The sequence below is a fragment of the Bacillus sp. EB01 genome, from assembly GCF_000613125.1.
GTDB lineage: Bacteria > Bacillota > Bacilli > Bacillales > Cytobacillaceae > Bacillus_D.
This window is the reverse complement of record NZ_HG964497.1, coordinates 702,236-817,578: the sequence shown is the minus strand read 5'-3', so window position 1 is coordinate 817,578 and position 115,343 is coordinate 702,236. Positions and strand designations below refer to the sequence as shown.

Sequence of the window (115,343 nt, the reverse complement as noted above, 5' to 3'; positions counted from 1 at the left end):
TACAGCCTATTGGCTACATTTTGCCTTGCTAAAAAGCTAGAAATGATTCCAATACAGCCTATTGGCTACATTTTGCCTTGCCGAAGAACTAGAAATGTTACCAAAACAAATCGTTGGGCACATCACATGGCTGTGAAGGGTGAATGGTTCCTATAAGTCGTCCAGAACCGCTATTGACTCTACCTGCTTCGATTTGCCGAACCTGAAATGTCGCCGATGTCTTTTATGAATAACCACTTCTCGGCTACAAGACGCGTTTTTTAAATCATTCACCTACATCAGCTTTACCGTCGCCGGAGTCTCGTAAACACCACATATAAAAAGGCACAGCCAATTGCCAACAATATTATTTTGCCCTGAATTGTCCATTCTGTAACCTGATAGATGGAATAAGCCTCCATGATTAAGGCGGGAATTTTACCCAGAGTGCTTGAGGCAACGAACGTGCCGACACTGACTGTGCCGATTGCGGCCACAAAGGTCACCAGGCCGGATGGGACAAATGGAAGCAGCCGCAGTCCAAATACCAGGAAGAATGCGTCCCTGCCATGTGCACGCAGAAGCCTTTGAATCCAGGTTTTATCAGGCAGCTTCTCTCCTGCCCATTTTCTAAAGCCTTTTCGGTAAAGTGCAAATGAGACCGCGGCTCCAGCAGCTTCACCAAGCGCCGAGATTACTGTACCCTCAACAAGCCCGAAAACAAAGATATTTGCGGCAGTCAGGAACACGCTCGGAACAACGCCGAGAACGCTAATAACTATATTGAGGAAGATACTAATTACAACTGCCGCCTCGCGATATATTACAAAAAGCTCAATCACCCACTGCTGCATCGTTTACCCCATTGTTCAGACGTTCAGCCCAGAATCCAAATTCGATTATTTAAATACTTTTACTGCATACCCACAGTATACATAAAACCTGATGTTAATTAAAAACAAACAGCCAGTGTTTACAAAGCAGTTAACGTAATCCAGGATAGGAAAAATTTTAAAATTTATACTATTGCCGTATATGTCACGGCGTGATATAGTCGTACTACGACATATTTAGGTGCGATATATCCATTGATCGTTTAACCGGAAGAGGTGGCTACTTTGACCCTGGAGAAAGTTCTTAAAAAATACATACCGATGACAGAGACAGCATTCTATATACTTCTATCCTTATACACTCCAAGGCATGGCTACGGAATTGTAAAGCATGTCGAGGAAATTTCGAATTCACGAATACTGCTCGGGTCTGGCACAGTTTACGGTACTCTGACAAAAATGCAAAAGGATGGGGTTATTACTGTTTTTGCAGATGAAGAACGAAAAACTGTATATGAGATTACTGAAGTAGGAAGGAATTTGATTGCTGCCGAGATTCAGAGGCTTAAAGAGCTTCACGGGAATGCGATTAAATACGAGGAGGCTTTTTTATGAAAAAAGCATGTAGGCCGTTGTGGAGCTACAACGTAGAAAAAACGGAAGCGTGGCTTTCGGGCATGGCCCAAAAAGGGTACTTTCTTGACCGACTGAATCGTGGTACACGTTCTTTTTCTTTTCGGCAGGATAGTCCTCAATCACTTACGTATCGAATTGGATACGAGAAAGTAAAAGGAGCCATGTTACCAAGGTCTTTGGTAAATGAAGGCTGGCAAAAAGTCCTTCATACCGGCAATTGGTATATTATCGCGAATGAACAGCCTCCAGAACAAGTAAAAACCTCCCCTGTTCGCGAAGGCATTATTAAAAGGAACAGGATACACATGTACATATTCGCAGGCATCGTACTTTATTTTACTATGTTGCTTGTTATGAATCTTTCAATGCTCGCATTTACCCTGCTCAATGATGTTCCTGTTGAAGTTGTTCCGAGCCCGATGTGGGTTATTACATATGCGGCATTTGCTTTGGCGGTCGTTGTGTATATCCTTTGTCTCTATCAAATTATCTTAATTTATAAAACAAATAAATCTTTACTGAATAGCACTAACAAGAAACAATATACTGCCAGCCTGGATAAGGAAGCCGAACGGCAGCTCAAACGGTCCGGTCAACTGATTGTCAAACGAAAGTTCGGGTGGATGTATTCTCCAGACAAATTGGAAAAGTGGCTTGAGGACATGGAAGCCCGGGGGTATAACCTCCATCGGGTCGGCAGGACAGGAACGGCCTTTTACTTTATCATCGGCAGCCCCCGCAAAATGCGTTACAGTGCTGATTACCAAAACATAACAGACGAAAGCTATTTCGACATGCATAGGGACGCAGGCTGGAAAAGTGTTTTTATTTCCAAATCAGTTATTACAAAGTGGACGATTTGGAGCCGGGAATTTTCAGAAGGCGAACAACCGCCACAACTCTATAGTGAAAAATCACATCACTTAAAACATGCGAAAAGGATTGCTGTCACCCACACAGTCATATTTCTTCCTATAGTCATTATGTATCTATTTAATATTGTGGCATTCACTAGGTATACAGCTCCCAACGGAAAGACCGGTTTGGACCTGTACAACACAGTTGCATTTATTATCTGTATCATTATTTTTGGTTCCTTCACCGTTAGAACCTGGCTGTTTTACTGGCGGCTTAGGAAGGCGTATGATTTTTAAATAGCACTAAAAGGGAAAACAGCAGCACTGTTTTCCCTTTAATTTTTCTATACAAACCGCCGCGGTCTCTTAAAAACACTGTTTCCGCCATTCATAAAACATGAACCTCCTTAGTACATGACCGTAATTTCTGTTTCCTTAGCACTCAAAATTTCATCCAACTGCCAAATGATTGGGTTCATTCAAATTTTTAATAGATTTAAAGGCTTTATAAATCATTTTCTGGAGTGCATCCTCCACATCCTCCTCCGTGAGGAGAAACCTCCTGGCGATGCGGGTAAAGTACTCTTTGTTTTCAAAAATGGCGCTAATCAGCATGTGTTCTGACTCTGTCTGCAACCCCTCGCCCCCTTCACTTCTATTAGACACCAAAATTAGGGAAAAGGTTGGAAAAATTTATTCGAATCTAAATTGGTTTGTTGAGTCCTTGTCTGTCTAGTACATTTTGAAGCTGCCGGAATGGTGAAATGTCCTTGAAACTTGGTTTCGAGTACATTTTGAAGCTGCCGGAAAGGCGAAATGTCCTTGAAATGGGTTTTCGAGTACATTTTGAAACTGCCGGAATAGTGATATGTCCTTGAAAAGTGTTCAGGAAGGTAGACCTAGGTGTATAGGTTAACTTCCCGTCATTAGGCTCACTCTAGAAAGTATCGACCGATTTTTTCAAAAAAAAAGTAACATACTCCCGTAAAAAGAGGGGTATAGGTGAGTGAATTCATACAAGGAGGTAGAGTTATGAAGGCAGTTACGTTCCAGGGTGCGAAGGATATTCAGGTTAAGAATGTGGATGATCCGAGGATTGAGAAGCCGGATGATATTATTGTCCGGATTACGTCAACGGCGATTTGCGGGTCGGATTTGCATATTTATGTTGGTGCGATGCCGACTCATCCGGGCTATGTGATTGGGCATGAGCCGATGGGGATTGTCGAGGAGGTCGGGCCTGATGTCACGAAGGTGAAGAAGGGTGACCGGGTTGTAATTCCGTTCAATATTTCCTGCGGGGATTGTTTTTTCTGCCAGCATGATATGGAGAGCCAGTGTGATAATTCGAACCCGAATCCCCTTCTTGACTCGGCAGGTTATTTCGGATTTACAGAGCGATATGGGAATTATCCAGGCGGACAGGCTGAGTATTTGCGTGTACCGTATGGGAATTTCATGCCGTTTGTGATTCCGGAGTCGTGTGAGCTTGAGGATGAGGCGCTGTTGTTCATGTCGGATGTGCTCCCGACTGCATGGTGGAGTGTTGAAAATGCCGGGGTGAAGCCTGGCGATACGGTCATTGTTCTTGGATGCGGCCCGGTCGGTTTGATGGCGCAGAAATTTGCCTGGATGCAGGGTGCAGGGCGTGTCATTGCGGTGGACAATGTTCCATACCGGCTGATGAAGGCGAAGACGATGAACAATGTTGAGATTTACAATTTTGATGACCATGATGGCGAAATTGAAGCCGGGAAGTTCCTGCGCGAGCTAACAAATGGCGGCGCCCAGGTTGTTATCGACTGTGTTGGAATGGACGGGAAGAAGTCTGTGGTTGAGAAGGTCGAGCAGAAGCTGAAACTGCAGGGCGGAACCATTGGCCCAATCCAAATTGCGATGAATGCGGTCCAGAAGTTTGGGACTATCCAGCTGACCGGCGTTTATGGGTCGCTGTATAACGCGTTCCCGCTTGGGCATATTTTTGAGAGGAATCTTACTATTAAAACTGGACAGGCACCGGTCATCCATTATATGCCGATGCTGTTTGATAAAATTGCTTCTGGCGAGTTCGACCCGACGGAAATCATTACGCATCGCGTTCCGCTTGACGATGCTGCGAAAGCATACCAGATTTTCCATGATCATGAGGATGAGGTCGTTAAGGTTATCCTGAAGCCATAGTTTCATATGTTAAGCAACTAGCCCTTCCACTCGTGTGGAGGGGTTATTTTCGCTGCAACAGTTATTAAGTTTATTGTAGGGGAATTACCAAATTACCCCAAAAATTATCGAGGAATTCCGCTTTTCACCTCAATGATATGGTAAAATAGTAATAGGTATTTTGATTGAAGGAAGATGGTTATGGAACCACTAAAATCAAGCTTTTGGAAACGTCCACTTCTTGGCCGGAAGGAAAGCCGGGAATTTGAGCAATACCTCGACCAAATTGCCTTTGAGAGGCTTTTTTGGGTCGCAGTTTTGGTTGTTGCCGCATATCCGCTCTTTTTCATTGCTGATATTTTTTTATTAAGAGATTTGGATGATACCGTGGTCAGGGTGAATTTTTTTGTTATCCATTCAATTGCGTTCATTGTGGCGGCCGTTTTCCTTCACGTCCGGGCCCAGCTGACCAAGGTTCCAAAGAGGCGGATTAATTATACCTATATCGCCTTTTATTTGCTGATCGGACTTGCTTCAGCGCTTAACAGCCAGAAGCTGGCCGGCGGTACAATCGATTTTTATCTGATTATTATGTTTGCGATTGCAATTATCTTTCCGATTAAGCCGCTTCATTTTTTCGGCATGCTCACCATGTCCCAGCTGATTTTTCTCGGCGCTGTTGCAGAGCTGAATCATAATCAAGTTACAATTCTCACTAAACAAATCAATTCAACAGGAGCCGCCGCGATATCCCTGCTGATAGGCTATAGTTTTTATACAAAACGGAGACAGGAGTTTCTCAGCCAGGCGAAGCTAAAGGGTAGGGAAGAAAATTTCCGGAGGCTGTTCAGCATGAATCCAACACCGCTTATTCTTGCTAATCTTGAAGAAAAAAAGGTGCTGCTGATTAATCGCCAGGCAAGGGAATTCTTTACTTTGCATGGCCTTCCCCTTCCGCAGCTGGATACAAACTTCTTGTTTCGGGACCTTATTGAAAAGAAAGCCATTCTTGATCAGCTCCGCGAGAAGGAAAGTTTGCAAAATTATGTAATGGAATATCCAGATAGCGGATTTGGCTTGAGGTGGGCTATGCTTAATTTTGAAAAAATCAATTATATGGATGAGGAATGTGTGCTTGTCGGGGTTTCCGATATTACTCCTTTGAAAATGAAGGAGCAGGAGCTTCAGCGCCATGCTTCCTTTGACATGCTGACCGGAATTCTGAACCGGCGCCGCGGCATCGAGATTCTAAATCACCACATAAACGCCCGGGATGGCCATGAGTTCACGCTTTGCTTTGTTGACATTAACGATTTGAAGCTGGTGAATGACCGCTTCGGCCACTTTGCCGGGGATGAGATGATTAAAACGCTTTGTTCAATCATTCTTGGAAAAATTAGCCCCGAAGATACATTTTTCAGGCTTGGCGGGGACGAATTCGTGATTCTTTTCGCACGGAAGGATGCTTTTGAAGCGCGGCATCTATGGGAGTCGATTTCAGATGCCTTTGAAGTCTTTAATTTAACATCAAACTCCGACTATTGCCTATCCGCAAGCATCGGGCTTTACCACTATACCCCGGGCTGCGGGGCAACCGCCGAGGAAATGCTGGAGTTGGCCGACAAGGAAATGTACAAAGAAAAATCGGCGTTTAAGCCGATGGGAAATTAATAGTATGTGCGGGGCTGTACGGATAAGGCGTGCAGCTTTTTTGTGTCTTTGGTTATAAAAATCCCTATCAGCAATATATGCTTGGTATTGGTGAGAATGGGAGTATGGGGTTACGAAGGTGACTAAAAAAAACCCGAGTAATTTTTACCCGAACTTAAGGCTTGGAAACTCTTGGTTTATATATTGCCTGCTCAAGTCATGAGCAGCATTATAGAGAGGATTGTCAGTACCATCTTTTAAAACCCCAACATACTTAATTTCAACTCTGTCCTTCATTTTTTCCCAAAGCAGATTGCCATCCTTGACAAATCCCTTTACGGACTTTTCTGATTTTTTCTCTGATAGGGGGAAACTCCTTGACCAGGACTCTTGGTCAGTCAAGATAATCGCCTTATCAAAATTCCGCTTTTTAATTAATCTTAACGCATCAATTATGGCAAGATACTCACATGTCGTTGACCTATCCGTTTTAAAGCCCTGATATTGGACTTGCCTGTGACTTTCTCCCAGTTTTCGATAAGAACAATCCCAGTTCCTGCTTTTGGCCGGGTATACGATCCATCAACAATAAGCAGCGGAATCTCTCTCGGGACGTCCTTGCACAGGGAGCCTAGAAGGCTTTTTAAAGGTTCATCCCTTTGTAGAGTATCACCCGCCCTATAGTAATCCAAGATGTCCTGTATATGAAAAAAATCCTTCTTACCTACTGTTACAAACGGCATTCCTTTTTTCTTCAAAGATATGAAATACACCTTGCTAATCCTGAGGGTGGAAAGAACAATATCTTCAGTAACGTATTCAGCAAGTGTCCTTCCTTTTTTATCAATAAACTCCCGCTCAAGCCGTTCCTGCTGCTGGTAGGACTTTAACCATTCCGTTATTTCACTCTCAAGAAAACGATATTGATTACCAAGCAAGAAATAAGGTAATCCATCTTTCATATAGGTATCCAGTTGTGCTTTAGTTACACCTAATCTATCTTGAAGTTCTTCTTTTAAAAGTAAAACCTCAGGAGCCGCCTTTATCATGGTAGCCATTATGTCACCTGCATCCTTGTTTTTCTACTAAAATTCTACCAAAGTTTGGGTAAAGCGAGTACCTTTTTTACTTTAAATATGCTATAAGCCGGTTTGCCGAAGAGCCATACAATAAAACCCTTTTTAAATATGCGGCGAAACTTAGATGAAGTATAATAAAAGAGACCCAATTTTTACAAAATAGTAGAAGGATGTGGCCTATGCTGTACAAAGCCAGAACTAAATCTGAAGAGTTGCTTACCCTCGAATGTTTGGACAAGCGCATGACCTTGCCAGAACAGGACCAACGGCGGCTATACAGACTAAAAAAGGGGTTCGAGGGCGAAACCCAGTTTGACAACTTTACCTCGGAACTACAAAGCCAGTGCATCGTTTTAAATGATTTAAATTTCAAAGTAAACAATACTACCATACAAGTCGACACCACTATCATTTTTGGAAAAACACTTAAATTCTACGAAGTAAAAAACTTTGAAGGAGACTATTACCTCAATGAAGAAAAATTTCTCATGCGGGACGGAACGGAGAAAAATAATCCGCTGCTCCAATTGATGCGGATAGAAAGCTCCTATCGCCAACTACTGAAGGAATTAAACTGCAACCTGCCTATCGACGCCTCAGTCGTGTTCGTTAACCCTGCATTCATGATGTACAACGCCCCACTCAACCAGCCAATCATCTACCCAAGCCAATTAACTCGTTTACAAGACCAATTAAACAAGCTTCCCTCAAGCATTACCCCCTACCACTGGTCCGTTGCGGACAAATTAAAATCCCTGCATCAGGAAAAAAATGAATTTACCAAACTGCCTGATTATAAGTATGACAACCTCAAAAAAGGATCAACCTGTGCTGCATGCGACTCCTTTGACATCATCGTCGCAGGGCATAAATTAATATGTTTGAGGTGCGGGCATGAGGAAGATGTTCCAGGGTCTATCATGCGGAATGTGAAAGAGGTGCAGTTGTTGTTTCCAGATATAAAAATATCAACACCTCTTATCAATAATTGGTGCCATGTTATTCCTGAAAATAGGATAAAGAGAGTCTTAGAAAAAAACTATACATTAATCTGGAATAGTCGGTGGTCCTACTATAAGTAGTTTCAATAATTCTTCACGGTAAGTTCTTCTATTGGAATCATTTCACCGCTTCTTTATCCTCAAAATGTGCCCAATAAGCTCTATTGGACACATTTTGCCGAAAAAATCATCTGGAAATGTCGCCAATAAGCCATATTGGTGGCGTTTCAACAAAAAAATACCCTTAAAATGTGCCCAATAAAAAAGTTATTGAATCTATATTACGCTGCAGAGCATCCAAAAAATTATATAAAGTATTTTTCATAATTTCGCAGGAAATCCCCTTATCCTGTGGAACCTTTAACACTATTAAGATAATCAAAAAGGGGCTCTCACTATGAACTATGACGCAATTATTATCGGCGCCGGCCTTGCCGGGCTTGTCGCTGCAGCCGAGTTGAGCGATGCCGGAAAAAAGGTGCTGCTGCTCGACCAGGAACCGGAAGCGTCGCTTGGCGGGCAAGCGTGGTGGTCATTCGGGGGCTTGTTCCTGGTCGACTCGCCTGAACAAAGACGGCTCGGCATCAAGGATAGCAGAGAACTTGCGATGCAGGATTGGCTCGGGACAGCTGGCTTCGACCGTGAAGAGGATGAAGACTACTGGGGACGCCAATGGGCTGAAGCGTACGTAAACTGGGCCGCCGGTGAAAAGCGTGAATGGCTCCACAAACTTGGCGTCCGATTTTTTCCTGTCGTCGGCTGGGCCGAGCGGGGTGGCTATCTGGCTGAAGGACACGGCAACTCGGTGCCCAGGTTCCACATTGTCTGGGGAACCGGTCCAGGCATCGTCAAACCGTTTGAAGAAAAATTGCGCAACGCCATTTCAAAAGGCAGCGCCGACTACAGGCCGCGCCATCGCGTTTCGGAACTCATCTCACAAAACGGCTCAATCAATGGTGTCAAAGGCGAAATCCTAACACCAAGCGAGGCACAACGCGGCGAAGCAAGCTCCCGCGAAGCAATCGGCAGCTTTGAATTTACTGCTCCAGCCATCCTTGTAACAAGCGGCGGCATTGGCGGCAACCACGAGCTCATCAGAAAAAACTGGCCAACCAGACTTGGGCCCCCGCCAAAAAACATGATCTCCGGTGTCCCGGCGCACGTTGACGGAAGGATGCTTGAAATCACCGAACAGGCGGGCGGCCGGATCGTCAACCGTGACCGGATGTGGCATTACACTGAAGGCATTAAAAACTGGGACCCGATATGGCCGAACCATGGAATCCGCATTCTTCCGGGTCCCTCTTCCATCTGGCTCGATGCGAAAGGCAGACGTTTCCCGGCACCGAACTTCCCCGGTTTTGACACGCTTGGCACGCTCGAAACGATCATGAAAACCGGATACGACTATTCCTGGTTCATCCTGACTCAGAAAATCATTGAAAAAGAATTCGCGCTCTCTGGTTCGGAGCAAAATCCTGACTTGACTGGAAAAAGCATCCGCCAGGTCCTGTCGCGTATCCTGCCCGGCCCGACCGCGCCAGTCAAGGCGTTCATGGACAAAGGCGAAGACTTCATCATTGCCGACAACCTTCCAGACCTTGTCGCTGGAATGAACAAGCTGACCGGCGAGAACCTGATTGACCTACAGGAGGTCGAACGGCAGCTCACCGCCCGCGACCGCGAGATGGAAAATACGTTTACAAAAGACCTGCAAATCACTGCTCTAAGAGGTGCACGAAACTATCTCGGCGACAAACTCATCCGCGTCGCCAAACCGCATAAACTTCTTGACCAGAAGAACGGTCCGCTGATTGCCGTCCGCCTGAACATTGTCAGCCGCAAAACTCTAGGCGGGCTCCAGACCGACCTCAATGGCCGGGTACTCGGCACAAACGGCCAGCCGATCAAAGGCCTCTATGCCGCCGGTGAGGTATCCGGCTTTGGCGGCGGCGGCGTCCACGGTTATCGGGCGCTCGAAGGCACCTTCCTTGGAGGCTGCCTTTTTTCCGGAAGACAGGCGGGTCAAGGAGTTATTTCCGATTTGGGTTAAACGGGTCGACGCCCTCCTACAAACCGCTTCATTCTAAACGCGACTAGCATAGAACTTGAAGCCCTCTAAAAGAAGCCCGCCACCTTTCACCGGCAGCGGGCTTCTCTTGATTCATCCTATTTTAATGTAGTTGTAATAACAATTCCCGCAGGTCTTCCCCCAACTGGTTCTGCATCGGCATGCGCTGCTTTTTTCATAGAACTGTCTAGCTCCAGCGCCTAGCGCCTAGTGTACTTCGGTCCCCTCGTTACGATAAGTCAACATCGATTCGCTTGCGCTCACCGTGTTTCCTTTATCTCCTTCGAGGCCCTCCAGTCCATACGGCGCTGGGCAAGGCGCTTGCGCTTTTCTTATCGGGTGGAACAGGCTGTATAGCACGGGCACGATGAACAGTGTCAGCAAGGTTGAAGTTGCCATGCCGCCGATGACGACGACAGCCATCGAGGAGGAAACAATTCCTGCATGTGAAGATACTGCCATCGGAATCAGAGCGCCGACTGTAGCAATAGCAGTCATCAATATCGGCCTGATCCGGACTGCACCAGCCTCAATCAAAGCCTCTCGAACTCCCAGTCCGCCAGCTTCATTTTGCTTTACTTTATCAACGAGAACAATTGCATTTGTCACGACGATTCCGTTTAACATCAGCAAGCCAATCATTGCTGGCATTCCGATTGGTTGATTTACAAGGTACAATCCGAGCAGCGCGCCAATTAAAGAGAACGGAATCGAGAACAAGATGACAAATGGCGCTATTCCTTCGCCGAAAGCGATGACCATGACCAGGTAAACAAGCAGGATGCTGACTGCAATGGCGATCGCCATGTTGACGAAGCCTTCCTGCATAACGGCTGAGGCGCCTTCTTTATAGTAATTCACTGTATCTGGCAGGTCGAGGCCGGCGATTGCGTCGTCTGCTTTTTTGGTGATCTCGCCTGTATTGCTGTCGGTAATTTGCCCGAACACCATTACATACTCTTTCTGGTTCAGGTGGGTAATGACGGTCCTGTTGCTGGCCTTTTTCAACTCGCCGATTTCCTTGAGCTTAACCGGCATGCCCATCATATTGTTAATCTGCTGCTCACCCAGGTCCTCAAGCGATGAAATATCGTTCATCTGCAAACCAAGCTTTACATCTGTTTTTGTATCGTCCAATATCATCGTTGACACAACGTCGCCATTGATCAGCTCGCGTAAGCCTTTTCCGACCATTGCCGGCATCAGGCCATTTTCGGCAAGCTTTTCGTCATTCATTTCCATTACGATTTCCGGTTCATCCCCTTCAAGCGAGGACCGGACGTCGGCCATACCGTCAATTCCTTTAAGCGCGCTGACAATTTCCTGGCTGGCGGTTTTGATGTCTTCAAAATCTGAGCCATTGACGACTAGAACGTATTGCGACTGGCCTCCGCCCGCAATGCCGCCAATTCCGGTCACTGTGATTTCTTTTGCCTCATCAACAAGGGCGAATTCATCGCGCAAATCTTCAATAAATCCATCTACGTCCGAAAGGGATTGTTTTACTTCAAAATTGATCGAGGCACTTTCAAATTGGCCGTTGACGCTTGTGCTGACCAGTTTCACCTCATCTTTTCCAAGAAGGATTTCCTCGACGCGGCTGGCAGCCTCGCTTGTTTTTTCAGGAGAAGATCCTTTTTCCATTGTCATGCTGATGTCAAAATTGCTTACTCGTTCCTGCGGCAGGAAGGTGGTTCCGAGCTTTGGCGCGATAAATCCGACAGTTCCGGCTAACAGGATGAGTGAGGCCGCCAGCGTCAGCAAACGGTGGCTCAGTACCCAGCCAAGCGAACGCCGGTAGGTTCTTTGGATAAAGCCATCCTTATGTTCTACAGGAGTAAGCTTTAACAGGAACCATTTTGATAAGAGCGGTACGACCGTAATCGCGACGACGAGTGAGAAAAGCAGTGAGATGACGATTGTCCATGCGAGTGGTGCAAACATTTTCCCAACAACGCCCGGGACAAAAGCCATTGGCAAAAATACTGCTACTGTTGTAATGGTCGAAGATGTAATCGCCGCGGCAACTTCCCTTGTCGCTGCTTCAACCAACTGCTCATTCCGTTCATTTTCGGCGCGGACTCTTCTAAAGACGTTTTCAATGACAACAATTGAATCATCGACAACCCTTCCGACAGCGACGGCAATCCCGGCTAGCGTCATGATATTAAGTGTATAGCCAAGCATATTCAATACTGTTAACGAGGCAAAAATTGATAACGGTATTGAAATGATGGCAATGATTGTTGAACGGATATTCCTTAGGAACAGGAATGTCACTACCACGGCCATCAGCGCACCAAGTACAGCCTCACGCAGCATTGAGTATACAGAATCCTTGATTTCGACAGATTGGTCACGGAGTACCTCTGTCTTAATTCCTGCAGGCGTACCTGCTTTCTTCAATTCTTCCTTTGTCTTTTCAACAATCGATACGACGTTGGCCCCGCCTTCAGCAATGATGCCGACGCGGACGCCTTCTTTCCCGTTAATGCGGGTAAAATCGCTGTTGTTTTCACTATCATGTGTAATGTCTGCAACATCGCTAAGTTTGATAGGTTCTTTGCCAGGAACAAATAACGAAATTTCCTTCAGGTCATCAAGTGATGTCAATTCTTTGCTGACACGGACTGGCAGTGTTGTATCCGATAGTGACACATCTCCGGTTGGAATGGCCATATTATTGGCGGCAATCGCTGTTTTAACGGCCTCAAGGGTGATACCTTTCTTTTCGGCTTCACCAGGGATCAGACGGACATTTACGTTTTTTTCAGCGAGTCCGCCTGATTCCACTTTGCTTACACCTTCAATTGTTTCAAACCTTGGAATGAGTTCTTCTTTTACAAATTTTTGGACATCTGCACCCGTCTCATCGGCATAAGCACCTACATAGAAAATCGTCGGATCCCCGTCTGGGCCCTGGCGGATGAATTCAGCGTTTTCGGCTGTGTCTGGAAGGGCTATTTTATCAATGACAGTCCTGGCCAGCTGTTCAGCGTCATCCATGTTCACGGACATATCAAATTCCATCGTTGCATACACGGCATTGGCTACACCGTCTGTATAGACATTTTTAACTCCTTCAAGATTCATTAGCTCCCGTTCGACAGGCTCACCTATTTCCTTTATCGATTGCTCAGGCGATGCTCCCGGAAACGGTATTACGACCGTCAAGTACGGAATATCGACATTGGGATATTTTTCAATATTAATTTCTTTCACAGAGAAAATTCCGCCCCCAATGATCAGTGCCATCATCAATACCAGGGCCACCCCATTCTTCATACTGAATTGAATAATCTTTTTCATGTTCATTCCCCATTCCCATTTATTCTCCAGCCACAGCTGTTATCCACTTCTCTATCCTAACCGGATACGGCTTTTTCAATATGAAGCTGTGGAAGGATTTTCCTCTAAGACTTAAGACTGAGTGCTGTTAGGCTTTCAGGTAAAAAGATTGTAAATTTGTTGGGAAAATTCTGAACAATTTTCAGACTAATGGAAAAATAGGATAGGACAAACAATCTATTTCTTGTATAATAAAAGTGAAAATCTGGATATAGCTGCTGGAAAAACCACAGAATACCCTTACATCAAAGAAAATAATCCTGAATTATTTAATAGGAGCCTCTATACTGCTTTTTTTGAAAGGAAGGTTAGGGAATTGTTTAATACGGAGCAAGCACAAGCAGGATCGATTTACTCTAGTAAGCATTATGAGGCCGAAACGCTGCAGTTGGCCCTCGCATATGCCAAGGAATTAATTTCACGGCATACCGCTGATGGCTTCTTTACATATGTCTCCCCCTCGATTTCAACGCTGCTTGGCTTTTCCCAGGAAGAAGCAGTTGGCCAAAGTATTTTTTCACTTTGCCATCCGGATGACAAAGCAACGGTCAATCAGCTTTTCCTTTATTTGTGGAATAGCGATAGGCGCGTCCGCTTTCGGATCCGCAGAAAAGAAGGCGACTATATTTGGCTCGAAACAAGCAGCGCCAAAGCTGGTGAGTTAAATGAATTCCTATTAATCTCCCGGGATATTACCACACAAATGATCATGGAAGATGGAATCCTTGAAACACAGGAGCGTTATCGCCTGCTTGTTGAGCACTCCAGGGATTCGATCGGAATGGTGACCGATAAAGGCATCTGGACATACATTAACAGTGAAGCCAAGAAGCTGTTTGGTTTTGCCAGCGCCAAGGAAGCGATTGGCACCTCTCTATTTGAATACGTCCCCTTCTCAGAATATCCACTCCTCACAAACCACCTGAAGGAAATGCGGAATATACATTTTGACTTGACGATAAAAAGGACTGATGGTGACCTTAGGAAGGCCCAGGTATCACTGATTCCGATGACGTTTAAGAACAGGAAGATTTTTCAGGTCATCATTAAGGATATTACTGTCCAGAAGGATACGGAGGAAAAGCTGCTGCAGGCTGAAAAACTGTCCTTCGTCGGCCAGATGGCGGCAGCGATTGCCCATGAGATTCGCAATCCGATTACATCGATTAAGGGCTTCACCCAATTCCTTAACGAAAAGGAACCAAATGAGTATTGCCAGGTTATCCTCAGTGAATTGGATCGACTTGATGGAATCGTCAATGATTTATTGGTACTTGCCAAACCTCCGTTGAATAAAACATCGGTCTGCAACATTGTCCATCTTACGCAAAACGTTCTGGCTCTCCTAAAGCCTTTTACCGAGATTGAAAATATTACATACATTGAAAACTATGAAACTGCGGAAATGCTTGTCCAGTGCGAGGAGGATAAGCTGAAGCAAGTTTTAATCAATATCCTTAAGAATGCCATTGAGGCGATGCCTGCCGGGGGTACTATTTTTGTATCCATCAAGCAAGAGGAAAATGCTATCTGGCTGACCATTGAGGATGAAGGCCCTGGTATTGAAAAAGAAAACCTTTCGCGAATTGGCGAACCTTTTTACAGTACAAAACAAAACGGAACAGGGCTTGGACTGATGGTGTGCAAGAAAATTATTGAGGAGCACGGCGGAAAGCTCCTTATCAGCAACAGGGAAAGTATTGGGACTGCGGTGAACATTCTGTTCCCTGCTTAAAGGTAAAAACTAATATGTAAGAACCCCAGGCAGCTCTATAACCTGGGGTTCTTTTGTTACAGGAAAAAATACCTTCCTAATTTGTATAGAAAAACAGGCTTTTTATCCTATAAAATTTCACAAAATTCTTACATTGGTTAACCCGTTATTTATTCACCATTAACAACTGCCTGTTACCATATAACTTGAAGAGAAATGTCATTTAAACTATACAGCCTAAAAAGGAAGGAGCAAAGCTATGAATCATGAGATGAATGTTGATAAAAGCAGGAGAAAGTTACTGAAGGCATTCCTGGCTGGATCTGCCTTACTTGTTTTAGAAGGCGCATTTTCACCGCTTACTACGTTTGCAAAACCAGGAACCAGTAACAAAACTATAAAGACTGCCCGTTATGTAGCTGTACACCCGGCAGGAGTCGGCTTTACGCAATCTGTAGCGTCAGGTGATCCCACTCCATCAGGCGCCATGCTTTGGACCCGAATAAATCCTGAAATAACGGGGATTGAAGCTGTATCTGCTGACCACGTAGATCAAACTATTATTCAATGGCTGGAGAGCGGACGGAGTGGCGGAACAGAGAAAATCACCGAATTCATTGAAAATGGCCAAGCGGTTATGGTCGAGATTAGTAAGACCAAGGATTTCAGCGTTCCAGTCCTGACCGGCTTCTCCCCGGTATGGAAGGATTTCGACCATATTGTGCGGCTCGATGTTGACGGACTTCTTGAACCTTCAAATTACTATTATTATCGCTTCACGACGAAAAACGGGTTCATCAGCCAAACTGGCCGATTCAAAACACTTCCAGCTGAAACTGACGAAAGTCCTGTTAAATTTGCCTATATAACTTGCCAGGATTTTACAAATGGCTATTTTAATGCTTTGAACCATTTGGCAGATGAAGAACTAGATTTTGTCGTTCATGTTGGCGACTACATCTATGAATCTGTTGGTGACCCTGTCTATCAAAGCCCAATAGAAGGAAGGCAAATCGTCCTTCCTAGTGGAGGGACAAAGGCAAAAACGCTTGATGATTACCGAACTATTTACCGCATTTACCGGGAGGATGCAGATTTGCAAAAACTGCATGAACGGCATGCAATGATTGGCATTTGGGATGACCATGAATTTGCAAATGACACCTATTATCCGGCAATCGCCCCCGACGACAGCCTTAGCCCGGATCCGGAGCGGCGGCTCATTGCCAATCAGGTGTGGTATGAATATATGCCGGCCCGGGTAATGTTTGATAAGAATATGCCATTTGACCAATCAATACGAATCTATCGTTCTTTTAAAATTGGAAGGCTTGTCGAGTTGATTATGACAGACGAACGTCTATACCGCAGCCCCCATCCGTGCGGTCCGGCGACGACGGATAAATATTTCTCAAGCGGCTGTTCCGATATCGATAATCCAAACCGGTCAATGCTTGGGAAGGAGCAGAGGGAATGGTTTTTATCCAAACTTGCGTCCTCGGACGCTGTCTGGAAAATTTGGGGCAACGAGGTTCAATTTGCTGTCCTGAAATTGCTGGGACGGTACCTGAATTTGGATGCATGGGACGGCTATGATGCGGAACGCCAGAAAATTACCCGGCATCTGAAAACCTTCAATATCAAGAATGTCATTGCATTGACAGGTGACTTCCATACATTTAACGCGGCGCTCATGAAAGAAGATTACATACAGGACCCGGATTCCGAAGCAGTTGGGGTTGAACTGATGGTAGGTTCAATTACATCAAGCAATTTGCGGGAAGCCTTGCGGAATGCTCTGAATAATGTTCCTACGAACTCCAGCCCAATTCCCCTCCCTGTGCTCGATGAGATTATCAGTGTCCTTAAGGGGCGCTTAGGGATAGCGACGACATTGACCGCTGAGCTTTTGCTAAAAGAACTGCAAAGTATTATTAAAATCGAAAATCCATGGATTGAACTTTTTGATAGCACTACCCATGGGTATGCAGTTCTCGAGCTGTCGCAAACCAAGGCAATCTGGACTACATATACTGTCGACCAAATTGAAACGAAAGGCGCCCGGAAATCCTTGCACTGGCAGTGTGAAATTCCGCGTGATAAAGCAGAGCTAAAGGTTCTGGAATCGAATAATCTATTGAATTTATTCTAAAAAAGCGGGGATCTTCCCCGCTTTTGTTTTTACATAAGTTTGTGCTGAAACCGCTAGCTCTGTCTTTTGAATTGCTCCGAGTAAGCGTCTGTCCACTTCTCTGATTGCCCTCTGGCAATGCTTAATGTTTGCCAGCTGTCGCCTTTAATCATTTTTGCGATGTACACGATTTGTCCAACATGACCCGATTGGTGGACGACTGCGCGCTGTATCGCATTTATGGCCGAGTAGGGTTCGCTGCGGATCGTGATTGTCCTGGTAAGGTCATCATCTGTCATGCTTTCAAGTGTTTCGAACAGGATATTCCAGCCGGCATTCCAGGTTTGAAGCAGTTCTTCCTTTGATTTGAACGCTCCAACAAATTCTTCATCCCGCTTCCGGTCCGGCTTCTCACCGTCCTCAGTCAAAAAGGAGCTGAACCTTGACTTCAGGTTCCCACTCATATGCTTGATGAGAACTGCGATACTGTTTGATTCCCCGTTTGGAGCATAATGCAGCTCTTCAAGTGACAGCTGCCCCATCGCACGCTCTGCCTGTGCCTTCATTCCTTTGAAGCTTTCTGTTACAATTTTTAAAAAGTTGGTTTCTGTGTTCATTCCACATCTCCTTTCCTTGATGGTTAACTTTATTCCGCACCTGCGGCGGACTTCCCTCCTTTTTGAAAAAAGATTGTATTTCAGTAAAAACTATGGTATCGTTTGATTTTTTAAATACTCATGATAAAGAGGTGACCAAATGCAGGAACATGCATCTTTTACCGGACTTATGCTCGTGGTTTCTATCGCGTTTCTTATACCTATTTTACTGCACCGTTTCCGTCTTAAATTCATGCCTGTCGTTGTGGCTGAAATCCTCGTCGGTATCATCCTTGGACAAAGCGGTTTCGACATTATACAATCCGGTCCCTGGCTGGCAGTATTATCTACTCTAGGGCTTATTTATCTAATGTTTTTGAGCGGTGTTGAAATAGATTTCAGTGCTTTTAGCAAAAAAGGAAAATCATCGGAAAAACTCCCAAATCCTTTCCTTGTTTCGCTGATCATTTTTGGGCTGATGCTCGGGCTTTCATTTGCATTGGCTGAATTGATGAAATGGATGGGGCTTGTGAAGGACCCGTTTGTAATGGCAATCATCCTTGCAACGGTTTCGCTTGGCGTTGTCGTCCCGGTTTTAAAAGAAAAGAAACTGCTCAACACCGAACTTGGGCAGACAATCCTGCTAACGGCCGTGCTATCTGACTTTGTGACAATGCTCCTGTTTGTTTTTTATCTTGCTTCAAAAACGGAAGGCGGCTTAAGTCCAATCTGGATTTCAATCCTGTTAGTTTTCGTATTCATTGTTTATTTTGTTATTAAAAAAATGGACAATGGCAAGGTGTACGAGTCCCTGCGCCGGGGAACGACCCAATTAGGGACGCGCGGAACCTTCGCATTGATCCTTTTGTTTGTGGTACTGGCGGAAGCACTTGGTGCCGAAGCCATACTTGGTGCTTTTTTAGCTGGAGTTATTGTTTCGCTCCTATCGCCGTCGAAGGATTTTGTTCACCAGCTTGATTCATTCGGCTACGGATTCCTGATTCCAATCTTTTTTATTATGATTGGCGTTAACCTTGACCTCGGAGCTATTTTTAATGATCCAAACGTCTGGCTGCTCATCCCTGTCATGCTTCTTTTCATATATATTGCCAGGGTCATTCCGAGCCTTCTATTAAGGCGATATTATTCATGGACAGAAACAACAAGCTCGGGTATTCTGCTTGGCGCAACCCTGAGCCTGGCAATTGTTGTCGCAACCGTTTCCCTCGATTTCGGAATTATTTCGAATTCGGTTGCCAGCGCAATCATATTGGTTTCCATCCTTAGCTGTTTCATTTCTCCAATGATGTTCCAAAAGAGCATCCCGACTATTTCACCGGAGAAGCCACGCGTCTCCATGGTGGGGGCCAACACGATCACCCTTCCAGTCTCACTTGATCTTCAGGCTGAAGGATTTGAGGTCACTGTTTACAGTGCAGCACAAAACAAGCTTTATGATGAGGATCACAACTTCCCGATTGTGGAACTTGATGAACTAAACACAGAAACCCTGTTTGCGGACGGGGCCTTTTCGGTCGATGTCCTTGTGCTAGGAACGGGCGATGAAGAGAAAAATCTTGAATTCGCGACTTTTGCAAAAATGAAGGGCGTTGAAAGAATCATTGTACGGGCGGAGGTTCCCGAAATGCATAGCAAGCTTACCGCCGAAGGATATACCGTGTTTTCGACCACTATTTCTACACGGGTACTGATGAAATCACTCGTCGATAACCCAGGCATGATCCAAATGATTTCTCAACCTGGCACCCTGCAGCAGCTGATTGTCGGCAACAACCTATACCACGGGCTGCCGCTCCGCCAGCTGCCATTCCTTGGTGATGCTCTGATTGTAAAAATTTATCGTGGTGACATCCCGATTATTCCTCATGGTGATACAGAACTGCTAACTGGCGACCGGCTGATTGTTAGCGGGAGCTCGGGAAGCATACAGAGGCTTAGGGATGAATTGGGGTAGAGGAGTAAAGTTTATGTTTGCTAGACCCTAAATTATAGCGGCAGCAGATTCTCTTAATTGAGAGTCTGCTGTTTTTGCTATAATGGGTACATCTATTAGGCTGAGGTGCTTCTATGAAAAAAACAATCGGGATGTTTGCGCATGTGGATGCCGGCAAGACGACGCTTGCCGAGCAGCTGCTTTACCATACGGATGCAATTAGGCATAGAGGACGGGTCGACCACAAGGACACGTTTCTCGACCATCATGTTATTGAAAAACAAAGGGGCATTACTGTTTTTGCAGAGCAGGCGAGATTTACGTACCAAAACTCAGATTATTATTTGATTGATACGCCGGGGCATGTCGACTTTTCGCCGGAGATGGAGCGGGCGATTGCAATGATGGATGCTGCGATTATTATTTTTAGTGCCGTCGAAGGTGTTGAAGGGCATACAGAAACCGTTTGGAACCTTCTGAAAAAGCACGATATTCCCGTTTTCTTTTTTATTAATAAAATTGACCGGACAGGGGCCGACCCGGATCGGGTGCTCAAGGAAATTCGCAGCCAGCTTACCGGGGATGCGTGTGATATAGCTGGATTGCAAGACGATGGCCGAATGAAAGAAGTATTAGCCGAGTTCATTGCCGAACGGGATGACGAGCTCCTTGAACGCTATATGGAGGACGGCTATGAGCCAGTGCTTTGGCTGGAAACAATGCAAAAGCTGGTTCATGAGGGGGAGATTTTCCCTTGCATGAGCGGCTCTGCGCTTCAGGACGTTGGTGTTGCCGAGTTTTTGCAAAGGCTGGATATGCTGACGATTACTCATTACCAAACGGATCAACCATTTGCCGGACGGGTATACAAACTGCGCTACGATAAAAAAGGGACAAGGATTACATTCATTAAAGTGCTGGCTGGCACCTTGAAGGTCCGCGATGAAGTTCAGTATGGCGAAGAGTTTTTTGAAAAGATAACCGGGATACGGATATATAGCGGAAATAAGTTTACAACAGTCAACGAGGCCTATGCTGGGGACATTGTTGCTGTGACAGGATTATCCGAGGCTGCTGCCGGCGAGGGGCTTGGAACGTTAAGAGAATCTGCCAGCTACGAAATGGTATCCGCATTGAAGTCGAAAGTCATATTTGACAAGAGTCTGAACGCAAAGGATGTCCTCGGTAATTTTAAAAAGCTCGATGCCGAGGACCCCTCGTTGAATGTAAGCTGGGAGGAGCGCTCGCAGGACATCCATATCCATGTGATGGGGGTCATCCAGCTAGAGGTGTTAAAGCAGGTTGCTCATGACCGCTTTGGCCTTGATATCAGCTTTGCCGAACCTGAAATTTTGTATAGAGAGACAATTGACGGACCAGGGGTTGTCGGTTATGGCCATTTCGAGCCGCTCGGCCACTATGCCGAGGTTCATCTGAAGCTTGAGCCTGGTCCCCGAAACAGCGGGATTTCATTCGAGAGCATCTGCCATCCAAATGACCTTGAAATTGGCACACAGAATGTTATCCGAACCCATTTGTTCGAACGTGATCATCACGGGCTTTTGACAGGATCTCCTGTTACAGATATGAAAATTACGCTGTTGACTGGCCGGGACCATAACAGGCATACATCGGGCGGCGATTTCCGTGAGGCTTCCTTCCGGGCGCTGCGCCAGGGTCTTGAAAAAGCAAGAAATATACTGCTTGAGCCCTTCTATGAATTTAAGATAAAAGTTGAAGTGAATCATATCGGAAGAATTTTAACAGATATCCAAACAGCCCACGGCAGCTTTGACGCACCAGATGCACACGATAACTACACAATTGTAACTGGCAAGGTCCCCGTTGCCACATTCATGAATTATGGTCCGGAGTTTGCGTCAATTACTGGCGGAAAAGGCACACTGAACCTAGTGTTTGCCGGCTATTACCCTTGCCATAATCAGGATGAAGTAATTGAGCGGATTGGCTATAACAAGGATGCCGATCCCGACTATAGTTCATCATCAATCTTTTGCGCAAAGGGGCACGGCTATACCGTCCCATGGGATGAAGCAGAGGCAGAAATGCATTGTTTATGAAAGTTATAATGCGGAATGGTTGACTTTGAAATGGTATTAATTAAGACAACCTCCATCCTTATATCAGGATACAGGTTGTCTTCAGCTTACTTACATGGCAGCCCCATTTGAGTGGGTTAGCCTAAATGATTGCAATGCCTGCTGCAGGCTGGAAAAAGTATTAATTCTGGATGTGTCTATTCCGAGGAGAACCATAGTCTGGGCAATCTCGGGCCTAATTCCGCTCAATACTGCCTGAACTCCTAAAAGCCTCAGTGCATCAATGACCTGGAAGATTTGGTTTGCGACCATCGTATCCACAATCGGAACCCCTGATAGGTCAACGATGAAATAGGTGACACCAAGCTGAGCACTCTTCCTAAGTGATTCTTCCATTAGCAGCTTGGCCCGATATGTGTCGATGGTTCCAACCAGCGGCAGCACAGCCACTCCTTCTTCAAGGGGAACAACTGGAACCGACAATTCTTCGATTTCCCTCTGCGCCTTTTTCATCATGTCCTTATGATGTGCCACAAACGCAATGCTGAAGCTTTGGGCAGCCTTATCAATGATTCTTTGCAATTTTTTGTTCGCCTCATTATAATTACTCAGCGTCACTTTATTTTTCTGGCCTACTTCACATATAATTTCGGTCATTTCTTCGCGATAATAATTCAGTTCATCCAGCGCCATATCGATGGTCATTCCGAGTTCAGAACAAAATGCGCCGGTCTTTTTGCCCCATTCTTCAATCTTTGCCAGGGCAGTATCGAGATCATCAACGAGCAATTCCTCGTATAACCCAATCAGATTTACTCTTTGTTCCCGGAGCTGCTCTGAAATTGGTCCAAGCTGCTCAGGATACTTCTCAACTTGTTTATCGGTTATTTCATTGGCAAGATCTACTTTTATTTCTCTAATTCTATTAATAACACCTGAAAAATCATACATATCCTAAATCCCCCTTCCAACAAGGGATATTACCCTAACTTTTTTATCGGTAAACCACCTTTTAAAAACTTGAGATTTCCCCTGCTAAAAAGTGTATTTTTTCATAAAACAGGATAGGTTAGGGCTGAGTGGTACAGCTTCCACTCTTCATGATAAAACATGCCGGGGTTTTGGTTGCGATTCATTCATATAGCACTGAAAAGGCTGTCCAGACTCCCATATAAAGGATTTTTATAAATTTACTTTTATCATAAGGGTCAACTACCCCCACTGAGATAGAGCGTTTCAGTGGGGGCTTGAGTTAGAACTCTAGGTCTTTTCGTCCAACACTAGACAGATTGACGCTCTAGAATCCATGTCTCCTTACGGTGACACCCCAAGTATTTTTTAGGTCGGTACTGGCAACGGACGATCGTTTTCCCACTTGCACCCTCCCTACTATGAGTTAAGGTTCTCCGAATGGATTCGGCGAAGTCATAGCCTTGCGGACTATGTACTACAAGCCCCGGCACAAACATGCCGAATACTCTTGGATGGTTGACACACCCACTACGCTATGCACTAGGCAACAGCTTTACGTTTTTGCACTTTTAATACAGTTGGAGTTTTAACGTTGATCGTTTCGTGAAAGTCTACAACTTCCGATTTTCTCAACGTATTCAGCGCACCATTGATATCTGCATGGATACACTGACCAGCTTTGGAACGATACATTCCGCGAGTGATACGTTTGCCACTGAATGTGTAGGTGGATTTATCATTTTCTAACCAAACAGGAATCCTATCTTTATCCAAGAAACTTGCTTTGGACGTATAGCTCTCTTCCTGCTTCCTGAACCGGATGCCCTCTTTCATACATTTATTTTCGATGGCAGAGATCAACTTATTGAATGGAATTTGTACAAACGTCTGATTGTTCTTTTTCCCCATCTTACATTCTTGCTTCCAGCCGGCATTATACCCAACGACAATCGTATCGATAGTCAATCCTTTCACCTTTTTGAATAACAGGCCGACGGTTTGTGAGAAATATCCGTTGATTTGATGTTCACGTTTGTTCCAAAGTTCCGCAATTTGGTTGGTCACAACCCGTTTTGAAATCCCGTTTTCACTATTTTTTTGTTGCAGGTTGCTTATCTTCTTGTTGAAATATTGGTTGATGGATTTTAGTTCCTTGCCATCAATCAGAAAGGTTTCGCCATGATTCGTTGCACAACTTAACAACCGGTCTACACCTAAATCGCAGCTCAAAGCATGAACCGTGGTCGTTGGTTGTTTCTTCATTTGAGCGATTTGCACTTCATACGTGTAATGCACCTCAAAGAACCGACCTTTTTGCTTGGGCACAATTTCAATGTAGGAGATCCTCCTGTTTAACAAGTTTTTTGGCATACGTATCTTGATAGAACCGAAACGTTTTCTGAATTCAGTATTCATGGGAATTGCCCAAAACCCGTTTTTATCCACTTTAGGGACTTGAAAGATTTCGATCACGCGCTTTTCGGTAGATCGGGAGTATTTCGGAAATTTAGGACGGCCAGTGAATGTCTCAGGGTTTTCCTTCCACTTTTTCAACGCCTCGAAAAAGCTTTTTACTTCTGCATACAACGTCCTCCGAATAGCCTGGACGGAGTTCGATTGAACACCCCAATAGTTCACATCAGCCTGCATGGCAGCGTCTACTTCTTTAACGGTTGCAATTCGATTGTTCGTCAAATAACTTTGTTTCATCGTATATAATCCAACATTACGCAACGCTTTGGAACTATGTGACATGCGTTGAAGCAGGCGGAATTCCTTGGCGGTAAGACTCGCTCGTCCAATATTCTGTTTTTGAGTGAACCGTTGAATGGTTTCGGTTTTCTTTCGTTTACGCAATACCTTAACTGGTTTCTTTTTAGCCATTTTGCTCACCGCCTTTCCTGCCAGATAGATTGGTTTTCCTATCTATAATTATAGCAATAGGTTGGATGAAAGGCGAATGTTTGTTCGGTTTTAAATCAAAAATTTGTGAAAATTAGCTTCAGCATCGGCTGACGGCAATTCATCTCCACCTGAATTGTTGGGCTCCGCTCGTAACACAAATCAGATGGAGTCTTCTTGCCGAAAACGATAAATAGAGCGGAGTTAATAGCGTAGTCGACCACTCGGCCTTTTGATTGTCGGAAAAATACCCATACCAGTCTAATTTAATATGAAGATAGACGTCGGTCAGTAATTGGAAATACGTGGCCATACCAGTTGTGGCATATAAATCTATTAGGGGAATCCTTTTAGGCATAAAAAAAACAAGTAGAGGAAAAAGAATGGCACTTATTACTAATAGCCACATGTGAATGCCCTTCCCTTCAGCTATGCAATTATTCCTCTTAGTTTGTGCCAAGACAAAGGAATTATACCAAGGCCATTTTTATTAAATAAAGGATTTCCGAATGCAATCCAAAAGAAAGCGCAGTCTGCTTAATACGCTTTCCTGGCAACTGCTTTTTCATTAACCGAAGGCTGTTTTTTATTTCTCTTTCACAATTGCATTCCTTATGTCGTAATCGCTGAGATTGATATCCAGCTCGATATTGAGTGCAAGTTTTGCAAGCTGCAAGCCCAATAATGGTCCCATTGTTAACCCGGCTGCCCCAAGTCCATTGGCCGTAATAACCCCTTTCCAGCCCGGTATGAATCCTGCGACTGGAACACCTCCTGCAGTAAACGGGCGGAATCCAACTTTTCCTCCTAGGAATATACCATCTGCCAGGCCTGGGGCAATTTCCAGTCCATCAGTTAGATTTTTATGGACCCCACTTGCGGTTAACCGAGCATCATACCTGTCATTATCGCTTTCAGTCGTTGAACCAATTACGATCCTACTTCCGTCCAAAGGAACGATGTACTGTGTGGAAGGATCTATAACGGCCGGCCACTTTTCCATCTCTTTTGCATCGGGTAACTTTAGGTGGATAGTCTGTGCTTTCTCGACGTTTACATTAAAAGTAAGACTTATCGGCTTAAAAATTGCCTCTGCCCATGCGCCGGCACAAACTATGACCATATCTGCCATATAGCAATTACTTCCCACCTTTGCACCAGTCACTTGACTCCCTTTAAATTGGAGTTCCGCGTCTCCACTTATCCTAACGGCACGATTCCGTTCTGCAATACGAAGCAGCGAATTACGCAGGAGGCGTCCTTCTACAATGGCCGCCCCTTGAACAAAAACAGAGTGATAACCATCTGATAACAGTGGAAAGAGCGTACTGCTTATCTGTTCAGTGAGGCGGGAAATTTCTCCGATTTCCCGGGCATACCCTTCCCTTAACCTTGCCCGCTCTTCCAACTTCTCTATTTCCGACTCCTCGTGGTGAATAATAAGTGCACCGACTTTTTGGTAACCAACCTCCTGCTCGCCTTCTCTGTTTAATTCTTCCATCAGCGTTGGGAAATACCCTGCCCCAGCATTTGCCAACCTATACCAGGCTTCACTTTGCTCACCAACCAGCCAGGGACAAACAATGCCAGCAGCAGCCTCAGTTGCCTGTCCCTCATCCTCCCGGTCAATTATAAGGACCTCCGCACCCATCTTCGCCAAATGATAGGCTGTTGATGCACCAAGAATCCCAGCCCCAATCACGATAATTTTTTTCATAAACAGAATCCTTTCCCGACAAAATGAGCACTAATCTAGTATGAGAAAAAGAGCTTGAAATTATAAAGGAGACACCACTATTTACTAGGAAAGTCAGTTCAATAAAATGTAAGGAAGAGGAGATTCTAACAAAGGATGGCAGGCGAAGTAATTTTATAAAAACCATTCAAAAACAAAGACTTTTTAAAAGGAGCGAAGCAATGTGAAAAGGGTTGTTGTCACAGGTGCAGCAGGAAAAATTGGCCGGTGGACTGTCAGAACGTTTATGGAAGCAGGCTATGAGGTAATTGCCACTGACAGGAAATTGAGGGAAGAATCTGCTTCACCTAAATTCCTTCAGGTTGAATTGAAGGATTACGGCCAGGTTTCCCAGCTATTAAAAGGTGCATACGGAGTTGTCCATCTTGGGAACATTCCCACTGACGTAAGAAATACATCTCAGGCACTGTTTGAAAACAATATGCTAGTCAACTTTAATATCTTGGAGGCCTGCAAAGACCACCAGATTCCTAAGCTTGTTTGGGCCTCGAGCGAAACCGTTCTTGGTTATCCTTTTGTCGAAGAGGAACTTCACTACCTGCCAGTAGATGAGAAACACCCAACCCGAGTCAAGTCTTCCTATGCGATGGTAAAGCGGTTAACCGAAAACCTTTCACAGATGTTTTTTGATCTTTCAGGTAATAAGACGCAGATTGCAGCACTACGATTTGCCAATATCTATGAGCCTGACGAATATGAAAAATTGCCAATTATGCATTGGAATGATGAAAAGCAATGGGACCTTCAGAAGAAAAACGCTTGGGCTTACTGCGATGTTAGGGATGCTGCACAGGCTTGCCTGCTGGCCATTCAGAAAGATAATCTCGGAAATAATATTTTTCATATTACCGCCCCGGATACAATCATGCCGAAGCCGAGCCAGTACTTGGTGGAAAAATACTTCCCAAGCGTGGAACTAAAAAAGGACATTGAAGGATATGAAACATTGATGTCCCATGACAAGGCTAAGAAATTCCTCGGCTATAAGCCAAAATATACATGGCGGAACGTTTTGAACAGCGATGGAACAACGAAGGCTCTTCCTGAGGACCAAATGGCCCTATCAAAGACATCAATTTAGTTAAGAAAAGTTCCGGGGAAATTACCCGGAACTTTTCTCTTCTTAGATAAAGCCCCTCTCCCGTATATACTTGATGATACATTGCGCGGCATCAGCAACCATGCATTCCGAAGTATTGATGATAATCTCAGGATTCAGCGGGGGTTCATACGGGGAATTAATCCCTGTAAATTCCTTAATTTCACCATTCCGGGCTTTTTGATACAGGCCTTTAACATCCCTTTTTTCGCATACCTCAAGCGGGCATTGCACCCATACCTCAATAAATTCACCCTGTTCAAACAGCGCTCTTACGCTATCGCGGTCTTCGCGGAATGGGGAAATGAACGCAGTCAGGACAATTTGTCCGCTATCAACAAAAAGTTTGGAAACCTCACCGATCCGGCGGATGTTTTCAATCCTGTCTTCCTTGCTGAAGCCGAGCCCCTGGTTCAAGCCTTGGCGGATATTGTCCCCATCCAGTACATAACTCCTCACACCAAGACTATGAAGCTTGCGGTCAACTTCATTGGCAAGTGTCGATTTACCAGAGCCGGAAAGGCCGGTAAACCAGAGCACGAAGCTGTTATGGCCGTTTAATTTCCTGCGTTCTTCCTTAGTAATAGCGGCTGGGTGCCAGACTATATGCTCAGTCATGTTTAACCACCGACTCCTGAAGGCTGCCAGCCCGCTTTGTCATTCCCTCGATTAATATCTCGGCGACCTCTGGACGGCTGTACTCCTTAGGAGGCGCATCGCCATTATTGAGCATTGCCCTTACTTTTGTTCCTGACAAGGATACATGGTGTTCCTTGCCGTGAGGACATGTTTTGACAGACGCCATATTGCCGCATGCCTTGCAAAAATAGCTGTTTTCAAAAAACAGAGTTTGGATGCCAATTTCCTCTTTTTTAAAATTACTGAATATCTTCTGGGCGTCATAGGTTCCGTAATAATTGCCTACTCCGGCATGGTCGCGGCCAACGATGAAATGAGTACAGCCGTAATTTTTCCGGATAAGCGCGTGAAAAATGGCTTCACGGGGACCAGCATAACGCATCGCTGCTGGAAAGACGGATAGTAGCACTCTATCCTTCGGGTAATAGTTTTCAATAAGTGCTTTATAGCTTTTCATTCTGATATCACTTGGTACATCATCGGCCTTTGTTTCTCCGACAAGTGGGTGCAGAAATAGGCCATCAACCGTTTCGAGCGCACACTTTTGAAGGTATTCATGGGCTCTGTGAATCGGATTCCTCGTCTGAAAGCCAACAACAGTACTCCAGTGATTTTTCCTGAATAGCTCCCGGGTTTCCCTCGGGTCGCGATTTTCAGCTGGATAGGGGTTCTCTGGCCTCCTGACCATCACAATCGGGCCGCCAATGTAGACCTCTTCTCGTTCAAACAGTTTTTTTACCCCTGGATGCTCCAAGTCATCAGTCTTGTACACATGCCTTGCTTCCTTTTTCTTGTCTGGAATGAACTTGTCAGTAATCAACATCACCCCGTATACGACGCCATCCTTCTCAAGCCTGACAGTGTCTGTAGGTCCAATTTGTTTGGCGGCTGTCTTTGAAACTGCGAGTGTAATGGGGATGCTCCAAACGGTTCCATCCTCGAGGCGCATATTTTCTACAACTGACTGGTAATCTTTTTTTCCCATAAAACCTACAAGCGGGCTATAGGCGCCAATCGCAATCAATTCCAGGTCGCTGAGGGCCATCGCATCAAGTTCAATCGCCAGGGAATGTTTCGGGATCGGATACTCCTTATTCACAAGATTTACTAAAATTCCCCCATGGGGCTGAATCATGTCACTTCCTCCTAACATAGTCGTGTCAGCTTTTATAGACCGTTAACTGCTTCCGCTGGCATTATGCAGCCCGCATTCGGTTTTCTGGCTAGTCGCCCAGCGGCCGGAGCGCATATCCCCGCCATCTGTAACCGGTTTTGTGCATGGCTCGCAGCCGATAGATGGGTAGCTTTTGTCATGCAAAGGATTATAGGGAAGTTTGTTCAGCTCGATATACATCCAAATATCCTTCCATGTCCAATGAATGAGCGGGCAAATTTTTATATTTTTAAAGTTTTCATCTTTATTAATGAATTGAACATGCTTGCGGGTTTCGGACTGTTCCCTTCTCAGCCCGGATATCCAGGCACCAACTTGGCCAAGCTCGCTTGCAAGCGGCTCAACTTTCCTTATTTTGCAGCAAAGGTTTGGATTGCATTTCCACAGTTCCTTCCCATGGGCCTCTTCCTGGCTGCTTAATGTCATAGCTGGCTTCACCATTTTTATTGTAAAACCCGGATATCTCTTTTTTACCGAATCAATTAGTTCGTATGTCTCCTTAAAATGCAGGTCGGTGTCCAAAAAGAGAATCGTTGCATTTCTGTTCACCTTCGAAATAAGGTCAAGCAGAACAATACCTTCCGCCCCGAAACTGCAGGCGTAGACGATTTCATCTCCATATTCCTTGAAGGCCCACTTGAGGACTTCCATTGAATCCGCATTGCTTCCAAATACTTGCCCTGCCTTCTCTTCCTCCCACGTTTCATATGTTAAAGCCTTTCCCATCTCCATCCCCTCGCTATCTTCATGTGCCGGGGCACCCAACTAGGTAAAAACCTACGTACAGGTTATTCAATTTTCATAAAAAAGGTTCTTGCTGGTAAAAGCCTATTTCAAAAAATGAAATGGATTAGGTACGCATTTTCAATCTGGGCATATACTTTTGAAGAGATTTAAGGGATAGGAGTCCACAAATGAACGTGACTATTTTTCAAGGGCACAGCCATGATCTGCCTCCCTCCAACATTACAATTGTCATTGATGTGATTCGGGCTTTCACGGTTGCCCATTACGCCTTCCATCGGGGGGCAAAGGAAATCGTGCTTTCCGGGACTGCGGATGAAGCCATTCTTTTAAAAAAATCAAATCCTGATTATCTTCTCGCCGGGGAAATAGGCGGCCTTGCAATTCCGGGCTTTGACTTTGACAATTCCCCGAAAAGGATGGCTGCAGCCGACGTAGCGGGAAGAACACTTGTCCAGAAAACGACCAACGGTGTAAAGGCAACACTGAATGCGCTCGGTGCGGAAGCTATGTTAGTGACCGGCTTTTCCAATGCTAAAAAAACAGCGGAAGTCGCCAGAAAGCTGTGCGGGCCAGGAGCAACAGTAACGATCATTGCCTCCCATCCTGAAGGCGATGACGATCTTGCATGTGCTGAGTATATCAAAGCAATGATTGTTGGGGATAAATCTGTGGATAAGTCTGAAGTCGTTGAGCGAATCAGAGGATGCAGGCAGGCGGAAAAGTTTTTTGACCCGGACCAGCCTGAATTTATTGAAGAAGACATTTCTTTTTGCACAAACGTGCTGGATTGCGATTTTGTGATGTATGTGGACTGTTCGAAAAAGCTGCCACGATTAGTGAGGGTGAATGAGCATGAATTACACTGGATTGGACCTGCCCGCCCGGGAAAGAAAACCGAGGGTTAAAGGTCTGACGATATTGATTGACAACGGCATTCCCGAGGCTGTTTTTAAGGATACCATTAAGTCCTCCGCCAGCTTTGTTGATTTTGTTAAGTTTGGCTGGGGTACATCGGTTGTTACATCGAGTCTCGGAGAAAAAATTTTCTGTCTTAAGGAAAATGGCATCGACTATTTCTTTGGCGGGACTCTTTTCGAAAAATTTCTTAGCCAAAGCAAACTGGACGATTATTATTCCTATTGTAAAAGATACGATTGCAAATACATTGAAATCTCCAACGGAACACTGCCGATTTCCAATAAAGAAAAAGCCCGTCATATTGCCGATTTTTCGAAGGAATTTTGTGTTTTCAGTGAGGTAGGCAGCAAAGACAGCAGTGTCACAGCTGAATCGTCCGAATGGCTGGATTTCATCCATGAGGATTTCGAAGCAGGCGCCAGCAAGGTTATCACTGAAGCAAGGGAAAGCGGCACGAGTGGTATCTGCCATGCTTCTGGGGAAATGCGCTTTGATATTATTGAAGAAATTATCGGATCGGGGCTTGCCCTGGATAGGGTGATCTTTGAAGCACCAAATAAAAAAATGCAAACCTCTTTTATACGGATTGCAGGTTCAAATGTCAATTTGGCCAACATCCCATTCTCAGACGCGATTGCCCTTGAAACACTGCGGCTCGGATTACGGTCTGACACATTTTTCATCTAAAGGAGTTTTCAATATGAGAGATACGAATAAAGTATTCCACCTTGCGATTCCATGCAAGGACCTCGATGAAACAGTTGATTTTTATGAAAAGCTTGGCTGCCGCCTTTGCAGAAGGTACCATGACCGGGTTACCTTTGACTTCTTCGGCGACCAGGTTGTCTGCCATCTGAATCCAGACAAAATCGACCTTGTCCCGAAAATGTATCCGCGCCATTTTGGGATTACGTTTGTCGATCGCGACGAATTCGATCAGGCGCTCGAGCATGCACAGAAAAACGAGCTCCGCTTTTTCCAGGAGCTGATGGTCCGGTTTGCCGGCAAGCGGGAGGAACATGTCACCTTCTTCCTGATTGACCCTGCCAACAATTTGCTAGAATTTAAGTATTATCACGATGATAGTATGATTTATTAATAGGGAAAGGCCGGTTCAGTTTTTTTGTGCTGAACCGGTTTTTTTTCGTTTCCTATGTGGTAAATTCCTTGTTTCTTTATCGGCCTATAATTATGTCCAAGGAATCCTTCTTTGGCAATTCCGGATGACAGAGGCCCATTTAACAATTCTGTTAATCCGGATGATTTTTTACAATTGTTTACTAGTTTTATCCGGTACTTTTACTACTTATCCGAGATATTTTAAATATTTCCTAGGATTCACAACACATACTCGAGAATTTCATATTTCAGACACATCATTAAACATCGGAACAACCTCCAAGTAAACAAAGTGCCAGACAAACAAATTGATACGGAATCATTGGACACACTTTGGGCAGGAAGGGGATGCGAAATGATGCCAATAGCGCTTATTGGACTCATTTTGGGGAGGAAAAGAGGGTGAAATGGTTCCAATAGAGTTTATTGGAACCATTTCAACAAGAAACAAATACTGAAACGATGCCAATGGAAGTGGAAGCAAAATCGTTATTGCCTCTATATTCAAACATTGAATTAAAAAAGCAGTAAACCGTAATGTGATTGGCTGCTTGCATTACATCAATCCACTTATTCAGTTCGTTGCTGGCCCTTTTACAGCAGCAACTTCATACAATCCCGATTCAGAGCTGATGATATACTCAGGCTTCGGCTTGCCAAGGTTTGCTTTATGGCCGGCGATATGGGCATCGCTTTTTTCCCACTGTTTCCAGTATTGTTCGGATTCCCAGCGAATTTGGATGATGACTTCTTCCTCACCGCGGCGGACCTTTTTTACCATAATGGTCAGGTCTACAAATCCTTCCTGTTCCTCAATGATGCCGGGCTTGCTGAAACGTTCAACTACTTTTTCGGAATTTCCTTCTGTAATGGTCATTCTTCGCATTTGGACAAACATTGTACCATCCCCATTCATTTAGTGACTATCCTCATTGTAAATGATAATCATTTTCAATGAAAGAGGACTGCTCTAAAAAGTTCATTGGCTGCTATACACCTTGCCATCCAGCAAATCCTTAAGGGTTGTATGATCGAGCAGCTGTGCAACTGTATCTCTAACTAGGGCCCATAAAGGCTTCAGCATACAGCCAGCTTCCAGGGGACAGCTCTCATACGATGTTATGCTGACACATCCCATTGGCGCCAGGGGACCCTCCAGATTCCGAATCACCTCACCAATGACAATATCATTCGCGCTTCTGCTAAGTTTATATCCACCGTGTACTCCACGCTTGCTTTGGACGTAGCCGTTTCGTTTCAGCTGCAGAAGCAGCTGTTCCAAATAATTGATTGGGACAAGTGTCTTCTCTGCTATTTCACTGATCGGGACTAGCCTGCTTTCGTCACTTCCGAGGCAAATAAGTGCCCGCAGCGCATATTCTCCCCTGCTCGATAGCCTCATCGCTCCCCCTCCTTATATAGGCATTCATCCAATCTTCCCCAAACGAAGAACCTTCATTTTTGTCCCGACATATTGTACGTTACAAACTTGATTAGATTAGTCAACAATCACCAATATAGAATGCTTCTAACTAGTCTATTCAGCATTTTTATAAAAAAGGAGAGATATCATTGAGGAGGCTTATTATTCTTGCGTTCATTGGCCTGGCAGCACAGCTGGTTGATGGTTCCCTTGGCATGGCATACGGGGTTACCTCAACGTCATTGCTGCTCATGTTTGGAATTGCTCCCGCCGTGGCATCCGCTTCTGTGCACATGGCAGAGGTTGTTACAACAGCGGCATCCGGTGTATCGCATATCCGGTTTGGAAATGTCGATAAACAAGTTGTTTACAAACTAATCATCCCTGGGTCAATAGGTGCTTTTCTCGGGGCAATTTTTCTGGGAAGCATCCCCGGCGATATAATAAAACCTTATGTTTCCGTATTCCTTCTCCTGTTAGGTGTTTTCGTTATCTACCGGTTTCTGTTTAAGTTTTCCACAACAAACCAACCTTCTATTAAAAAGAAAGGCAAAAAGTTCTTTGTCCCGCTTGGTTTTATTGCAGGTTTTTTTGATGCAACGGGCGGAGGAGGCTGGGGTCCAATCGCAACTCCAGTATTGCTGACAAGCAGCAAGATGGAGCCGAGAAAAGTTATTGGCTCTGTTGATACAAGCGAATTCGCGATTGCGGTCTCTTCAACGATCGGCTTTCTTTTGACGCTTGGCTGGTCACAAATCAACGTTCAATGGGTTATTGCCTTGATGATAGGCGGCTTGATTGCAGCACCAATCGCGGCTTGGCTTGTGAAAATCATTCCGACAAACCTTTTGGGAACTCTTGTAGGTGGAATCATCATTTTAACCAACATCCGTACTTTGTTGGGGACACTAGATGTATCTCAGACAATCAGTTTATTCACTTACGGAAGCCTTGCTATCCTGTGGGCAGCAGCCATTGGGTCTGTCGTTTATAAATTAAGGCAGGGAGTTGGCGGAACAGCAAGCCTGGAGTGAATAGGGGTTAGCAGGGGCAATTTATCTACTCACCCCAGTTTGGCTGCTTTCCCTATTTTTTTCTAAGGTAATTCGCCTCACTGCTGCAGGACTGGTTTGTCCTGAATATCTAAAAATGTGTCCTGAATCGTTTGGGAAATGTCCTGTATTTTTTGGGAAATGTCCTGTATATATGAAAAGTTGTCCTGATTATTGAAAAAGTTGTCCTGATCCATTTAGCTACCTCCGTGTTTAGGTCGTTAACGTACCCCTATCAACAACCTAACCAGGTTTTTGTGGAGAATTGATCTTTTTGGAGAGTTAATTAATCCACAAAATAACTTCTTGTGGATAAATTGTTTATAATTATCCCACTAAATTTATTTGAGGAAAATTTGCAGATGAAAATTAAAACGGTCCAGAGGACATCACCTCTGGACCGTTTTGCTAAGTATATGTCTCGCTCACAAGTTTCCTTTTGGCCCGAAAAACTCGAAATGAATTCTGTCGTCACTTACACCGATTTCCTTCAGAGCGCTATTGATTGCTCTCATAAACGGTACAGGTCCGCAGAAATAGAAGTCTGCCTCGCTGACAGGAACATTCTTTTCCAGCCATTCACGGGTTACATAGCCTTCTACGTCGAACTTGTTTTCGTTTCTGTCATCCTCGGTTGGTGAATCATAGAAAACATATGATCTAATGTTTTCCTTTTCAGATAAAGCTTCTACCTCATTCCTTAGCGCATGCAATTTGCCATTTTGAGCCGCATGGATAAATGTAACGTTTCTCTCAGGCTGAACTTCCGAAACGGTTTTAAGCATACTGACCATTGGAGTGAGACCAACACCGCCGCTAAGCAAAACGACCGGGTTCTCTTTTTCCGTATTTAGGACAAAGTCGCCAGCCGGAGCACTAATAGGAAGGATATCCCCTTCTTCGACTGTTTCATGAAGATAATTTGACACCATACCATCTGGATTGGAGGTCCCTGCCTCACGCTTTACACTGATTCGGTAATATTCTTTTCCCGGCGAGTCGGAAAGGCTGTATTGGCGCATATGGGTGAATTCTTCACCAGCAATCTCGAGCTTGACGCTGATATATTGTCCCGCCTGGTAGGAGGCGATGTCTTTTCCATCCTGTGGTTTTAGATAGAAGGAAGTAATAACATCACTTTCTTTCACCTTGCGCTCCACAATGAAATTCCGGAAACCGGCCCAGCCGCCTTTTTGGCTGGATGCCTCATCATACATTTCTGCTTCGACGCTAATGAATGCATCTGCAATCACTCCATAAGCTTCGGCCCATGCATTGATAATTTCATCGGTAGCAGCTTCTCCTAAAACATCCTTGATTGCCAGTAATAGATATTTTCCTACGATAGGATAATGTTCTGGTTTAATGCCAAGACTTCTATGCTTATGGCCGATTTGCTTTACAACAGGGATGATGGCCTCCAGGTTATCGATATATTTTGCCGCTGCATATACTGTAGCTGCAAGCGCCTTTTGCTGGCGGTTTTGTTTCTGGTTAGCATGGTTAAAAATATTCAGTAATTCAGGGTGATCTGTAAACATCATTTGATAAAATTTTGTGGTGATTGCTTCCCCATGGACCTCAAGAACAGGAACTGTGGATTTAATAATCTCAATCGTTTTTTGGTCTAACAAAACGAGCACTCCCCTTTAAGTAATTATTACTATTCACATAGTGATAATATATAAAAATTCACTTTAAGGCAGTGATTTAGATCACAGATTGATATATTTAAATAATTTTACTCATTTGCTTCTTTGACTTGCTTTACTATTTCAGGCTACATAAATTAAACTAAGCTTTTTGTGATTTTACTAAGGGCAGCTATTAATTGCTTGGTACAGGTGCCCTTTGCCTGTCAGGATCCTTCCTCATATTAAGGCGCTTTTTTAGAAAAAGTATATTTGGAGTACAATTTGGTTCACCCCGGATATCGAAATATCCTTGAAAGAGAATTTCGAGTACATTTCGATGCAGCACGACAGATGAAATGTCCTTGAAATGGGGTTTCGAGTACATTTCGGTGCCGCCGGACAGGTAAAATGTCCTTGAAAAAGAATTTCGAGTACATTTTGTACCTGCCTGGATAGGGAAATGTCCTTGAAATAGACTTTCGAGTACATTTTGCATCTGGGAAATGTCCTTGAAATGGGTGTTCATGTACAATTTGAGCCTGCCAGGTTAGTGCCGCGGTCCATAATTGACTATTTTTCCTCCAAGATACCAAAGAGAGCTTAATCACTTGAAAAGCTTTGTGCAGCATGGTTAAGTAACGGTAACGAGTTGGTAAAGGAGTGTTTTGAAAGTGTCTCACCAAGATTTCATGCAGCTGGCAATTAACCTGGCTTACGATAACACGAAGAACAAAAAGGGAAAACCGTTCGGGGCTGTCATCGTTAAAGATGGAGAGGTGGTTGCAACTGGGGTAAACGAAGTTCTAAAAACTCATGATCCAACCGCACATGCCGAGTTGCTCGCTATTAGGGAAGCGTGCACCGCTCTGGGCACTACCGACCTTTCTGGCTGCAAGCTGTACGCAAGCGGAGAACCATGCCCGATGTGCCTAAGCGCAATTTATTGGGCTAATCTTCAACATGTTTACTATGCGTTTACGGCGGAGGAAGAGGAAGAAGTTGGCCTGGGAACACAGTATGTTTATCAGCAAATTGCCCTCCCGATTGAAGAAAGGGACATTAGATTGAAGAGATTGGACAAGGACCCACAAGTCAACAATCCGTTTGCCCTTTGGAAAGAGCAAAACTCTTAATGGACAAGGGCTTTTTTCCGAACATAAAGTTGGCCTCACTTCTGTTATGTTGCATTCTGTTGCTTATAGGATGTGTCTCTTCGAACGAAAACCAATCGGCAGAGGAGAAGAAGAATCATATGACAAATGAAATCGATACTCAACTGATTCAAGCTGCTGAAAACCAGGAAACAGAAACCGTTGAGATGTTAATTGAGGCGGGAGCCAATATAAATGTGCAAAATGAGCAGGGGCAAACCCCTACGATGATTGCAGCCTATAATAACGATGTTGAAACGGCGAAAGTATTAATTGAAGCAGGAGCAGACGTCAACAAACAGGATGATATGAAAAACAATCCATTTCTGTATGCAGGTTCTGAGGGATATCTTGATATTTTAAAGTTAACCATTCAGGCTGGAGCCGATCCGGCCATTACGAACCGTTACGGAGGAACCGCCTTAATCCCTGCTTCAGAACATGGATATACCGAAGTAGTGAAAGAACTTTTAACAAAGACTGATGTTGATGTGAATCATATCAACAATCTTGGCTGGACTGCCTTGCTTGAAGCTATTATTCTAAATGATGGCGGCAAAAAACAACAGCAAACCATTAAGCTGTTAATTGAACATGGGGCCGATGTGAATATTCCGGACGGCAATAATGTTACCCCTTTGCAGCATGTGCGCGAAAGAGGATTTAAGGAAATTGAACAAATTTTAATGGATGCTGGTGCAAACTAAGAAGGCACAGCCTTGCTTTTGGCAGGGTTGTGCTTTTTGTTTTCCCGCTTTTAGAAAGGTCATCTTTTTGCCTTCCTTCCATGACTAGCTTTATTTTCCACAAGTTTTTATGGAGCGATTCCGCAAAATAAGCTTATATTGTGTTTTGATACGGCTACTACTGCTATTTTATAAGCCAAACCTATCGAGGTGTTTAAGTGGACAGCAACTGGTTTGATATAACGATTCGTTCTCTTTTATTTTTAGCTGTTCTGTTTTTAATGACCAAATTACTCGGTAAAAAGCAGCTTTCCCAAATTTCTTTTTTTGAGTATGTATCCGGAATTACGATTGGGAGTATTGCAGCTGAAGTCATTATGGGCCTTGAGAGAAACTTATGGCATGGAGTAGTAGCGATCTTGATTTTTTTTGCAGTTACATATTTAGTCGACTATATCTCTCTAAAAAATAAAAAATTCCGGGATTTCACTGAAGGCAAAGCAACTGTATTTATAGAAAACGGAAATATATTAGAAGGAAATTTAAAAAAGGAACTTTACACGATTGATGATTTAAACACATTGCTTAGGAAAAAAAATGTGTTTAACGTTTCTGAGGTGGAATTTGCCGTTCTAGAGCCGACCGGTGATTTAAGTGTATTTTTGAAAAAAGAAAACCAGCCGTTAACCGCGAAAGATTTAAATCTTAACGTTAAAAATGAGAGAGTAACTCAGACTGTTATAATGGATGGAAAAATATTATATGATTCCCTTGCTGCCGCAAAACGGTCTCCTTTATGGCTCAAAATGGAGCTCGAGAAACAAGGTTTGTCGGTCGATAAAGTCTTTATGGCTCAAGTGGATTCTGCTGGCAAATTAACCGTTGACCTTTATGACAATTAGGCAAAGAAGCATAACCCTATTGAAGGAGTTATGCTTCTTTTAGTTAGAACCGATTTTTCTCTTTTGCCTCGTTATATGTCTTCAGGTCATCTCTGACACTTCTATCCCAAAGCTTCACCCCGGAGTTGTAAGCAGATCGGTTAATCAAGTGTCCTGATATCGGCGAAGTCATGAAGAGGAAGACAAAGCCTAGTATCAGCCTTGAATTAAAATGATCAAGGAAGGAGTAAAAGTAAATAAATGTTCCTACTAGAATGAACATGACTCCTAAAGTCGTAGCTTTGGATGCGGCATGGTTCCGTGTATACACGTCTGGAAGCCTAATCACGCCGAACGTAGCAATAAGACATAGAAAGGCGCCGGCCAAAATGAAGAAACCGATTAAGAAATTAACGATTAGGCTCATTTTCGATAATCTCCCCTCTTTCCAAATATTTAGCAAAGGCTACCGTCCCGATAAAGGCCAGGATCCCGATCAGAAGGATGATATCCAGAAAGGCAGTCGATTTGTGGACAATTGAAAACAGCGCGGTTATCGCGACAAGATTAACGCCAATTGAATCCAGGGCAATAACCCTGTCTGCGGTTGAGGGCCCTTTAATGACACGGTAGATGAGCCCCAGCATAGAGAGTGAACAGCATAATAAAGCAATCCGTACAATTATTTCAAGCATTAGCCGCTCACCTCCAAAATAGCACGTTCAAATGTATTTTTTATATTATTAATTTCAGTTTCGATTTCCCCTAAATTCATCGCATGGACAAATAGGATTTTATTATCATCGGAAACTGAAATGACCAGTGTACCAGGTGTCAAGGTAATCAAGCTAGACAAGAGCAAAATCTGCCAGTCTTTCGTTAAATCGGTTTGAAGGGCAAAAATGCCTGGCCGCATATCCAATTTGGGCTTCAGTACAATTTTGATGATTGCAATATTGGATAACAGAAGCTCCTTGAAAAAGATGAGCGTCAGCTTTACAAACGACCAAATTCTATAAACATAGAAGCGTGTCTGGAAATAGCGCCTAAGCACAAATATGACAAGCAATCCAAATATATATCCTTTTATAAAATCAATAGGGCCATACGAAACCTTGATAAACATCCATAGGAAAGCTAGGACGACATTTAATAAAATTTGAAGGGACAACCTAAATCACTCCTTTAAGACAGCTTCAATATAGACACTTGGGTCCAATAACGTTTCAGCTGCCAGGTTAATATACGGCAAGAAGGACTCCGAGCCTATGCCGTAAACGGCGGACAAAACCACGAGTATGGCCGGAGAAATGAGAAGCCATCTGACAGGAGCCTTTTCCTCCCCTTCATATGTCCGTCCCTTCCCCCAAAAGCCATTTATAAAAATTTTCATTACCGAAAACAGGACAAGAAGGCTAGACATTAATACGAGGCCGGCAGCGATATAACTCTCCCCCTGAACACCGCCTTGAATGATCAGGAACTTACCAAGGAACCCGCTCAATGGAGGAATGCCTGCCAGTGACAATGCGGCAATGAAAAATGTCCAGCTAAGGCCTGGATACCGGCTGATCAGCCCGCTGATTTTTTTCAGATTGCTTGTCCCGGTTATCGCAATCATAATGCCAACGAGCAGGAACAAAGCTGCTTTAATGATCATGTCATGAATCAAATAATAGATTGACCCTGTCAAAGCAGCAGGATTCATAACGGAAACGCCGTATAAAATCACACCGACTGCTACAATGATGTTGTAAATGACAATATACTTTATATCCCAATAAGCAATTGCCCCTATTACTCCAACAACAACAGATAAAATCGCCAATACTGCCAACAGCTGGAAAAGGAAGCCATCATGGTGAAAAAGAAGGGTATAGGTTCTCGTAATCGCATATACGCCAACTTTTGTCAGCAATGCCCCAAACAGAGCAAGAACCGCTGCCGGAGGCGCATAATAGGATCCTGGCATCCAGAAGTAAAGCGGAAAGATTGCCCCTTTTAGACCGAATACAATTAAAAACAAAACCGCAATGACAGTCAAAATACCCGGCATCCCGTTTGCGCTAATCTCACTGATCCTTGTGGAGATATGAGCCATGTTCAGTGTTCCGACTACGGAATACAAATAGGCGACAGCAATAACAAATAAGGCCGAAGAAATAATATTGACGAGCAAATATTTAATCGTTTCACCTAACTGAATCTTTGTTCCGCCAAGCACTAGCAAAACATATGAGGACATGAGCATCACTTCAAAGAAGACAAAAAGGTTGAAAATATCCCCAGTTGTAAAGGCCCCGTTGATCCCGACTAATAAGAAGTTAAAAACCGCATAAAAGTAATGATTTTCTCTTTTTTCCCCTATTGAAAAAAAAGAATAAAGCAAACATGCGAATGCGATGATACTTGTGGTGAACACAAGCAGCGCGGAGAGCATATCGGAGACGATCGTTATTCCGAAAGGTGCATCCCAGCTGCTGATATTGAGTGATTGAACTCCATCAAAGCGGACTTTTTGAACAATAATAAAGGAAACAATGATCCCGGCAACAGCTGATAACGTTGCCAGCGCACGTTGAAAGATTTTATTTTTTCTAAAAAAGATTAATATTGCCCCTGTGAGTAAAGGTATTAATATCGGTAAAAGAATTAAATTAGTCATTTAGCTTGGATCCTCTCATTTCTTCCACATTATCGGTCCCCAGCTCTTTATAGGATCGATAGGCCAGAACCAGGAAAAAGGCTGTTACCCCGAAAGAGATAACAATAGCCGTTAAAATCAGAGCCTGCGGGAGTGGATCTGTATAGATGGTAATATTGTCCCTTAGGATTGGAGCTGCTCCCCTCTTCAGCCCGCCCATTGTTAAAATAAGCAGATGGGCTCCATGGCTGAGCAGTCCTGTTCCGATGATAATGCGCAGCAAGCTTCTTGACAGCATTAAATACGTAGCGGTCATAAATAAAATTCCTATGACAAAAGCCATTAAAATCTCCATTATTCATCCCCCCCTATTGTTTGAATAATGGTCATCGTCACACCGATAACAACAAAATAGACACCCAGGTCAAACAGTGTTGCGGTATGGAGGGATAGTTCCCCAATCACCGGGAGATGAACATCTGTAAAAACGTGGGTTAAAAAAGGTACATTAAACAGCATTGCTCCGGCGCTTGTTGCTATCGCAATCAATAACCCAATAGCCGTGAGAAACCGATAATTGATGGGCAGGATTTTCGCAACTGTCTCAATATCATACGTGATTAACAGGAGAACAATCGCCCCCGAAGTCATCAAGCCGCCGATAAAGCCGCCCCCAGGATAGTAGTGGCCCGCAGTGAAAATATAAACCGAATATAGGGCGATGATAAAGAGCAACACTTTAAGGGACGTTTCAAGAATAATATTATTAACTTTTCTCACCCTTGTTTCCCCCTATCCGATTTCAATCTAATCATTCCGTATATCCCAAGCGAGGCAATCGCAAGGACCGTTATTTCAAAAAGTGTATCAAAACCGCGGAAGTCCACGAGAATGACATTGACCATGTTCTTCCCGGCTGCTTCCACATACGTATTTTCAACGTAATACTGTGAAATTGAATCAAAAAGCTTATTGCTATGGGCGGAGAGTGCAATAATTGTGACAATTGCCCCAACCCCAATGGATATAAGCGCATTTGTCAGCCTGAATCTCATCCTCGTTTCAAGCTTCCGGTATTTCGGAAGGTGATAAAAACAAACCAGGAAGAGAGCGACCGAGATGGTTTCGATAACCAGCTGGGTTAACGCCAAATCCGGTGCCCTGAAAAGCACATAGAACAGTGAAACCGTATAACCAACTGAACCAAGGAGGATAATTGAAGTCATTCTTGATTTAACAAACAAAATGCTTATTGATCCAACCACGATAAACAGGACAAGGACCATTTCATAAATTCCGATTGATGAAACATTGCTCGTATCAAGTTTAAATGCATTCTCCCTTATGAGAGCCGCAGATAGAATGAAGATAAAAAATGCAAAAATATAAACAAGATAAGATCTAATCGAGCCGGTCATATAGCTGCTTGTCATCCTGTTGGAGCCGTTCTGGGCCTTTTCTATTAGACCATCATAAAAGCGGTTCAGTGAAAGCTTTTGCGGAAGTTTTCCGTAAATCCTTCCCCACTTTGGATATGTTTTGAAAAGGAAGAAGCCTAACAGGATGACTCCAAGGGTCATGAAAAGTTCAATGTTAGGACCGTGCCAGAACGAGATATGTACATCGAACTCTTCCCCCGCACCCAATAAATCCGGCAGGACAGCTGACATTGCTGGAGAAATCAAAGTGCTTGCAAGCAAATTTGGGAAGAGGCCGAAAATGACAACAAGAGCTACTAGGATCAAGGGAGAAATCAACATCCCAATTGGAGCTTCATGCGGCTTATTACTCAGTTTTTCCGGCTGGAACTTCCCGGTGAACGTTTTAAAAACAAGGATCATGCTGTAGACAAACGTAAAGATACTTGCCACCCAGGCAAGCACCGGGAATAGAATTCCCCATGTTTCCAGGTTGAATATATTCATTTCCCTCACTTGGACCATGGCCGTAAAGAACATCTCTTTACTTAAAAATCCATTAAAAGGAGGCAGCCCAACCATTGAGAATGCCCCGATTGCGGAAATTGTAAAGGTGACCGGCATAAACTGCATTAACCCGCCAAGCTTCCGGATATCCCTCGTGCCTGTTTCATGGTCAACAATTCCTGCAGCCATGAACAGGCTGCCCTTAAAGGTAGCATGGTTGATTAAATGAAAGATTGCTGCAGTAACCGCTATTGTGTAGATATTGTCATCCAACGCTTCATAATGGAGAGCAGCTGCCCCGACCCCAAGCAACGACATAATCAGCCCGAGCTGGCTCACTGTTGAAAAAGCAAGAATGGCTTTTAAATCGGTTTGCTTTACCGCAAAAATTGATCCCCAAATTAACGTTAACAGGCCGACTCCTCCAACAAGCCAGAACCAGACACTCGATTCCCCGAATACAGGAGTGAACCGTGCTACAAGATAAATCCCCGCCTTAACCATTGTCGCCGAGTGCAAATACGCACTAACAGGCGTTGGGGCTTCCATGGCATCGGGCAGCCAGATGTAAAAAGGAAACTGAGCTGATTTTGTAAAAGCGCCAAGCAAAATGCAAAGCAGTGCAGGGACAAATAAAGGATGATTGAAAATTTCATCCGAAGTACTGATGATTTCGGTCATGCTGAATGTACCGGTCATCACATAAAGAAGGATAATCCCGCCAAGCATCGCCAGCCCGCCAAACACTGTAATCAGCATCGACTTTTGAGCTCCATACCGGGACCGTTCCCGTTCGTACCAGTAGCCGATCAAGAGAAACGAGGAAAAGCTGGTCAACTCCCAGAAAGCATACATGACAATTAAGTTATCGGATAACACAACCCCAAGCATTGCTCCCATAAAAAGCAACAAATAGACATAGAAAGTGTTGAGCTTTTCTTTATCTTTAGCTAAATAGTAAATTGAATAAAGGATTACGAGTGCGCCTATCCCTGTGATTAAAAGGGCAAATAATAAACCAAGCCCATCAACTTTGGCTGTGAAATTCATCCCCAGGGATGGAATCCATTCAAAGGTTTCCATTACCCTTTTTTGGCTCATCGTTTGAGGAAGATAGGAAAGGAAATAAGCAAATAATAGGATGGGCAATGGGAGAACGAACCATCCCGTATGTACGCGTCCGAACCACTTATGGAAAAATGGAATGAAAATAGCAAATAACAACGGCGAAACGATCGCCAAGAGCAAGTAAGACAAAGTAATACCCTCCTATCAAATCATTGTTTTTAGTATGTACAATCAGCTGAAATTTGTGGGCTTTTTGGTTTCTGCTAATACCCGCCCTCAAATTTTTAACTTGGAAACTGCCGGTAGCGGGGACTTTGGCGTAAAAAACAAAAAGGAGCCTGTCACCAAAGGGCATACTTCCCCCTTGGTGACAGACTCCTCCATAAAAACCATATTTTTATAATAATCAGAAACCTCACTTAAACCTATTCTAGCTTACCACTTTCATTTTTCTTGTTCAACTAACTTGCCTGACAGAACCCCGCCCGACGTGCAAAACACAAAAAAACCACTTAGTTTATAGTACTATATAGTTAAATTACAAAAGTGAAATGATTTTACGCTTAAGAGTGGTATTGTGCCAGCTGGAGCGTGTTTCTAGAGGAGAGACTATGTTCAATAAAATTAAAGCTTGGGCGAAACAGTTAAAAAGGAAGATCTTTATTCTTTATTTTGCATATAAAGATGAGCGAGTACCTTGGTACGCAAAAGTGTTTACTGCAGTTATCGTCGCATATGCATTCAGCCCAATAGACTTAATACCCGATTTCATTCCGATTCTTGGTTACCTGGATGAAGTGATTCTGCTTCCAATAGCGATTTGGCTCGCGATGAAGATGATACCGAAAGCAGTTTTATCTGATTGTGAAGTGAAGGCAGAACAAATGATGAAAAACGGCAAACCTAAGAATTGGATTGCCGGCCTCATAATCATATTAATTTGGGTTGGATTCACGGTATGGGCATCTATTAAAATTTATCAGTTTTTAAACTAAACAAAATATATCAACCTCTATTACTTTTTTAAAAAAGAGCTAATCAACTTTACTTGATTAGCTCCAAATTTTTTTATTTTACAACAAAACAGCTCGCTTTGTTTGGGGCTAAACTGTCCTATTCTTGGATACTAAGCTTCCTTACCCTTTGCCATCAGCTGACCAAGAGAAAATAACTTGCTGCCATTTAAGACGAAATACACTGATAGGGCTAATAATACAAGATCGTAAGCATAGCCATTTAGAAAACCATCTGGCAATTTCACCGTAAAGATTGCACCAATCATGATTAGACCCAATAGTAGCGAAGCAACCCGGGTCCCTAAACCAAGAATCAGCGCAATACCACCTACCACTTCAATCACAGCTACTGCATAAGCAAGAAAACCAGGTATCCCAATACTATCAAACCAGCCTACCGTATTCTCTATTCCACCTTGAAACTTAGAAACGCCGTGTGCTAAAAAGACAATACCTAGTACAACACGAAGTATAAAAGTTCCAATTTCATTTCTGTCAGACATAAGATGTACCTCCATTACTTAATGTTTTTATCTCTATTTAACATATTATAGATTGATATATTTTTAATTCAAGGTTTTTTACAATAACTTTACAATCTTTCTAACTGAAAGGCTTTTTCCGATAATATTGGAAAAAGCCAACCCGAAGCTCATCTCATGGGAGGGCGGCACGTTTGTCTTTTGTATAACAAGCTATTCTTCAGTTCCCTTTTAAATTCTTATGCAAAATATATCCCTGGAAAAAACCAATCATTGCAAGGTTCACACCATTGTTTAGAAACTGAAATTAGGAGACAACTGCATGTCACTAATAAAAAACATTGACATTATGTGCACAAAGTTTCATAATCGTACTTATTATAAGATTAAACAAAATATTATAAACAATTTGTTAATCTTGTTTTCATTAGCGCGAAAAGTGAATAAGCAATATTTTTCTTATCAAGAGAGGTTGAGAGAATGGCTCTATGACACCTCAGCAACCACCGTTTAGACGGAAAGGTGCTAATTCCTGCAAGTTTGGTGAAAACTTGCAAGATAAGAAGGAACCTTGTGAGTGAAGGTCTTCTTCTTATCTGAAGAGGGCCTTTTTGGTTTTACAGAGGCAGTAAGGCATCTAACTGCTGTGAATGGGAATCCTCCACGTTCAATCCCAACTATTTTTATAAGAATAATTGAAATTTACAAGCATGGTAATCCAAATTATTAAAAAGGAGAATGAAGAAAGTGACGAATCAGATTGCAAATTCACAATTGAGCTTTGGAAAGAAGGATGCACCTGTAAAAGTTGAGGTTTTTTTGAATTTAACCTGCCCCTATTGTGCTACTTTTTTTGGTATTGCCGAGGATGTTTTACAGAACTACTTGGAAAATGGCCAGGTTGAATTCATTGTTAAGCATTATGACAAGCCTAGAGAGATGTTATTAAATGGAACCTTAATCAACTTATTCCTTGATTACAGCAACCCACTCCGTGTGAAAAACATCTTAAAGGAATTATTTGCAACACAAGGCGATTGGGATCAACTGAATAATCAAGAAATCAAAAAACTACTAGCGGAAAAATATCAGCTGAAAGAAGAACCAGAAAATACCGAAATCAGCCTGAAAGTGACCGCAGAAGCTATAGCCAGAAATGTAAAAATGGTACCGACTGTTTTCATTAATGAAAAGGAGTATCAGTTCCCAACGGAACTATCTGCCAGTGAATTAAAAGCCTCAATTGAAGAAGAACTGGCTAAGTAAACTATCACAAGTTACGCCGGAAGGGAGAATAAAAGTGAGTACAAATGAAATCGGACCCCAATTAGCAAAGCTTCCAAAAATCCATCCAGCGTTTTTCCGAAAGTATCGGAGTTTTGCGGATGATGTTTGGCAAAAAGGAGTTATACCTGCGAGAGAGAAAGAGATTATTGCTGTTTCGGTAACAACCATAACCAAATGTTCTTATTGCACGCAATTCCATTCAAAAAAAGCGAAAAAATTAGGAGTTACTCAAGAAGAATTAATAGAAGGAGTTACGATAGCCACTTCGCTTGAAACTGGAACCGCACTCCTCCCTTCACTTCCGGCTGGGGTGTTTGAAGAACTGGGAACCGTGAACCAAGAGGAACAATTACTCGGGCTTTTTCCTGATCAATCTAAACATTTGCATGACTTGCTTATCGTACCGTTCACAGAGTCTTCAGGTACGTTATCTACTAAACTTGTTATCTTGATTTCTTATGCATCCGCGCATGCTTTAAGATCAAACGAGTATATACGAAAACTTAAAGTTATCGCAGCTAACCATTCTATTAGTGAAACGGAGTTGGGCGAGGCTAGTTTGATTGCGGGAGCTTTGAGGGCAGGAAGTACAATAAGGCATCTGGCTGACGTTTTGGATGTTTATGATACGGAAAGGAGATAAAACGGTGTGAGTCCAAGAATCAAACATACATTAGATACTGCTATACCTTGGGTGATCCCGACTCTTTTTTTAATACTATGGCAATTATTGGGTTCCTTAGGGATTTTGCCAAAAGAAATTCTGCCTACGCCTTTCGAGGTTATAAAAGGGACCATTCGGCTAGCAGAAGATGGGAGCCTTTATGAATATATATGGATAAGCACAAAAAGAGCATTCATCGGCTTTTTTATTGGAGGATTTATTGGATTTATTTTAGGACTGATAAATGGATTGATTCCACTTGCCTCCAAGTTGCTTGATACATCCATACAAATGATTCGAACCATTCCACATTTAGCTTTAATCCCACTTGTTATTTTGTGGTTTGGCATTGGTGAAGACGCAAAGATTTTCCTAGTCGCTTTAGGGGTAGCTTTTCCTATTTATTTAAATACATATCATGGCATTCGTAATGTTGATAAAGGATTAATTGAAATGGGAAAGGTTTACGGATTAAAAGGGTTCCCTTTATTCTGGAATATCCTGCTGCCAGGGGCACTCCCGTCCATCTTAGTCGGTGTCCGCTATGCTTTAGGGATCATGTGGATGTCATTAATTGTTGCCGAAACTATTGCATCCGATACAGGGATTGGTTATATGGCAACTTCAGCACGCGAATTTATGCAAATGGATATTGTCATCTTAAGCATCATCCTATATGCACTATTAGGGAAATTATCAGATGTGCTGGCGTTGGGTTTAGAAAAAAAGTGGCTTAAGTGGCATCCGAATTTCTACAAGAAGAGAGCATAAAGCATGGAGGGAATCAGGTGTCAGGAATAAATGTTCAAATAAACAATGTTGATAAAAGATTTGGAGATTTAACGGTATTAAAGGGCATTGATCTGAAAATAAACCCAGGGGAGTTTTTGGCCATTGTAGGGAAAAGCGGCTGTGGGAAAAGCACCTTGCTACGTTTAATCGCAGGGTTGGAAACGATATCCAATGGTGAAATTCTATTTGACGGAACCCAGGTGAAGGGGCTGCATCAAGATACAAGAATCATGTTTCAGGATTCCCGTCTGCTTCCCTGGAAAAGTGTTTTAGAGAATGTCCAAATTGGTGTTACGGCGGATAAAAATAACAAAAGCGCGGAAACATCTCTATCCCATGTTGGGCTATTGGAAAAACAAAACGAATGGCCTTCTGTTTTATCAGGAGGACAAAAACAGCGCGTATCGCTAGCAAGAGCATTGGCTGGAAAACCCAAGCTATTGCTTTTAGATGAGCCGCTTGGCGCCTTGGATGCCCTTACTCGGTTAGAAATGCAAAATTTAATAGAGCAATTGTGGTCGGAGGAAAACTTTACAGCTATTCTTGTTACCCACGATGTTAGCGAGGCAGTACGATTAGCGGATCGGGTAATCGTGATTAAAGATGGCGGAATTGAGCTGGATACAGCAATCCCGTTGGCAAGGCCAAGAAATGTAGATCAAGAGTTTATCCATTATCAAAATATCATCCTAAATAAATTAATGCAGGAATAGTAGGAGGAGAGAATATGAGAGCAAAGTCAAAATGGATTTTAAGCTGCCTTCTTATTTTAATCGTGGGGATTTTGGCAGCATGCGGATCAGAGGAAAGCAGTTCTGGGTCAAATGGTGAAAAAGGGTCAACAGTCAAAATTGGCTATCAAAAAGGAAATACGTTAAATATTTTAAAAGCAAGAGGTACATTAGATAAAAGACTTGCCGAAGAGAATATTACAGTTGAATGGTCAGAGTTTCCAATTGGAACTGCATTATTAGAAGGATTAAATACTGGTGCGATTGATTTTGGGCATGCATCCGATGCAAATGGGGTCTTTTCACAAGCAAGCGGTAAAACGAGTGTATATGTAGCGTCTGATACACCTTATCCAAAAGGAGTAGCTTTAGTCGTTAAAGAAGACTCGCCAATTAAGAATGTACAGGATTTCAAAGGAAAGAAAATAGGGGTGACCAAGGGCGGGAATATGCATTACCTGTTGGTCAAAGCCTTAGAAAAAGAAGGGCTTACAGTTGAAGATGTAAACCTTATTTATTATAAGGATTCAGCTGAAGGACGAGTTGCCTTTCAATCCGGTGAAATTGATGTTATTGGAACCTGGGATCCATTCCTGGCTGTACTAGAATCGAGTACACCAACAAGAACAATTGTAAACGGTGAAAATTTAACACAAAATCGGACATTCTATTTTGCCTCGGAAAATTTCGTAAATAACCATACTGACACTATTAAAATCATATTAGACGAATTGCAGAAGTCAGATCAATGGGCAAATGAAAACACCAAAGAAGTAGCGAACATCTTATCCAAAGAGCTAAAGATTGATGCAAAACCACTTGAAGTTGCGAATGGCAGACGAGACTTTGGAGTTCTTCCTATTGATGAGGCAGCTGTTAAGGCACAACAAGATTTAGCAGATACTTTTTATGGTTTGAAACTATTCCCGGAAAAAGTAGATATTAAAAAAGTGACAGAGGAAAATCCCGACTGGTATCCAGAATCCGTAACCTCAAACTAGTTTAATTTTGCTTTTGAACGACCGCTACAACAACTAGTTGGTTGTTTGTAGCGGTTTTTTGTAAAAGCCGTCGCCAATGTTTATCATTTTAATCACCTTTATATCAACGAAAGCAATGCAAATTAATTTTTAAAAAGCGATGGTAGCTCCCTTAAGGTTTAGTCGGCTTCTTTTAAATCATTTTCCCTAATTCTTCTACATGTCTTGATTGAGATCACAGATAGTTTTTACAATCTTTTTCCGTTTGTTGAATAATAGTACTTCTTATATAATAAAAATCTTCGCCCTTCCTATACCTTTCACGAGTGGCATGATACTATGGTTTTTTTACCTCTGGCTGTTCAACCGCCCATCGTTGGGCAGGTTACTAATGGAATTTAGACTATCATCCAGACCTCCCCGGTAAGGACCAGTCTATCCCTTCTCTAATCCCCTCTAATATACAGATGAACCTTGCCTTTTTATTAAAATAATTTTTATTATATTTATTTATCTTGTTTTTAGATTCTTTTATCTTTGCAATTGACATAAATAAATTAATCTCTTAAATGAAATATGAGCGCTTAATATCCTGGTTTAAGGATAGCGCCAAATGCTGAGCGGCACCACTTTTTTCGATACACTTCACTAAAGTACTCTCAAAAGAAAGATAGCAAAGAATTAATGGCCACTCCGGGCCCGTCATATATGAATTCTCCTTTCCTATTAAGGAAGAGGTATGTTTCCGATAAAAAATTTTCTAATTACAATTGAACTTAATAAAGAACGTTAAACACTCTCCTATACCTGAAGGATAAATTAATACCCAGTAATATAGTTAAGACTGCTATACCAAGGTCAATAATAAATACTGATGTTACGCTAAAATACTTTGTGATCATTCCTGTTATAAATGGAATAACAATAAACGCTAAGCTAGAAGCAAGGCTGACATATGCGGTACTCGTGCCTTTTGTATCCGGGAAAAATTCAGCCATAATAGTAACGGCTAATTGAAAAATCCCTGAAGTTGATAATCCTAGAACGAATGCACAAATCATAATGACTTCCGGATATGGAAGAGCTAACAGAACTAGTAACGTAATAAGAGCTATAGACGGATAAATGGTCATTACGGTTATAGGATTAATTCCCTTTTTAAACAGGATTGCGAGCAGAAGGACGGAAATTAATCCTCCAATGCTATAAAAGCTTAATAATCCAATTGCTGCCACCTTACCCAACCCAACTATCTCCTGGCCGTACGTTGGAAGCCAGATTTGGATAATCATAAATAAAGCGACTGAACTAAAGGCAATCAAGACGACTCCTATACCTTCTCTCCTGAACCTAGGTTTCACTGAAAACCTCTTTCGTGTAGAGCTGTAATCCACTAGTAAGTAATCAAACTTTCCCTCTTTATGCTTTGGAAAAGCAGCTAATGTAAGGAAAAACCCGTTGATAAGGTAAGCTGCTGCAGGAACAAAAAAGGCCAATCCGTAAAACAAATGATTTGAAGTAATCAATACTACCAGAATAGGCAATAGGGTTGCCCCAATTGAGATAAAGGCTTTCAGCAGTACCATTGCGGTCCCTGGATTATTAGGGAAAGCTTCGATTAGAGCAGGATAAGCTCCTGAATCCATAATCGAGTTACAGATTCCCGCAATAATTGCAAAAACGAAAGCAAAAAGATAGTTGGGTGCAAGAGGTATACCAACTAGAAATACAACATATAACAATGTTGCAGTTACAACAAGCGGCTTTCTCCCAACCTTATCAGAAAGCCGTCCAGAAAAACTTAATGTAACTAATTTTCCTATCCCGATAGCAGAAATCAAAAAACTAATTTCTGCACTGCCGGTATTTAATTGTTGGGATAAAAAATTCATATTGGATGCAATAATTACATTAATCATTCCTAATAGTAAATAATTCAAATATACACCCGTTGCCATTTTTATATACTGATTATTCATAATGCCTCCCCCAGAAATCATTTCATTTACTATCCTTTCTTTAATCATTGTTCTGCTCGTCCTTAAGATACAAAAGCTAACCGGAAACAAGTTCCGGTTAGCTTTTGTTTGGTTAACTTTAGTTTCCTTTACAATTAAACAGCTACAGCTGAAATTTTCTTTGCAGCTTCTTTCACTTTTTCCAATCCTTCAGCAATGATGTTCTCAGCTTGGTCAGGTGCAGCTGCATGTCCTTCGATGACAACTTCATCAATGATTTTCATTCCGAACACGCCGCCAGCGACATTCTTAATGTAGTTAGCTGCCATTTCCATTGCTGCCGCAGGGCCTTCTGAGTAGATGCCGCCACGTGCGTTAAGAATGATTGCCTTTTTATCAGTCATAAGCTGGACTGCATTACCGTTTTCGTCATATTTGAAGGAATAATCTGCCTCATATACATAATCGATAAATGTTTGTAGCTTGGCTGGAATTGTCATGTTCCATAATGGGAAAGCAAAAACAACAACGTCAGCTGCAGTTAAAGCATCCTTTGCTTTTTGTTTTGCTGCCAAAATACGTTCTTCAAGATCTGTAAGTTGTTCACCAGATTGAAGCTTGCCAAATGCATTGAAAAGATCCTGGCCAAAGTACGGCATATCCTCAGCGAAAACATCAAAAGTTGTTACGTTGTCTCCTTCGAGGTTTTCCATGAAAGTTTCGTACATCTTGCTTGATACAGCTTCGGAAGCTGGTCTGTTGTTTGCTTTTACTACTAGTACGTTCATTTATATTTTATCTCCCATTTTATAATCATTTAAGATATCTCTGTTTTATATATCTCAAATTAAAGATATACTAAAATAAAATGATAGTCAACTTAATAAACTTTCCTCATCATAATACACCCATCAGTGAGATTTTTACTGCTCGTTAATTCGTGATAAACTATGAAAATGGTACCTGTTTCTTGTTTCTTTCGCTAAATATAATGCTTCATCAGCATGTTTAATTAACATTTCACTGTTAGTTCCATCTTTGGGGTACAGGGAAACACCGATACTTGCTGTTGCCTCAATTTTGTTCCCTTTAATGGTATATTCTTGTTGGAGTGCTTTATATAGCCTCTCAACGATTTTATAAACGCTCTTACTATTTTTAACTCCCCTAATTAAAACTACGAATTCATCTCCACCTAACCGGCCAATGATACTGTCTTCCCTTAAATTAGTTACCATCCGCTGTGAAAACTGCTTGAGCAATTCATCCCCTGCATCGTGGCCTAATGAATCGTTAATTTCCTTAAATTTATCAATATCTAAATAAAATAATCCAAGCTGTTCCTTTATTCTGCTTGCAGACTCAATACCATGTTCGAGAATTTCCATGAAACTGCGCCGATTTCTTAGACCAGTCAACGAATCAAAATAAGCCAGATGTTCAAGTTCTTTCTCATATTTTTTTCTGACCGTTACATCCCTCAATAGAATTTGCATTACGGCTTCCCCGTTGTATATAATCGGCAGGGCGGTAACCTCTGCATAAAACTGTTTATAGTCATAACGGATAAACCGTTCAACAAAAGTAACAGGCTTATGAGTGTGAAAATCTTCCATCATATTAAAGAGCTTTTGTTCTATATCTTTTTTGCTTTCCGAATAAATGAACCTCCAAATTGATCTGCCGACCATGTTATTTGGGGTGTCTTGGCCTAATAACCTTGCACCTGCAGGATTAACAAACAAGATATGATGCTTATTTCGGACTACAATTGCATCAGGTGAAAATTCAACCAGTTTTCGGTACCGGTCCTCATTCTCCTCCAATTTCCTTTGGATTTCCATTTGCTCAGTAAAATCCTTATACATCCCCAATGCCAGGATTCCATCCTTGTTAATGGCTCTATAGGTTGATAATATATCTAAAATTTCTCCATCTTTAGTCTTTCTCTTTGTAAAATAATTTTGTATATTTTCTCCCCTTCTTAACCTATCCAAAAATTCCTCATGTTCTTTATTACTCATACCATGCAAGGAAGGAGGAGGAGTTACTCCTCTAATATCTTCAATCGTCCAGCCCAATATTTCTGTAAACATTGGATTTGCTTGAAGGATTGCCCCATCATCCCCAATTAAAAAAATTGCATCATTTGTATTTTTCCATATTAATTCAAACGCTTTACGTCCGATTTTTGATAAATCATCCACATTAATATCCATCCGGCTGCCCCCTTTGCTGTGAATCAGAAGTCTAATTCCCTATCTAATTCCTGTGTTCTGCTTTTCCCTAACCTCAGCATGTGCTGTTTTATAGTTCAAGCCAACAACTAAAAAATGCAAAACCAATCCTTTTTTAACCTATTTGTCCGTCATGGCGATTCTATTAAAAAAGAGCCAATCCCAAATCACGATTAGCCCTTTTAAAGCTTTAATTCTATTTACTTCCTTTCTTTACCCATTCCGCCACAGTAACAGTGCGCTTTGCTTGATATTTTACAGCGGCTTCTACATCTTCAATCATCTTTCCGTCTTGTCCAACAGTAACACTTGTTCCATAAGGGTTGCCTCCAGCAGCAAACAATGATTGATCGGTAAAGCCTGGAGTCGCTACAATGGCTCCCCAATGATACATGGTTGTATAAAGTGATAAAATTGTTGCCTCCTGGCCACCGTGAGGGTTTTGTGCTGAAGTCATTGCACTGACGACTTTGTTTGCAAGTTTCCCATTAAACCAAAGGCCGCCCGTTGTATCAAGGAATTGTTTCATTTGGGATGGCATATTGCCAAAGCGAGTCGGAACACTGAAAATAATGGCATCCGCCCATTCAAGGTCCTCCAGGGTTACCTCGGGAACATGGTTTGTTGCTTCAACATGTGCCTTCCAGCTCGGGCTCCCTTCTATTGCTTCTTCTGGAGCAAGTTCAGGTACCTTTAAGACTCTTACTTCCGCACCAACTTCTTTCGCTCCTTCTTCAGCCCATTTTGAAAGCTGATAGTTTGTTCCGCCCATACTGTAATAAATCACAGCCAATTTAACATTCTCCATATTTTCATTCTCCTCTTTTGATGATTTTCCGAAAATCTTCGATAATATTCCCACGTAAGACACCCCATCTATATTAATTATTAAAATATTTCCGATACCACTGTGCAGCTGCTTTCACTTCCGATGGAGTTAATTGATGGCCTCTATTTTCCCAATGAAGTTCTACTTCCGCTTTGGCTGTTTCCAATAAAGTTTGAAGCTCAGCCGATTCTATTGGGGAGCAGATAGGATCATTTGTCCCTGCTGCAATAAACACCAGCGTCCCTGACAAATCAGGAAGCTCAATTCCTCTTCTTGGCACCATAGGATGGTGTAGAATCGCTCCTTTTAATGCGTTTTGATAATGGAATAAAAGACTCGCTGCGATATTTGCACCATTTGAATAGCCAATTGCCACGATATTTTTCCTGTCAAAACCATACTTTTCTGCTGCTTCATCTAAAAATTGATTTAATTCTTTTGTTCGGAAAATAAGATCTTCTTCATCAAAGACTCCTTCAGCTAATCTTCGGAAAAATCGGGGCATTCCATTTTCCAGTACATTCCCCCGGATACTTAATATAGAAGCTTCGTCATCAATCATTCCCGCAAGTGGCAATAAGTCCAACTCATTCCCACCTGTGCCATGAAGCAATAAAAGCGTTGGTTTAGTTGAGTTTTTACCTTTTTGATAAATGTGCTTCATTTTTTATCTTCCTCCAATACGCGGACCGCCACAGGGGGCAGGGTTTCCTTCAACTCTTCCCGTTTTGATTCAAACCAAGGTGGCAGCATCAATTTTTCTCCAAGTTCTTCAAATGGTTCGTCGACCGTAAAGCCGGGCTGGTCAGTAGCTATTTCAAAAAGGATTCCACCTTCTTCATGGAAATAGATAGCTTTAAAATAATTACGGTCCCTGATTTCTGTTGGATTATATCCTTTTTCCTCAAGAAGTGACCTCCACCGATTATGATCTTCTTCATCACTTGCTCTCCAGGCAATATGGTGAACTGTTCCAGCCCCCATAAGCCCGCGAACGGATGGAGTAAGCTTGATATCAATTGTGTTTCCAAGGCCAGAATCCGCTTTATATCTAAGGAAACTCTCTTCCTGCCCAATCAGTTGGAGCCCAAGGATATTCTCAAGAACACCAGCAGTTTTATTGGGCTGTGCCGAAATCAATGTAGCTCCACCAATTCCTTTAATGGCAACGTCAGAGTGAACTCCGCCAAAGCTCCAATTATTGACTGGTCCTTCAGTTCTTTCTACTAGTTCAATTTCAAGGCCATCAGGATCCTGGAAGCTTAAATATCCTTCACCGAATCGAATAGACGAATATGTTTTTATCCTAAATTTCTTGAGGCGAGCTTCCCAAAAGGATAGTGAATCTTTAGGGATGACATAACTTGTTGAGCCTACCTGGCCAGTGCCAATGCGGCCCTTTAACTGTTTTTCCCACGGAAAGAATGTAATAACAGTTCCGGGTGCACCCGATTCATTTCCAAAGTAGAGATGGTACACTTCCGGACGATCGAAATTGATTGTCTTCTTTATAAGCCTTAGTCCAAGTACGCCAGAGTAGAAATCAATCGTTCTAAGTGCATCATTCACCATCGCGGTAATATGATGAATACCAGCTGTTTTTTGCATAACTGCACCCTCCTACAGGTTGAATTCAGTACTTTGCATTGGTGAGTAAACTAAAAGTTTTAGTCTAAATTCCTGATTTCAAAAGGTAGGACAGATCTTTCTATCCTATCCCGGAATGGTTCATATTGTTCCGGCAGCATCAATTGCTGTCCCATCGTTTCATAGGATTCGTCATGGGCAAATCCCGGAGGATCTGTTGCAATTTCAAATAATATTTCACCATGCTCCCTAAAATAAATAGCATTAAAGTAATTTCGATCCTGGACAGGAGTGACCCCATAACCGAAGCCTTCTACATATTCCTTCCATTCAAGCTGGTCTTGGTCATCTGACGCGCGCCATGCAATATGGTGGACGGTTCCCACACCCATTTGCCCGCGGCCAACAGAGGTTAATTTCAAATCAATAATATTGCCAATATCAGCAGTAGAGCGGTAACGGATCATATCGCCTTCCTCCGCAATTCGTTCCAGTCCCATTACCGATTCCAACAGCTCAGATGTCTTTCTTGGCTGAGCCGAAAGTAAGGTTGCCCCTCCAAAACCTTTAATGGCAACTTCGGGAGTGATATTTCCAATCGACCAGGTGTTAACCTCCCCTTCTTCTCTTTCAACTAGTGCAAGACGTAAGCCATGCGGGTCATCAAATTCCAAATATTGCTCCCCAAAGCGGAACATTTTTATAAATGATATATTGAACCTCTCCAGCCTTTCTTCCCAAAATCGGATAGCCCCTTTAGGAACGGCATAGGAAGTGATTCCTACCTGTCCATCTCCTATTCTTCCTTGATATGCACCGGTCCATGGGAAAAAGGTAATGATTGTTCCCGGTTTTCCGCCCTCATTGCCAAAATAGAGATGATACGTACCTGGATCATCAAAATTCACAGTCTTTTTAACTAACCGCAATCCTAAAACTCCTGCATAAAAATCTGCGTTTTCTTGTGGGTGGCCCACAATCGCTGTTATGTGGTGTATTCCCATTGTTTTCTTGTTCATTTATATCGCTCCCTTTTACTAGTATTAAGAATTTTTAATTCGAGATATTAGGCCAAATGTTGCATTAATCAATTCTATTATTAACTTTCTTTAATAATTTTAAGAATGTCTCTGCCTCTTCATGGTCTAATGCTTCAAACAGTCCATCAACCATGTCCAGATACTTTGGCATAATCGTATCCATTAAGTTAAGGCCATCTTGAGTTAATGATATGTGAATAGCCCTTCGGTCATTAGGGCAAGCATTTCTTTTTAACAGGCCACGCTTTTCTAATTTGTCTATTACGTACGTCATCGAACCGCTTGAAATTAAGACATTCTGGCAAATTTGCTGGATTGTCAATGTCCCTTTTTGGTATAGCACTTCCAGCACTGAAAATTCTGTTACATTCAATTTGTACATCAGCATTTGCTCTCTTACTTTTTCATGAATCCCTTTTGCCGTTTTCATTAAAACAATAAACGGCTGGTTTGGAAATCTTCTTTCCACTTTACTCACCACCTATCCTATTAATAGTTTCATGTCCATACTCTGCCGTTGGTTTAGGGTCATCGTAAATGAAGGTCTTAAGCTTTCGAGGCAGGAATCTGCGTATTTCTTCCTCGTTAAATCCTACATTCAATCTTTTTTCATCCTGAATAATTGGCCGTCTTAACACGGATGGATTATCCTTTATAATTTTATATAACTCATGTAGTTTGAGGGATTCCAAATCTACGTTAAGCATCATAAATGTTTTAGAGTTTACTGAAATAATGTCATCGGTTCCTTGATCAGTTAAGCGAAGGATTTCTTTTATTTCTTCAGTCGTCAGCGGTTCTTTGATAATGTTTCTCTCTACATAATCGACGTGATTCTCCTCCAGCCATGCCTTAGCTTTACGGCAAGAAGTACAGCTTGGGGATGTATATAAATTCACCATCTGTACACACTCCTAATGTATATATCTCAATTTAATTTATCTCTAATTAAAGATAAATTATAAAACGTTTTTGGAATAAAGTCAACCATCCAAGTTAATTTTTAAAATGTTATACTTTGTTATTTTTTCACTCATTCTTTATCAACGAAAAAATAAAAGGGCTGGATAATAACAAAAATTTTTTCTCTATTTACCAACTTTTCTATTACTAAAGCTAGGGTCACTTTTTCAGATCATAAATAAGCCAAATATCTCTTAACTATCAAATTTTCGTCTTATGAGATCGTATTACCTTCCCATCAATTAATCGTATTGAAGTTGAAGCTCCTGCAGAACTACCCGATTTCCCCTTACATAGTTAATGCTAAAAATGCCTCCCTATCATTTATAGGAAGGCATTTTATGCTAATGATTTAATTACTTACCTTCTTTGGCACCGAACATTTCTTCAGCATATTGGGCACCCAGACCGTATGCACCGCCATGTTCTTTAGCAATGGACATTACACCATCATATGTTTCTTGGTTAGCCCAGTCACGTTGCAATTCAAGCATATACTGCATCCAAGTGATTGGAGTTGCTCCGGCTTGAATCATACGTTCTACAGCCATATCATGTGCTTCTGTGGTAACTCCGCCTGAAGCATCGGTTACTACGTAAACTTCATAACCATCTTCAAGTGCATCCAATACTGGCATTACTACACAAACCTCAGTCCAAAGACCAGCTACTACCAATTTTTTGTTGCCAGCCTTTTTAACGGCATCAACAACCTTTTGATCATCCCAGGCATTCATGGATGTACGGTCAATAATTTCCTGGTCAGGGAAAACTGCTTTAATTTCCGGGAAGATCTGGCCGCTAAATGTATCAGCAGCTACTGTTGAAAGTACAGTTGGTACATTGAATAGTTTCGCAGATTTCGCTAACGCTTCAACGTTGTTACGAACCAATGTCACATCATGTGACTTAGTAGCAAATGCCATCTGCGGTTGATGGTCAATCAACATCAATGAATGGTTATCCGGAGTCAAAATGTCCGAAGTTGTTGTTGCTTTTACTGGTGCTTTTTCATTTGCTGATACCTTGGAAGTCCCATCATTTGAAAATGATGCCGCCCCAACAAGTCCTAAAGCCATAGATAGTGCAAGTCCATAAGCAGTGATTTTCTTGAATATTCCTTTTTTCATTTTATTTCACTCTCCATAATTTATAATTTTATATTTTTTGTTGAGTTCTCTGTAATCTATCCCGTTCAATCTATATCTCTCTTAAAACTCCCCCTTGTTATTTTTTGAATCCAAGATTTAAATCTAAAAATCAGCCGGCTTAAATATATCTTGAAAATATATTATTAATTAATTAATTTTTAATTTATGTATCTCGAATTCAAAATAAATATAACCTATTATTTAAATACCGTCAACTATTCTGAACTCAAGTATTTTCAATTAAGAATATATTGCACTTTTTACTTCACTGGCCATAATGACTATCCTTACTTGTTTCAGCAAATAGCTCATACAGCATGTTAACCTTGTATTTACAAAAGAGGGTAATTGGAATAGTAATTTTAGTCTAAAAAAGTAAACTATGGGCGTCCAAATACTTATTCCTAAAAACCACGGGAAATCTAAATAGTGGAATAATCTATTAAATTGTTGGTGCTACAATGTATGGTCTACTAGTCTGCCACATTAGAACAGGGCCGGCTGCGTCAAGGCAGGAAGGACACTGTTATCAGCCCCCAAAAACCTTAGATACGATAAATCTGGCCATAGCGGTTCGTAGCTGACACGGCTGGATCTTCGCCCATCCTGGCAAGTACAGGGCTCATGGATATCAGTCACCTGGCGGTCGAAGTGCCAGCGTTTCCTCATAAAGAGTGCCCACACCGCAGCCGCTTAGTGCCTAATTCCCTGCTCCATCAGATTCCAAGTTTAGCTGTCTCTGTCGCTTAAAGAATATTGAACTTGCTGTAATGCCAAACACATCTTTTAAAGCTAGATTAATGTACACCCAATACCCCGTTCAATTTTTTAGAACGGGGTAAAAATCGGATGCAATAGTAACAAAATCTAAAACTTCTTATGACTATCCTTATAAGCTAGTACTTCATAAAAATAGAAACCTAATTGAGTTGGTATATATAAATCCCTTAAAATAAAATTTGGATATATTATATTTTTACCTTTAACTCTGTAAGTTCTGTAGGTCAAAACAACGTATCAATTTGAGGCTTTATAAATGTTCTGAATAGACTCAGACAGCATCGCGTTGAATTCACCTTCTGATTGTTGAGAAGTTAGTCCTTCTGTCAGGGCCCGTGAGAAACTGGCGATTATTCCGTGATTACGTTCAAGCTTTTCATTTGCTTCGGCTTGTGTGTAGCCGCCTGAGAGCGCCACCACCCGTACAACATGCGGATCCTTCGTTAAATCGTTATAGAAATTATCTTCTGTAGGTAAGGAGAGTTTGAACATAACTTTTACGTCTTTGCCAAGGGTAGATAATTGCTCGATTAGCGCCTCTTTTAATAGTCTTTCAGACTCTTTTTTATCCGCACTGTGGATATCCACTTCCGGTTCGATAATTGGTACGAGCCCGGCCTCTGCAATTTGGTTCGCTATATCAAACTGTTGTTTGACAACCTTCTTGATGCCAGTAGGATTGGCTTCCTTAATAACTGAACGCATTTTTGTCCCGAAGATGTTCCGTTCATTTGCCCTTTTTAGAAGATCATCCAAACCCGCAATTGGCTTCATGAGCTGTACTCCGTCCTCAAGTTGGGCAAGCCCCTTATCAACTTTCAGAAAAGGCACAATGCCTTTCTTCTCCCATAGAAAATCAGCTGTGTATTGCCCGTCAATCAAACGGTCCATCGTGTTTTCAAACAAGATCGCTCCCAAAATATACTGGGAATCAAACGCGGGACTCTTGATAATACGCGTCCTCATCTCGTGAACCACTTTATACATTTCTTCTTCATTGGAATAGCTGTTTTCGTTAATACCATACGTCAACAGTGCCTTGGGAGTACTACCGCCGCTTTGGTCCAAGGCCGCTATAAAACCTTTTCCAGTTTGAATTCGTTCCAAATGTTTGTTATTCATGAATGTTTCTCCTTTCTAAATTATTACTTCTCATTCTGGATTTACCTTTTTTAAAAGCTATCTTAAACAACTTTGTTGATTTCCGCTCCAGGCGCTTCGCTTTCCACGGGCGGCTTGGGAGTCTTCGTGTCTTCGTGCCTTCCGCTCCAACCAACAATGCTAATAAATCAACAATATTCATTAACACAGCTTTTTTAAGAATGATTGAATCCTGTTATTTAGTTAAACGTTTTAATAAAACCTCTTTTTCCGCCTCGTAGCCTGGTTTGCCAAGCAATGCGAACATGTTTTTCTTGTAAGCCTCAACCCCAGGCTGATCAAACGGATTTACCCCCATTAACAAGCCGCTTATTCCACAGGCTTTTTCAAAGAAATAGACCAATTCCCCAAATGTGAATTCATTTAATTCATCCAGTTCGACTACCATGTTAGGCACACCGCCGTCTACATGTGCTAACACTGTCCCTTGGAACGCATTTTTATTGACTTCATCCATGGTTTTCCCAGCTAAGAAGTTTAATCCGTCAAGGTTAGCTGCGTCTTCTTGAATGGTTAATTCTACTTTTGGTTTTGCTACTTGGACCACCGTCTCAATTAAATCACGACGGCCTTCTTGGACATATTGTCCCATTGAATGCAAGTCAGTAGAAAAATCAACAGAAGCAGGGAATAATCCTTTTTGGTCTTTCCCTTCACTTTCACCGTACAACTGTTTCCACCATTCAGAAACATAATGAAGAGCAGGTTCATAGTTAACTAGCAACTCAATGGTTTTACCTTTACGGTATAAAGCATTTCGAACCGCTGCGTATTGATAGCTTTGATTGGTTTCAAGATCAGGATTATTGTATTTGTCAGCTGCCGCCCTTGCACCTTGCATCATTTTGTCTATATCTAGTCCTGCTGCAGCAATCGGTAATAACCCAACAGCTGTAAGGACAGAGTATCTTCCCCCAACATCATCGGGAATGACAAATGTTTCAAAACCCTCTTCAGTGGCTAGTTGTTTTAATGCCCCTTTTTCTTTGTCGGTTGTAACAAAAATCCGATTTTTTGCTTCTTCTTTTCCGTACTTCTTTTCTAAATAATCCCGGAAAATTCGGAATGCAATCGCTGGTTCTGTAGTGGTACCCGATTTCGAAATCACATTAATGGATATATCTTTACCTTCTAACATTTCTAATAAATGAGAAATGTAGGTTGAACTAATATTTTGGCCAGCAAAGTAAATTTGTGTATTGCCGTTCATTTGGTTATGGAAGGAATGAGATAGAGCTTCAATCGCTGCTCTTGCACCTAAATAGGAACCTCCAATTCCAATCACAATTAACGCATCAGAAGATTCCCGAATTTTTGCAGCTGCTTTCTTAATTCTTGAAAATTCTTCTTTATCATAGTCGTATGGAAGTGTTACCCATCCTAGATAATCAGATCCTGGACCTTTTTTGTTATGAAGCATGTCATGCGCTACTTTTACAAAGGGAGAGAGATTATCTACTTCACTTTGATTTATAAAAGATTTTACATTTGTATAGTCAAAAGATAGTGTCATTTTTTAAGGCTCCTTTTATAACATTTTTCATTTAATTTTAAATAAAGGAGCGCTAGCAAAGAATCTTACCTGCTAACGCACCAGCTAAGACTTATTTCTTTGGTTCTACCCAATCGGCAGCAAACTTTTCGATTCCTTGATCTGTTAATGGATGTTTAGCAATTTGTTCGATCACTTTGTAAGGAATGGTTGCAATATGTGCCCCCGCCATGGCTACACGTGTGACATGATCTGGATGGCGAACAGACGCAGCAATAATTTGCGTATCAAATTGATGAATACGGAACAATTCTGCAATTTTTGTGACAAGTTGGACCCCATCTTCTGAAATATCATCCAAACGACCTAAGAATGGAGATACATAGGTTGCCCCCGCACGAGCTGCCAATAAGGCTTGGTTCACGGTGAAAATGAGGGTCACATTTACTTTTACCCCTTTATCCGCAAGGTAACGAGTCGTTTCTAAACCTGCTAATGTCATCGGTACTTTAATGGTAATGTTTTGATCTCCACCATTTATTTTGATTAATTCATTCGCTTCAGCAATCATATCTTCAGCTGTCACCGCATGTGGTGTTACCTCGGCAGATACGGATTCTACTTTTGGCACAGCTTGTAATATTTCTGCGATTCTATCTTCGAATTTAACACCTTCTTTAGCAACTAAAGATGGGTTGGTTGTCACACCAGATAAAACACCGATTTTATATGCCTTTTTAATTTCATCAAGGTTGGCTGTATCAATAAAAAATTTCATGTTCATTCCTCCTATTATTTTGTAAAAGACCCGATGCTGTTTTTTATGCTTTTTCTACCGCATGCCCGCCAAATTCGTTACGTAATGCTGCAACGACTTTTCCATTAAAGGTGTCAGTATCCAATGAACGATAACGGGACAATAAAGATAAAGCAATGACTGGTGTTGCAGTTTGTAGATCCAATGCTGTTTCAAGTGTCCATTTTGCTTCACCTGAAGAATGCATTACCCCTTTTATCTCTTCTAGCTTAGGATCTTTAGAGAAAGCATTTTCAGTAAGCTCCATTAACCAGGAACGAATAACGGAGCCATTGTTCCAAACCTTTGCGACTTTCTCATAATCAAAGTCAAATTCGCTTTTTTCTAATACTTCAAAGCCTTCGCCAATAGCCGCCATCATGCCATATTCAATGCCATTATGAATCATTTTCAAGAAGTGCCCGCTGCCAATTTGCCCTGCATACAAATAGCCATTCTCAACGGAAGTATCACGGAACAGTGGTTCTACAACATCCCAAGACTCTTGATCGCCTCCAATCATATAGCAAGCTCCATGGCGAGCACCCTCCATTCCGCCAGATGTTCCTGCATCCATATAGTTTATCCCGTTTTCTTTCATTTCCTCATAGCGGCGAATGGACTCTTTGTAATGGGAATTACCAGCCTCAATGACGATATCTCCCTCTTCCAATAGAGGCTTGAGTTCACTTAGGACAGAATCCACAACAGTATGGGGAACCATGATCCATAACACTCTCGGAGTTTCCAAGGAGCCTACCAATTCTTTTAGATTAGAAGTTGCTTTAGCTCCTAATTTGTTCATTTCTTCAACAGCAGTTGGATTCAAATCATAAGCGACAACCGAATGATTGTGATCCAATAAATTTTGCCCTAGGTTAAAACCCATTTTTCCTAAACCAATCAAGCCGACTTGCATTGTTATTCACCTCTAAAAATTAGTTTTGTTTCCTTTACTATCTTTTATAACCCACCTAAAAGTTAATTCTCCCATACCATGCCAACCGCGCAATTAAGCTTGTCTTAATTAAGAATTTATTAGATTTTTCACGGTTTTGACGACGTTCCCAGAAGTGAATCCGAATAATTCCATGACTGCTGAACCTGTTCCTGAAGCACCAAATGTCTCAATGGACAGCTTTTTTCCTTTAAGTCCAACATACCGTTCCCATCCGAGGGAGATTCCCATTTCGATAGACACACGATTTGTTACTGAAGAGGGAAGAATATATTCTCTATAGCTCTCACTTTGTTGTTCGAAAAGTTCCCAGCTTGGCATAGCCACAACACGTACCGAAATATTATCATCTTCAAGTTCAGTTTTTGCCTTTACAGCAAGGGAGACCTCAGATCCAGTAGGAATCAAAATAACATCAGGATTTTCATTTGTTTCTGTTAAGATATAAGCCCCTTTTGAAAGGTTCTCTATATTCGCCTTTGTTTCTTCAAAAACCGGCAAGTTTTGGCGGCTTAAAATTAAGGCGACTGGACCTTCAGTGTTTTGAAGCGCATATGCCCAAGCACTCGCTGTTTCGTTAGCGTCAGAGGGACGAATAACTGTAAGTCCGGGAATTGCTCGAAGCGCAGTCAATTGTTCAACGGGCTCATGTGTTGGCCCATCTTCTCCAACAGCAATTGAATCATGTGTAAATACATATGTTACAGGCAGCTTTTGCAGGGCTGCTAACCGAATCGCTGGGCGCAAGTAATCATTGAACACAAAGAATGTACTTACAAATGGCTTCACCCCGCCATGTTGGGCCATTCCATTCGCTGCTGCCCCCATGGCATGTTCACGAACCCCAAAGTATACATTACGGCCGGCATATGACTCGACAGCATATGCAGCTTCTCCCTTGATATCCGTCATAGTGGAGCCAGAAAGATCTGCACTTCCGCCAAAGATCGAAGGAACGATTTTCACAAAATGGTTGATAGCATTCCCGCTCGCTACCCGGGTCGAAACAGTTTTTTCAGAATCAAAGGTTAAAATATCCTTCATATCAATTAACACTTTTCCATCAATGGCAGCTTTAAGTTCATTCCCTGATTCTGGATAGGCCTCTTTGTAGGCTTCATAAAGGTCATTCCATTGATCTTCAGCCTGAATGCCCAATTTTTTTAATGCTATAAAGTGGGCTTTCACTTCTTCAGGTACATAAAATTCGTCTTCGTAATCCCATCCATAGGCTTTCTTCGTTTCTTTTGCCTCTTCCACACCAAGTGGAGCGCCATGTGCTTTATTAGTGCCAGCGACTTTCGGGCTTCCATATCCGATAATGGTTCTTATTTCAATCAAAGTTGGCTGCTCGGTATTTAATTTAGCTTCTGCAATAGCTTTAGTGATGTCTTCAACATTGTTTCCATCTTCGACACGCAGGTATTGCCAATGGAAGGATTCCACTCTTTTCTTGATATCTTCAGAGAATGATAGATTTAATTCACCATCCAAAGAAATATCGTTAGAATCGTATAAAACGACCAATTTGCCAAGTTTCATATGGCCGGCCATGGACATGGCTTCATATGAAATACCTTCTGATAAATCACCATCTCCTACTAATGCATACGTATAGTGGTCAATCACAGGAAATTTCTCTTTATTGAATTTAGCAGCTAAATGCGCTTCTGCCATTGCCATTCCTACTGCATTAGCAATTCCTTGACCCAATGGCCCAGTCGTCGCATCTACACCATCTGTATGGCCAAATTCAGGATGACCCGGAGTTTTACTGTTTAGCTGGCGGAATCCCTTCAAATCATCAATTGTCACATTATAGCCAGCTAGATGAAGCAAGCTGTATAGCATGCTTGAACCATGGCCAGCAGATAAAACAAAACGATCTCGATTAAACCATTTGGAGTTTTCAGGATTATGTTTTAAATGATTCGCCCACAAAGCATACGCCATTGGTGCGGCCCCCATCGGCAGTCCAGGATGGCCAGAGTTTGCTTGGTTAATGGCATCAATGGATAAAGTTCGAATCGTATTAACTGCTAAAGTTTCTAATGTTGTTTTCATTGTGAATCTCCTTCACTATATTTTTTCTCCGACTTAGAAAAATAAATTAAAGTAAGTTTATGGATATAGTCGGAATTATATTAAGGACATCATGTATTCCTTATTAATGTGTAATTACTCATCCCAACATCAACTCAAATTGCCAACTTGATGTTATCATTCGGTAATACTTTTAGTTATTGTGATACTAATTTATTTTTTAACTCAACTAACGCACTTTCATCCAGCCACCATTTGAATCCATCTTCCCGAAGCAACCGATCAGCCGCCTCAGGTCCATAGGAACCGGCCTGGTATCTATTGAGTGGTACGAGATTTTCTTTAAATGCATCCAGAATTGGCTGTACCCATTCCCATGACAATTCAACTTCTTTCCAATGGGCAAAGAACGTTGAATTTCCACGAAAAGCATCATAAATCAAACGTTCATAAGCCTCAGGTATTTCGGCTTGTTCGGTTGAAAAACTAATCTTAACCGGTTCGATTTCTCCGTTTATTGGATTCTTACTATTTATTTGAAAAGATACATTTTCATTTGGATTGATTTCGATAATTAACAGATTAGGAGACATCTTATTTTTATTTCTACTATTAAGGTTATTTTTGAATTCAACGACAATCCGAGTTGACTTCTCCGCCAATCTTTTTCCAGTTCGAATATAAAATGGTACCCCTTTCCAATATGGATTATCAATCCAAAGCCGTGCTGCTACATAGGTATCATTTTCTGAAGTTGCATTAATGCCAGGCTCATTTTTATATCCAACAACTGTGTTGCCATTTATTTCACCAGAACTATATTGCGCCCGAATGACATTAAAGCGAACATCTTCTTTCTTTAACGGACGAACCGCTTCGATTACCTTTTGCTTTTCATGACGGATTTCATCAGGGCTAATGCTTTTTGGCAAATGCATGCCTGTCATCATCAAGATTTGCATCATATGATTTTGAAACATATCACGGATAGCCCCTGATTTGTCATAATACCCCGCACGTTCTTCTACCCCAACCGTTTCGCTTGCCGTAATTTGTACATTGGCAATATGTTTATTGTTCAATAAAGTTTGTAGAATGGGGTTTGAAAATTCCAGTGACTCCAAATTTTGAATCATGGACTTTCCAAGATAATGATCGATTCGATAGATTTCATTTTCTTCAAAGGCTTTGCTTAGGGTTGCATTTAATTCACGCGCTGACTCTAAATCGCGTCCAAATGGTTTTTCGATAATCAGCCTCTTCCAGCCTTTTGTAGAACCTAAACCACTTTCTTTAATATTTAAAGCAATAGTGCCAAAAAATTCAGGTCCGACTGAAAGGTAAAACACTCGATTTTCCGGGATATTCAGTTCAGTTTCACGTTGTTTTACGACGCTCATCAGTTTTTTGAAGTCATCTGCCTTTGTTGCATCAAGGACACTGTATTGAAAGATTTCAAGGAACGAACTCAGTTGGCCATCATCATTTTTAACCCGTCTTGAAAAGGTTCTTATTGATTGTTCAACATTCTTTTGAAATTCATTATGAGACATTTCACTCCTGCCTAGGCCAACAATCGAAAAGGGTTGAGGCAGTTTTTGCTCAAGATATAGATTATATAAAGCGGGGAATATTTTTCTCTTTGCTAAATCCCCGGTTGCTCCAAACAAAACAAATGTCATTGCTTCCATTTATGTTCCTCCTCTATTTAAGTAAATTGGCTGATTTTTCTCATCCAACGAAACGACCAGATCAGCCATTCCAATAAATAAGCCATTTTCAACCACACCAGGAATTTTATTAAGGCTAATTTCTAATTCTAGAGGCTGCGTTATCTTCGGAAAGATACAGTCAAAAATATAGTTGCCATTATCAGTGCGATAAGGATTGCCATCCAATTGGCGAAGTCTAGGTTTTCCTCCTAGTTCTTTAATATGGTTTTCGGTCAATTTCACCCCTAAAGGTACAACTTCCACAGGAAGGGGAAACACCCCTAAACCATTAACCAATTTCGAAGAATCAGCAACCACGATAAACTGTTGAGCTGCTTTTGCAATTATCTTTTCTCGTAAAAGGGCTCCACCTCCACCTTTTATCAGGTTAAGATGAGAATCTACTTCATCTGCGCCATCAATTGAAACATCAATTTGTTCAATCTCCTGAAAACTCACTAGTGGAATCTGTAGTTTTTTTGCTAATTCTGCTGTTTGAATCGAAGTAGGTATGCCTTTAATAGAAAGTCCTTCCTTTACAAGTTGTCCAAGTTTAAGGATCGTATAATAAACGGTTGACCCAGTACCAAGTCCTACGACCATTCCGTCTTTGATGAAATCCGCTGCTTTTTCACCTACTATTTTCTTTTCGTTCAAATTAAACCTCCTCGTACTATCAGGAACACATATAAATCTTCAAAGATTCACTTAATTATTTTTTAAAAATAACAATCTATCAAAAAAGGGTATTAAACCGCCAAGTAATGTTGTTCTTGAATATGCTGTTGTTCTTCAATGAAGTGGCGTCCTTCAATAAAGCGGACGGTCCGTGATTTACCGTGAATAACGATTGAATGGGTGATTCCAGTATTCCCTTTATACTGGACACCTCTTAGAAGCTCTCCATCTGTCACACCTGTTGCGACAAAATATGCGTCATCACCCTTCACGATGTCTTCCATGTAAAAAGTGCGATTAATATCGTTAATGCCCATTTTCTTAAGGCGATTTATTTCTTCTTCTGATTGAGGAATCAGTTTTCCTTGAAAGTCTCCTCCCATGCCTTTCAATGCAGCGGCAGCTATTACGCCTTCAGGTGCTCCGCCAGAACCAAGCATCATATCCACCCCAGAATGTTCAAATGCTGTGTTGATAGCAGCTAATATATCACCAGCTTGGATGAGTTTAACCCTTGCTCCAGCCTCAAGAATTTCTTGGATTATTTTTTCATGTCTTTCACGATCTAAAATGGTAACAACCACATCTTCAATGTTTTTATTTTTGGCCTTTGCCACAGCTTTTAGATTTTCAATCACTGGTGCATTGATATCAATTTTCCCTGCAGCTTCAGGACCGACTGCAATTTTTTCCATGTACATATCTGGCGCATGTAATAGATTACCATGCTCTGCTACCGCTAAAGTTGTAAGTGCATTTGATGTTCCTGCCGCAACAATACTTGTTCCCTCTAAAGGATCCACTGCTATATCAATTTTAGGCCCTTCTCCAGTTCCTAATTGTTCACCAATAAATAACATTGGTGCTTCGTCCATTTCACCTTCCCCAATCACGACTGTTCCCGACATAGGAATCGTATTAAATATATCCCTCATTGCTGTTGTAGCTGCTCCATCCGCTTCGTCTTTATTCTTTCTTCCTGTCCATCTTCCTGCCGCCAATGCTGCGGCCTCGGTAACTTTAACAAGATCTATCGACAAATTAGTATTCATTTTAGAATCATCCTTTACAAATTATTTAAACTTTTTTCTTATTCATTCCATTGTTTTAACACTTGTTTTTTAGCTAACTGCTTAATGGCATCATCTGACATTCCTTTATTGGCAATTACATTTGTTTTATATTTAATTCCCTTTAGTTCAACTGTCACTTCGACTACGCACATGCGATATCTCTCCTTTCTGCTGTTATTGGTAATCTATTTATTTGTTTATAGAATTTAATTTAAATTAATATATTTTAGATTGATATATCTCAGATTAGAGATATTTAGGATAAAAAAAAGCTTATCAAGGATTATTATTTGGTTAAAAGCACCTCCAATATTAGTAATTTTTAATAATCAAGTTACTTTATGTTACTTAGAATAAACCATTTTAAATTGTTTGTCTATTTATTTGTGTCCAATTTGTGAACTTTTTATTTTCCTCTCTTCAAAAACTGCTTTATCACAGTACGTTGATCAAGGTTTTGATTACAAGCAAATGTATCTAAATTTATCCCCATCCGATTCTTTTTTTGTGGAAAAAGGATCGTATAAAGCAGCTTTTGAGACAACTATTAAAAGTTGATTTTTGCTCTTTTCATAAACTTAATTTGGAGGAAAAGCTTAATTTCCGCTCCAATCATTCAGTTACTGTTACAAAATCCCATTAAAAACTACAATCTTTTAAATAACAGTCTATTTTTAGATGGCTAAGCTAAAGAAGGATAAAATAAAAGCCCCTACATTAAAATGAAGAGGCTCCTGAAGTGTGAATTCAGATAAAATTTAGGTGTTCTCTTTTTGTTCGTACACGTACATATTAGACACCGGAATAAGCATTAAATGCTCCATCAACAGGAATGACAACTCCATTAACGAAGCCGGATGCTTCATGGCTGACTAAGTACAATAAAGTACCAATCAGCTCTTGGGCTTCACCAAACCGGTCCATAGGTGTTTGGTTAAGAATTTTTTCAGAACGATCGGTGTACGATCCATCTTCATTCTTTAATAATTTTTCATTTTGCCCCGTAATAAAGAATCCAGGTGCAATGGCATTTACACGAATACCTACTTTAGACATATGAACAGCAAGCCACTGAGTGAAATTGCTCACAGCCGCTTTTGCCCCGCTATAGGCAGGGACTTTCGTTAGTGGAGTAAAAGCATTCATGGACGATATATTTATTATTGTCGCGCCAGGGCGATTAATCATATCTTTAGCAAATTCTTGAGAAGGCAGTAAGGTGCCTAAAAAATTTAAGTTAAAAACAAATTGGACTCCTTCTGGATCCAAATCAAAAAATGTCATTGTGTCATCAAGCTTTTCTTTTACATCCTCCGCATATAAAAATTCTTTGGTTGTCTGCCCCTTTGGATGGTTACCACCGGCGGCATTGATTAATATATCAACAGGACCTAATTTTTCACGAATGATTTCATGGGCTGCTTTCAAGCTTTCTTTATTGACGACATCTCCTTTTACACCAATGGCAAAACCGCCATTTTTCACTACTTCTGATGCCTTTTGCTCCGCTTGTTCAAGTCTCCGGGCCAAGATAGCCACCTTCGCTCCACATGCTGCTAATGCATCTACAAACTTCTCTGCCAGTACACCGGTTCCTCCGGTTACAACTACTACTTTATCTGATAGGTCAATATGAAACGGCAATTTTGTCATCCTCATGTCTCCTTTTTTTCTTCTACAAATATCTTGTAAACGTTTTGGGAATTAAAGTATCTATAGATAATTTTTATCTAAAATATTTCTACAAACTATAAAAGTCTTTAAATCTAATAATTTGCATAATCTTTAATTAAAACATTCTTAATTCGAAATAATAATAATACATAAATTATGTACATGTCAATTTAAAAAATCCTTCATTCGAAAGACGAACTCCTTTAAGGCTCTTTTATATTCCAATTATATTTAAGCTAAAAAGGATAAAATCCACGAGTGGCTATTACAAATACATTTACATTTCTCTCATTCCCCCTAAATAGGATTGAAAAAGAGGTCGGTACTTAGCATAGCTAAAACAAATTTAATTGATTTATTACACGGCATAAAATATAATAACAAAAAATCACCTGGTTACTTTTAGTTAATAAGTACCATTAAAAAAGTGAGGTTATATCAAATGAAATTGTTAGAATCTAAAGTAATTGAAACTGAGTTTGAGAAAGAAATATATGTAGATAAAGCTTCAAACATTGAGATCGCAAAAATTAATTTTGACGAGACAACATCCAATTATGAACTTATGGTTGGTCTCCAATTTCTACGCATTAGAAATAATGATTTTTACGGAACAATTAAAGGCTATTTTGGTCTGAAGATTATGGGAGATTCAGAAACTATTACCTTAAATGAGCCATACCAACAAAGTATCTTTGCGGTTAAGACTCCTGAGGAAAAGGATGCTGTACTTGAATTAATAGATTATTTACTAACTAGCTCGCCGTATTTTAAACAATTAGTAATGGACGAAATTAATAATCTTAAACAAATGGATTTTGTTTGTGAAAAAGAAATTCTAGAATTAAGAACAAAAATTAAGTTTTTAGAAAAATTTTTAAAAATTAGCTACTCTGATTTAAAAATAGACCTGAAAATTTCTCAATAATTATCTATAATCTATTACTTTTTGTTTTGGAAATAAGATTTTTCCTTGCAATTTAGACCTTTATAAGCCCAAAAATTTGGCTAAGTCGGCTACCTTTGAATAGAGGATAAATGTTGGTTACTAAAAAAATGGAGAAAATAATAAAGCATAAGCCTTCCATATTGGAAAACTTATGCTTTAAGTCACATATACAAAAAAGAAAAAACCACCAATTATGTATTGGTGGAGACGGTGGGACGTGCTCTTCCATGCTTTCGACATGGCACTGACTATATCTTCGACCTTCACTGAAGGCCGTCTGGCGTATTATGCGGAATGTAGTTTTACCCGGACTCCCGGGCAGATCCCGCATCCTAGTACTGCCGCTTGGGCAGTCTATAAGTCGATACACAGCTGTTGGATTGCTCCACATACTGCTCGGCATTGCCATACCGCAATTGTTGCGGCTTAGGTTTCACCGATCAAGCCAGATTTTCACTTGCATATTGCTATGCAAGGCGACTAATTACTAATCGAACCCACGTCCAAGAATATCGGCACTTAGGCTTCTACGAGTGTAGTCGACATATTCGCGTTTCGCTGAGCCATCTGCCTATCGACAGGCGTCCGGTCAGCTATCCTGGTTGTTCTCTTCCTTCTTCCTCAGGAGGTGGAATCCGGCGTAGCCCACTAAGAGTGAGTCCGCTACCCTACCACATGGGCGATGGAGGGGCGAACAGCTATGCAGTTATTAAGCTGCGAAAGCTAGGTTTTGTTTAGAGTTGCCAGTTATAGGCGTTGACGTTTTTACGAGGCCGATCCCCTCGACTCGCCACCCAAGCTCGAACTACCCCTGTCGAATCCGTAGCGTCCCCATTATAAAATGTGCGGCAGTGTTACCTGCCAGACGTCGGAAAACTCAAGCAGTGAGCTTGATGGTTTCGCCACAGTATCTCTGTGACACTATTTATTATACCACATTATGCTGTTTTTTCAATTGGTAAGACTTGTTTTGAGTGGCTATACCTAGTACTTCTGCTTTTCCCTCAATGCGCGCTGGATATCGCGATTAGCGTCCTTCTGTTTCAGGTCCTCGCGCTTATCGTACTTCTTCTTACCTTTTGCAAGACCAATCAGTACTTTGGCAAAGCCGTTTTTCAGGTATATTTTTAACGGAACAATAGCATAACCCGATTCCTTGGATTCACCAATCAGCTTGTTGATTTCCCTTCTGTGTAAAAGAAGCTTCCGGGTTCTAAGCGGATCATGGTTATGGATATTGCCCTGTTCATATGGTGAAATATGGACACTGTATAGGTACATTTCACCGTTATGAATTCTTGCATAGGAATCCTTCAGCTGAACCTTTCCGGCACGGATTGACTTGATCTCTGTCCCCTGCAGGACGATTCCTGCTTCGTAGGTTTCTTCTATAGAATAATCATGATAGGCTTTTTTATTTTGCGCGACTGTTTTACCCACACCCTTTGGCATACTAACTCCCCCCTATCTTTCTCTGTATAATCGAGTTCCTTTATTTTAACAAAATTCCCGGTCTGCTACAATGAATGGCAATGTTGATTTGAGTTTGTGGCTTATCCCAGCCAAAGTAAGCCGGCTGAGGAACAAGAATTACCTTATCCTCCCTAATTAGACCGATAAAATCTGGATTGGACCGATAAAAATTTTCTTAGACCGATAAATCCTCGATTGGACCGATAAACTCAATTCCCGTTCTCCTTAGTGAACGAAAAGCAACTCAACTAAATGATAAAGGCCCCGCCCGGCGAGGCCTTCCAACCCAACGTTACCCTGAAAGCTCCTCAAGACAGGCCCCTCAGGAATTAACGTTTTTTATTCTTTCGCTTTGTACTCTTATTCTTCGGTACATTTTCGTAAAATTTACGTTTTCTTTTGTTCTTTGGCTTATCGCCGTTACTATCTTCCCGGCCAATGCTTTTTGAGACCCCGCGGCTGGTGCGTCCGTCACCTGCCCCGCCGCCTTCTTTGCCGCGTCGAGGTTTCTTCTCGGTACTTCCGGTATTGAAGACACGCTTTTCGCTCGGACGCTCCCGCCTTGTCCCTTTCATGCCGACGATTTCAAAGTCAATTGAGCGCTCGTCTTTATTGACATTGATAACCCGTACAGTGATTTCATCACCGATACGGAACACATTGCCGGTCCGCTCGCCAATCATCGCAAAATGGCGGTCGTCGAAGCGGTAATAATCGTCAGTCATATAGCTGACGTGGACAAGTCCCTCAATCGTATTCTCCAGCTCTACGAACATGCCGAAATTGGTAACGGACGAAATGATGCCGTCGTACTCCTCGCCAATTTTGTCCATCATGTACTCGGCTTTCTTCAGCTCATCCGTTTCACGCTCGGCATCAACAGCACGACGCTCCATTTTTGATGTATGCTCGGCAATATCCGGCAGCCTCGCATCCCACTTTTCGCGGGTTGACTGATCCAGTTTGCCCTGAATTAAATACGTCCGAATTAAGCGATGGACAATCAAGTCTGGATAGCGTCGGATTGGTGAGGTGAAGTGTGTATAAAATTCAGCTGAAAGCCCAAAGTGGCCGAGGCTGTCCGGCGAATATTTCGCCTGCTGCATCGAGCGCAGCATAACAGTCGAGACAACCATTTCCTCAGGCTTGCCTTGTACCGCTTCAATAATTTCCTGCAGCGCACGTGGGTGGATATCATTGGCAGTTCCTTTTACGATATAGCCGAAGTTTGTAATAAACTCAAAGAACCGGCGCAGCTTGTCTTCTTTCGGATCTTCGTGGATACGGTAAATGAACGGCACTTCCATCCAGTGGAAATGCTCTGCAACTGTTTCGTTGGCAGCAAGCATGAACTCCTCAATGAGCTTTTCAGCAACAGAACGCTCACGCAATACCACATCAACAGGCTTACCATCTTCCTCGACAAGCACCTTCGATTCTTTAAAATCAAAATCAATCGCACCGCGGTCCATTCTTTTTTTACGAAGAATAGCTGCCAGCTCCTCCATCAGCTCGAACATTGGAACAAGTGCCTCATAACGGCTGCGGGTTTCCTCGTCCTTATCAACGAGAATTTTATTAACATCCGAATAGGTCATCCGCTCGGTCGTCTTGATGACACTTTCAAATATTTCATGGGCGACGACCTTCCCGGTTGAATCCAGCTCCATCTCACAAGAAAGTGTAAACCGGTTTACCTTAGGATTTAGCGAGCAAATACCGTTTGAAAGCCGGTGGGGAATCATCGGGATTACACGGTCTACTAAATAAACACTCGTACCGCGCTCCTCCGCTTCCCGGTCAATTGGCGAGTTCTCGGTCACATAATGGGTTACATCCGCGATATGAACGCCAAGCTTATAATTCCCATTCTCAAGCTTCGTTACCGTAACAGCATCGTCCAGGTCCTTCGCATCAGCACCGTCGATTGTAACAATTACCTGGTCGCGCAAGTCTCGGCGGTTACCGATATCAGTCTCGTCAATTTCTCCAGGTACAGCATTTGCCTGGTCTAGCACTTCTTCCGGAAACGCGAGCGGAAGTCCATGCTTGTGGATAACCGACAGGATATCGACACCAGGGTCGTTCTTGTGGCCGAGAATTTGAATAACCTCACCCTCGGCACTCGTCCGCCCTTCCGGATAGGCAACAATTTTCACTACAACCTTATGCCCTTCAACTGCACCGCCATTTGCGGACTTTGGAATAAAAATGTCGCCGGCAAATTTTTTCTCATCTGGAATGACAAATCCGAAACTCTTGCTTTCTACATACGTTCCGACCATTTGGGTAATGCCACGCTCAAGAATGCGGACAATCGTACCTTCGCGTCGGTCACCCGATGATTCCGCTGAAACACGCACTAGCACGGTATCACCATGCATCGCATTATTCGTTTCATTCGGAGGGATGAAAATATCATCCATGCCCTGCTCCTCAGGCATTACGAATGCAAATCCCTTTGCATGCCCGGCTACTTTGCCGCGAATCAGGTTCATTTTTTGCGGCAGGCCATAGCGGTTCGAACGAGTTCGCACCACAAGCCCTTTTTCTTCCATTTGGACAAGAGCCTTTACAAACTCCTTAAAATCCGCTGAGTCCTCGATTCCAAAAGCCTCTTCCAGCTCCTGGACAGTCAAAGGCTTGTACGCCTCATCCCTCATATATTGCAAAAGCTTGTCTATATGCGCTTGAATATTTTCTTCCAAGCTTATCCCTCCCTTACAGGGTGTTTCCTTTTATTCTTTCCAATCTAAGCCTTCTAAAAACGCAAAAACATCTTCATGAAGCTGGTCTTTTTCCGGACCGAACGTAATCGTATGCCCTGACTCTTCATACCACTTTAGTTTCTTGTCGACCGACTCAGCCTGGCTATAAATAATATTGGCACTGTCCGTGTTTATCATCCCATCATGGCGGGCCTGGACAACGAAAAGCGGTGCATAAATTAAATCAACGTGGTCCCGCACATCGTGAATCAAGCCATTCAATTCCTCCAAGAGCGGCTTCGGATCAAATGCAGCCAGTTCAGACTCAATTTCATATTCCGTCTTTTTTTCACGCTGCTTGAACTCCCGGGCATAGTAAAGCACCCCATTATGTATAATTTCCCCGCTCTTAAAATCCATAGGGGCACACATCGGAACAATACCCTTTACAGGAACAGTGTAACCAAGCTTCAGCGAAAATACCCCACCGAGCGAAAGGCCGGCAACCGCAATCTCTTCATAGCCCTTATTTTTTAAAAGCTGGTAAGCATCCTGCACATCCTGCCACCAGTCCTCTGGCCCGTACTCGATCAGTTCTTCAGCAGAACCACCATGTCCTCTATAAATCGGAGCATGGCATGTATAGCCCTTATCATGCAAGTAACGGCCAAGCATCCGCACATCGGCCGAATTGCCTGTGAATCCGTGCAGCAGCAGCACAGCACGCGGCCCCGCTTCGAATGTAAATGGTTTTGGCGATTGAATCTTCATTTATATATTCTCCTTATTCTCGTCGTTTCCTTTAGTTTAAGCAAAGCAAGCATCGACATTCCAGAAAAAAGCCTTTTACGGAAAGAGGTATTGTTTCCTTATAGCCGACCTCGACTACCTTTTTCACCGGAGTGCAGCCAGTTAAACCCTTTTGAGGATTAATCGCAAGTTTACAATGAGAGATTAATCCACTAAACCTCTTTTGCTGGATTAATCGTGGCTCCGCACAAGGAGATTAATCCACTAAACCCAATTAGGCGGTTCAGCGAGCAGATTCACTATAAAAAAATAAAGCCCGGCACGAGGCCGGGCTCATTTTACGGTATTAAAGCTTTACATAAGTTACAGCGATAGTCAGGATAAAGAACAGCACGGACAGGACGACAGTAATCCGATGAAGGACTAAATCGATGCCACGGGCTTTTTGCTTGCCAAAAAGTTGTTCTGCTCCGCCTGATATCGCGCCGGAAAGTCCTGCGCTACGGCCTGATTGTAATAATACGACGACGATAAGTCCGATTGATACGATCACTAAGAGCGTTACTAGTAATGCATGCATGAAGGCCACCTCCTGTTAGACGTTCATTCACAGTATTATTAATGTACCATAAAAACCCTGTTTCGACAATAGCGGGATTTGCGTCAACCCTATAATTGCAACGCGTCGCTTTCTAGGGAGGTGGAATACTTTCATGATTTATGTAACACTTTTAGGGTTTATAAAACACTTTTTGAGTTTTATGTAACACTCTACAAGATTTATGTAACACTACCCCCATCCTAAAGTTCCGCACTACTATTGCCGCGTTAATTGCACCTATGCCTTGAATAACAAAAATGCCCGACGAAATCTTCATCGGGCACCCACATTTTACTTAGAGTTTTTTAAGTTCATCTGCCAGGAACTGAACATCGGTACCAACTACCACCTGAACATCCTTTGAACTTACCTTCACCACACCCTTGGCACCGAGAAGCTTGAGCCTCTTTTCGTCTAATGCGTCCATATCTTTCACCGTTAAGCGAAGCCTGGTTACACAGTTATCAATGTGAACGAGATTGTCCTTGCCACCAAGTGCATTGACATACTGAACTGCTGCAGCGTGGTAATCACCGCCAGCATTAAAGCTGTCATCAAATTCACCTTCAACTTCTTCTTCTCGTCCAGGTGTTTTCAGATCAAGTTTTTTAATCAAGAAAGAGAATACAAGGAAGTAGATGACGGCATAGATTAAGCCTATTCCCGCAAGCAGCAGCGGTTTTGTTGCGATGCCATAGTTCAGGAAATAATCGAACGCACCAGCGGAAAATCCAAAGCCGTGTTTAATTTCAAGCAGGTAGGTAACAGACATAGCCACACCTGTTAAAAGCGCATGAGTGAAGTAGAGGAGCGGGGACAAGAACATGAACAGGAATTCGATTGGTTCGGTGATGCCAGTCAGGAATGAAGTGAGCGCGAGACCAAACATAACACCGGCAACTGCTTTGCGTCGTTCTTTTTTAGCAGTCGCAACCATCGCAGCAGCTGCAGCCGGAAGTCCAAACATCATGACTGGGAAGAAGCCTGTCATGAAGCTGCCTGCAGAAGGATCTTTTGCAAAGAAGCGAGTCAAGTCCCCTTTGACTAGCTTTCCTGCCGCATCCGTGAATGACCCAAATTCAAACCATGCAAGCGAGTTAAGAACATGATGAAGTCCCAATGGGATCAGCAGCCGGTTCAGGAAGCCAAAAATCCCAACCCCCACTGCACCTGCGTCAACAATCCATTGGCCAAAATTATTGAGTACATTTTGAATTGGCGGCCACACATATCCGAATACTCCTGCAAGGATCAGCATAACCAAACCAGTAATAATCGGGACAAATCGCCTTCCGCCAAAGAAGCCCAGCCAATCAGGAAGTTTTATTGCATGATAGCGGTTGTACAAATGGCCGGCAATTGCGCCCGACAGGATGCCCCCAAGCACACCCATATTGATGTCCTCATTAATGGTAGCGCTTCCTTTTGTTAAAACAAAATAACCAATCGCCCCGGCAAGCGCAGCAGCACCATTTCCATCCTTGCTAATCCCTATTGCCACACCAATCGCAAACAACAGTGCAAGGTTTGCAAATACAGCGTCACCTGAAGCTGCCATGAACTCGATATCCAACAAGTCCGGCTGTCCAAGACGCAGGAGTAATGCAGCAACAGGCATAACAGCGATCGGCAGCATGAGCGCCCGGCCGATTCTTTGCAAATAGCCCAACATGGAACCCACCTCTTTCATATTATTTTTTATAAAAATAAGTGCATAAAGGTGTTGCACTACAACTATATGAGCTAATCCTAGCACCTATTCTCACTGCGGAAATATTAATAAAGCGGACAAGCTGTATGGATCTAGATTATCATCTTTTCTCCCAAGATGGGCTTATGAAATTTCTTTTAACTTTCATATACTACTACCTTACGGGTTGCTGAGGGGTACTAAGTATTTAAAGAATTTCCTAGTCATCCTCTGAGTACTGCTAGTGAAAAATTGCTAACTTTTGTGTTGATATAACAAAATAGTGTTACCCCAAGACGCTAGTACTTTTAGTACTACTCTGAGTATTACTAGTTTTTTTGCAGATTGCCTAGTACGTTCTCTGAGTACTGCTAGTGAAAAGGTGCTAACGTTTGTATTGATATAGCAAAATAATGCTACCCTAAGACCTAGTAATTTTAGTACTACTCTGAGTAGTACTAGTTTTTTCGCTGGATGCCTAGTACGTTCTCTGAATACTTCTAGTGAAATTAATCACCATTAACTTAGATCTGTCATAAAGTGTAGTCCTTTGTTCTTGATGAATGACATTTACATTCACCAAAGCTTATAAATAACCCCGATGAACGACATTCCGTAGTCGCCAAATTTATTCACCACCAAAAAAAGTAAAAAAGGGTACGCATTCGTCAATGCGCACCCTTCCAATAATTATTATTTTTTCAAGTTGTAGAAGCTCTTTAGGCCGTTGTACTGGGCAGTTTCGCCAAGCTGGTCTTCGATACGAAGAAGCTGGTTGTATTTTGCCACACGGTCTGTACGGGATGGAGCACCGGTTTTGATTTGGCCAGCATTTGTTGCAACTGCGATGTCAGCGATGGTTGCATCTTCTGTTTCACCTGAACGGTGGGAGATGACAGCTGTGTAGCCAGCACGCTTCGCCATTTCGATTGCATCAAAGGTTTCTGTCAATGTACCGATTTGGTTAACTTTAATAAGGATTGAGTTTGCAATACCTTTTTCAATACCTTCAGCAAGCTTTTTAGTGTTTGTAACGAACAGGTCGTCACCAACTAGCTGTACTTTGCCGCCAAGGCGCTCAGTCAGAAGTTTGTGGCCTTCCCAGTCGTTTTCATCAAGACCGTCTTCGATTGAGATGATTGGGTATTTTGAAGACATTTCTTCATACCAGTCAACCATTTCAGCAGACGTTTTTACAACGCCTTCGCCAGCAAGATGGTATTTGCCGTCTTCTTTGTTGTAGAACTCGGAAGATGCAGCATCCATTGCGAGCATAACTTCTTCGCCTGGCTTGTAGCCAGCTTTTTCAATTGCTTCAACGATTGTTTGAAGCGCCTCTTCGTTTGAGCCAAGGTTTGGAGCAAAGCCGCCTTCATCACCAACAGCTGTGTTCAAGCCTCTTTCTTTCAAAACACCTTTCAGGCTGTGGAAAATTTCAGCACCCATACGTAGCGCTTCCTTGAAATTTGGAGCACCAACAGGCATAACCATGAATTCCTGGATGTCCACGTTGTTGTCAGCGTGTTCGCCGCCGTTAACAATGTTCATCATTGGAACAGGAAGCTGCTTGGAGTTAACACCACCAAGGTATTGGTACAATGGCAGGCCAAGATAGTTGGCTGCAGCGTGTGCAACTGCTAAGGACACGCCTAGGATTGCGTTTGCTCCAAGCTTGCCTTTGTTTTCAGTGCCATCAAGGGTAATCAGGGCATTGTCAATGCTGACTTGCTCAAGAACGCTGTATTCACCGATTAGCTCAGGTGCAATCAGGTCGTTTACGTTATCAACAGCTTTTTGAACACCTTTTCCAAGGTAGCGGCCTTTGTCGCCGTCACGAAGCTCAACTGCTTCGTATTCACCAGTTGAAGCACCGCTTGGAACAAGAGCGCGGCCGAATGCGCCGGATTCAGTAAGTACTTCTACCTCGATTGTTGGGTTGCCGCGGGAATCAAGAACTTCGCGCGCGTATACATCAGTAATAATTGGCATGCAAATCTCTCCTTAAATAAAGTAGTTTTGGTTTGCCAGCAGAGCTGGTGTTTATCGGTAAAGATTATTTTATCAGTGTTGTCCCTGTCATTTCAGCAGGCTTTTGAACACCTAGCAGGTCGAGAATAGTTGGAGCCAGATCGCCAAGGATCCCGCCTTCCCTTAGTTCAACGCCTTCCTTGGTTACGATGACCGGTACCGGGTTGGTTGTATGGGCAGTCATCGGGTTACCTTCAATTGTAACAACTTCATCAGCGTTGCCGTGGTCTGCCGTGATAATTGCCGTGCCGCCTTTTTCAATAAGAAGGTCGACAATTTTGCCCAGGCATTCGTCAACTGTCTCAACAGCCTTGATAGTAGGCTCGAGCATCCCGGAGTGGCCGACCATGTCCGGGTTGGCAAAGTTGAGAAGGATGCAGTCAAACTTGTCTGCTTCAATTTCTTTTAAAAGTGCATCGGTTACTTCATAAGCGCTCATTTCAGGCTTCAGGTCATAGGTTGCGACCTTCGGCGAGTTAATGAGAATCCGCTCTTCGCCAGTGAATTTTTCCTCGCGTCCGCCGCTCATAAAGAACGTAACGTGCGGATATTTTTCGGTTTCAGCGATACGAAGCTGCTTCAGGTTGTTTTGCGCTAACACTTCACCAATTGTATTGTCAAGGTTGCTTGGCTTAAAAGCCACATAGCCATCGACCGATTCGCTGAAGTGAGTCATGCAAACAAAGTGAAGGTTTTTCGGATGTCCTTCCCCGCGGTCGAACGCCCGGAAATCTTCGTTTGTGAACGTGTTTGAAATCTGAATGGCGCGGTCAGGACGGAAGTTATAGAAAATAACAGCGTCATTGTCCTTAATCGGCCCAACCGGCTCGCCTTCCGCGTCAGTTATAACAGATGGAAGCACGAATTCGTCAAAAATCCCGTGCTGATACGAGTCTTCGATGACTTGCATTGGTTCGGAATAAGAAGGTCCGTCGCCGTATACCATTGCCCGATACGATTTTTCGACACGTTCCCAGCGCTTGTCGCGGTCCATTGAGTAATAACGTCCGGAAATTGTAGCGATTTGGCCAACGCCATACTCGTTGATTTTCTCCAGGGTTTCTTCGATATATGTGCCTGCTGTTTGCGGGCCAACGTCACGGCCATCCAGAAATGCATGAATGTACACCTTGTCCAGGCCTTCCTCTGCAGCAAGCTTCAAAAGTGCATACATATGATGGATATGACTGTGGACGCCGCCATCGGACAATAGCCCGAACAAATGAAGGGCTGTGCCATTTTCCTTTGCATGGCGAACCGCACCAATCAGCGTTTCGTTTCTTTCAAACTCACCTTCGCGTATAGCAATATTCACGCGGGTAAGGCTTTGATAAACAATCCGGCCGGCACCGATGTTCAGGTGGCCTACCTCGGAGTTCCCCATCTGGCCTTCCGGAAGACCGACTGCCTCTCCGCTTGCCGTCAAGGTGTTATGAGGAAATTTGTTCCAGAATCGTTCAAAATTCGGTTTCTTTGCTTGTGCAACTGCATTCCCGAAACGTTCGCCACGGAATCCGAAGCCGTCGAGAATAATCAGTGCTACAGGGGATTTACTCATTCTTGCCTGCCTCCAAAAGCTGAAGGAACGAATTTGCTTCCAGACTTGCTCCGCCAACAAGAGCGCCGTCGATATCCGGCTGGTCCATGTATTCGAGGATATTTTCAGGCTTTACGCTGCCGCCGTACTGGATGCGAATCGCATCTGCGGCTTCTTGTGAAAATTGCTCTGCGACGGTTTTACGGATATGGGCGCATACTTCGTTTGCATCTTCAGCTGTCGATGATTTTCCTGTACCGATTGCCCAAATTGGTTCATAGGCAATTACTGTTTGTTTAACCTGGTCTTCAGTCAGGCTATTGAGTGCCTTTTGGATTTGGCCAGCAACGAAATCATTCGTTTCTCCGTTCTCGCGTTGTTCAAGAGTCTCTCCGCAGCATACAATCGGCGTTAGCCCATGCTTGAATGCGGTAAGAGTTTTTTTGTTTACAGATTCATCAGTTTCATTGAACATTTCACGGCGTTCGGAATGGCCGATGATAACATATTTCACGCCTAGGTCAGCAAGTGCTGCAGGGCTGATTTCACCTGTAAACGCACCTTTGTCTTCAAAATGCATATTCTGGGCGCCGATTTCAACTGCGTACCCTTCGGTTTCAGTTACCAGCGTTGATAAAAACAGTGCTGGAGCACAGACAACCGAGTCAATCTTGGAATTATCGGGAACAAGGCCTTTCACTTCTTCTACAAAGCTTTTGGCTTCTGATAAGGTTTTGTGCATTTTCCAGTTGCCCGCTATGATCGGTTTTCGCATACTGGCACATCCTTTCTTATATATAAGCGGACGGGCTTTCCGTAGCAGATGCTGCTGCTGACCGGAAGCTTGTCCGTTGCCGTTTGTTTCGAAAGTTTCGTGTAGGGATGGTGGGCCATTCTGATCGCATCGGCCCATTTTTCCAAAAATTTATTTATCGTTTAGGGCAACGACACCTGGAAGCTGTTTGCCTTCAATGAATTCAAGTGATGCGCCGCCACCTGTTGAGATGTGGCTCATTTTGTCTGCAAGGTTGAATTTTTCAACTGCAGCAGCACTGTCGCCCCCGCCGATGACCGAGTATGTACCTTCGGATTCAGCAAGTGCTTCGGCTACAGCCTTTGTTCCGCCTGCAAACTTATCGAATTCGAAAACTCCCATTGGGCCGTTCCAGATGACAAGCTTCGATCCTTTGATCACGTCACGATACGTTTCGGCTGTCTTCGGTCCGATATCGAGCGCTTCCCAGTCGGAAGGGATTTTATCAATATCGACTACTTGTGTGTTTGCATCTGGTGAAAAGCCGTCTGCGATGACTGCGTCAACTGGCATATGGAAGGAAACACCTTTTTCTTTTGCCTTTTCGATAAAAGATTTTGCCAGGTCGATTTTGTCTTCTTCAAGAAGCGATTTTCCGACTTCATGCCCCTGTGCTTTTACAAAAGTGTAAGCAAGCCCGCCGCCGATAATCAGATGGTCTACTTTATCAAGCAGGTTTTCGATGACGCCAATCTTGTCCTTTACCTTTGCTCCGCCGATGATTGCTGTGAATGGGCGCTCCGGATTGGACATTGCTTTGCCAAGTACCTCAAGTTCTTTTTCCATCAGGAATCCAGCGACTGCTGGAAGATGGTGTGCAATGCCTTCTGTTGATGCATGGGCACGGTGCGCTGCGCCGAATGCGTCGTTAACATAGATATCTGCTAGTGCAGCGAATTCTTTAGCTAGTTCAGGGTCGTTCTTCTCTTCACCAGGATAGAAGCGAACGTTTTCCAAAAGGACGACGTCGCCTTCGTTCATGCCGTCAATTTGCGATTTGACTGCGTCGCCATAGGCTTCGTTAGCTGTCTGAACATTCTTGCCCAGTAGTTCGCCAAGTCTTGCGCCAACAGGTGCCAGGCGCATTTCTTCAACGACTTTGCCTTTCGGGCGTCCGAAGTGGCTTGCCAGGATAACCTTGGCACCCTGTTCGATTAAGTGCTGAATTGTCGGAAGCGCAGCACGGATCCTTGTTTCATCAGTGATTTTGCCATCCTGCATCGGGACGTTGAAGTCCACACGGCAAAATACGCGTTTCCCTTTTACATCGACATCTTTAAGCGTCTTCTTGTTCATGGATACCCTCCTGGACAATCGTATTTGGATGCGGGGAACCGTCCCTCGCTCCTCCCATAAAAAAGGCGGTGGAAAAAAGCTTAGCGTCGTTCCGCCCCTTTACATAAATAAAGGGAGGGGGATTCTTCCCCGCTCCCCTTGAAAAGCTATTTTCCCGCATTAACGGGACAAGTTCAGCTATCGTTCAGCAGGGCTTAACGAAGCTTCACTAGTCATTATATAGGTTCTGATAGTAGATATCCAATGATACCCTGCCTCAGTTAAAGCTTTATTATAGGCCTTTTTCTGCAATGTATTCGCAAAGGTCTACAACGCGGTTAGAGTAGCCATACTCGTTATCGTACCAAGAAAGGACTTTAACCATGTTTCCTTCTAGAACCATTGTGGACAGGCCATCAATTGTAGAAGAAACAGTGCTGCCGTTGTAGTCAGAAGATACAAGCGGAAGGTCAGTGTATGCCATGATACCTTTCAATGGGCCTTCAGCAGCTTCTTTAAGCGCCTGGTTAACTTCTTCAGCTGTTACGTCTTTTTCAAACTCAGCTACAAGGTCAACAACAGATACGTTTGGAGTTGGTACACGCATAGCCATACCGTTCAGTTTGCCTTTAAGTTCAGGAAGAACAAGGGCAACCGCTTTTGCAGCACCAGTTGTAGTTGGAATCATGTTTTCAGCAGCTGCACGCGCACGGCGGTAATCCTTATGTGGCAAGTCAAGGATTTGCTGGTCGTTTGTGTATGAGTGAATAGTTGTCATCATACCGCGCTTTAGGCCGAACTTGTCGTTAAGTACCTTTGCAAATGGTGCAAGGCAGTTTGTTGTACAAGAAGCGTTGGAGAGAACATGATGGTTCGCAGCATCATATTTGTCTTCGTTTACGCCCATAACGATTGTGATATCTTCGTTGGAAGCTGGAGCAGAAATGATAACTTTCTTCGCGCCGCCTTCAAGGTGTTTCGCAGCGTCATCGCGCTTTGTGAAACGTCCAGTGGATTCTACTACTACTTCAACACCAAGGTCGCCCCATGGAAGTTGAGCAGGATCGCGCTCAGCAAGTACCTTTACAGTTTTGCCGCCAACAACAAGGTTGGAGCCGTCAACAGTAACGTCTGCATTTAATGTCCCATGGACAGTGTCATATTTCAAAAGGTGCGCAAGCATGTTTGCATCTGTCAAGTCATTTACAGCAACAATTTCAATATTTGGGTTATCTAGGGCTGCACGGAAAACGTTACGTCCGATACGTCCAAATCCATTAATACCAACTTTTAATGCCATGTTTATTTCCTCCTTTGATTCGATGAAGCTTTATTTTTTATATCAAAGGGTATTTACCCTTTAACTAACAGTAACACACTTAATTTTGCAGTATCAGCTTAGCCGCTCCTTCGTCAGTGACGAGGATGGTCTGGCGCGGCGCCCGTTTCATGTAAGAACGGATTGCTTTTGCCTTCGAGCTTCCGCCAGCAACTGCCAGCACGTCCGGTACATTAATCAGGTCATCTAGCTGAAGCCCGATGGTAAGTACTTTGTGGACGATTTCCCCCTGCTCGTTAAAATAGTAGCCGAATGCTTCGGCCACAGCCTTGTTTGAGAGGATTTTCTCCATATCGGCCGCCTGGGTTTTGCGGCGCTCAGCCATTGTCTTAGCGTCCCCAATCCCGTGCAAAACCATGCGTGCAGACTTGATTAAGCCAAGCACTTCGTGAACAATTGGTTCTTTAATGAATGACTCGTAAATATCAAGGCTCACCTGGTCTGGAACATAAAAAACTCTGTGCCGGCCATTTGTTTTTGCAGCCATGATGGCGGTGATGGTATTGGCCTGATTTTGGACATCTTCACCGATACCGCCTCTTGCCGGGACAAACATGATTTCTTCACTTGATAGGTCAGGGCCAAGTTCTTCTGCAACGGCCGACATTGTCGAACCGCCTGTTACAGCGATGATATTCTTTCCATTCAGCAGTTTTTTCATGCAAATGGCTGTTGCGCGCCCGATTTCGGTTTTAACCAATGGAGATGTATCGCTATCCCCAGGTACAATGATGGCATTTCTGATGCCAAGCCGATGCTTCAGCTCCATCTCCATTACATCTATACCCTTTAGTTCACGCATTAAGCCTTCGAGGTCTTCAAGAAGGTTCCTTCCTTCCTGGGTAAGGTACATGCCGGCAACCCCTGCTGTAATAAGGTTTTGGTCCTTGAGGAATTCCACCTGTGCCCGCAGGACCCGTTCCGTATAACCGAGGCTTACTGCAAGGCTCCGCCTTCCGACTGGCTGCATATAACCTATGTATCTCAGAATGACGTATCTCTCTTGCATAACCTCAAGAAGATCGGGTAATAATCTTTTTTGAATATCGAGGAACGATTGCATGTCGCCAGCTCCTTTTTAGAAAAAGTGGACAATGTCCGCCTTCAGGTTGTTATTCCCAAAAAGTATAAATGGACCTTTTTTGTCCCAGCTAGACATATTATGTCCCACTTACTCGAAAAAAAATCACCCCTGTACAACGTCATTGTAACAGGAGTGAAAGTCACTTTCAACTAATACGATTACGTTGTTTTTCCTGCAAACGGTTACGCAAATATAATTCATTCACAATTCCGTAACCAATCTCTTCCCCATCTATGTAAATGACCGGAATCATCAGTCCGAACTCTTCTGTCAGCTCGTCACTTGTGCTGATATCAATTTCTTCGATCTCGAATTCAATATCCTGTTTAATTTCGAGTATATCAGCCTTGGCTTTTTCACAAAGCGGGCAATTTGCGCGTGTATAAAAGGTTAGCTTTGTCATATGGAACCCTCCTTTTTTCCATAGTAAACCTGATGGAGTGTTTTTTGCAAAAAACTATATAAATGGCCGCCGGATGGGGTCAGCCGTTTCAAGTGTTTAAAACCGTTTCCGCTTAGATGAGGATGCAATGCCTAGCTGTTCTCGGTATTTTGCAACGGTCCGCCTTGAGATGACAAGGCCTTCGGAGTCCATTAGCCTGTTTGCTATATCCTGATCAGAAACTGGATGTTGCTTGTCTTCCCCACTAATATACTCTTTTATAAGCGCTTTCACTTGAGACGAAGAAGCATTGCTGTCGGCAACAGTTTGGATTCCAGACGGAAAAAATGATTTCAGCTCAAAGGTACCAAATGGGGTGCCTATATATTTTTCACGGACAGTCCGGCTAACAGTAGATTCATGAACACCAATTTCGTCCGCAATCTCCTTCATAGTCAACGGGCGAAGCTGACCTTTTCCGTTTTCAAAAAATAAGGTTTGTTTTTCAACGATTTTGGCGGCGACCTTCAATAGTGTTTCATTACGCTGTTTGATGCTTCTTGCTAGCCATTGATAATCATTAAATTTATCATTCAGGAACTTGATGGCCTGTCTGTCTCCGACCGCGGTCAAACTCCGGTAAAGGCTGTCATTGAAGCCGATATTCGGCACAGTTCCCTCTAACAGTTCAACCTTCCATTGGCCCTCTGCATTTTTAACGACAACATCCGGAATAATATAGGCCGCTTTCTCTGTAAAAAAAGGAGCGCCTGGACGTGGATTCAAAGTTTGAATCAAATCCTGAACCCTTTGTATATCATGCAGGCTAATTTTCAGTTCCTTGGAGAGCTGTTTCCATTTCTTGTCGGCGAAGTCAGAAAAATGATTGGATACAATCCTTCTAGCATTCTCCGCATTGTCCCCCAACCGCTGAAGCTGCAAAAGCAGGCATTCCTGAAGGTTTCGCGCTCCTATGCCAGCTGGTTCCAGACTGTGAATTTCCGCAAGGCAGTCTTCAACCATATCACTTGTCGTCTTGGCACTGGTTGCGATTTGGTCGACATCTCCCCGAAAATAGCCGTTTTCATCCATATTCAGAACCAAAAGCTTATATATTAATCTCGTAAATTTATTGAGTTTACCAGGCGGTATCTGGGAAAACAAATGATCCTCAAGGGTCGGCTGAGCAACGGCCGGGATACCAGTTATATCGTTATCCTTCCGCTCGCTACTTGCTACCCGCTTCTTTACCCGGTACCTGTCTGTGGTACTGACTTCAAGGAGCGGGTTCTCCAAGGACTTTGCTTCAAGGAAGCTCGATAGCTCTTGTGTATTATATTGAAGCAAGGCAATCGCCTGGGTTAATTCCTGGGTCAGGGACAATTTGATTTGTTGCTGCTGCCATAAACCAGTTCGCATTTCCATACAAGTCTCCCCCTCATATTCTTATTCTACATGAAATTAAAGCGCTTGCGTAATAGAAGAAAAAATGGCAAAAAAAATTTGGCGGAAATGTGTCGAATTTTTCAAGATTCACCCTAAAGGTCATTCCTAAAATACTATTTGTTTTTCCATAATCGGGACAAAGGACTTGTATTTTAGAATATCCCCGGATATCAATTGGCCAAGGAGTTGCCAATTCTGTAAAATTGAAATAATTCATAATTTTTCCATAACCTTTGAACTTTCGGTTTGAATCCACATGCTAGGGAGTAGGCTGTATTGAAAAAAATTAGATTGTTTGTGTTGTGTACTTTTTTACTAGTGAGTGGCTGTATGAAAGTGTCTGCGGAAGAAGAAATGCTGCAATATATTGAAGAAAAGTACGATGAAGAATTTGAAGTAATAAGCAAGGAAACCCAGGTCCGCACGCTATGAGGAAATGAAGCCATAATTGCACCTAATTTTCAGTTGTTACTATCTATTTTAAAATAACCTTTTGTTCTATTCTATACTATCTGAACATATTCACAATTAACTTTTAAAATAATTAAGATGTCTCCTTTTTAAGCCTTAAAGGACATTGGGATAAAATTTATACGCTGGATTGAGGGAAATAGTTTAAGGGTGTTTAATGATCTGTGCATTCCTATATGAGTAATGGAGGAAACTTTTCAGGAGCATGATAGAGTGGAAAACCAGTTAAAAAAGTGATAAATACAAAAAGAGTTCCTACACTTGTATAAACCTCATACAAAAGTAGGAACTCTTTGACTTTTTATACGCCCTCGTCAGGACTCGAACCCGAATTTCAAGAACCGGAATCTTGCGTGCTATCCGTTCGTCCTGTAAACGGCATATATCAACGTTCTCCGGCAATTCCCCACCAATGCAAATCAGATTTTGAATATTAAAGAGAGGATTGTTATTTTAAAGCCCATCCTGACCATATACAATTTTAGTCTTCTTTTTGTTTATTTTCAGTTTATACTGGGTGAATCTTTCTGAAATCTGGGAGAGCAGGTTTTGGGCTTGGGCTTCACTGTGGCAATGAATGTAAATATCGTCAAGGTAGCGCTCGAAAACAATTTTTGGATGATTCTTTTCCATCCATTGGTCAAAAATATAATGTAAGTAGAAGTCTACCAGAAAATAACTGAGACTGTTGCCTTGCGATATTCCTTTATTTCCTCTGACTAAAGTTCCATCGTTCAATTGTGCAGGTGCTTTCAGCAATCGTTCTGTATAAAGCAATACCCATGGATTATCGAAATGTTTTCTTAGCATACCTATAAGGGTCTGATGGTCAATGTTTTCTGCATATTCTTTAATGTCAACAATAAGGGTCCAATCATAGCTCAGCCAGCGGTCACGTGTCGGTGCTAGGGTAGCTCTTTTTCCTCCTTTTTTACCCTTCAAATGAAAAAAAGAGTTAGGATGCCACTGCTCCTTGAATGCAGAAAACAGATGATCCCTTACTAACTGTTGTACGAGATGATCTCTTACTGTAGTGATACCCAGAGGTCTCCATCCGCCATGTTTCTTGCGCTTGTATATTCTGAGAACAGGAGAAGGAACATATTCCCCCGATGAAAGTTCCTTCCATAGTTCATGAATTCGCTTCGACCGGTTTACCTTAAAATCCCGCATGCTTTGCCCATCTATACCGACTACCTTTGTATTTTTGCATTTTTTATATGCTTTCCAAATAAGTTTCTTCGGTATGTCAAATCCTTTCTTTTGCATGCAATCCGCCCTCCTTTCATTTATTATTCTATCTATATGTCTAATCTGCAATGGAAGACAATACATACGCGGAAATGAGATGAGACAAATCAGGACTATCACCACCCAAATTATCGACCTCAGCGGAAAATGTATGGTTATGTTTATAAAGCATCTTCGAGAAACTGCCCCCTGAGAAAAACAAAATCAATTGAAAATATGTGGCATTTATTAGTGGTATTTTAAGTAAAAGATATTAAAAAAAATAAAAAATCCCTGCGAAAATTAATCGCAGGGAAATTAGATATTAAGGACGCCCTCGTCAGGACTCGAACCCGAATTTCAAGAACCGGAATCTTGCGTGCTATCCGTTGCACTACGAGGGCATTGTTTTGGTGAAGACCTATCTAATAATAGCGAAATCGTCTAATCTTGTCAATGGCAAACCTGAAAATGACTATTAAATTCAACTGGAAGCAATGGAATAGAATGCAAAAAACTTGTAGCCTCCGCCATTTGCCGTCATTATAAAAGAAGTATATTGCTGCTATGAGGGGGAAATGGGAATGAGCAGATCAGAGCGAAAGCATGGCAAAAAGAAAAAGATACTGATAGCCGTTTCCGCAGCACTAATGGTTCTTATTGGCGCAGCCTTGCTTGCTTCAGACGTCCTCATCCCTAAATCAAAAGTCAAGTTAAACACTGACGAGGCGGTATCCTCTAACAAGGCCAACGCTCCAGAAGGCGGCTCCGGGTTTTTGATAGCCGATGACATATCAAGAGTTCAACTTGAAAACGAACTGCCCTTGACAATGAAGGAACTGACCATGCAAAATACGATTCACTTTATGAGCCATCAAAAGGTAAAAGCAGAAGAAAAATGGGGATCAATACCGCTGACAGAACAGCGTATTGACAGGCTTTTAGCCATCCTTGAAGCTAAGAAGTTCAAACATGAACGGATTTACCGGGATATTTTGATGAGATGGAAAGAGGGCGACTTTAGTCAGGTGGACAGGGACCATAATGCCATCTGGGATTTGCAGGATGGAACCGTCGGAAAAGCGACGGGGATTCTCTCCCTTGAAGAGGAAACAGCCTATATTGAAGAGCACTATGATATAGGAAAATGATATCTGACCGGTATTGGATCTTTAAGGACAAGTTAGCTTAAATTTGTTTAAAATTACCCAGTTTGGGTAAGATGGATGACATGGAAATTGTCGAACAAAACACTGCTTGACTATCAAGCGATTCGTTTGACCTTTATTGACCATTGTTGTATGATACATACATAACGTATACAAAAAGGGAGGCTTTCTAAATGAATTTGATTCCTACAGTTATCGAACAAACGAACCGTGGCGAAAGAGCATACGATATTTATTCCCGCCTTTTGAAAGACCGGATTATCATGCTGGGAAGCGCAATTGATGATAACGTTTCGAACTCAATTGTCGCACAGCTTTTGTTCCTTGAAGCTGAAAACCCTGAAAAGGATATTACTCTTTATATTAACAGCCCTGGTGGCAGCATCACGTCTGGTATGGCGATTTACGATACAATGCAGTACATCAGACCGAGCGTTTCCACTGTCTGTATCGGAATGGCCGCTTCAATGGGTGCTTTCCTATTGGCTGCTGGTGAAAAGGGCAAGCGCTATACCCTCCCAAATGCTGAGGTCATGATCCATCAGCCACTTGGCGGAGCACAAGGCCAGGCAACGGAAATCGAAATTGCTGCAAAGCGCATCCTGTTCCTGCGCGACAAGCTGAACACCATTCTCTCAGAGCGCACTGGCCAGCCACTTGAAGTTATTTCAAGAGACACAGACCGCGATAACTTCATGACAGCTGAGCGCGCGAAAGAATACGGTCTCGTTGACCACATCATCACGCGCAATGTTCTCGAAGAAAAGAAAAAAGACGATAAATAAGCTTTATTATAAGGACCGCTTCCGGATGGGAGCGGTCTTTTTACTGGGGTCAGACCCTTACCCCCAGGGGTAAGGGTCTGACCCCTAAAGCAAAAGCGAATTCGCCCTCGGGCGAATCCGCTTACAGTTTTTCACAAAATGCTATTCTTTTGCAACAAATGCAGAGAGAGCTTCAACCGCATCGTCTGCGTCATGGCCATCCGCCTGAATGTTGATGACAGCGCCCGTGCTGACTGCCAGACTCATTAGCCCCATGATACTTTTTGCATTAACCCTTTTACCATCCTTCAGCAGAAATACGTCTGATGAAAAACGGTTTGCCTCCTGGACGAATTGGGCTGCCGGCCGTGCTTGGAGACCGTTCTTCAATTTGACTTCGACTTGTTTCTCTACCATCATTCTTCCTCCTCTGTACGTCTTATGGCAGTTTACTGCCTATAATGGTGCCTGTCCTGCTTTTAGGTCTCACCCTCGGCTGGAGCGGCGTCTAAATACCTTACTAACTCTTGCTTCACCGGCGGAACCTCTGGATTAACTTACCCTGATTGGTGAACTAAGATTGTTCTTACTGCTTCAGCCCTTAAAAAATCAATTAGGCTGGCGCGGCTAACCATCAGTAGGGATGAATCCCCCACCAATGGAAGGTTCACCTTATTTTCATGGCGGTGTCACCAGCGCGAAGCTTCTCGGCTATTTCATCTATTTTACGAAGGCGGTGGTTGATGCCCGACTTGCTGATTGCCCCTCCGGACACCATTTCGCCAAGCTCCTTTAGCGTTACATCTTGGTAGGCAACCCTGAGTTCCGCAATCTCCCTCAGTTTTCCGGGGAGGATTTCCAGGCCGACTGTCCTGTCAATAAACCGAATATTTTCCACTTGCCTTAGTGAAGCGCCAATCGTTTTATTGAGGTTAGCCGTCTCACAATTGACAAGGCGATTGACCGAATTGCGCATATCCCGTACGATGCGCACATCCTCAAATCGCAGCAATGCATTGTGGGCACCGATAATATTCAGGAATTCAGTGATTTTCTCAGCTTCCTTCAAATAAGTGATATAGCCCTTTTTACGCTCTAGTGTTTTACTGTTCAAGCCGAATGTATTCATCAATTCACACAACGAATCGTTATGCTCCTTGTACATTGAATAAATTTCAAAGTGATAAGATGATGTTTCAGGGTTATTGACCGAGCCCCCAGCGAGAAAAGCCCCGCGCAGGTATGCCCGTTTGCAGCATTTCTTCTTCAAAAGCTCAGCTGATATTGCATGATTAATAGTGAACCCTTCACCTATAATCATTAAATCTTCAAGTATTTCCTTCGTGTACCTGGCAAGGCGAACAATGTACACATTGTTTTTCTTCAGCCTCATCTTTTTCCTGACTAATAGCTCAACCTCGGTCTGATAATTTTTCTTTATCAGAGTATAGATCCTTCTGGCAATCGCAGCGTTTTCTGTCTGGATGTCAACCACAAGCTTCCGATTTGAATAAGACAGGGATCCGTTCATCCGAATCAAGGCGGACAGCTCTGCTTTTTGGCAGCAAGGCTTCGCTTCAATATTCGTCAGTTCCTTTTTTGTTTCTGACGCAAAAGACATTTCCTCACCTCCAGGCCAGACAAACGTTTGCATGGCAATAATTAATAGTACGTATAAGATAGATTTTAGTTTCGGTGAATTTTTCTTTTACGCCCATTTTTTAAAAAATGGCCTTGTTGAAAAAGTTGTGCTTCTTAAACAGAGTTGATTTTAAAGTCGAATGCGCGAAGTCTATATCTAAAATCCAGCCTCACTTTTTTCCTAAGCAATTATTCTTGCCCTTAAACTCAACATTCTTGTTTAACACAGCCAAAAGTATAATGAGAGAAAGTCCGATTTTTTATGGAAAGCACTCCTGCTACTATACTTATATTAACTTTAATCTATTGGCATTGTTTGAAAAATATGTCCTATGTTTAAATTTACCTATCCTTTGAGCATTGAATAAAGAATTGATGCGACCTTTTTCGTATCATGTCTCAATGCTGTTCCATCCTGAACGGCAATTTCAGCGAAAACAACCTCAATCCCCAGCTGCTCGAGCGTTTCTGTATCATATTTGACCGGATGAGCCTGCTCTTCTTTATAGAGGAGCTGTATGTGTTCATCAATTTTTTCATTGTTTACCAGGATGGTATCAATAAACGCACAGTTCATATGTTCATAAATAGCCTTTACATGGTCACTTGCCGTGTAGCCAAAGGTCTCGCCAGCCTGCGTCATTAAATTACAAATATACACCTTGCGTGCCTTTGCCTTGCATACTGCCTCTCCCAGCTCTTTGACAAGCAGGTTGGGAAGGATGCTCGTGTACAAGCTGCCAGGGCCAATGATGATCATATCGGCCTGCCGAATTGCCTGTAGCGTTTCCGGAAGCGGTTTTATCTTGGAGGGTGTCAAATACACACGCTTAATTTTTTTCCCGGAATACGGAATTTTCGATTCTCCCGATACGACGGTGCCATCTTCCATTTCTGCATGAAGAACCACGCTTTGGGCCGCGGCAGGAAGTACCTTCCCACGTACATTCAGGACCTTGCTCATTTCCTGGATAGCATGGGTGAAGTTGCCTGTTATCGAGGCCATCGCTGCCAGGATCAAGTTGCCTAGCGAATGGCCCGAAAGTTCATTTGATGTAGCAAAGCGGTGCTGGAACATCTCCTCCACAAGCGGTTCAACATCCGATAAGGCAACCAGGACGTTCCTTACGTCACCAGGCGGCGGGATGTTTAGGTCCTCGCGCAGCCTGCCTGAGCTGCCGCCGTCATCCGCGACAGTTACAATTGCCGTGATATCGACTGGATATTTCTTCAACCCTCTCAGGAGGACAGGCAAGCCTGTTCCACCGCCTATGATGACGACTCTAGGGTGTCCTGTCTTGGTCATGTCGTTTTTTCCTTCCTCTTTTCAATGTCTCGGTGTGAGACGACTGTCTTGTATTCTGCTTCATAAAAACGGGCAATATATTCAGCCAGGGTTACCGAGCGGTGCTGTCCACCGGTACAGCCAATGGCAACAACAAGCTGCGACTTTCCCTCCCGCTTGTAGTGGGGAAGCATGAATGTCAACAGGTCAGTCAATTTTTGAATGAACATCTGCGTTTCTTTCATTTTCAGCACATAATCGGATACTTCCTTATCCAATCCAGTTTTTGGCCTCATATGTTCAATATAGTGCGGATTCGGCAGGAACCGTACGTCAAAAACAAGATCGGCGTCAATCGGGATTCCATGCTTGAAACCGAACGAAACAACATTTACGGTAAAGGTCGTCTGATTATTTTTTGAAAATTCACAGAGAATTTTCTCCCGCAATTCCCTTGGCTTCATATCAGAAGTGTTATAAATGATTTGGGCCCTGCCCTTCAGTTCTTCAAGAAGCTCGCGTTCCAGCTTGATTCCTTCAAGCGGGAGGCCCTCTGTTGCAAGAGGATGCGAACGGCGCGTTTCTTTATAGCGGCGTACCAGTGCGGCATCATCTGCATTCAGGAATAAAATTTTAGGTGTCACCCAGGACGTTTCAGCCAGTTCATCAAGCGCCTTGAATAGGTGATCAAAAAATTCCCGGCCGCGCAAATCCATGACGAGGGCAACTTTATTCATTTTATTCCCGGACTCTTTCATAAGTTCGAGGAATTTTGGCAGGAGGGTCGGCGGCAGGTTGTCGACGCAGAAGAATCCCAGATCCTCGAAGCTCTGGATGGCAACCGTTTTACCGGCACCCGACATCCCCGTTATGATGACCATTTGTGTATCATGGACTGAACCAGTGCTCATCCATATTCCCCCTAAAAAAAATTTCTATTGTTAATTTCGTTTTCTGGCTATTGCGGATCAAGCCTATAGCTGATTAGTTCAAAATCAGGCGTATAGGTAAAAGTACCGTAGATGAGATCATGGCCATGCATGACATAGTCCAGGATATGGTAGTCTCCCGGAGCCATGGGCAATTCCGCAATTTTTTCGGCGGAATGCCAGCTAAGGATGCCTTCTTCGCATGTTTCATTCGGCATTCCTTCTGAGTCGGTTGCAAGGAAGGTAAACATCATCCATTCGTTTACCGTTTGGCCATTTTCCTGGATAATAATCGTAAACACGCTTTTTAACCTTGGATTTTTTAAATACATCCCGGTTTCCTCACGGTATTCGCGTATCACCGCATCGCGGATCGATTCGCCCGGCTCCATCTTCCCACCAGGTGCCGACCACCAGCTCCGGCGCGGTTTTTGCAAAAGAAAGATTTTGTCTTCCTTCATCAACACACAATTGGCAACCCTCTGCATGTTCTTTCCACCTCAATTATGCAACCACTAAATCCTAAAGAAGAATAGGAATCCCTATCCCGAAGTTTTAGAGTTGTTTCACTTTATCCCGCATTAACGGGTAGTAAGTCCCCCACCTCAAAAATTCCGGGTTTTCAAAGAAGGAAGTGGGGATCAAAGCCCGAATCGCTTAATCCACAATCAGTGGGGAAAAATAATTCCGCCCCGATTGAAGCTTTGCTTTATTATACTATTTTTAGTAATGCCCTACAATGAAGGGAATCAGATATGTTTCTATATAACTTTGCTGAAGCGGACAAAAAAAGGGCACGGGCAGTCGCCCGTGCGATAAGGGTATATAAAAGGGGGTCAATTTCTATTTTTATCATACCCTACCATTATTTCACTCTTGTTACAATCAGGTTAAAAAGCAGTTAATTTTATTGGACAAATTTCCCAAAAACTTTTTATGCAACTCGATTAACCATGTCTAAAATAAAAAGCCAGCCACTCCTATTTGGATAGCGGCCACCCGGGCTTGTACGCGGCTAACCATCAGCGTAAAACCGCCATTGATAGAAGTTTCACTTTACGCTTGCCTTGCTTTGATTTCTTCTTTTATTTCCTCAACATAGTGCTGGGCTGCCTGGGCCGCGATACTGCCGTCACCAGTTGCAGTAACAATCTGGCGGAGCGTTTTTTCACGGATATCGCCAGCCGCAAAAATGCCTTTCACTCTTGTTTCCATTTTCTCGTTCGTTTCGATGTAGCCATTGGCATTAGTAATACCAAGGTTTTCAAATGGTTTCGAGAGAGGAACCATGCCGATGTAAATGAAGACGCCATCTGCCGGGAATTCGGTTTCCGTGCCGTCAACAGTTGAAACAAGCGTTACGCTGCCAACTTTGCCGTCTTTGCCGTTAATTTCCTTGATAGTATGATTCCAGATGAAATCAACTTTTTCATTGGCAAACGCACGGTCTTGCAGAATTTTCTGGGCACGAAGCTCATCGCGGCGATGGACAATCGTTACCTTTGTTGCAAAGCGGGTCAGGTAAACACCCTCCTCAACCGCGGAATCGCCGCCGCCAACGACAACAAGCTCCCTATTTTTGAAAAAGGCACCGTCGCAAACCGCGCAATACGAAACACCGCGGCCGCCAAGTTCCTTTTCACCAGGGACACCAATCTTCTTATATTCGGCACCAGCGGAAATGATAACAGAGTATGCCTTATATTCCTTAGAGCCGGCAATGACGGTTTTTGTATCACCATTGTCGATGACTTCTTTAATATCGCCATATGCATACTCAGCGCCAAATTTCTTGGCGTGCTCGAACATCTTCGTGGACAGGTCCGGTCCAAGGATATGCTCATAGCCCGGATAGTTCTCAACTTCCTCCGTATTGGCCATCTGGCCGCCCGGAATGCCGCGTTCAATCATCAAAGTAGAAAGGTTCGCCCTTGATGTATAAACAGCCGCTGTCATCCCTGCAGGACCGGCGCCTACAATAATGACGTCGTAAATTTTTTCTTCTGACATGCCTGTCACTCCTATCTATATATGAACGATCGCATTTCTATTATTGCTAAAGTGAGTGAACCTAAACAAAGATATTTCGGACACGTTTTGTATAGAGTTCCCTTGTCATCCTTATCCTATAAAACACGGGTTCAAGAGTCCAACAGAATGCTCAGAAGCGTATACAAAAAGCTGACCGCCTCCGTAGAGAGCGATCAGCATATAGGCATAAAATCATTGTCCCATTATCAGTACAATATCGCCGTTTCTTATAAAAGAAGGCAAGAATCAACGAGCTTAACATATTTCCCGACTGTTGCAGCAGAAAGGCCATAGCGCCCGCCAAGTTCAGCCATTGTCATATGCTCGTTCTTGTATTTAAACCAGACATATTCGGTTGCTGCTGCCCACGCTTTTTTGTTTTTAAGATCGAGACCATGGGATTTGGCCTCGGCGGCTACAGCGAACCACATCAAATACAGGCCGGCTTCGAGCGCTCCAATTGGCTGGTGCGCATCGTAGAACATTTCTGCTGTCTCATGGGCGGCCGCCATAAATGTAGGCTTCCCGCACTTTAAAAAGGCCAAATATTCTTTTTCCGGCACAGTGAATTTCCCGTTTTGGCAGGCTTCCCTGGAAGAAAGCAATTCATCCCTTTTGGTTGAAAGAGATGCAAGGAAGAGTGCAAACAGCCTTTCCTCCAAGTATTCACTGTCCATCTTTTGCAAAATTGAGCGGGGAAGATCCTCCATTCCAGCCGAGGCGGTTTCGTTCCACGGCTCGGAACCTTCTTTATCCGGATTGATTTCAATTACTTTTTTCCAGATTGACCTGGCAAGCTCTTCCCTGCCAGTAAAGTAAGCGGAGTGCGCAAACCAGTAATAAAATGGGCCATCTCCTTCAAAGCCATACTTGTAGAGCCGCTTCAGCCATTCGAAAGCCAGCTCATACTCGCCTGCCAGCGCAAATGTCGCGCCCAGCTTGAATTGATGCTCAGACATCATCGGCTTGACTTTCCTCAAAACTGCAATCAGCCTGTCTTTTTCCTCAGTTTCCCGTTTGTAATGCGCGAAGACAAGCAGGTTACAAAGTGCATGCAGATTGCCTGGATTGCGCTCAAGCACATCAGCAAGGACGGACTCTGCCACTTCCGCTTCTCCCATGTAAAAATGGGCAAGTGCCAGATTGTTATAAGCAGACCAGTATGTTGGATATTCCTCGACGATTCCCTTCAGCATTTCAATCGCCTTAGGGAAATACCCAGTTTCGAGGAGATTTCGCGCCTCCTCCTGGCGAATCATCAGGTCGTCCTCCTGGTACCAATCATCCTCGTCCTCGTCGTCACCACTTTCCATGACTAACAGCTCGAGCAGATCCTCGGAGTCATCATAGAACTCGCCATCGGGCTCGAGCTCCAAATAAAGCCTGGAATGACGTGTAGCATCTTTAAAGAATCCCAAATGGGCATAATTATTTGCTAAAAAATAATGGCACTCGTTCATATGAGGATCCAATTCATCCAAAATCATATGCAGCAGCCGATTAGAATTTGTATATTCACCGATTTCGGTCCATACCAAAGCAAGCTGGCACGCTATCATCGGTTCTCCCGGCTCAAGCTGCAACGCCCGCTGCAGATATCGTTTCGCTTTTTCAAAATCCCGGCGGTGGTAGGCCTTCAGCCCTTTTGTGAAATAGTACTCACCCGTCGGGAAAAAGGAGAGAAGTTTCCCCTTGGATTTAATAGCTTTCGAGTCTTTCCCCATGAAGTCCTCCACAAATGTAATAACTAGAGTAGTATACCACAAAACTCTTCATCCGTGGAGGTGGGGCTGGGGGTTAGGATAGGATTGGCAGTTTTTCAGCTTGGAAGGATGTCAGATTCGGGGGGTGTGATTATTAAAAAAAGCGAAAGACGGGCGCCATTAATTGGAGGTCCGGAATATGAATTCATTCGTTAGAGCGCTTCTAATGGATTAATTGATGGCATTAGGACTCTTCTATTGGATTAATTGGCGGTTCAGGAAGATAAATTAATCCATTAGAGCTCTTCTAATGGATTAATAGGAAGTCCAGAATTGACGGTCCCCAGACCACTTATTGCTTATCATGGCTAGCATGGCGCTCCTCGAGGACGGCTAGCACGTCCTTCAATGGCAGATTTTGTTCGCGGAGCAGGACGAGCAAGTGGTACAGGAGGTCGGCTGTTTCCCATTTGAGCTCTTCCGGATCGCAGTTCTTGGCGGCGATGATAACTTCTGATGCCTCTTCGCCTACCTTCTTCAGGATTTTGTCGACCCCTTTTTCGAAGAGATATGTCGTGTACGCACCTTCAGGACGTTCCTGTTCGCGGTCCTTGATGAGTGACTCAAGTTTCCTTAAGATACTAAATTCATCCTCGACAAGTTTTTTCACAAGCGTGTAATCAGCGAGACTAACGTCATCGGTCTCATCTGGAATAGGGTAAGACGGCAGCGCCTGCTCTGGCGAATTCTTTGAATAGAGCGTTTCGCTGAAGCATGATGTTGTGCCGTTATGGCAGGCAGGCCCGGCCGGTTCAACGAGGACAACAAGGGCATCACTGTCACAATCAAATTTGATTTCTGTGACGCTCTGGGTATTTCCGCTCGTTCCACCCTTATGCCACAACTCCTGGCGCGAGCGGCTGTAGAACCATGTTTCTCCTGTCTCCACCGTGCGGGCCAAAGATTCCTTATTCATATAGGCGACAGTCAGCACTTCCTTGGTTTTGCTGTCCTGGACAACGGCCGGAATCAGGCCTTTTTCATCAAATGTAAGTTCAGCAATGTTCACCTGACCTCAACCCCTTCTTTTTTCAAAAATTGCTTTACTTCCGCAACGGATGTTTCTTTATAGTGGAAAATGGACGCTGCCAGTGCAGCATCTGCCTTCCCTTCCATGAATACCTCAGCAAAGTGTGCGGCATTGCCAGCCCCTCCTGAAGCAATCACAGGGACTGAAACAGCCTCGCTAACCGCCTTTGTAAGCGCGATGTCAAAACCGCTTTTTTCACCGTCACAATTCATGCTAGTCAGGAGAAATTCTCCGGCTCCAAGCGCTTCTGCCTGTTTTACCCAGTCCAGCGCCTTTATGCCTGTCGGTTTTCTGCCTCCATGGGTATAAACCTGCCATGTTCCCCACTCCGGTTCATATTTCGCATCAACGGCGACAACGATACATTGCGACCCGAAATAATCGGCCCCTTGCTTGATTAATTCCGGGTTCTGAACAGCGGCAGTATTCAGAGAAACCTTGTCGGCACCTCCGCGGAGGATGGTTTTCATATCTTCAAGAGAGTTGATCCCGCCGCCAACCGTGAACGGAATCGCAAGCTCTGAAGCTGTCTGCCTGACGACTTCGACCATCGTCTTCCGGCCCTCATGCGAGGCGGATATATCGAGGAACACAAGTTCATCCGCACCCTGCTCATCGTAAAACTTGGCCATCTCGACGGGGTCCCCGGCATCGCGGAGCTGGACAAACTGGATACCCTTCACAACGCGCCCGTCTTTCACATCCAAACAGGGAATGATTCGTTTTGTAAGCATTGGGTCACCGCCTTATCTTCTATCTGATGTAATTTGGACATTTTTTTCAATAATTAAGACCCTAAATTCAATTAATTCGGGCAGAGACGTCAATCGGAAACTGCCTGAAGTGCATCTTTTAACGTAAATCGGTTTTCATACAATGCCTTGCCGACAATAGCACCACTGATTCCCTTTTCTGCGGCCAGTGTCCGCAAATCATCAAGCGAACTCACGCCGCCTGAAGCAATGACTGTTTTTCCAGTGGCACTGGCGAGATCCGCAGTTGCCGCTTTATTTGGCCCGGCAAGTGTCCCATCTGTAGCAATATCAGTAAAAATAAAGGTCTCTGCTCCCGCCTCGGCAAAGCGGCGCCCAAGGTCAACAGCCTTGACAGTGGATGTTTCCAGCCACCCATGCGTGGCAACGAAACCATCTTTTGCATCAAGGCCAATCGCAATCCGGCTGCCGTACTTTTTGATCATCTTTTCTGCAAAATCAGGGTTGGTAATGGCGACACTTCCGATAATCACACGGGCTGCGCCGTGGTCAAGATAGTGGGCAATATCAGCTTCCGTTCTGATGCCGCCGCCAATCTGGATTCGCACATGCGCGAGCTCCTGTGCGGCTTGAATCACAAATCGGTCATTCACCCGTTTGCCGTCCTTCGCTCCATCAAGATCGACCATGTGAATCCAGGACGCACCATCCTTCGCAAACCTCCTGGCCATCTCAAACGGCGAATCCCCATACACCGTCTCCTTCCCATAATCCCCCTGCAACAAGCGAACACACCGCCCGCCCCGCATATCAACCGCCGGATAAATCGTAAAACTCATTCTTGCACCTCCTGGGGTCAGACCCCTCTTGTGGACTTTCAACGCACTTTGTCCATTCCAGGTGGACATTGTTTGGTTTTTAAGTATTTCTTTGCCGAAGGAATATCTACATTGCCACTTTCCACCGCATTCTTTGCCTGTTATTTTTTTGCTTCCTGGGCTTGGGCGAGCTTGAGGAAGTTTTGGAGAAGCTGGATGCCGAGTGGGCCGCTTTTTTCAGGGTGGAATTGCATGCCGTACACGTTTCCTTTGCCGACTACAGCGGAAACCTCCTCGTTGTAGTTTGCTTGAGCAATAAGGTATTCCGGATTATCGGCTTTAACGAAATAGGAATGGACGAAATACACATGGCCTTCTTCAAGACCAGAAAGAATCGGCGATTCCTTTTTAAAGCTAAGCCTGTTCCAGCCCATGTGCGGTACCTTATAAGGAGTACCATCCGCTGCCAAACCAGTAAATCGCTCAACCCGGCCAGGCAGAATTCCCAGCCCTTCCGCAGGGCCGTTCTCCGCGCTTTCTTCAAAAAGAAGCTGCATACCAAGACAAATACCGAGCAGCGGCTTTCCTGAAGCTGCATAACCATGGAGCATATCCGCTAGTCCTTCCGACTTTAATAGAAACATTGCATCGCGGAAGGAGCCGACCCCGGGGAGGATGAGAGCATCCGCTTCCGCCAGCTCGGCCCGGTCCCCGGAAAGGAAGTAACGGGCACCCAGCCGTTCAAGTGCCTTTGAGACACTGAATAAATTACCCATTCCATAATCAATAATGCCAATCATTTCGTTCAATCCTTTCTAAGGTAGCCAACGTCCACGTCCCCTCGCCCACATTGCATTTAGATCAGGAAGCAATGATGGCTGCTTTAAAGCATTCCCTTTGTTGAAGGAAGCCGGCCTTGAAGGTTCGGGTCAATCGATGATGCTTCATTTAGCGCCCGTGCCAGAGCCTTAAAAATCGCTTCTATAATATGGTGAGTGTTTTTTCCATAATGGACGATAATGTGCAAATTCATCCGGGCTTCAAGGGCAAGTTTCCATAGGAATTCATGGACAAGCTCAGTGTCAAATGTTCCAACTTTCGCTGAAGGAAGCTCTGCCCGCATTTCAAGATGCGGCCGGTTGCTCAGGTCAATCACCACTTGCGCCAATGCTTCATCCATCGGGACAAACGCATTTCCATAACGGCGGATGCCTCGTTTTTCCCCAAGCGCCTCGCGGATTGCCTGGCCAAGGCAAATCCCAATGTCTTCTGTTGTGTGATGGTCATCAACCTCAATGTCTCCTTTTGCATCAACCATCAAATTGAATTGACCATGTTTGGCGAATAACTCGAGCATATGGGTGAGGAAAGGGACGCCTGTTTCAAGCTCCGAGCGGCCCTCCCCGTCAAGCTCAAGTGAAAGCTTGATATTCGTTTCATTTGTTTTCCGTTCAATTTCGGCAATTCGCTCCATTGTTGGCTCCTCCAATAACGAGTCTCTGGTTACAAGGGTGAAAACACGATCCAGAGTCCGACATTTTTTATAGAAAAGTTTTAACGTACACACTTTTATCAAGAGAAATCCTTAACTTATCAAGAGAGTTTACCGTTTTATCAAGAGAATCTCAACTTATCAAGAGCGTACACTGTTTGATAAACCCAGGTTTTTTTTCGATAAAACTCCCGGCACCTAGAACCGGTAATCCCTCTATTTTTTCTTAAGTCTAGCTTCAACTGCCCGGGCATGCGCCTCGAGGCCTTCCATGCGCGCAAACGATGCAATTTTTCCGGCATTCGCCTTTAATGCAGCTCCACTATAAGAAATAATGCTGGATTTCTTTTGAAAATCATCTACATTGAGCGGGCTCGAGAACCGTGCTGTGCCATTTGTCGGTAGCACATGATTCGGTCCGGCAAAGTAATCGCCGACAGGCTCCGAGCTATACCTCCCTAGAAAAATAGCTCCGGCATGCTTGATTTTGCCCAGCAGCTCCATTGGATTTTCCGTCATAATCTCAAGATGCTCAGGCGCCAGCTCGTTAATCAGGCGGACTGCTTCATCCATGTCCCGTGCGACATAAATTGCGCCATAGTCCTCAATAGCCCGCGAAGCAATATCCCGCCTTGGCAGCAATTCAAGCTGCCTTCCAATCTCAAGGGCAACCTCCTCGGCCAGCAGCCTTGATGTTGTCACCAGTACACTGCAGGCTCGCGGATCATGCTCAGCTTGTGACAGCAGGTCGGCGGCTACTTCATCCGCAAAGGCCGTTTCATCAGCCAGCACCGCAATTTCACTCGGCCCGGCGATCATGTCGATGGCCACATCGCCATATACCTCTTTTTTGGCGAGAGCGACGTATATGTTGCCAGGTCCGGTTATTTTATCAACAGGCGCAATTGATTCCGTCCCATAAGCGAGGGCTGCAATTGCCTGGGCACCGCCAACTTTATATATCTCGGTTACTCCAGCTTCCTTTGCCGCAATGAGCACTGAAGCTGGGATCCGCCCGTTTTTGTCAGGAGGCGAGACCATCGCAATTCTTCCTACACCTGCGACTTGAGCCGGAATGACGTTCATCAGCACCGATGATGGGTAGGCGGCTGTCCCGCCCGGAACATAAACGCCAGCACTAACAAGCGGTGTGATTTTTTGGCCAAGGATTGTGCCGTTCTCCTCGGTGGTAAGCCACGAGGTTCGAAGCTGCTTTTCGTGAAAAGCACGTATGTTTGCCGAAGCCTCCCTGATGATCTCTATAAAAGTATCATCCACTTCCCGATACGCCGCCTCCAGTTCACTCTCCGTTACTTTAAAAGAAGCTAGCCGCACCCCGTCAAACTTCTCGGTATACTCCCGGATTGCCTCGTCTCCCCGAACCCTTACATCGGCCAAAATCCGCTGGACCGCATCAAGCTGCTCGTTCGTTCCAGATTCAATCGATCGGTTAATCGATAAAGCTTCTTCTGCAAAAACAATTTTCATAGTCGTTCACCTCCAACAACCTTGCTCAATCTACTGACCATGTCGTTGATTAACTTATCCTTCATTCGGTAGCTGACCGGATTCACGATTAGCCTGGAGGTGATGGAAGTTATTTTTTCAAACTCAACCAGTCCGTTTTCCTTAAGGGTCCGGCCCGATGATACGATATCGACTATCCGGTCTGCCAGCCCGATAATCGGTGCCAGCTCAATTGATCCATTCAACTTAATGATTTCAACCTGCTCGCCCTGCTCCCTAAAATAGGCTGCTGCTACATGAGGATACTTCGTAGCAATTTTCGGGGCAATCTCACTCATTTTCGTACCCGGCAGCCCGGCAACTGCCAAATAACACGAGGAAATCTTCAAATCCAGCAGTTCGTACACAACCCGTTCTTCCTCAAGCATGACATCCTTCCCGGCAATCCCAAGGTCTGCGACGCCATGCTCAACATACGTAGGAACATCCATCGGCTTGGCCAATATAAATCGCAGCTGTTCCTCCTCCGCCTCGACAATCAGCTTCCGTGACTCATCGAACTCAGGCGGAAGCTGGTAGCCAGCCTCCCGCAGAAGCCCGGCTGCTTCCTCAAAAATCCGTCCCTTCGGCATTGCAATCGTTAACCATCTATCCATTCTGAATCCCTCCAAGGAGGTAAGTAATCTCGCTAAAGTTCCTTGCGAACGCATCGACATTCCTGACGCCGCCAATATCCTGAAGCACGGAGCGCTTGCCTTCTTTTCGTAAAATTGAAGCCGCTTCGAACGCCTCTTTCCTCCGTTCCGGCGAAAATAAGATGGCGTGGATTTCCTCAGCGCCCTCCACATCCCCAAGCGCTTCCAGCAGGCGGTCAAGCCTAATTGCAAACCCGGTTGCACCCGCCGTCCTGCCAAATTTTTCAAGAAGGCCGTTGTACCTGCCGCCGTTCCCGAGCGGAAAGCCAACCCCGTCCGCATACACCTCAAACAAGATGCCCGTGTAATAACTCATATGGCTGACTAGCGTTAGGTCAAACTTGACGCGGCTGCCAACACCATAGTCCTCAAGGATTTCCCATAACTCCTTCAGCTGGCGGATTGCGTCCCGACCTTTCTCATTCTCGGTCAAATCAAGCGCCTGCCCAATCACATCTGCTCCACCGCGAAGATCAAGAAATTGCAGAAGACGCTGGCGATCGATTGAAGACAAACCCAGGTTTTTTACATGTTCCCGGTAACCTACATAATTTTTTTCATAAAGAAATTTGCGCAGCTGGTCGGCGCGTTCGCTCGTTCCAAGGATTTGCTGAAACAGTTCATCAACAAAACCGATGTGGCCGATTGAAATCTGGAACTCTTTCAATCCCGCGGCCTCCAACGATTCTGTTAAAAGCGCGATCGCTTCTCCGTCACATGAAACCGTCTCATCATTCAGGCACTCAACGCCAATTTGTTCAAACTCTGCGGGCCGGCCTCCCTCGCGCTGTTGCGCCCTGAATACATTTGCCGAGTATGCTAGTTTTAGAGGTGTATCGTCCTTCATCAGCCTCGATGCAGCCACCCGTGCGATTGGTGCCGTCATATCCGGCCTGAGCACAAGCGTGTGCCCCTGCTGGTCAAGCAGCTTGAACAGCTGCTGGTCGAGGATTGCCGACGCCTCGCCGACTGTTTCGTAATACTCCAATGCCGGTGTCTCTATAAACCGATAGCCCCAGCGGCCAATCATCTCTTCAACAGAAGTTCGCACCTTTTTCTTTTTTTCAAAAAGCTCAGGCAGCGTATCGCGCATGCCCAGCGGTTTCTCAAACATAAACAAACGGCCCACTCTGCTCATCCTTTACATTTTGGAATATCTATAATCGCATTTGCTTTAGTTCGCTAATGTGCTAACAAGATAAAGATTTATTGTTAGTTTACCTCTCCATCGAACCAGCGTCAATTGAAATACGTCATAAATCAGAATATTTCCGCGTAACATCCCGGAGATTATTGAATACCCAATTTGTGGATAGAGTCTCGAAACTTGTGGATAAATCTTCAAAATTACGGATATACACCAATATTTTGTGGATAGAAACCGGAACTTGCGGATAACACAGCTAAAAGAAGAATCGTTCCTATACAAAAAACCCTCCGGCAATCACCGGAAGGTTCCTTATTTGATCCCATAAATCGGGTCATTCTCATTTCGTTTCGCTAATTCCTCAGCGGTATAAATAACCCGCATCGGATTACCACCGACAAACGACCCGGCAGGAACATCCTTATGTACCAGCGTCCCGGCAGAAACAATAGCCCCGTCGCCGATCACAACACCCGGCAGGATCGTCGAGTTGGCCCCAATCATAACCTCGCTGCCAATCCTAACCTCACCCAGCCGGTATTCCTTAATAAGATACTCATGAGCGAGAATCGTTGTATTGTAGCCAATCACCGTGTTGTGCCCGACTGAAATCTTCTCCGGGAACATGATATCGAGCATGACCATCAGCGCAAACGAGGTGTGCTCGCCGACTTTCATATCAAGGAAATTCCGATACAGCCAGTTCTTCATCCCAAGGACCGGCGTATAGCGGGCAAGCTGAATGACAATGAAGTTCTTGACCACTTTTAAAAACGGGACGGTTTTATATACGTGCCAGAGCGAATTGGCGCCTTCGACAGGAAACCGTTCGGTCCGCCTCATTCCGTCTCAACGCCTACGATGCCGAGAATATCGGTCATACTTTCAAGCATGAAATCGGGCTCGAATTTTTCCAAATACTCGCGGCCCTTGGCTGACCAGGCAACCCCGGCTGTCAACGTCCCGGCATTTTTCCCAGCCAAAATATCGTGATAGTTATCACCGACCATGATTGCAGTTTCCGGCTTTGAGCCAAGCTTTTCCAATGCAAGGAGGATCGGTTCAGGATCCGGCTTTTCCTTTGTCACATGGTCCAGCGCGACAATTACATCAAAGTACTTGTCCAATTTTGCCAGCCTCAAGCCCTTCATAACAACGTCGTGCATTTTCGTCGTCACAATGCCAATCTTGTACCCGCCTTCCTTCAGCGCTTGGACAGCCTCGAGTACATTGGGGAATTCCTTGACCAGCTCATCATGATTTTCAACATTAAACTTGCGGTAGGTCACAATCATTTCCTCGACATTCTCTGAGTCCATCGCACCGAACGTCTCACGGAGCGATGGCCCCATGAATGGCAGAACATCATCACGCTGATATTTATTCGGATAATAGTGGCCCAGCGTATGAAGGAACGAGTTGATAATAAGGTCATTTGTATCAATCAGCGTCCCATCGAGGTCGAATAGGATCGTATCAATTTTCATAGGCATAGCAGCTTCCTTTCTATGATAAAAAACGGGCTCAAATATTGACTTCCTTCCTGCGAATCAGGCCGGCCCGTTTCCAAATCGTACCGACAATCAGCGTCAGCAGCACAGCCACACCAACCCTGATTAACAGCAGCGGCCAAACAGGAATCCCGAGCGGAATGAAAATGAGCGTGTCCTCGATGACCGCATGGCAGGAAACGAGAAAAATGAACGCCAGCGTTGCATCCTTCTTGCTGACCCCGTCTTCCTCAACCGCCTGGATCATGACACCAGCCCCGTAGGCAAGCCCGAACAAAAGCCCCGCCGCCATTGTCGTCGACGTATTCTCCTGCATACCGAGAGTTCGAGTCATTGGAGCCATTGTTTTTGAAAATTTCCCAAGCCACTGCAAATCCTTCAGCACCTGGATCATTATCATAAGCGGAATAACAATTGCCGCAAGCTGAACAATTCCAATTCCGGCCTTGTTAATTGCTTCAAGTAAAATTGCTGCCGTACCAACGGCAGGCTCATCTGCAGCCTGGATGAATCCGTACACTGCCTTACTGCCGCCTCCATGCCACACAAGATTGATGACCGCGGCAGACAGAAACGCGAGCCCAAGCCTAACAGTGAGGACAATCCAGATTTTCACTCCCGCCTTCAAGGCAACCGTGCTTTCAATTATCAAGTTATGCGAAAAACCTAGCATGACCGCGAGAATAAACACTTCTTTTACTGTAAAATCAAGCGTCAGGATAGCCCCGATTGCCGCATACAAGTTCAGGAAGTTCCCAAGCACAAGTGGAATCGCCGCCTCGCCGGGCAGCCCAATCAGCATCATTAACGGCTCTATCGCCTTCATTAACCACGGCAAAACTGGCGTATATTGCAAAATGGACACGATCAGCGTGACTGGAAAAATCACTTTCCCAAGCGACCACGTTGTCTTCACGCCGACCAGGAGTCCTTTTTTTGAAGAATTGAACAACATCAGCACTAAACTCCTTTGTCCATACATTAAAATCGCCGAATTAATTCTAAAATCGCCGATACATTTTTAAAATCGCCGAATTACTATTATTTCGCGACAGCTGGCTTCCCGGCACCATCCTCGTTCAAATACCGCGCCTCAGCCAGTCCCTTTTTCCGGCGATACACAATCAATGCCACCGCAGCCACAATTAGCACAAGCGAGATGACCTGCGCAATCCGCAGCGGACCAAGCATCAGACTGTCCGTCCGCAAGCCCTCAATAAAGAAGCGTCCGACCGAATACCAAATCACATACGCAAGAAAGCTTTCCCCGCGGCGCAAATTCACACGCCGCAGCAACAACAGCAGAGCAAACCCCGCAAAATTCCAAAGCGACTCATATAAGAACGTCGGATGGTAGTAAACCCCATTGATCTCCATCTGATTAACAATCCAGTCCGGCAGCATTAATCCCTCAAGAAACTCACGCGACACCTCGCCGCCATGCGCCTCCTGGTTGATGAAATTCCCCCAGCGGCCAATCGCCTGCCCTAGGATAATGCTTGGCGCCGCAATATCAGCCAGTTTCCAGAACGAAATCCCGCGCGCCCTTGTAAAGAAATACGCCGTCAGAACCGACCCAATCAGCGCACCGTGAATCGCAATCCCGCCATTCCAAATCTTAATAATATCGCCCGGGTTGTCCGCATAATACTCCCACTGAAAAATCACATAATAAATCCGTGCCGACAAAATCGCAATCGGAATCGCCCAAATCATCAAATCCGGGAACGTCTCCTTCGGCAAACCCCTCCGGTCACTCTCCCGCATCGCAAGAAACAGCGCGAGCGCAAGCCCAGTCCCAATAATCAGCCCATACCAATGCACCGTAAACGGCCCCAGCGAAAACGCAATCGGGTCAAGCGCAGCATACTTATCTTCCATCCTCATTCTCCTTTAATCTCTCTTTTTTTTGAAAAAAGGCTTCGCCTCGGCCGAAACGACAAGCAAGGCTTCAGGACAGTGTCTCCCTATTCGCCCCGTTCACCTTTCTAGAAAGCATCTTCATTGTCGCCCTCTTCAATCGCGTGATTCAATTTATCCGTAAACTGCTGGGCAGCATTAACACCCATGTTCTTCAGCCTGAAATTCATTGATGCAACTTCAATGATAACGGCAAGGTTCCGCCCCGGGCGAACCGGGACAGTCAGCTTTGTGATTTCGGAGTCCATAATTTTCATCTTCTCCTCATCAAGCCCGAGCCGGTCATACTGTTTGTGCTGATCCCAAATCTCAAGATCAATATTCAGGTTGATCCGCTTGTTGCTGCGGACCGCGCCCGCCCCGAACAACGTCATCACGTTAATGATGCCAAGCCCGCGGATTTCAAGTAAATGTTCAATCAGTTCAGGAGACGTGCCAATCAATGAATCCTGGTCTTCCTGGCGAATTTCAACACAGTCGTCCGCAATTAAACGGTGGCCGCGCTTGACGAGTTCAAGGGCAGTCTCACTTTTACCGACGCCGCTTTTTCCGGTTATAAGCACTCCCACGCCGTAGACATCGACCAAAACGCCATGGACAGCAGTTGTCGGTGCAAGCTTCGCCTCAAGGAAATTCGTCAGGTTTCCGGAGAAACGGGTTGTTTTCTGGCCGGTCCTGAGAACAGGAACAGAATCGCGCTCGGCTGCTTCAATCAGCTCCGGCGGAACCTCCTGACCGCGGGTAATAATGATGGCTGGAGTAATGTCGGTACAAAGTTCCTCCATTCTCTCCACCCGGTCTTTTTTGGCGAGCCTGTCAAAAAACGTTAGCTCAGTCATGCCGAGCAGCTGGATCCGGTCTGCCGGGTAGTAATTGAAGTAACCCGCAAGCTCCAGCCCTGGCCGGGAAAGATCACTGGTCGTAATCGGCCTGTCTATGCCCTCCTCACCGCAAACCAACTCAAGTCCGAATTTTTCATATATATCTCTGGTGCGTACCTTCAGCAAATTATGTTCCTCCTATTCGGATCGAAATCATCAATGTAAACCCTTTGTATCATTCTCATATTTTAGCATTAATTGCCCTGGAACCAAAGGACGGAATTCCGGGCTTAGACAGCAAGTCTACAAATCCATATACTAAAGCATAAGAAAGCAATTGCTGCACTGGTAGTTCCGGGGATTTTCCACCTTCTACAGTGTGACTAAGGTCGAAAGCAATTTAGAATTAATTCTAAAAATAAACCCAGGTTAAAATTACCTGAAGAATATTAGGCAATTAGCAAGGAGGAAAACTATGTTTACTGCGATTCTATTGTTTATACTAGCCGGCCTCGCGGAGATAGGCGGGGGATATTTGGTTTGGCTATGGCTGAGGGAAAGCCGGCCGCTTTGGTATGGAATTGCCGGCAGTCTGATTCTGGTTGCATACGGCATCATTCCGACATTGCAAAAATTTCCGACGTTCGGCCGCGTGTATGCGGCATATGGGGGAGTGTTCGTCATCCTGGCGGTACTATGGGGATGGGGCGTCGATAAAAAGACTCCAGACCTTTATGACTGGATTGGAGCGGCAATTTGTCTTGTCGGGGTCTCAATAATACTTTGGGCGCCGAGGAATTGATATTTTTTTGGGCTTGTCCATGTCCTTTATGAAGCTTTTTCCATATATTAAAGGTGGGATAATTATGGAAAGGAGCCTACAGAATGAAAATTATGCTGGATGCCGGCCATGGTTATTCAACGGCTGGAAAAAGGAGCCCATCCGGGATGCGGGAGTATGAATTTAACCGGGCTGTCGCTGCCTATGCCCGAGAAAAGCTTGAAAATTATCAGAATGTGACCGTCTATATTGCGCATTCTGATAGCCGGGATGTGCCGCTCCAAGAAAGGACAGACAAGGCAAATAGGCTGAACGTTGACGCCTATATTTCAATTCACGCTAACGCCTATCAAAATTCTTGGAACAGTGCCAATGGAATCGAAACGTATGTGTATGTTACAAAACCGAAGGAAGCGTACGAGCTGGCTCTTAAAGTGCAAAAGTACTTGGTGAACATGACAGGCCGGCGAAACAGGGGAGTGAAAACCGCAGACTTTCACGTATTGCGCGAGACTAGCATGACCTCGATCTTATGCGAGTCGGGGTTCTATACCAACAGAGAGGAAGAGGCTCTCCTCAGGTCATACTCCTACAGAAAGACAGTCGCAAGGGCAATAGTGGCAGGCATTGCCGATCAATATAACTT

At 43.5% G+C, this 115,343-nt stretch carries 108 protein-coding genes, 1 tRNA gene, 1 other RNA gene, 1 pseudogene and 1 riboswitch; of the genes and pseudogenes, 29 read left to right on the top strand and 82 right to left on the bottom strand.

Features of this window, described 5'->3' with window-relative positions; genetic code table 11:
- Positions 1 to 284 precede the first annotated feature (284 nt).
- On the bottom strand, positions 285 to 833 hold the full coding sequence (locus tag TY16_RS03660) for a TVP38/TMEM64 family protein (protein WP_043930398.1): 549 nt from the start codon (positions 831 to 833) through the stop codon (positions 285 to 287).
- A gap of 300 nt (positions 834 to 1,133) precedes the next feature.
- Between TY16_RS03660 and TY16_RS03655 the strand changes: the two genes are divergently transcribed.
- Together TY16_RS03655 and TY16_RS03650 are read left to right on the top strand one after the other, a co-directional pair.
- Positions 1,134 to 1,427: a PadR family transcriptional regulator gene (locus TY16_RS03655; protein ID WP_043934475.1), complete on the top strand. Its 294-nt coding sequence runs from the start codon at positions 1,134 to 1,136 to the stop codon at positions 1,425 to 1,427.
- Positions 1,424 to 2,602, top strand: a complete 1,179-nt coding sequence (locus TY16_RS03650) for a DUF2812 domain-containing protein (protein ID WP_043930397.1) — start codon at positions 1,424 to 1,426, stop codon at positions 2,600 to 2,602. Before TY16_RS03655 ends, TY16_RS03650 begins: the two co-directional genes overlap by 4 nt.
- A 153-nt stretch (positions 2,603 to 2,755) precedes the next feature.
- Here the strand turns inward: TY16_RS03650 and TY16_RS03645 are convergent, their stop codons facing one another.
- Positions 2,756 to 2,941 carry a hypothetical protein gene (locus tag TY16_RS03645; RefSeq protein ID WP_043930396.1) on the bottom strand — a complete coding sequence of 62 codons (186 nt, stop codon included), beginning with the start codon at positions 2,939 to 2,941 and terminating at the stop codon, positions 2,756 to 2,758.
- A gap of 396 nt (positions 2,942 to 3,337) precedes the next feature.
- Between TY16_RS03645 and TY16_RS03640 the strand changes: the two genes are divergently transcribed.
- Positions 3,338 to 4,486, top strand: a complete 1,149-nt coding sequence (locus TY16_RS03640) for a zinc-dependent alcohol dehydrogenase (RefSeq protein ID WP_043930394.1) — start codon at positions 3,338 to 3,340, stop codon at positions 4,484 to 4,486.
- Positions 4,487 to 4,666: 180 nt separating this feature from the next.
- Positions 4,667 to 6,136 (top strand): sensor domain-containing diguanylate cyclase, encoded by a 1,470-nt coding sequence (locus TY16_RS03635; RefSeq protein WP_052342577.1) that lies wholly within the window; start codon positions 4,667 to 4,669, stop codon positions 6,134 to 6,136.
- Between the two features lie 144 nt (positions 6,137 to 6,280).
- Here TY16_RS03635 and TY16_RS03630 read toward each other — a convergent pair whose 3' ends face one another.
- Positions 6,281 to 6,517 carry a hypothetical protein gene (locus tag TY16_RS03630; RefSeq protein WP_043930393.1) on the bottom strand — a complete coding sequence of 79 codons (237 nt, stop codon included), beginning with the start codon at positions 6,515 to 6,517 and terminating at the stop codon, positions 6,281 to 6,283.
- Positions 6,518 to 6,567: 50 nt separating this feature from the next.
- Complete coding sequence (locus tag TY16_RS03625) at positions 6,568 to 7,173, bottom strand: helix-turn-helix transcriptional regulator (RefSeq protein ID WP_043930392.1); 606 nt, start codon at positions 7,171 to 7,173, stop codon at positions 6,568 to 6,570.
- Positions 7,174 to 7,373: 200 nt separating this feature from the next.
- Here TY16_RS03625 and TY16_RS03620 point away from each other — a divergent pair, with 200 nt between their 5' ends.
- Positions 7,374 to 8,276 carry a nuclease-related domain-containing protein gene (locus TY16_RS03620; protein WP_043930390.1) on the top strand — a complete coding sequence of 301 codons (903 nt, stop codon included), beginning with the start codon at positions 7,374 to 7,376 and terminating at the stop codon, positions 8,274 to 8,276.
- Positions 8,277 to 8,592: 316 nt separating this feature from the next.
- Positions 8,593 to 10,248, top strand: coding sequence for an FAD-binding dehydrogenase (locus TY16_RS03615; RefSeq protein ID WP_043930389.1), 1,656 nt, complete (start codon positions 8,593 to 8,595; stop codon positions 10,246 to 10,248).
- A gap of 225 nt (positions 10,249 to 10,473) precedes the next feature.
- Here TY16_RS03615 and TY16_RS03610 read toward each other — a convergent pair whose 3' ends face one another.
- A complete protein-coding gene (locus tag TY16_RS03610; protein WP_052342576.1) occupies positions 10,474 to 13,575 on the bottom strand; it encodes an efflux RND transporter permease subunit in 3,102 nt (1,033 codons plus the stop codon).
- A gap of 355 nt (positions 13,576 to 13,930) precedes the next feature.
- Here TY16_RS03610 and TY16_RS03605 point away from each other — a divergent pair, with 355 nt between their 5' ends.
- Together TY16_RS03605 and TY16_RS03600 are read left to right on the top strand one after the other, a co-directional pair.
- A complete protein-coding gene (locus TY16_RS03605) occupies positions 13,931 to 15,349 on the top strand; it encodes a PAS domain S-box protein (protein ID WP_043934472.1) in 1,419 nt (472 codons plus the stop codon).
- A gap of 238 nt (positions 15,350 to 15,587) precedes the next feature.
- Positions 15,588 to 17,480: an alkaline phosphatase D family protein gene (locus TY16_RS03600; protein ID WP_043930387.1), complete on the top strand. Its 1,893-nt coding sequence runs from the start codon at positions 15,588 to 15,590 to the stop codon at positions 17,478 to 17,480.
- A 53-nt stretch (positions 17,481 to 17,533) separates the two neighbouring features.
- Here the strand turns inward: TY16_RS03600 and TY16_RS03595 are convergent, their stop codons facing one another.
- On the bottom strand, positions 17,534 to 18,076 hold the full coding sequence (locus TY16_RS03595; RefSeq protein ID WP_043930386.1) for a DUF1572 family protein: 543 nt from the start codon (positions 18,074 to 18,076) through the stop codon (positions 17,534 to 17,536).
- 139 nt (positions 18,077 to 18,215) lie between these two features.
- On the opposite strand from TY16_RS03595, the gene TY16_RS03590 reads away from it, so the two are divergent.
- Both TY16_RS03590 and TY16_RS03585 read left to right on the top strand, forming a co-directional pair.
- Entirely contained in the window at positions 18,216 to 20,030 is a 1,815-nt protein-coding gene (locus TY16_RS03590) for a monovalent cation:proton antiporter family protein (protein ID WP_043930384.1), read from the top strand.
- Positions 20,031 to 20,143: 113 nt separating this feature from the next.
- Positions 20,144 to 22,090 (top strand): GTP-binding protein, encoded by a 1,947-nt coding sequence (locus tag TY16_RS03585; protein ID WP_043930383.1) that lies wholly within the window; start codon positions 20,144 to 20,146, stop codon positions 22,088 to 22,090.
- 90 nt (positions 22,091 to 22,180) lie between these two features.
- Here the strand turns inward: TY16_RS03585 and TY16_RS03580 are convergent, their stop codons facing one another.
- From TY16_RS03580 to TY16_RS03565, 3 genes are all read right to left on the bottom strand, one after another.
- A complete protein-coding gene (locus TY16_RS03580) occupies positions 22,181 to 23,020 on the bottom strand; it encodes an STAS domain-containing protein (RefSeq protein WP_052342575.1) in 840 nt (279 codons plus the stop codon).
- 561 nt (positions 23,021 to 23,581) lie between these two features.
- Positions 23,582 to 24,925 (bottom strand): RNA-guided endonuclease TnpB family protein, encoded by a 1,344-nt coding sequence (locus TY16_RS03575; RefSeq protein ID WP_043930381.1) that lies wholly within the window; start codon positions 24,923 to 24,925, stop codon positions 23,582 to 23,584.
- Between the two features lie 604 nt (positions 24,926 to 25,529).
- Entirely contained in the window at positions 25,530 to 26,660 is a 1,131-nt protein-coding gene (locus TY16_RS03565) for an NAD(P)/FAD-dependent oxidoreductase (RefSeq protein ID WP_043930379.1), read from the bottom strand.
- Positions 26,661 to 26,862: 202 nt separating this feature from the next.
- On the opposite strand from TY16_RS03565, the gene TY16_RS03560 reads away from it, so the two are divergent.
- Positions 26,863 to 27,780 carry an NAD-dependent epimerase/dehydratase family protein gene (locus TY16_RS03560; RefSeq protein WP_081772865.1) on the top strand — a complete coding sequence of 306 codons (918 nt, stop codon included), beginning with the start codon at positions 26,863 to 26,865 and terminating at the stop codon, positions 27,778 to 27,780.
- A gap of 42 nt (positions 27,781 to 27,822) precedes the next feature.
- On the opposite strand, the gene cysC is transcribed toward TY16_RS03560, so the two are convergent.
- From cysC to TY16_RS03545, 3 genes are read right to left on the bottom strand one after another with little or no spacing between them, the layout of a single operon-like run.
- Entirely contained in the window at positions 27,823 to 28,416 is a 594-nt protein-coding gene (gene cysC, locus TY16_RS03555) for an adenylyl-sulfate kinase (protein ID WP_043930378.1), read from the bottom strand.
- On the bottom strand, positions 28,409 to 29,572 hold the full coding sequence (gene sat / locus TY16_RS03550) for a sulfate adenylyltransferase (RefSeq protein WP_043930376.1): 1,164 nt from the start codon (positions 29,570 to 29,572) through the stop codon (positions 28,409 to 28,411). The genes cysC and sat overlap by 8 nt, the downstream gene beginning before the upstream one ends.
- 42 nt (positions 29,573 to 29,614) lie before the next feature.
- Entirely contained in the window at positions 29,615 to 30,337 is a 723-nt protein-coding gene (locus TY16_RS03545; RefSeq protein ID WP_043930375.1) for a phosphoadenylyl-sulfate reductase, read from the bottom strand.
- A 188-nt stretch (positions 30,338 to 30,525) separates the two neighbouring features.
- Here TY16_RS03545 and TY16_RS03540 point away from each other — a divergent pair, with 188 nt between their 5' ends.
- From TY16_RS03540 to TY16_RS03530, 3 genes are read left to right on the top strand one after another with little or no spacing between them, the layout of a single operon-like run.
- Complete coding sequence (locus TY16_RS03540; RefSeq protein ID WP_043930373.1) at positions 30,526 to 31,263, top strand: 2-phosphosulfolactate phosphatase; 738 nt, start codon at positions 30,526 to 30,528, stop codon at positions 31,261 to 31,263.
- The gene (locus TY16_RS03535; RefSeq protein ID WP_043930372.1) at positions 31,211 to 31,963 is read left to right on the top strand and encodes a phosphosulfolactate synthase; all 753 of its coding nucleotides are present in this window, start codon (positions 31,211 to 31,213) and stop codon (positions 31,961 to 31,963) included. Before TY16_RS03540 ends, TY16_RS03535 begins: the two co-directional genes overlap by 53 nt.
- A 13-nt stretch (positions 31,964 to 31,976) precedes the next feature.
- Positions 31,977 to 32,375 (top strand): VOC family protein, encoded by a 399-nt coding sequence (locus TY16_RS03530; protein WP_043930371.1) that lies wholly within the window; start codon positions 31,977 to 31,979, stop codon positions 32,373 to 32,375.
- Between the two features lie 594 nt (positions 32,376 to 32,969).
- Here the strand turns inward: TY16_RS03530 and TY16_RS03525 are convergent.
- Together TY16_RS03525 and TY16_RS03520 are read right to left on the bottom strand one after the other, a co-directional pair.
- Positions 32,970 to 33,293 (bottom strand): antibiotic biosynthesis monooxygenase, encoded by a 324-nt coding sequence (locus TY16_RS03525; protein ID WP_043934469.1) that lies wholly within the window; start codon positions 33,291 to 33,293, stop codon positions 32,970 to 32,972.
- A gap of 81 nt (positions 33,294 to 33,374) precedes the next feature.
- Complete coding sequence (locus TY16_RS03520) at positions 33,375 to 33,797, bottom strand: RrF2 family transcriptional regulator (RefSeq protein ID WP_043930369.1); 423 nt, start codon at positions 33,795 to 33,797, stop codon at positions 33,375 to 33,377.
- A gap of 170 nt (positions 33,798 to 33,967) precedes the next feature.
- Between TY16_RS03520 and TY16_RS03515 the strand changes: the two genes are divergently transcribed.
- Entirely contained in the window at positions 33,968 to 34,852 is an 885-nt protein-coding gene (locus tag TY16_RS03515; protein ID WP_043930368.1) for a sulfite exporter TauE/SafE family protein, read from the top strand.
- A gap of 77 nt (positions 34,853 to 34,929) precedes the next feature.
- Here the strand turns inward: TY16_RS03515 and TY16_RS26045 are convergent, their stop codons facing one another.
- Both TY16_RS26045 and hmpA read right to left on the bottom strand, forming a co-directional pair.
- Complete coding sequence (locus TY16_RS26045) at positions 34,930 to 35,067, bottom strand: hypothetical protein (protein WP_155922129.1); 138 nt, start codon at positions 35,065 to 35,067, stop codon at positions 34,930 to 34,932.
- Between the two features lie 228 nt (positions 35,068 to 35,295).
- A complete protein-coding gene (gene hmpA / locus TY16_RS03510) occupies positions 35,296 to 36,504 on the bottom strand; it encodes an NO-inducible flavohemoprotein (protein WP_043930367.1) in 1,209 nt (402 codons plus the stop codon).
- Between the two features lie 671 nt (positions 36,505 to 37,175).
- On the opposite strand from hmpA, the gene TY16_RS03500 reads away from it, so the two are divergent.
- From TY16_RS03500 to TY16_RS03490, 3 genes and pseudogenes are all read left to right on the top strand, one after another.
- Positions 37,176 to 37,637, top strand: a complete 462-nt coding sequence (locus TY16_RS03500; RefSeq protein WP_231505554.1) for a nucleoside deaminase — start codon at positions 37,176 to 37,178, stop codon at positions 37,635 to 37,637.
- The gene (locus TY16_RS03495; RefSeq protein ID WP_081772864.1) at positions 37,637 to 38,362 is read left to right on the top strand and encodes an ankyrin repeat domain-containing protein; all 726 of its coding nucleotides are present in this window, start codon (positions 37,637 to 37,639) and stop codon (positions 38,360 to 38,362) included. Before TY16_RS03500 ends, TY16_RS03495 begins: the two co-directional genes overlap by 1 nt.
- A 197-nt stretch (positions 38,363 to 38,559) precedes the next feature.
- Positions 38,560 to 39,240, top strand: a pseudogene (locus TY16_RS03490) (DUF421 domain-containing protein); the annotation flags it as partial.
- Between the two features lie 46 nt (positions 39,241 to 39,286).
- On the opposite strand, the gene mnhG reads toward TY16_RS03490, so the two are convergent.
- From mnhG to TY16_RS03455, 7 genes are read right to left on the bottom strand one after another with little or no spacing between them, the layout of a single operon-like run.
- Complete coding sequence (mnhG, locus tag TY16_RS03485; RefSeq protein ID WP_043930363.1) at positions 39,287 to 39,649, bottom strand: monovalent cation/H(+) antiporter subunit G; 363 nt, start codon at positions 39,647 to 39,649, stop codon at positions 39,287 to 39,289.
- Positions 39,633 to 39,917 (bottom strand): Na(+)/H(+) antiporter subunit F1, encoded by a 285-nt coding sequence (locus TY16_RS03480; RefSeq protein ID WP_043930362.1) that lies wholly within the window; start codon positions 39,915 to 39,917, stop codon positions 39,633 to 39,635. The genes mnhG and TY16_RS03480 overlap by 17 nt, the downstream gene beginning before the upstream one ends.
- Entirely contained in the window at positions 39,917 to 40,393 is a 477-nt protein-coding gene (locus TY16_RS03475; RefSeq protein WP_043930361.1) for a Na+/H+ antiporter subunit E, read from the bottom strand. The genes TY16_RS03480 and TY16_RS03475 overlap by 1 nt, the downstream gene beginning before the upstream one ends.
- Before the next feature lie 6 nt (positions 40,394 to 40,399).
- Entirely contained in the window at positions 40,400 to 41,887 is a 1,488-nt protein-coding gene (locus TY16_RS03470; protein WP_043930360.1) for a Na+/H+ antiporter subunit D, read from the bottom strand.
- Positions 41,880 to 42,221, bottom strand: coding sequence for a Na(+)/H(+) antiporter subunit C (locus tag TY16_RS03465; RefSeq protein ID WP_043930359.1), 342 nt, complete (start codon positions 42,219 to 42,221; stop codon positions 41,880 to 41,882). Before TY16_RS03465 ends, TY16_RS03470 begins: the two co-directional genes overlap by 8 nt.
- Complete coding sequence (locus TY16_RS03460; RefSeq protein WP_043930358.1) at positions 42,221 to 42,646, bottom strand: Na(+)/H(+) antiporter subunit B; 426 nt, start codon at positions 42,644 to 42,646, stop codon at positions 42,221 to 42,223. The genes TY16_RS03465 and TY16_RS03460 overlap by 1 nt, the downstream gene beginning before the upstream one ends.
- Positions 42,643 to 45,048, bottom strand: a complete 2,406-nt coding sequence (locus TY16_RS03455) for a Na+/H+ antiporter subunit A (protein WP_043930357.1) — start codon at positions 45,046 to 45,048, stop codon at positions 42,643 to 42,645. Before TY16_RS03455 ends, TY16_RS03460 begins: the two co-directional genes overlap by 4 nt.
- A gap of 422 nt (positions 45,049 to 45,470) precedes the next feature.
- Between TY16_RS03455 and TY16_RS03450 the strand changes: the two genes are divergently transcribed.
- Complete coding sequence (locus tag TY16_RS03450; RefSeq protein WP_043930356.1) at positions 45,471 to 45,854, top strand: YkvA family protein; 384 nt, start codon at positions 45,471 to 45,473, stop codon at positions 45,852 to 45,854.
- 131 nt (positions 45,855 to 45,985) lie between these two features.
- Here the strand turns inward: TY16_RS03450 and TY16_RS03445 are convergent, their stop codons facing one another.
- Entirely contained in the window at positions 45,986 to 46,378 is a 393-nt protein-coding gene (locus TY16_RS03445) for a DoxX family protein (RefSeq protein WP_043930355.1), read from the bottom strand.
- Between the two features lie 435 nt (positions 46,379 to 46,813).
- Positions 46,814 to 46,922: riboswitch (SAM riboswitch) on the top strand.
- A gap of 182 nt (positions 46,923 to 47,104) precedes the next feature.
- Here TY16_RS03445 and TY16_RS03435 point away from each other — a divergent pair.
- From TY16_RS03435 to TY16_RS03415, 5 genes are read left to right on the top strand one after another with little or no spacing between them, the layout of a single operon-like run.
- Positions 47,105 to 47,623, top strand: coding sequence for a thioredoxin domain-containing protein (locus tag TY16_RS03435; protein ID WP_043930352.1), 519 nt, complete (start codon positions 47,105 to 47,107; stop codon positions 47,621 to 47,623).
- Between the two features lie 34 nt (positions 47,624 to 47,657).
- The gene (locus TY16_RS03430) at positions 47,658 to 48,287 is read left to right on the top strand and encodes a carboxymuconolactone decarboxylase family protein (protein WP_043930351.1); all 630 of its coding nucleotides are present in this window, start codon (positions 47,658 to 47,660) and stop codon (positions 48,285 to 48,287) included.
- Positions 48,288 to 48,293: 6 nt separating this feature from the next.
- A complete protein-coding gene (gene ssuC / locus TY16_RS03425) occupies positions 48,294 to 49,079 on the top strand; it encodes an aliphatic sulfonate ABC transporter permease SsuC (protein ID WP_043930349.1) in 786 nt (261 codons plus the stop codon).
- 17 nt (positions 49,080 to 49,096) lie between these two features.
- On the top strand, positions 49,097 to 49,813 hold the full coding sequence (locus TY16_RS03420) for an ABC transporter ATP-binding protein (protein ID WP_155922128.1): 717 nt from the start codon (positions 49,097 to 49,099) through the stop codon (positions 49,811 to 49,813).
- A gap of 14 nt (positions 49,814 to 49,827) precedes the next feature.
- Entirely contained in the window at positions 49,828 to 50,832 is a 1,005-nt protein-coding gene (locus tag TY16_RS03415) for a sulfonate ABC transporter substrate-binding protein (RefSeq protein WP_043930348.1), read from the top strand.
- A gap of 385 nt (positions 50,833 to 51,217) precedes the next feature.
- On the opposite strand, the gene TY16_RS26790 is transcribed toward TY16_RS03415, so the two are convergent.
- From TY16_RS26790 to TY16_RS03315, 22 genes are all read right to left on the bottom strand, one after another.
- Entirely contained in the window at positions 51,218 to 51,361 is a 144-nt protein-coding gene (locus tag TY16_RS26790) for a hypothetical protein (protein ID WP_155922127.1), read from the bottom strand.
- A gap of 226 nt (positions 51,362 to 51,587) precedes the next feature.
- Entirely contained in the window at positions 51,588 to 52,790 is a 1,203-nt protein-coding gene (locus TY16_RS03410; protein WP_043934465.1) for an MFS transporter, read from the bottom strand.
- Positions 52,791 to 52,924: 134 nt separating this feature from the next.
- Entirely contained in the window at positions 52,925 to 53,557 is a 633-nt protein-coding gene (locus TY16_RS03405; RefSeq protein ID WP_043930347.1) for an FMN-dependent NADH-azoreductase, read from the bottom strand.
- Between the two features lie 135 nt (positions 53,558 to 53,692).
- Positions 53,693 to 54,988 carry a diguanylate cyclase domain-containing protein gene (locus TY16_RS03400; protein WP_043930346.1) on the bottom strand — a complete coding sequence of 432 codons (1,296 nt, stop codon included), beginning with the start codon at positions 54,986 to 54,988 and terminating at the stop codon, positions 53,693 to 53,695.
- A 214-nt stretch (positions 54,989 to 55,202) separates the two neighbouring features.
- Positions 55,203 to 55,814 (bottom strand): NAD(P)H:quinone oxidoreductase type IV, encoded by a 612-nt coding sequence (gene wrbA, locus TY16_RS03395; protein WP_442853203.1) that lies wholly within the window; start codon positions 55,812 to 55,814, stop codon positions 55,203 to 55,205.
- A gap of 73 nt (positions 55,815 to 55,887) precedes the next feature.
- Positions 55,888 to 56,499, bottom strand: coding sequence for an alpha/beta hydrolase (locus TY16_RS03390; protein WP_043930343.1), 612 nt, complete (start codon positions 56,497 to 56,499; stop codon positions 55,888 to 55,890).
- A complete protein-coding gene (locus TY16_RS03385) occupies positions 56,496 to 57,443 on the bottom strand; it encodes a ring-cleaving dioxygenase (RefSeq protein ID WP_043930342.1) in 948 nt (315 codons plus the stop codon). The genes TY16_RS03390 and TY16_RS03385 overlap by 4 nt, the downstream gene beginning before the upstream one ends.
- A gap of 59 nt (positions 57,444 to 57,502) precedes the next feature.
- The gene (locus TY16_RS03380) at positions 57,503 to 58,441 is read right to left on the bottom strand and encodes a ring-cleaving dioxygenase (RefSeq protein ID WP_043930340.1); all 939 of its coding nucleotides are present in this window, start codon (positions 58,439 to 58,441) and stop codon (positions 57,503 to 57,505) included.
- 64 nt (positions 58,442 to 58,505) lie between these two features.
- Positions 58,506 to 58,931 (bottom strand): MarR family winged helix-turn-helix transcriptional regulator, encoded by a 426-nt coding sequence (locus TY16_RS03375; RefSeq protein ID WP_081772862.1) that lies wholly within the window; start codon positions 58,929 to 58,931, stop codon positions 58,506 to 58,508.
- 1 nt (position 58,932) lies between these two features.
- Positions 58,933 to 59,364 carry a transcriptional regulator SpxA gene (spxA, locus tag TY16_RS03370; protein ID WP_043930339.1) on the bottom strand — a complete coding sequence of 144 codons (432 nt, stop codon included), beginning with the start codon at positions 59,362 to 59,364 and terminating at the stop codon, positions 58,933 to 58,935.
- A 417-nt stretch (positions 59,365 to 59,781) separates the two neighbouring features.
- Complete coding sequence (locus tag TY16_RS03365; protein WP_043934463.1) at positions 59,782 to 60,375, bottom strand: hydrolase; 594 nt, start codon at positions 60,373 to 60,375, stop codon at positions 59,782 to 59,784.
- A gap of 687 nt (positions 60,376 to 61,062) precedes the next feature.
- Positions 61,063 to 61,245 (bottom strand): hypothetical protein, encoded by a 183-nt coding sequence (locus TY16_RS26035; RefSeq protein ID WP_155922124.1) that lies wholly within the window; start codon positions 61,243 to 61,245, stop codon positions 61,063 to 61,065.
- Positions 61,246 to 61,593: 348 nt separating this feature from the next.
- On the bottom strand, positions 61,594 to 62,478 hold the full coding sequence (locus TY16_RS03360; RefSeq protein ID WP_043930337.1) for a fructose bisphosphate aldolase: 885 nt from the start codon (positions 62,476 to 62,478) through the stop codon (positions 61,594 to 61,596).
- 214 nt (positions 62,479 to 62,692) lie between these two features.
- On the bottom strand, positions 62,693 to 64,030 hold the full coding sequence (locus tag TY16_RS03355) for a glucose-6-phosphate isomerase (protein ID WP_043930336.1): 1,338 nt from the start codon (positions 64,028 to 64,030) through the stop codon (positions 62,693 to 62,695).
- A 91-nt stretch (positions 64,031 to 64,121) separates the two neighbouring features.
- Positions 64,122 to 64,787, bottom strand: a complete 666-nt coding sequence (gene fsa / locus TY16_RS03350) for a fructose-6-phosphate aldolase (RefSeq protein ID WP_043930335.1) — start codon at positions 64,785 to 64,787, stop codon at positions 64,122 to 64,124.
- Between the two features lie 43 nt (positions 64,788 to 64,830).
- Positions 64,831 to 65,724, bottom strand: coding sequence for a phosphogluconate dehydrogenase (NAD(+)-dependent, decarboxylating) (gene gnd, locus TY16_RS03345; RefSeq protein ID WP_043930334.1), 894 nt, complete (start codon positions 65,722 to 65,724; stop codon positions 64,831 to 64,833).
- Between the two features lie 108 nt (positions 65,725 to 65,832).
- Positions 65,833 to 67,827 carry a transketolase gene (gene tkt / locus TY16_RS03340; protein ID WP_043930333.1) on the bottom strand — a complete coding sequence of 665 codons (1,995 nt, stop codon included), beginning with the start codon at positions 67,825 to 67,827 and terminating at the stop codon, positions 65,833 to 65,835.
- Between the two features lie 176 nt (positions 67,828 to 68,003).
- On the bottom strand, positions 68,004 to 69,497 hold the full coding sequence (gene zwf, locus TY16_RS03335; RefSeq protein ID WP_043930332.1) for a glucose-6-phosphate dehydrogenase: 1,494 nt from the start codon (positions 69,495 to 69,497) through the stop codon (positions 68,004 to 68,006).
- Positions 69,498 to 70,175: a ribose-5-phosphate isomerase RpiA gene (gene rpiA / locus TY16_RS03330; protein ID WP_043930330.1), complete on the bottom strand. Its 678-nt coding sequence runs from the start codon at positions 70,173 to 70,175 to the stop codon at positions 69,498 to 69,500. It lies immediately after the preceding gene.
- Positions 70,176 to 70,267: 92 nt separating this feature from the next.
- Entirely contained in the window at positions 70,268 to 71,248 is a 981-nt protein-coding gene (glpX, locus tag TY16_RS03325; RefSeq protein WP_043930329.1) for a class II fructose-bisphosphatase, read from the bottom strand.
- 38 nt (positions 71,249 to 71,286) lie between these two features.
- On the bottom strand, positions 71,287 to 71,421 hold the full coding sequence (locus TY16_RS03320; RefSeq protein WP_043930328.1) for a BA3454 family stress response protein: 135 nt from the start codon (positions 71,419 to 71,421) through the stop codon (positions 71,287 to 71,289).
- A 640-nt stretch (positions 71,422 to 72,061) separates the two neighbouring features.
- Positions 72,062 to 72,922, bottom strand: coding sequence for an SDR family oxidoreductase (locus tag TY16_RS03315; RefSeq protein WP_043930326.1), 861 nt, complete (start codon positions 72,920 to 72,922; stop codon positions 72,062 to 72,064).
- 463 nt (positions 72,923 to 73,385) lie between these two features.
- Between TY16_RS03315 and TY16_RS03310 the strand changes: the two genes are divergently transcribed.
- Positions 73,386 to 73,871 carry a hypothetical protein gene (locus TY16_RS03310; protein WP_043930325.1) on the top strand — a complete coding sequence of 162 codons (486 nt, stop codon included), beginning with the start codon at positions 73,386 to 73,388 and terminating at the stop codon, positions 73,869 to 73,871.
- Positions 73,872 to 74,380: 509 nt separating this feature from the next.
- Here TY16_RS03310 and ssrA read toward each other — a convergent pair.
- The 16 genes from ssrA to TY16_RS03235 all read right to left on the bottom strand — a co-directional run bounded on the left by ssrA (position 74,381) and on the right by TY16_RS03235 (position 93,124).
- Positions 74,381 to 74,717, bottom strand: a transfer-messenger RNA (tmRNA) gene (gene ssrA, locus TY16_RS25535).
- A gap of 159 nt (positions 74,718 to 74,876) precedes the next feature.
- The gene (smpB, locus tag TY16_RS03305; protein WP_043930323.1) at positions 74,877 to 75,344 is read right to left on the bottom strand and encodes an SsrA-binding protein SmpB; all 468 of its coding nucleotides are present in this window, start codon (positions 75,342 to 75,344) and stop codon (positions 74,877 to 74,879) included.
- A gap of 350 nt (positions 75,345 to 75,694) precedes the next feature.
- The gene (gene rnr / locus TY16_RS03300) at positions 75,695 to 78,028 is read right to left on the bottom strand and encodes a ribonuclease R (RefSeq protein WP_442853242.1); all 2,334 of its coding nucleotides are present in this window, start codon (positions 78,026 to 78,028) and stop codon (positions 75,695 to 75,697) included.
- A 75-nt stretch (positions 78,029 to 78,103) separates the two neighbouring features.
- Entirely contained in the window at positions 78,104 to 78,844 is a 741-nt protein-coding gene (locus TY16_RS03295) for an alpha/beta hydrolase (RefSeq protein ID WP_043930321.1), read from the bottom strand.
- 325 nt (positions 78,845 to 79,169) lie between these two features.
- Positions 79,170 to 79,403: a preprotein translocase subunit SecG gene (secG, locus tag TY16_RS03290; protein WP_043930320.1), complete on the bottom strand. Its 234-nt coding sequence runs from the start codon at positions 79,401 to 79,403 to the stop codon at positions 79,170 to 79,172.
- Positions 79,404 to 79,719: 316 nt separating this feature from the next.
- The gene (gene nagE / locus TY16_RS03285; protein WP_043930318.1) at positions 79,720 to 81,096 is read right to left on the bottom strand and encodes an N-acetylglucosamine-specific PTS transporter subunit IIBC; all 1,377 of its coding nucleotides are present in this window, start codon (positions 81,094 to 81,096) and stop codon (positions 79,720 to 79,722) included.
- 711 nt (positions 81,097 to 81,807) lie between these two features.
- Positions 81,808 to 83,103 carry a phosphopyruvate hydratase gene (gene eno, locus TY16_RS03280; RefSeq protein WP_043930317.1) on the bottom strand — a complete coding sequence of 432 codons (1,296 nt, stop codon included), beginning with the start codon at positions 83,101 to 83,103 and terminating at the stop codon, positions 81,808 to 81,810.
- Between the two features lie 64 nt (positions 83,104 to 83,167).
- Positions 83,168 to 84,700: a 2,3-bisphosphoglycerate-independent phosphoglycerate mutase gene (gene gpmI / locus TY16_RS03275; protein WP_043930316.1), complete on the bottom strand. Its 1,533-nt coding sequence runs from the start codon at positions 84,698 to 84,700 to the stop codon at positions 83,168 to 83,170.
- Positions 84,693 to 85,454, bottom strand: a complete 762-nt coding sequence (gene tpiA, locus TY16_RS03270; protein ID WP_043930314.1) for a triose-phosphate isomerase — start codon at positions 85,452 to 85,454, stop codon at positions 84,693 to 84,695. Before tpiA ends, gpmI begins: the two co-directional genes overlap by 8 nt.
- 150 nt (positions 85,455 to 85,604) lie before the next feature.
- On the bottom strand, positions 85,605 to 86,789 hold the full coding sequence (locus tag TY16_RS03265; protein WP_043930312.1) for a phosphoglycerate kinase: 1,185 nt from the start codon (positions 86,787 to 86,789) through the stop codon (positions 85,605 to 85,607).
- A 271-nt stretch (positions 86,790 to 87,060) separates the two neighbouring features.
- Positions 87,061 to 88,068 (bottom strand): type I glyceraldehyde-3-phosphate dehydrogenase, encoded by a 1,008-nt coding sequence (gap, locus tag TY16_RS03260; protein ID WP_043930311.1) that lies wholly within the window; start codon positions 88,066 to 88,068, stop codon positions 87,061 to 87,063.
- Positions 88,069 to 88,147: 79 nt separating this feature from the next.
- Positions 88,148 to 89,170 (bottom strand): sugar-binding transcriptional regulator, encoded by a 1,023-nt coding sequence (locus tag TY16_RS03255; RefSeq protein ID WP_043930310.1) that lies wholly within the window; start codon positions 89,168 to 89,170, stop codon positions 88,148 to 88,150.
- A gap of 166 nt (positions 89,171 to 89,336) precedes the next feature.
- Positions 89,337 to 89,594, bottom strand: coding sequence for a glutaredoxin family protein (locus tag TY16_RS03250; RefSeq protein ID WP_043930309.1), 258 nt, complete (start codon positions 89,592 to 89,594; stop codon positions 89,337 to 89,339).
- A 96-nt stretch (positions 89,595 to 89,690) separates the two neighbouring features.
- A complete protein-coding gene (gene rpoN, locus TY16_RS03245; RefSeq protein ID WP_043930308.1) occupies positions 89,691 to 90,998 on the bottom strand; it encodes an RNA polymerase factor sigma-54 in 1,308 nt (435 codons plus the stop codon).
- Positions 90,999 to 91,943: 945 nt separating this feature from the next.
- A complete protein-coding gene (locus tag TY16_RS03240) occupies positions 91,944 to 92,759 on the bottom strand; it encodes a reverse transcriptase domain-containing protein (protein WP_052342573.1) in 816 nt (271 codons plus the stop codon).
- 293 nt (positions 92,760 to 93,052) lie between these two features.
- Positions 93,053 to 93,124: transfer RNA gene (locus TY16_RS03235), tRNA-Arg, on the bottom strand.
- Between the two features lie 180 nt (positions 93,125 to 93,304).
- Between TY16_RS03235 and TY16_RS25050 the strand changes: the two genes are divergently transcribed.
- On the top strand, positions 93,305 to 93,871 hold the full coding sequence (locus tag TY16_RS25050) for a DUF6241 domain-containing protein (protein WP_052342572.1): 567 nt from the start codon (positions 93,305 to 93,307) through the stop codon (positions 93,869 to 93,871).
- A 191-nt stretch (positions 93,872 to 94,062) separates the two neighbouring features.
- On the top strand, positions 94,063 to 94,674 hold the full coding sequence (clpP, locus tag TY16_RS03225) for an ATP-dependent Clp endopeptidase proteolytic subunit ClpP (RefSeq protein WP_043930307.1): 612 nt from the start codon (positions 94,063 to 94,065) through the stop codon (positions 94,672 to 94,674).
- Positions 94,675 to 94,815: 141 nt separating this feature from the next.
- Here the strand turns inward: clpP and TY16_RS03220 are convergent, their stop codons facing one another.
- From TY16_RS03220 to hprK, 20 genes are all read right to left on the bottom strand, one after another.
- Positions 94,816 to 95,070, bottom strand: coding sequence for an HPr family phosphocarrier protein (locus tag TY16_RS03220; protein WP_043930306.1), 255 nt, complete (start codon positions 95,068 to 95,070; stop codon positions 94,816 to 94,818).
- Positions 95,071 to 95,320: 250 nt separating this feature from the next.
- Positions 95,321 to 96,274 (bottom strand): DNA-binding protein WhiA, encoded by a 954-nt coding sequence (gene whiA, locus TY16_RS03215; protein ID WP_043930305.1) that lies wholly within the window; start codon positions 96,272 to 96,274, stop codon positions 95,321 to 95,323.
- Positions 96,275 to 96,640: 366 nt separating this feature from the next.
- Positions 96,641 to 97,600 carry a gluconeogenesis factor YvcK family protein gene (locus TY16_RS03210; RefSeq protein ID WP_043930303.1) on the bottom strand — a complete coding sequence of 320 codons (960 nt, stop codon included), beginning with the start codon at positions 97,598 to 97,600 and terminating at the stop codon, positions 96,641 to 96,643.
- Positions 97,597 to 98,490, bottom strand: a complete 894-nt coding sequence (gene rapZ / locus TY16_RS03205; protein WP_043930302.1) for an RNase adapter RapZ — start codon at positions 98,488 to 98,490, stop codon at positions 97,597 to 97,599. The genes TY16_RS03210 and rapZ overlap by 4 nt, the downstream gene beginning before the upstream one ends.
- A 47-nt stretch (positions 98,491 to 98,537) precedes the next feature.
- Positions 98,538 to 98,996: an NUDIX hydrolase gene (locus TY16_RS03200; protein WP_043930301.1), complete on the bottom strand. Its 459-nt coding sequence runs from the start codon at positions 98,994 to 98,996 to the stop codon at positions 98,538 to 98,540.
- 568 nt (positions 98,997 to 99,564) lie between these two features.
- Entirely contained in the window at positions 99,565 to 100,518 is a 954-nt protein-coding gene (trxB, locus tag TY16_RS03195; protein WP_043930300.1) for a thioredoxin-disulfide reductase, read from the bottom strand.
- 248 nt (positions 100,519 to 100,766) lie between these two features.
- Entirely contained in the window at positions 100,767 to 102,263 is a 1,497-nt protein-coding gene (locus tag TY16_RS03190; RefSeq protein WP_043930299.1) for a tetratricopeptide repeat protein, read from the bottom strand.
- 331 nt (positions 102,264 to 102,594) lie between these two features.
- Positions 102,595 to 103,311 (bottom strand): bifunctional phosphoribosyl-AMP cyclohydrolase/phosphoribosyl-ATP diphosphatase HisIE, encoded by a 717-nt coding sequence (hisIE, locus tag TY16_RS03185; RefSeq protein WP_043930298.1) that lies wholly within the window; start codon positions 103,309 to 103,311, stop codon positions 102,595 to 102,597.
- Positions 103,308 to 104,066 carry an imidazole glycerol phosphate synthase subunit HisF gene (gene hisF / locus TY16_RS03180; RefSeq protein ID WP_043930296.1) on the bottom strand — a complete coding sequence of 253 codons (759 nt, stop codon included), beginning with the start codon at positions 104,064 to 104,066 and terminating at the stop codon, positions 103,308 to 103,310. The genes hisIE and hisF overlap by 4 nt, the downstream gene beginning before the upstream one ends.
- Positions 104,067 to 104,155: 89 nt before the next feature.
- Positions 104,156 to 104,884, bottom strand: a complete 729-nt coding sequence (hisA, locus tag TY16_RS03175) for a 1-(5-phosphoribosyl)-5-[(5-phosphoribosylamino)methylideneamino]imidazole-4-carboxamide isomerase (RefSeq protein ID WP_043930295.1) — start codon at positions 104,882 to 104,884, stop codon at positions 104,156 to 104,158.
- A 140-nt stretch (positions 104,885 to 105,024) separates the two neighbouring features.
- Positions 105,025 to 105,663 carry an imidazole glycerol phosphate synthase subunit HisH gene (hisH, locus tag TY16_RS03170; RefSeq protein WP_043930293.1) on the bottom strand — a complete coding sequence of 213 codons (639 nt, stop codon included), beginning with the start codon at positions 105,661 to 105,663 and terminating at the stop codon, positions 105,025 to 105,027.
- A gap of 83 nt (positions 105,664 to 105,746) precedes the next feature.
- Positions 105,747 to 106,337 (bottom strand): imidazoleglycerol-phosphate dehydratase HisB, encoded by a 591-nt coding sequence (hisB, locus tag TY16_RS03165; protein ID WP_043930292.1) that lies wholly within the window; start codon positions 106,335 to 106,337, stop codon positions 105,747 to 105,749.
- A gap of 234 nt (positions 106,338 to 106,571) precedes the next feature.
- Positions 106,572 to 107,843 carry a histidinol dehydrogenase gene (hisD, locus tag TY16_RS03160; protein WP_043930291.1) on the bottom strand — a complete coding sequence of 424 codons (1,272 nt, stop codon included), beginning with the start codon at positions 107,841 to 107,843 and terminating at the stop codon, positions 106,572 to 106,574.
- Positions 107,840 to 108,478 (bottom strand): ATP phosphoribosyltransferase, encoded by a 639-nt coding sequence (hisG, locus tag TY16_RS03155; RefSeq protein WP_043930289.1) that lies wholly within the window; start codon positions 108,476 to 108,478, stop codon positions 107,840 to 107,842. Before hisG ends, hisD begins: the two co-directional genes overlap by 4 nt.
- A complete protein-coding gene (locus tag TY16_RS03150) occupies positions 108,471 to 109,646 on the bottom strand; it encodes an ATP phosphoribosyltransferase regulatory subunit (RefSeq protein WP_043930288.1) in 1,176 nt (391 codons plus the stop codon). The genes hisG and TY16_RS03150 overlap by 8 nt, the downstream gene beginning before the upstream one ends.
- A 330-nt stretch (positions 109,647 to 109,976) precedes the next feature.
- Positions 109,977 to 110,507, bottom strand: coding sequence for an acyltransferase (locus TY16_RS03145; protein ID WP_043930286.1), 531 nt, complete (start codon positions 110,505 to 110,507; stop codon positions 109,977 to 109,979).
- Entirely contained in the window at positions 110,504 to 111,151 is a 648-nt protein-coding gene (gene ppaX, locus TY16_RS03140) for a pyrophosphatase PpaX (RefSeq protein WP_043934460.1), read from the bottom strand. The genes TY16_RS03145 and ppaX overlap by 4 nt, the downstream gene beginning before the upstream one ends.
- A 37-nt stretch (positions 111,152 to 111,188) precedes the next feature.
- Positions 111,189 to 112,130: a nucleoside recognition domain-containing protein gene (locus TY16_RS03135; protein WP_043930284.1), complete on the bottom strand. Its 942-nt coding sequence runs from the start codon at positions 112,128 to 112,130 to the stop codon at positions 111,189 to 111,191.
- A gap of 86 nt (positions 112,131 to 112,216) precedes the next feature.
- The gene (gene lgt / locus TY16_RS03130; protein ID WP_043930282.1) at positions 112,217 to 113,056 is read right to left on the bottom strand and encodes a prolipoprotein diacylglyceryl transferase; all 840 of its coding nucleotides are present in this window, start codon (positions 113,054 to 113,056) and stop codon (positions 112,217 to 112,219) included.
- Between the two features lie 107 nt (positions 113,057 to 113,163).
- Positions 113,164 to 114,102: an HPr(Ser) kinase/phosphatase gene (gene hprK / locus TY16_RS03125; protein ID WP_043930281.1), complete on the bottom strand. Its 939-nt coding sequence runs from the start codon at positions 114,100 to 114,102 to the stop codon at positions 113,164 to 113,166.
- 289 nt (positions 114,103 to 114,391) lie between these two features.
- On the opposite strand from hprK, the gene TY16_RS03120 reads away from it, so the two are divergent.
- Positions 114,392 to 114,718, top strand: a complete 327-nt coding sequence (locus tag TY16_RS03120) for a YnfA family protein (RefSeq protein WP_043930280.1) — start codon at positions 114,392 to 114,394, stop codon at positions 114,716 to 114,718.
- A gap of 83 nt (positions 114,719 to 114,801) precedes the next feature.
- On the top strand, positions 114,802 to 115,343 hold a 542-nt coding region (locus TY16_RS03115), incomplete at its 3' end, for an N-acetylmuramoyl-L-alanine amidase (RefSeq protein WP_081772860.1).

What these genes read in the sequence shown, in the direction of transcription:
- TY16_RS03640 (WP_043930394.1), top strand. Translation starts at nt 3,338, where the DNA reads ATGAAGGCAGTTACGTTCCAGGGTGCGAAGGATATTCAGGTTAAGAAT.
- TY16_RS03250 (WP_043930309.1), bottom strand. Translation starts at nt 89,594, where the DNA reads ATGACAAAGCTAACCTTTTATACACGCGCAAATTGCCCGCTTTGTGAA.
- glpX (WP_043930329.1), bottom strand. Translation starts at nt 71,248, where the DNA reads ATGAATACTAATTTGTCGATAGATCTTGTTAAAGTTACCGAGGCCGCA.
- TY16_RS03595 (WP_043930386.1), bottom strand. Translation starts at nt 18,076, where the DNA reads ATGAACACAGAAACCAACTTTTTAAAAATTGTAACAGAAAGCTTCAAA.
- tkt (WP_043930333.1), bottom strand. Translation starts at nt 67,827, where the DNA reads ATGAAAACAACATTAGAAACTTTAGCAGTTAATACGATTCGAACTTTA.
- TY16_RS03265 (WP_043930312.1), bottom strand. Translation starts at nt 86,789, where the DNA reads ATGAACAAGAAGACGCTTAAAGATGTCGATGTAAAAGGGAAACGCGTA.
- TY16_RS03355 (WP_043930336.1), bottom strand. Translation starts at nt 64,030, where the DNA reads ATGACACTATCTTTTGACTATACAAATGTAAAATCTTTTATAAATCAA.
- spxA (WP_043930339.1), bottom strand. Translation starts at nt 59,364, where the DNA reads ATGGTGAATTTATATACATCCCCAAGCTGTACTTCTTGCCGTAAAGCT.
- hisD (WP_043930291.1), bottom strand. Translation starts at nt 107,843, where the DNA reads ATGAAAATTGTTTTTGCAGAAGAAGCTTTATCGATTAACCGATCGATT.
- zwf (WP_043930332.1), bottom strand. Translation starts at nt 69,497, where the DNA reads ATGGAAGCAATGACATTTGTTTTGTTTGGAGCAACCGGGGATTTAGCA.
- lgt (WP_043930282.1), bottom strand. Translation starts at nt 113,056, where the DNA reads ATGGAAGATAAGTATGCTGCGCTTGACCCGATTGCGTTTTCGCTGGGG.
- sat (WP_043930376.1), bottom strand. Translation starts at nt 29,572, where the DNA reads ATGATTCAGCCCCATGGGGGAATTTTAGTAAATCTTGTGAATAAGGAG.
- TY16_RS03655 (WP_043934475.1), top strand. Translation starts at nt 1,134, where the DNA reads ATGACAGAGACAGCATTCTATATACTTCTATCCTTATACACTCCAAGG.
- TY16_RS03145 (WP_043930286.1), bottom strand. Translation starts at nt 110,507, where the DNA reads ATGAGGCGGACCGAACGGTTTCCTGTCGAAGGCGCCAATTCGCTCTGG.
- nagE (WP_043930318.1), bottom strand. Translation starts at nt 81,096, where the DNA reads ATGTTGGGCTATTTGCAAAGAATCGGCCGGGCGCTCATGCTGCCGATC.
- TY16_RS03575 (WP_043930381.1), bottom strand. Translation starts at nt 24,925, where the DNA reads ATGGCTAAAAAGAAACCAGTTAAGGTATTGCGTAAACGAAAGAAAACC.
- TY16_RS03135 (WP_043930284.1), bottom strand. Translation starts at nt 112,130, where the DNA reads ATGTTGTTCAATTCTTCAAAAAAAGGACTCCTGGTCGGCGTGAAGACA.
- TY16_RS03585 (WP_043930383.1), top strand. Translation starts at nt 20,144, where the DNA reads ATGAAAAAAACAATCGGGATGTTTGCGCATGTGGATGCCGGCAAGACG.
- gap (WP_043930311.1), bottom strand. Translation starts at nt 88,068, where the DNA reads ATGGCATTAAAAGTTGGTATTAATGGATTTGGACGTATCGGACGTAAC.
- TY16_RS26790 (WP_155922127.1), bottom strand. Translation starts at nt 51,361, where the DNA reads ATGTCAATTGCAAAGATAAAAGAATCTAAAAACAAGATAAATAAATAT.
- TY16_RS03610 (WP_052342576.1), bottom strand. Translation starts at nt 13,575, where the DNA reads ATGAAAAAGATTATTCAATTCAGTATGAAGAATGGGGTGGCCCTGGTA.
- ppaX (WP_043934460.1), bottom strand. Translation starts at nt 111,151, where the DNA reads ATGAAAATTGATACGATCCTATTCGACCTCGATGGGACGCTGATTGAT.
- TY16_RS03525 (WP_043934469.1), bottom strand. Translation starts at nt 33,293, where the DNA reads ATGTTTGTCCAAATGCGAAGAATGACCATTACAGAAGGAAATTCCGAA.
- TY16_RS03220 (WP_043930306.1), bottom strand. Translation starts at nt 95,070, where the DNA reads ATGGTAGAGAAACAAGTCGAAGTCAAATTGAAGAACGGTCTCCAAGCA.
- TY16_RS03660 (WP_043930398.1), bottom strand. Translation starts at nt 833, where the DNA reads ATGCAGCAGTGGGTGATTGAGCTTTTTGTAATATATCGCGAGGCGGCA.
- secG (WP_043930320.1), bottom strand. Translation starts at nt 79,403, where the DNA reads ATGCATGCATTACTAGTAACGCTCTTAGTGATCGTATCAATCGGACTT.
- eno (WP_043930317.1), bottom strand. Translation starts at nt 83,103, where the DNA reads ATGCCAATTATTACTGATGTATACGCGCGCGAAGTTCTTGATTCCCGC.
- cysC (WP_043930378.1), bottom strand. Translation starts at nt 28,416, where the DNA reads ATGACTGAGCATATAGTCTGGCACCCAGCCGCTATTACTAAGGAAGAA.
- trxB (WP_043930300.1), bottom strand. Translation starts at nt 100,518, where the DNA reads ATGTCAGAAGAAAAAATTTACGACGTCATTATTGTAGGCGCCGGTCCT.
- fsa (WP_043930335.1), bottom strand. Translation starts at nt 64,787, where the DNA reads ATGAAATTTTTTATTGATACAGCCAACCTTGATGAAATTAAAAAGGCA.
- TY16_RS03620 (WP_043930390.1), top strand. Translation starts at nt 7,374, where the DNA reads ATGCTGTACAAAGCCAGAACTAAATCTGAAGAGTTGCTTACCCTCGAA.
- TY16_RS03120 (WP_043930280.1), top strand. Translation starts at nt 114,392, where the DNA reads ATGTTTACTGCGATTCTATTGTTTATACTAGCCGGCCTCGCGGAGATA.
- TY16_RS03240 (WP_052342573.1), bottom strand. Translation starts at nt 92,759, where the DNA reads ATGCAAAAGAAAGGATTTGACATACCGAAGAAACTTATTTGGAAAGCA.
- TY16_RS03190 (WP_043930299.1), bottom strand. Translation starts at nt 102,263, where the DNA reads ATGGGGAAAGACTCGAAAGCTATTAAATCCAAGGGGAAACTTCTCTCC.
- TY16_RS03405 (WP_043930347.1), bottom strand. Translation starts at nt 53,557, where the DNA reads ATGAACGTACTAGTAGTAAAAGCAAACAACAGACCAGCTTCCGAAGCT.
- TY16_RS03255 (WP_043930310.1), bottom strand. Translation starts at nt 89,170, where the DNA reads ATGCAATCGTTCCTCGATATTCAAAAAAGATTATTACCCGATCTTCTT.
- TY16_RS03320 (WP_043930328.1), bottom strand. Translation starts at nt 71,421, where the DNA reads ATGTGCGTAGTCGAAGTGACAGTTGAACTAAAGGGAATTAAATATAAA.
- TY16_RS26035 (WP_155922124.1), bottom strand. Translation starts at nt 61,245, where the DNA reads ATGAGGAAACGCTGGCACTTCGACCGCCAGGTGACTGATATCCATGAG.
- TY16_RS03295 (WP_043930321.1), bottom strand. Translation starts at nt 78,844, where the DNA reads ATGAAGATTCAATCGCCAAAACCATTTACATTCGAAGCGGGGCCGCGT.
- TY16_RS03650 (WP_043930397.1), top strand. Translation starts at nt 1,424, where the DNA reads ATGAAAAAAGCATGTAGGCCGTTGTGGAGCTACAACGTAGAAAAAACG.
- TY16_RS03385 (WP_043930342.1), bottom strand. Translation starts at nt 57,443, where the DNA reads ATGCAAAAAACAGCTGGTATTCATCATATTACCGCGATGGTGAATGAT.
- TY16_RS03450 (WP_043930356.1), top strand. Translation starts at nt 45,471, where the DNA reads ATGTTCAATAAAATTAAAGCTTGGGCGAAACAGTTAAAAAGGAAGATC.
- TY16_RS26045 (WP_155922129.1), bottom strand. Translation starts at nt 35,067, where the DNA reads ATGGATCAGGACAACTTTTTCAATAATCAGGACAACTTTTCATATATA.
- TY16_RS03200 (WP_043930301.1), bottom strand. Translation starts at nt 98,996, where the DNA reads ATGCAGAGGGTTGCCAATTGTGTGTTGATGAAGGAAGACAAAATCTTT.
- hisA (WP_043930295.1), bottom strand. Translation starts at nt 104,884, where the DNA reads ATGAGTTTTACGATTTATCCGGCGGTTGATATGCGGGGCGGGCGGTGT.
- mnhG (WP_043930363.1), bottom strand. Translation starts at nt 39,649, where the DNA reads ATGAGCCTAATCGTTAATTTCTTAATCGGTTTCTTCATTTTGGCCGGC.
- smpB (WP_043930323.1), bottom strand. Translation starts at nt 75,344, where the DNA reads ATGCCAAAGGGTGTGGGTAAAACAGTCGCGCAAAATAAAAAAGCCTAT.
- TY16_RS03400 (WP_043930346.1), bottom strand. Translation starts at nt 54,988, where the DNA reads ATGGATATTAATGTGGATGATTTATCAAAAATCGGACGTAAAGCGTTT.
- TY16_RS03535 (WP_043930372.1), top strand. Translation starts at nt 31,211, where the DNA reads ATGAATTACACTGGATTGGACCTGCCCGCCCGGGAAAGAAAACCGAGG.
- TY16_RS03530 (WP_043930371.1), top strand. Translation starts at nt 31,977, where the DNA reads ATGAGAGATACGAATAAAGTATTCCACCTTGCGATTCCATGCAAGGAC.
- TY16_RS03210 (WP_043930303.1), bottom strand. Translation starts at nt 97,600, where the DNA reads ATGACCAAGACAGGACACCCTAGAGTCGTCATCATAGGCGGTGGAACA.
- whiA (WP_043930305.1), bottom strand. Translation starts at nt 96,274, where the DNA reads ATGTCTTTTGCGTCAGAAACAAAAAAGGAACTGACGAATATTGAAGCG.
- gpmI (WP_043930316.1), bottom strand. Translation starts at nt 84,700, where the DNA reads ATGAGTAAATCCCCTGTAGCACTGATTATTCTCGACGGCTTCGGATTC.
- hisG (WP_043930289.1), bottom strand. Translation starts at nt 108,478, where the DNA reads ATGGATAGATGGTTAACGATTGCAATGCCGAAGGGACGGATTTTTGAG.
- TY16_RS03410 (WP_043934465.1), bottom strand. Translation starts at nt 52,790, where the DNA reads ATGAATAATCAGTATATAAAAATGGCAACGGGTGTATATTTGAATTAT.
- rpoN (WP_043930308.1), bottom strand. Translation starts at nt 90,998, where the DNA reads ATGGAAATGCGAACTGGTTTATGGCAGCAGCAACAAATCAAATTGTCC.
- TY16_RS03635 (WP_052342577.1), top strand. Translation starts at nt 4,667, where the DNA reads ATGGAACCACTAAAATCAAGCTTTTGGAAACGTCCACTTCTTGGCCGG.
- clpP (WP_043930307.1), top strand. Translation starts at nt 94,063, where the DNA reads ATGAATTTGATTCCTACAGTTATCGAACAAACGAACCGTGGCGAAAGA.
- tpiA (WP_043930314.1), bottom strand. Translation starts at nt 85,454, where the DNA reads ATGCGAAAACCGATCATAGCGGGCAACTGGAAAATGCACAAAACCTTA.
- TY16_RS03545 (WP_043930375.1), bottom strand. Translation starts at nt 30,337, where the DNA reads ATGGGAAAGGCTTTAACATATGAAACGTGGGAGGAAGAGAAGGCAGGG.
- rnr (WP_442853242.1), bottom strand. Translation starts at nt 78,028, where the DNA reads ATGAGGGATGAGGCGTACAAGCCTTTGACTGTCCAGGAGCTGGAAGAG.
- hisF (WP_043930296.1), bottom strand. Translation starts at nt 104,066, where the DNA reads ATGCTTACAAAACGAATCATTCCCTGTTTGGATGTGAAAGACGGGCGC.
- rapZ (WP_043930302.1), bottom strand. Translation starts at nt 98,490, where the DNA reads ATGAGCACTGGTTCAGTCCATGATACACAAATGGTCATCATAACGGGG.
- TY16_RS03495 (WP_081772864.1), top strand. Translation starts at nt 37,637, where the DNA reads ATGGACAAGGGCTTTTTTCCGAACATAAAGTTGGCCTCACTTCTGTTA.
- TY16_RS03600 (WP_043930387.1), top strand. Translation starts at nt 15,588, where the DNA reads ATGAATCATGAGATGAATGTTGATAAAAGCAGGAGAAAGTTACTGAAG.
- TY16_RS03380 (WP_043930340.1), bottom strand. Translation starts at nt 58,441, where the DNA reads ATGAACAAGAAAACAATGGGAATACACCACATAACAGCGATTGTGGGC.
- TY16_RS03470 (WP_043930360.1), bottom strand. Translation starts at nt 41,887, where the DNA reads ATGACTAATTTAATTCTTTTACCGATATTAATACCTTTACTCACAGGG.
- TY16_RS03565 (WP_043930379.1), bottom strand. Translation starts at nt 26,660, where the DNA reads ATGAAAAAAATTATCGTGATTGGGGCTGGGATTCTTGGTGCATCAACA.
- TY16_RS03520 (WP_043930369.1), bottom strand. Translation starts at nt 33,797, where the DNA reads ATGAGGCTATCGAGCAGGGGAGAATATGCGCTGCGGGCACTTATTTGC.
- TY16_RS03315 (WP_043930326.1), bottom strand. Translation starts at nt 72,922, where the DNA reads ATGACAAAATTGCCGTTTCATATTGACCTATCAGATAAAGTAGTAGTT.
- TY16_RS03445 (WP_043930355.1), bottom strand. Translation starts at nt 46,378, where the DNA reads ATGTCTGACAGAAATGAAATTGGAACTTTTATACTTCGTGTTGTACTA.
- hisH (WP_043930293.1), bottom strand. Translation starts at nt 105,663, where the DNA reads ATGATTGGCATTATTGATTATGGAATGGGTAATTTATTCAGTGTCTCA.
- TY16_RS03580 (WP_052342575.1), bottom strand. Translation starts at nt 23,020, where the DNA reads ATGTATGATTTTTCAGGTGTTATTAATAGAATTAGAGAAATAAAAGTA.
- TY16_RS03540 (WP_043930373.1), top strand. Translation starts at nt 30,526, where the DNA reads ATGAACGTGACTATTTTTCAAGGGCACAGCCATGATCTGCCTCCCTCC.
- TY16_RS03465 (WP_043930359.1), bottom strand. Translation starts at nt 42,221, where the DNA reads ATGGAGATTTTAATGGCTTTTGTCATAGGAATTTTATTTATGACCGCT.
- TY16_RS03365 (WP_043934463.1), bottom strand. Translation starts at nt 60,375, where the DNA reads ATGTTGATTGACCATCAACCGCAGATGGCATTTGCTACTAAGTCACAT.
- TY16_RS03480 (WP_043930362.1), bottom strand. Translation starts at nt 39,917, where the DNA reads ATGCTTGAAATAATTGTACGGATTGCTTTATTATGCTGTTCACTCTCT.
- TY16_RS03390 (WP_043930343.1), bottom strand. Translation starts at nt 56,499, where the DNA reads ATGAAGCACATTTATCAAAAAGGTAAAAACTCAACTAAACCAACGCTT.
- wrbA (WP_442853203.1), bottom strand. Translation starts at nt 55,814, where the DNA reads ATGGAGAATGTTAAATTGGCTGTGATTTATTACAGTATGGGCGGAACA.
- TY16_RS25050 (WP_052342572.1), top strand. Translation starts at nt 93,305, where the DNA reads ATGAGCAGATCAGAGCGAAAGCATGGCAAAAAGAAAAAGATACTGATA.
- TY16_RS03590 (WP_043930384.1), top strand. Translation starts at nt 18,216, where the DNA reads ATGCAGGAACATGCATCTTTTACCGGACTTATGCTCGTGGTTTCTATC.
- TY16_RS03615 (WP_043930389.1), top strand. Translation starts at nt 8,593, where the DNA reads ATGAACTATGACGCAATTATTATCGGCGCCGGCCTTGCCGGGCTTGTC.
- TY16_RS03625 (WP_043930392.1), bottom strand. Translation starts at nt 7,173, where the DNA reads ATGGCTACCATGATAAAGGCGGCTCCTGAGGTTTTACTTTTAAAAGAA.
- TY16_RS03360 (WP_043930337.1), bottom strand. Translation starts at nt 62,478, where the DNA reads ATGAATAACAAACATTTGGAACGAATTCAAACTGGAAAAGGTTTTATA.
- TY16_RS03415 (WP_043930348.1), top strand. Translation starts at nt 49,828, where the DNA reads ATGAGAGCAAAGTCAAAATGGATTTTAAGCTGCCTTCTTATTTTAATC.
- gnd (WP_043930334.1), bottom strand. Translation starts at nt 65,724, where the DNA reads ATGCAAGTCGGCTTGATTGGTTTAGGAAAAATGGGTTTTAACCTAGGG.
- hisB (WP_043930292.1), bottom strand. Translation starts at nt 106,337, where the DNA reads ATGGAGCGAATTGCCGAAATTGAACGGAAAACAAATGAAACGAATATC.
- TY16_RS03310 (WP_043930325.1), top strand. Translation starts at nt 73,386, where the DNA reads ATGAAATTGTTAGAATCTAAAGTAATTGAAACTGAGTTTGAGAAAGAA.